This is a genomic window from Brevundimonas albigilva, assembly GCF_023573565.1.
GTDB classification, from domain to species: Bacteria; Pseudomonadota; Alphaproteobacteria; order Caulobacterales; family Caulobacteraceae; genus Brevundimonas; species Brevundimonas albigilva.
The window spans coordinates 2750466-2861266 of sequence record NZ_CP097649.1 but is presented as its reverse complement, the minus strand read 5'-3'; the positions used below and the strand labels follow the sequence as shown (position 1 = coordinate 2861266).

The window sequence follows — 110801 nt, the reverse complement described above, 5'->3', positions numbered from 1 at the left end:
CCTGACCATCGTGGACCAGGACGGCTATCAGCCGGTGTTCCTGACCCAGGGCGACGAGGTGATCATGTCGCCCCGCTTCTCGGCCTCGCAGCCGGACGAGGTCACCTATGTGGCGCTGGGCAAGGACTACAGCCGCATCTATCTGTACAACCTGACCACCGGCCGGCGGGAATCGCTGGGCGAGTTCGACGGCCAGGTGCTGGCGCCGCGCTTTTCCAACGACGGCAACAAGGTCGCCTTCTCGATCATCCGGGGCGGCAACACCGACATCTATGTGATGGACCTGCGCAGCCGGCAGCTGTCGCGCCTGACGTCCGATCCGGGCATCGACACCTCGCCGTCGTTCAGCCCCGACGGGTCTATGATCGTCTTCAACTCGGACCGGTCGGGTTCGCCGCGCCTCTATGTCATGCGCGCCGACGGATCGGGCCAGCGGCCGATCAGCCGGGGCGGCGGCAGCTACACCGCCCCGTCGTGGAGCCCGCGCGGCGACCTGATCGCCTTCACCAAACAGTCCGGCGGCCGCTTCTCCACCGGCGTGATGGACGCCAACGGCGGCAACGAGCGCATCCTGTCGTCCAGCTATTTCGAGGAAGGCCCCAGCTGGGCCCCCAACGGCCGCTATGTGATGTTCGCGCGCCAGACGCGCGGCGGCGACACCCGGCTGTGGACGGTGGACCTGTCGGGACGGGTAGTCGCTCAGGCGGGCTATAACGGGCGCGGCACCGATCCGGCCTGGTCGCCGCTGCTGGACGCGCCGGCGGACAACATCGGCATCGGCCAAGGTCCGGACAGCTGCCCGTCCTGATCTCGCCGCACGGCGTTCGGCCGGAAGCGGAGCCTTTCGGCTCAACACTGCGTTATCGCGACTGGCGCCGCAAAAGCGCCCGGCGCAAGACTTACGGCCACGCTTGAGGCCGCCGTCCTCAGAACAGAACTCCCAGGAGACGACCCGATGAAATCCTCCAAACTGATGACCCTGGCCCTGGTGGGCTGCGCCGTCGCCGCCATGGCCGCCTGCACGCGTCGCCCGGTCGAGGGCGCGGTGCCGACCGGCCCGGAGACCCAGGTCCCCGCCGGCCCCGCCTATCCGACCGCCCCGACCGGTCCCGTCACCGGCGGCCAGGTGGGCTCGGCCATTCCGGGCTCGGAACAGGACTTCGTCGTCAACGTCGGCGACCGCATCTACTTCGACCTGGACAGCACCGAGGTCCGGCCCGAGGCCATGCCGCGCCTGGACGCCCAGGCCCAGTGGCTGATGCGCTATCCGGCGGTCACCGTCCGCATCGAGGGCAACGCCGACGAACGCGGCACCCGCGAGTACAACCTGGCCCTGGGCGCGCGCCGGGCCGAGGCGGTGCGGTCCTATCTGGTCAATCGCGGCGTGCCCGCCGGCCGCATCGACACCATCAGCTTCGGCAAGGAACGCCCGATCGCCGAGGGTTCGAACGAGGAGGCCTGGGCCCGCAACCGCAACGCCCACACCGCGGTGGTCTCCGGCGCCCAGCGCTGAGACGCCTCGACAGGATCTGAACGGAGGCGTCGGCCCAGGCCGGCGCCTCTTTTCTTTGGCCGCCGTCATCCTCTAGGTAGGGCTTGGGCAGCCAGGGGGATCGGCGCGTGGACATCGAAGGGGCCGGCGGCGCCATCACCGGGGGACTGGTCGCCGGTGCGATCGAGAAGCCGACCGGCAAGGCCGGCGAGGGCCATCACGGCGTCTGCAGCGACTGCGGCGCCGGGGTCAGCGGCAACTTCTGCTCCAACTGCGGACAGTCGACCCATTCGCATCGCACCCTGCTGCATCTGGGCGAGGAGCTGCTGCACGGGGTGATGCATTTCGACGGCCGCATCTGGCGCACCCTGCCGCTGCTGGCCTTCAACCCCGGGCGTCTGACGCGGGAGTGGGTGCAGGGCCGGCGCACGCGTTACGTCTCGCCGCTGGCGATCTTCCTGTTCACCCTGTTCGTCATGTTCTTCGCCTTGAGCTTCGCGCCGCACAAGGCGCCGGCGGACATCCTGCCCGACCAGATCGCGGGCCAGAGAACGGCCGTCGCCGAGGTCCAGGCCAACCTCGATCGGGTGAAAGCCGAACACGCCGCCGATCCCGACCCGGTCGCCGCGCGCGCGCTTCAGATCGCCGAGCAGGTGGTGGTCCGCGAGCGGGCCAAGCTGGCCCAGCTGGAGCGTGAGCTGCGCGACGGCCGGGCCGACGGCCTGACGCCGGGCAGCTGGCAGGCCAGCCTCAAGGACATGGCGGCCGGGGACGCCGAGGGCGCCAAGACCGCAGGCCACGACGCCAAGGCGGAAGGCCACGGCATGGGCGCCACCATCGTCAAGAAGCTGCAGAACCCGGACCTGGCGCTCTACAAACTGCAGCAGACGCTGTACAAATTCGCCTTCCTGCTGGTGCCGCTGTCGATCCCGTTCGTGGCGTCGCTGTTCCTCTGGAAGCGGGGGTTCACCCTCTACGACCACGGGGTTTTCGTCCTGTATTCCCTGACCTTCATGGCGATGCTGCTGATGGTCATGGTGGTGGCGGCGACCCTGTCGCGGACGCTGGGCGGGATCGTCATCCCCCTGGGGGTGCTGGCCGTGCCCGTGCACATGTTCGCCCAGATGAAGGGCGCCTACGGGCTGAGCATCTTCTCCGCCCTGTGGCGGACGCTGCTGCTGATGGTCTTCTGCACGATCATCATCGCCCTGTTCGTGACGGCCATCGTCTATATGGGCCTGGGGCATTGAGACGCCGCTGACGCCTTGCGGCGGCCCCAAATCGGTGGAACCTAGCAGCCATGACGCTCAAGCTCCCTCGCTCCCGCCGCCTCCGCGCCGTTTCCGCCGCCGCGCTCGGCCTGTCCCTGATCGCCGGCGCGCTGACCGCCGGCGGCGCCGTCGCCTGGCAGGCCCAGCCCAACATCATGGAGCGGACCCAGTGGGACAACCGGCGCCTGGAGCAGCTGGACCGCAACGTCCGCCGGCTGGAGCGGGCCCTGACCCAGAGGAACGCCGCCGGCCAGCCGGTGCTGGTCGAACCCGATCCCGAAGTGGTGGCGCTTCAGGGCCGCGTCGACCTGATGGACCGGCGTCTGTCCGACATCGAGGCCACGGTGCGGCGCATCAACGCCGACAACGAGCGCCTGACCTTCCAGCTGGACGAATCCCAGCGCGACAACACCGCCCTTCGTTCGCGACTGACGGACGCGGAGACGCGGCTGCAGAAGCTGGAGACCCAGGCCGAGCTGAACGCCCCCATCGTCGCGGACTCGCCGACCGGCGACGCGGGTCGCGACCTGGCGGCGGCCGTGACCCTGCTGGGGCAGGATCGCCCCCGGGGCGCGCGGGCGCTGGAAACCCTGGTCGCCGCCTGGCCCGACACGCCCCAGGCGCGCGAGGCCAACTCCCGCCTGGGCGACCTGCGCGTGTCGGCGAACGACAAGGCCGGCGCCGTGCCCTATTACGCCGCCGCCCTGAAGGACTGGCCCCGCATCGGCTGGGCCGCGGAGACGACTCTGAAGCTGGCCGACGCCCTGATCGCCACCGACCGCAAGACGCAAGGGTGCGCCGCCCTGTCCGAGTTCAACCGTCGCTACGCCGAGACGGCCTCGGCCACGCTGAAGACGCGGGCGGGCCAGATGCGAACCGCCGCCGGTTGCAGCTGAGCGATCCCGTCCGGGAGGGTCGCGACGCCCTGGCCGCGCGCGTGGCCGGGCGGCTGGACCGCCGGCTGTCCAAGGCCGATCCCGCGCCCGTCGCCCTGGCCCTGTCCGGCGGCGGGGATTCCCTGGCGCTGCTGCTGACGGCGGCGGCGTGGGCGAGGGCGCACGGGCGGCCGCTGCTGGCCCTGACGGTCGATCACCGCCTGCAAGCCGAAAGCGCCGGCTGGAGCCGCTTCGCGTCCGAGGCCGCACGCGCGGCCGGCGCCGACTGGCGCGGCCTGGCCTGGGACGGACCCAAGCCCGCGCGGGGTCTGACGGCGGCGGCGCGCGCGGCGCGTCACCGCCTGATCGCCGACGCCGCGCGCGAGGCGGGGGCGCGCGTCGTCCTGACCGGCCACACCGCCGACGACATCGCCGAGGCCGACTGGATGCGCGACAGGGGCGCGACCCTGGGGCGGCTGCGCGACTGGTCGCCGTCGCCCGCCTGGCCCGAGGGTCGCGGCCTGATGCTGATGCGGCCGCTGCTGGCCGAGCGGCGCGGCGCCCTGCGCGCCTGGCTGGCCGCACAGGGCGCGCGCTGGATCGAGGATCCCGCCAACGGCGATCCCCGCTTCGGCCGCAGCCGGGCCCGGCTGGCGCTGGCGGGGGATGCGCCCGCCCCGAACCCTTCCCGTCCCGAGGGCCGGAGCGAGGGCGTGACGCAGTCCCGCATCGTGGTGGAGGAAGAGGGCGTGCTGGGGCTGGACCGAACCGTGGGCGCGCGAAGCCTGGCCGCCGCCCTGGTCTGCGTCGGCGGCGGGGCGACGCCGCCCCGCGGCGAACGGCTGGCGGCCCTGCTGGATCGACTGCGCGACGGCGAGGACCTGGCCGCGACCCTGGCGGGAACCCGCATCGAGGCGCGCGGCGACCGCGTTCGGCTGATGCGCGAGCCGGGCGAACTGCGGCGACGCCCCGTCGCGCCGGTTCGGCTCTCGCCCGGCCGCGAGGCGGTCTGGGACGGACGGTTCGCGTTCCGCACGGACCAGCCGGGGTGGCGGGTGGAGGCGGCGCTGGGCCGACTGGGGGCGCTGACGGACGCCGACCGGACGCGGATCGACCGGATGCCGCCGGCGGCGCGGGGCGCCTGTCCGGTCCTGATGCGGGACGACGGGATCGGGCCGGTTCTTGCAGACCCGGCCGTCGCCAGGCGCGATCTCGTCCCGGAACGGCTCGCCCTGGCGCTGGACCAAACGACGCATGAAGACGATCTGACCCGCGCCCGATGGCGTAACGCCGTGGAACGACCTATTTTCACGGACATGACATTCAGACCGGCGGCCCAGGACGGGGCGTCGGACGACCGAGGACACTCATGAACCTTCGCAATCTGGCGATCACCAGCATGATCCTTCTGGGGATGCTGGCCCTCTACGCCTTCGTGTCGCAGGGCGGCGCCATGTCCGGCGCGGCCGCGCCCGGCGGCACGGGCCGTCCCGAGGCGGTGACCTATTCCCAGCTGCTGCAACAGGTGCAGGCCGGCCAGGTCAAGGAGGCCACCATCCGCGGCGAGGACGTCACCGGCGTCTACAAGGACGATCGCCGCTTCACCTCCGTGACCGTGACGCCCAGCACCCAGCTGGTCGACGCCATGATGGCCGCCGGCGTCAACGTCGACGCCAAGAGCACCCGGCAGTCCTGGTGGGCCAGCCTGCTGATCGGCATCCTGCCCATCGCCCTGCTGGTCGGGGTGTGGATCTTCTTCATGCGCCAGATGCAGGGCGGGGCGCGCGGGGCCATGGGCTTCGGCAAGTCCAAGGCCAAGCTGCTGACCGAGCACAAGGGCAGGAAGACCTTCGACGACGTCGCCGGCGTGGACGAGGCCAAGGAGGAGCTGACCGAGGTGGTCGAGTTCCTGAAGGACCCCGGCAAGTTCCAGCGCCTGGGCGGCAAGATCCCCAAGGGCGCCCTGCTGGTCGGCCCTCCCGGCACCGGCAAAACGCTGCTGGCGCGCGCCGTGGCGGGCGAGGCGGGCGTGCCCTTCTTCTCCATCTCGGGCTCTGACTTCGTGGAGATGTTCGTCGGCGTCGGCGCCAGCCGCGTGCGCGACATGTTCGAACAGGCCAAGAAGAACGCGCCCTGCATCATCTTCATCGACGAGATCGACGCCGTCGGCCGCCACCGCGGCGCGGGCCTGGGCGGCGGCAACGACGAGCGCGAGCAGACGCTGAACCAGCTGCTGGTCGAGATGGACGGCTTCGAGGCGTCCGAGAACATCATCCTGATCGCCGCCACCAACCGCCCCGACGTGCTGGACCCGGCCCTGCTGCGTCCCGGCCGCTTCGACCGCCAGGTGGTGGTGCCCAACCCCGACGTCTCGGGCCGCGAACGCATCCTGCGCGTCCACATGAAGGACGTGCCCCTGGCCGCCGACGTCAATGTGAAGACCATCGCGCGCGGCACGCCCGGCTTCTCCGGCGCCGACCTGGCCAATCTGGTCAACGAGGCGGCCCTGACGGCGGCGCGCAAGGACCGGCGCATGGTCACGCACCGCGACTTCGAGGACGCCAAGGACAAGGTGCTGATGGGCTCGGAGCGTCGCTCGATGGCGATGAACGAGGAAGAGAAGCGCCTGACCGCCTATCACGAGGCCGGCCACGCCATCGTCGCCATGAACGTCAAGATGGCCGACCCCGTCCACAAGGCGACCATCGTCCCGCGGGGCCGCGCCCTGGGCATGGTGATGCAGCTGCCGGAAGGCGACCGCTATTCGATGAAGTACCAGCAGATGATCGACCGCATCGCCATCATGGCCGGCGGCCGGGTGGCCGAGGAGCTGATCTTCGGGCCGGAGAACATCACCTCGGGCGCATCGTCCGACATCGAGCAGGCCACCAAGCTGGCCCGCGCCATGGTGACGCGCTGGGGCTTCTCCGAGAAGCTGGGCACGGTGGCTTACGGCGAGAACCAGGAAGAGGTCTTCCTGGGCCATTCGGTGGCGCGCAGCCAGAACATCTCGGAAGAGACGGCCCGCACCATCGACGAGGAGGTCCGCCGCCTGGTCACCTCCGGCTGGGACGAGGCGCGCCGCATCCTGACCGACAAGGCCCAGGACCACGAGGCCCTGTCGCAGGCCCTGCTGGAATACGAGACCCTTTCGGGCGAGGAGATCAAGGACCTGCTGGAGAAGGGCGTCGCGCCGAACCGCGACGAGAACAACTTCCCCAACGCCGGGCCTTCGGTCTCGGTGCCGGTCACGCCGGTGTCGGACGGGACCGACATCGAGGTCCCCGCGCCCAGGCCCGCCTCGACCAGCGTGCCCACGGTCCACTGATCCCGGGACAGACCCCCAAAACAGGAAGACCCGCCGGAGCAGACGCCCGGCGGGTTTTTCTTTGCGCGGCGCCCGCCTGAGCGTCCGCAAGCGAACTAGTTTGCATTGCAGACTAGTCTGTGAGATACGGCCTTATCCACAATGGGAGGGGTCGCCATGACGGCATCCGAAATCGATCGATCCGAGCGCCTTCACGGGCTCGACGGGCTGCGGGGCGCGGCCCTGATGCTGGGGGTGGTGCTGCACGCCGCCATGTCCTTCTTTCCGACGCAGATCTGGATCGTCGGCGACGACCAGCGCTCGGCCTGGGCCAGCGGCCTGTTCTTCGTCATCCACGTCTTCCGCATGACGACGTTCTTCCTGATCGCCGGCCTGTTCGCCCACATGATGCTGGCCCGCCGGGGGACGTGGGGCTTCGTGAAGAACCGAACGGTCCGCATCGCCGCGCCGCTGGCCGTGTTCTGGGGCGTGGTGCTGATGGCCATCGTCGCGGTCCTGATCTGGAACGCGAGCCTGCAGGGGATGACGGCGGCCGAGGCCCCGCCCCCGCCGACCTACGACTGGACCAACATCCCGCTGACCCATCTGTGGTTCCTGTGGGTCCTGCTGATCCTTTATGCGGCCCTGGTGATCCTCCGCGCGCCGTTCGCAGCCCTGGACCGCGACGGCGCCTGGGGCCGATCGGTCGATCGGCTGACGGCGGGCCTGATCGGTCCCTGGGGACCGTTCGTGCTGGGCGCCCCCCTGGCGGTCGCCCTGTGGCTGCAGCCCGACTGGATCGCCTTCTTCGGCGTGCCGACGCCGGACGCGGGCCTGGTTCCGAACACCCCGGCCCTGGTCGGTTTCGGCCTGGCCTTCGGCTTCGGCGCCCTGCTGGATCGCCGCCGTGACCTGCTGGGCCGGATCCAGGCGTGGGGACCGGCCTATCTGGGACTGGCGGCCGGCGCCGGCGCCACGGCCCTGATGCTGGCCGGCGGTCCCGATCCGCACCTGGCTCCGATGACCGATCCGGCGACCAAGGCGATGACGGCGGCGGCGTTCGGCGTGGCGATTTACGCCTCGGCCTTCGCCGCCGTGGGCCTGGCGCTGCGGTTCTGGTCGGGGCGCAGCGCTGTGCGTCGCTATCTGGCCGACGCGTCCTACTGGATCTACATCGTCCACCTGCCGCTGGTGATGGCGGCCCAGGTGCTGGTGCAGGACTGGAGCGCGCCGTGGTGGGCCAAGCTGGCGCTGGTGGTCGCGGGCGTCTCGGGCCTCAGCCTGGCCAGCTACGAGCTGCTGATCCGCCACACCGTCATGGGGCGCTGGCTGAACGGGCGGCGCGTGCCGTGGCGGCGCCCGGCGCCGGCCGCCCTCGTCCCCGCCGAATAGCTTGCCAACCCGGCCGGCGGCGTCCATCCGGAAAGCGCCGCCGGCCGCACAGGATTCTCTCGATGACCGACAAGTCCCGCAGCACGCCCGAAGCCGACCTGGCCTTCCTGCGCTCCATCGTCCAGGGCGGGAACAATCCCAAGGCCGCCCTGACCCTGGGCGTGGCCTATCTGGCCGGGGGGCTGCTTTACGGGCTGCAATGCCTGTTCCACATCGGCCAGGTCTGGGGCGTGATCCGTTGGCCCGACCTGGCCAACCTGGCCTTCGTCGTCGCCATCACCGTCGCCTTCTTCATCGTGCTGATGTGGGCGGTGCGCGAGGACCGCAAGGCCGGAACCGCCGGACCGATCGTGACCCGGACGTTGAACGCGGCCTTCAGCGGCGCGGGCATGGCCAATCTGGCGATCGTGATCGTCTTCGGCTTCGGCGCGCGTCGCGACCAGGATTTCGCGGTCTGGCTCTATTATCCGTCGATGATCTTCGCCCTTCAGTCCGCCGCCTGGTTCGTGGCGTGGAACCTGAAGAAGAAGGGCTGGATGCTGGCGACCTCGCTGGGCGGCTGGGCGACGGCGGTGGCCCTGGGGCTGCTGGTGCGCGAGTCCGTGACCTACCTCTACGTCTGCACCGCCGCCCTGTTCCTGCTGTTCGCCGGGCCGGGCTGGATCATGACGCGCGACGCCCTGCGCAAGCGCCAGATCGAAGCGGACGTCGCCTGATCCGATGAGCCTGGAGCAACTCGGCAAGATCGACGAGGTCATCCACGGCCGGATGCGGCTGGGGATCATGGTCTATCTGGCCGACGCCGAGGCGGCGGACTTCACCGAACTGAAGACCGTTCTGGAGGCGACCCAGGGCAATCTGTCGGTTCACCTCAAGAAGCTGGAGGAGGCCGGCTACGTCGCCATCGCCAAGAGCTTCGTCAACAACAAGCCCCTGACCCGCGTGTCGATCACCCCGGCCGGCCGGACCGCCTTCGCCGCCTATCTCGACGCCATCGGCGCCCTGATCGGGCGGTCCTGAGGGCTCAGGGGTCGACCGGGCCTTCCGGGTCCTCGATCATCACCGGCGTCAGGCTGCGTTCGGCGCCGGACGGATCGGTCCAGGCGATGGTGCGACCCTCGACCAGGCCGATCAGGCCCGCGCCCACATGGGACAGGACCGATACCTTGCCCGCGTCGATGTCCGCCTCGTGCGGCAGGACGATCTGGATGCGGCGCGTCTGGGGCGACCGGCCGTCCACATAGTGCAGCCAGCGGTGAAGCGGCGCCGCGCCGGCCGGCCGCTCGCCGGGCTCGCACACGATGGCGCGATCCAACTCCTGCTGAAGAAGGCCGGCGACCCCCTCGGCGGGCATGTCGCCGACGAGGCGGGACAGGGTCTGGTGATCCTCGACGCTGAGGAAGACGTCGGGACGCGCGGGCGTGGCCGGGGAAGCGGTGGAAGTCATGATGAATCTCGCGGATCGCCGGGCGCGCGCACGGCGCCGGGCGGAAGATGGAAGCGTCAGGGGGTTCAGGTCGTCGCCCGGAACGGGGCGAAAGGCGCGCGGCCGTTCCGGGTCAGACGCCTGCGACGAGACGTCCCGCGTGGGAAAGGCGTCGAGCCTGGCTGACGAAGCGAGCGATCACGGCTAGAGGCTGGTCCCATGCCGCACGAAAGTCAAACCGCCGCGCCGTCCATGACGCCGCAGGTCATGGGGATCGTCAACGTCACCCCCGACAGCTTTTCCGACGGCGGACGCTGGGCCTCGGCGGAGCGGGCGATCGACCATGCGATGCGGCTGGTCGAGCAGGGGGCCGACGTGTTGGACATCGGCGGCGAGAGCACGCGGCCGGGCGCGCGGCCCGTGGCAGGGGCCGAGGAGATCGACCGCACGGCGCCGGTGATCGCGGGCCTGCGGGCGCGCTGGGACGGGCCGATCAGCATCGACACCATGAAGCCCGAGGTCGCCCGCGCCGCCGTCGCGGCCGGGGCGGGGATGTGGAACGACGTCAGCGCGCTGACCCACGCGCCGGACAGCCTGGCGACCGCGGCCGTCCTGGGTTGCGAGGTGGTGCTGATGCACATGAAGGGCGAGCCGCGCACCATGCAGGCCGATCCGCGATACGACGACGTGGCGCGAGAGGTGCGCGACCATCTGGCCGCGCGGGCCGAGGCGGCGATGGCGGCGGGCGTGGCGCGCGACAGGATCTGGCTGGATCCCGGCATCGGCTTCGGCAAGACGGCGGCGCACAACCTGACCCTGACGGCGCGGCTGGAGATGCTGACCGCCCTGGGATTTCCCGTCCTCTACGCCGCCAGCCGCAAGCGCACGATCCAGGCGATCGACCCGACGGCGACCGAGGCGGCCGACCGGCTGGGCGGCTCCCTGGCCCTGGCGCTTGAGGGGGTCCGCCGCGGCGCGCGCATGGTGCGGGTCCACGACGTGCGCGAGACGGTCCAGGCGCTGAAGGTCCAGAGGGCCGTGGCGGCCGCCGCCCGCCGGGTGTAGGGGGCGGAAAACCCTCCTGCAGAGCGCGTCATGCCCCTGAACCCCTATGTGACGCCGATCCTGCTGCTGGTCGTGTCCAACGCCTTCATGACCTATGCCTGGTACGGGCACCTGAAGGGCGATCCAAAGCCGCTGTGGTTCGCCGTCCTTGCCAGCTGGGGGGTGGCCTTCTTCGAATACTGGTTCGCCGTGCCCGCCAACCGCATCGGCCATCAGGTCTATTCCGCGGCTGAGCTGAAGACGATGCAGGAGGTGATAACCCTGGCCGTCTTCGCTGGGTTCTCGGTGCTGTACCTGGGCGAGAAGCTGACGGTGAACCACCTGATCGGCTTCGGCTTCATCGCCGTGGGGGCGTTCTTCATCTTCAAGGGCCCCCTGCATTAGAAACCCGCGCTTGCCCCCGGCGCCGGCTTGTCCCACATGGGCGCCATGTCCTGGATATTCTCGATCAATCCGTGGCTGACGCTGGTCGTCGCCGGCCTTCTGGAAGTGCTGTGGGCCTCGGGTCTGAAGTCGGTCGGCCCGCAGAGGCCGCTGACGTCGCTGGGGGTGCTGGTCGCGCTGGCGGGCAGCATGGTCCTGCTGTGGGCGGCGACGCAGAAGCTGCCGATCGGCACGGCCTATGCGGTCTGGACCGGTATCGGCGCGGTGGGCGCGGCCCTGGTCGGGATCGTCGTCTATGGCGAGCCGGCGACGGCGGTGCGGGCGGTCTGCATCCTGCTGATCGTGGCCGGCATCGTCGGCCTGAAACTGTTTTCGGGCGCGCATTGATGGGCGCGGACGGCGATGGCGGACCACCCGCTCAAGCAGACGCCCGCCGCGCGGGCGGCGATAGCGAAACGACCGCTCAAGCAGACGCCCGCCGCGCGGGCGGCGATAGCGGAAAAAGAATGGGCCGGGTCCTGATACTGGCGGGGTCGGACTCCGGCGGCGGCGCCGGGATCCAGGCCGACATCAAGGCCGTGACGATGATGGGCGGCTACGCGGCCACGGCTCTCACCGCGATCACGGTGCAGAACACCCTGGGGGTCCACGGCGTCCATCCGCTGCCGCTGGACCTGATCGCGGCCCAGGCGCGCGCGGTGCTGGACGACATCGGGACCGACGCGGTCAAGACGGGAATGCTCGGCTCGGTCGAGGTGGTGGAGACGGTCGCCGCCCTGCTGGACCAGGCGCAGGCCCCCGCCGTGGTCGATCCGGTCATGGTGGCCAAGGGCGGGGCGGCCCTGTTGCCCGATGCGGCGGTCGAGGCGGTGAAGGCGCTGATGATCCCGCGCGCCGCCCTGCTGACCCCGAACGCGCCCGAGGCCGAGGCCCTGACGGGTCTGGCGGTGCAGGACCTGGACGGCCAGCGGCGGGCGGGCGAGGCCTTGCTGAGGCTGGGCGCCCGGGCCGTGCTGATGAAGGGCGGCCACGTTCCCGGACCGGCGGTGATCGACGTGCTGATGACGGCGGACGGCGAGACGGTGCTGGAGGCCGAGCGGATCGACACCCGCCACACCCACGGCACCGGCTGCACCCTGGCCAGCGCCTGCGCGGCGGGCCTGGCCCTGGGCCGCCCGCTGGAGGTCGCGGTCGCCCAGGCCTGGGCCTATGTCGGCGAGGCGATCCGCCGCGCCCCCGGCCTGGGCGGCGGGCACGGCCCCCTGGACCACGGCTGGCCCGTCAGGAACTGACCCCGGACCCGGCTCAGGCGTGGGGCTGGGCCAGGACGACCAGATTGCCGTCGGGATCGCGCAACCGCAGGATCGACGTGTAGTCGGCCGCCTCGATCTCGCCCACGGCCAGCCCGGCCGCGGCCAGCCGGTCGCGCTCGGCCCGGATGTCCTCGACGATCAGGGTCAGGGTTCCGCGGCCGGCATCCTCCGGCTTCTGGAACAGCTGCAGCCCGCCGTCGCCGCAATCCCATTCCAGCAGGCCTTCCATCGGTCGCCGGTCGGCCTCGCGCCCGAACACGGCGGCGAACCAGCGCGCGGCGTCGGGCAGCGCCTTGCAGGACAGATTGGCGTAGATGGCGGCGATGGGCATGGCGGGCTCGCGGGAAAGGTTGTTCCTGAACGGGACGGGCCGCTAAGGGATGCGCATGAGCCGCGCCGAATCGTCAGCCCTGACCGACCGTCTGGTGGAGATCGTGCGCCGGGACGCCGGATTGATGCAGGTTCTGACGACCGTGCGCGGGCTGGACCTGCCCGACTGGCGCATCGTGTCGGGCGCCGTCTATCAGTCGGTCTGGAACGCCCTGACCGGCCGGCCCGCCGGCTATGGCATCAAGGACTACGACCTGGCCTATTTCGATGCGTCCGACCTGTCCTATGAAGCGGAGGACATCGTGATCCGGCGCGTCGCCGCCGCCTTCGACGAGCCCTTCAGAAGTCAGGTCGAGGTCCGCAACCAGGCGCGCGTCCACCTGTGGTTCCAGGACCGCTTCGGCGAACCCTATGCGCCGCTGGGATCGACGGACCAGGCGCTGGACCGGTTCGTGGCCCCGGCCTTCGCGGTGGGCGTGCGGCTGGAGGCTGACGACCGCCTCACGGTCGCGGCGCCATTCGGGCTCGAGGACGTCTTCGCCCTGACCCTGCGCCCCAATCCGGATCGCCCCCTGGCCAGGGGGTGGACCCGCGCCATCGACAACGCCCGCGCCCGCTGGCCCGAGCTGACGGTGATCGCGGCCTAGGGGCTGACGCCGTCTTCCAGTTGAAGCTCGGGCGCGGCGGCGGTCAGGGCGGCGCCCAGGGGCAGGTGCAGGATGAAGGCGGCGCCCTTGCCCGGTTCGCTCTCCACCTCGGCCCAGCCGCCGTGCAACTCGATCAGCGCCTTGACCAGGGCCAGGCCGACGCCCGGCCCGCCCCGCTCGCGCCGCACGAAGCGGTCGAAGACATGGGCCTGCAGGTGATAGGGGATGCCCCGGCCCGTGTCGGCGACGGTCAGCCGGACCTCGGCCGGTCCCGCCTCGGCGGTCAGGGTCACCGCCCCGCCTTCGGACACGGCGCGGGCGGCGTTCTCCAGCAGATGGTCCAGCGCCTGGCCGATGCGGCGGGCGTCGGCGCGGATGGGCCGCAGGTCGGGCGCGCAGGTCACGGTCAGGGTCGCGCCCCGGCCCTCGACCTTGGCGCGGATCTTGTCGGCGGCCTCGTCGAACAGGTCGCGGATGCGCACGTCGCCCAGCGACAGCTCCATCTCGCCGGCGTCGATCTGGGCCATGTCCAGGACGTCGTCGATGGAGCGGGCCAGCTGGCTGGCGGCGATGCGGATGGCGCCCGCGTGCTGGCGCATCCGGTCGGGCAGTTCGCCGGTCGCCTCCAGCAGTTCGGAATAGCCGACGATGGTCGTCAGCGGCGTGCGCAGTTCATAGGAGACGCTGCCGACGAATTCGCGCTTCAGGGCCTGGCTTTCGGCCAGGGCCTGCTCGCGCTGGACCAGGGCCTGCTCCAGTTCGCGCCGGGCGGTGACGTCGGAAAAGGCGACCAGGGTGGCCCCGTCCGGCAGGGGGCGGGTCTGCCAGGCGGCGACGCGGCCGTCGGCGGCCCGTCCCTCGCCCGAGATGGCGATGCGGCTTTCCGGGTCGGGATCGGCCACGCGCGCCTTCAGCCCCAGCCACAAGGCCGGGTCGGGCAGGGCGGCCTTGCACAGTTCGGCCAGGGCGTCGAAGTCGCCGGCGGCGGCGATCTGGTCGCCGCTCAGGTTCCAAAACCGCTCGAACGCCTCGTTGTGCAGCCTCACGCGGCCGTCCGACCCGAACACGGCGACCGCGTCGTTCAGCTTGTCCAGGGTGGCGCGCTGGACCTGGAGCTGGGCGTTGAAGCGGCTGCGCAGCTGCAGTTCGTCGGTGATGTCCGAGAAGATCAGCAGGATGCCGCCCAGCGGGTGCGGCTGGCGCACGACCCGCAGGGTGCGCCCGTCCGGCAGCGACCAGCTGTCGTCCGGCGCGGCTTCCGAGGCGCCGTAGAAGTCCAGTTCGTGCGCCTTCCAGCCGGCGTAGTCGACCACCTCGGGCAGGCGGCGGCGCTGGCGCAGGTGGTCCAGCAGTTCGGCGTGGGTCGGCCGCTCGTCCAGCCAGGCCGTGTCCAGGTCGAACAGGGTGCGAAAGGCGGTGTTGTGGAAGGCCAGGCGCTTGGCCGGGCCGAAGATGGCCACGGCGTCGGCCAGGTGGTTCAGCGTCTCGTCATGGGCCTCGACGTGGCGACGCAGGGTGTCGCGCGTCTCCTCGGCCTCGGTCACCTCGATGGCGAAGGCCGTGACGGCGCCGCCGCCGGCCGGTTCGGCGATGATGCGCCAGGCGCGCCGCCGCTCGCCGCCGGTGGTCCAGCGGAAGCCTTCCTGGCGCACGCCCAGCCGCCGCGCCTCGGCCACCAGGGCGTCGGCCCCGCGGTCGAAGCTCGTCTTGGCGGCGCGGGCGGCCTCCAGCGTCTCTGCGCCGACTTCGTCCAGGAACGCCGTGTTGGCCCAGGCCAGCAAGCCCGCGCCGTCGGCGACCCAGGTGGGCGTGGGCGAGGCGTCGGCCAGCAGGGCCAGGCCGCTTTCGATCGCCTCGGCCCCGGTCAGGGTGACGCTGGAAGCCGGCGCCAGCCGCAGCCAGGCCAGGCCGCCGGCGACGCGCCCCTCGACCCGCCACGGGCTTGCGGCGTCCCGCCCCGCCTCGTCCAGCAGGGCCAGGCCCTCGAAGGGGTGACCCTGCTCGACCAGGGCGTCGATGGCCGCGCCGTGGCCGGGACGCAGGCGCTCCAGCAGCGCGGCGGCCGGGGTCTCGGCGCCGTGCGTCCAACGCGAGACCAGCTCGGCCGGACCCAGGATTTCGCCCGCCGCCCGGCCATCGGCGTCCAGCGCCAGGCTGATGTCGTCGAAGGCCTGGATCAGGCCCGAGGCGCGGCTGGCGGCGACCTCCAGCGCGGCGCGGGCGGTCACGGCCTCGCGGGTCCGGGCCTCCAGCCGCACGCGCAGCCGCCACGCCCAGGCGCTGACCGCCAGCGCCAGGCCGGCGGCGCCCGCTGTCGCGGCGTAGGCGATGTCGGCCTGGGCCATGGTCGTCAGGACATCCTTCGGAAGGCGGGGCGCGCCCCGATTCGCGCGTTCACCATACCTCAAGCCGGGCGCTTGGGCGCAGCGGCGTTTTGCCGGGTGGCGCGGCGCCGCGCGCCTGCTAGGGAAGGCGCATGATCCCGCCAGAGACGACCCCGCCGCCGCAGGCCTGGGCCGACCAGGTCGCCCCCTCGCTGGACGACTTCGCCCGCCTGGCGCGGGACGCCTTCGACGCCCTGCCCGACGACTTCCGCCGGGCCGCCGGCGAGGTGGTGTTCCGCATCGACGACTTCGCCGACGACCAGACCCTGGCCGACCTGGAGATCCAGGATCCGTTCGAACTGACCGGCCTCTATCACGGCGTGGACATCGGCCGGCGCGACAGCCTGGGCCCGGCGGCCGAGCCGTCGCGCATCTTCCTCTACCGTCGCCCGATCCTGGACGAATGGTGCGAGCGCGGCGACGTGGGCCTGTCCGAGATCATCGCCCACGTCCTGATCCACGAGATCGGCCACCATTTCGGCCTCAGCGACGACGACATCCACGCCATCGAGGACGCGGACTAGCCTTCAGCCGGAACGGACGGCGACCATCATGTAGTTGATCGCGGCGTCGTCGGTCTGGCGCCAGCGGTCGTTCAGCGGGTCGTAGGCCAGGCCGTAGGGGCCCTCGACGGCGACGGGCTCCTGGGCCAGCATGGCGCGGATCTCGTCGGGCCTCAGGAACTGGCGCCAGTCGTGGGTGCCCGCAGGCACCCAGCGCAGCACGTATTCCGCCGCGACCTTGCCCAGGGCCAGCGACTTCAGGGTGCGGTTCAGGGTGGCGACCATCATCACCCCGCCCGGCCGGACCAGGCGCGAGCAGGCGCGCACGAAGGCCTCCGGATCGGCGACGTGCTCGATCACCTCCATGGTCAGGACCACGTCGAACGGCCCCGCGCCCTCGGCCTCGATCTGCTCGACGGTGGCGGCGCGATAGGCGATGTCCAGCCCGACCATCTCGGCATGGGCGCGCGCCGTGCCGATGTTCTCGGACGAGGCGTCGATGGCGGTGACGGAAAAACCCATCCGGCGCATCGGCTCGGCGATCAGGCCGCCGCCGCAGCCGACGTCCAGCAGGGTCAGCCCCTCGAACGGCCGCAGCGCCGCCGCATCGCGCCCCAGCCGCGCGCACAGCTGGTCGCGGATCAGCGTCAGCCGCGCCGGATTGAACCGGTGCAACGGCGCGAACGGCCCCTTGGCGTCCCACCATTCCGCCGCCTGGGCCGAGAAACGGGCGACGTCGGCGGGGTCGATTGATGCGCCGAAGGCGGTCTCCGCCGAATTTTGCGAAAAACCTTGCCCGTGTCGGGGTATGCGAGGCGAGGCTGCGCCGTTAGAAGCGGTCATGCGGCGAGGGATGAACCCTTCGCCCGTTCCATGCAAGCAGGGGGCGAAACGCCACGATGACGCGGCCCGATACGACGCGACTGGTGATGAAGTTCGGCGGAACCTCGATGGGCGACCTCGAGCGCATCCGCCGCGCCGCCCGCATCGTGGCGGCCGAGGTCAAACAGGGGCGCAAGGTCGCGGTCGTCGTCTCGGCCATGGCGGGCAAGACCAACGAACTGGTGGCCTGGACCGACGGCGCCGGCGCGGCCGCGCGGGGCCTGCCGATTTCGGACGACGAATACGACGTGGTGGTCGCCTCGGGCGAGCAGGTGACGTCGGGCCTGCTGGCCATGACGCTGCGGAACATGGGGCTGAACGCCCGGTCCTGGATGGGCTGGCAGGTGCCGATCGTCACCGACGACGCCCACGGCCGCGCCCGCATCGTCGACATTCCCGGTGAGAAGCTCGGCGCCGCCGTCGACAGCGGCGAAATCGCCGTCGTTCCCGGCTTCCAGGGCGTGACCCCGGAAGGCCGGATCACGACCCTGGGCCGGGGCGGCTCGGACACCTCGGCGGTGGCGGTGGCGGCGGCCCTGGGCTGCCCGTGCGACATCTACACCGACGTGGACGGCGTCTATACGACCGACCCGCGCATCGAGAGCCGCGCGCGGCGGCTGAACAAGGTTTCCTACGAAGAGATGCTGGAGATGGCGTCCCTGGGGGCCAAGGTGCTGCAGACCCGCTCGGTCGAGCTGGCCATGGCCAAGCAGGTGCCGGTGCGCGTCCTGTCCAGCTTCATCGAACCTGACGAAACCGGAAATCTGCCCGAAAAGGGCGGCACCCTGATCTGCGACGAGGAGGAGATCGTGGAAAAGCGCATCGTGTCCGGCGTGACCATGAGCCGCGACGAGGCCCGCATCACTCTGCTGGGCCTGTCCGACCGGGTCGACGCGCCCGCCGACGTCTTCACCCGCCTGGCCGAGGCCAATGTGAACGTCGACATGATCGTCCAGAGCCAGTCGCGCACGGCCGGGACGGTCAACCTGACCTTCACCACGGGTCGCCGCGACGCCGTGCGCGCCGCCGACATCATGAAGGCGGCTCAGGCCGAGCTGCCATTCGAGGAAATCCGCGTCGACGAGGACGTGGCCAAGGTCTCGGTCATCGGCGTGGGCATGAGAAGCCATGCGGGCGTCGCCCAGCAGATGTTCCGCGCCCTGGCCGACAAGGGCGTGAAGTTCCAGGCCATCTCGACGTCCGAGATCAAGATCAGCGTGCTGATCGACGCCGCCTACGCCGAACTGGCTGTGCGGGCTCTGCATTCGGCTTACGAGCTGGACGCTGTATAGGTGATTTGAACGGGCGCGAGAGCGTCGGGGCGCGGGAGCCATGATGCCGGCAGGCGGCGCGATGACCAGGGGTCCGAGGATCCTCCTTCGCCAGATCCGTGAGGCTCTGGGGGCCGGCGCCGCGCCCGCGCAGGATCGGCTCGACATGGTCGTGCGCATCATCGCCCGTTCGATGGTGGCCGAGGTCTGCTCCATCTATCTGCGCCGCGCCTCGGGCGAGCTGGAGCTGTTCGCCACCGAGGGCCTGAACCCCGAGGCCGTGCACAACACCCGCCTGCGGCCGGGCGAGGGCCTGGTGGGCGAGGTGGCGCGCCTGGCCCAGCCAATCAGCCTGTCGGACGCGCCGTCGCATCCCAGCTTCTCCTACCGGCCCGAGACGGGCGAAGATCCCTACCACGCCTTCCTGGGCGCGCCGCTGCTGCGGGGCGGACGGGCCATCGGCGTCCTGGTCGTGCAGAACCGCACCGAGCGGCGCTACGACGAGGACGAGGTCGAGGACATCCAGACCATCGCCATGGTCCTGGCCGAAACGGTCGCCTCGGGCGAACTGCTGGCCGAGGACGAGCTGCGCGACGTCGAGGTGGCGCCTCACCGGCCCGAGCGGCTGAAAGGCCAGCGGTTCGCCGAAGGCCTGGCGTTCGGCCACGCGGTCCTGCACGAGGCGCCGCTGGCGCCGGAAAAGCTGCTCAGCGACGATCCGGCGATGGAGGAGGCGCGGCTGAAGCTGGCGCTGGCCACGCTGAAGAGCGGGCTGGACGCCATGCTGGACGGCGGCCAGGGCAAGCTGGCCGGTCCCTCGTTCGAGGTGCTGGAGACCTATCGGATGTTCGCCGACGACCGGGGCTGGAACCGGTCGCTGGAAGAGGCCGTCCGCAACGGCCTGACCGCCGAGGCGGCCGTGGACCGGGTCCGGAACGAACACCGCGCCCGCTTCGCCCAGGCCCGCGACCCCTATATCCGCGAACGGCTGCACGACTTCGAGGACCTGGCCAACCGCCTGTTGCGGGTTCTGGCCGGCGACAAGCCGGGCGAGCGCGAACTGCCCGACGACGCCATCCTGGTGGCCCGCAACCTGGGGCCCGCCGACCTGCTGGAATATCCGCGCGACAAACTGAAGGGCCTGTTGCTGGAAGAGGGCTCGGCCGCCAGCCACGCCGCCATCGTCGCCCGCGCCCTGCAGATTCCCTGCGTCGGCCGGCTGATGGGGTTGCGCGACCGCCTGTCGGAGGGCGACCTGGTCATCGCCGACGGCGAGACCGGAGAGGCCTATCTGCGCCCCCGGCCCGACATGCTGGAGGCGGTGCAGTCGCGCATGGCGGTGCGCGAACAGCGCCGGGCCGAGTTCGCCCAGCTGCGCGACACCCCCGCCGTCACCCTGGACGGCCAGCGCATCAGCCTGCTGACCAACGCGGGCCTGGCGGTGGATCTGGAGAACCTGGCCGAGACGGGGGCCGAGGGCATCGGCCTGTTCCGCACCGAGTTCCAGTTCATGGTCTCCGACGAACTGCCGCGCCTGACGGCTCAGACGGCCCTCTATCGACTGGTGCTGGACGCCGCGGGCGATCGGCCGGTGACGTTCCGCACCCTGGACATCGGCGGCGACAAGGTCCTGCCCTATCTGGAGGCCGAGCGGGAGGAGAACCCCGCCCTGGGCCGGCGCGCCATCCGCCTGGGCCTGGACCGGCCTTCCCTCTTGCGAATGCAGCTGCGCGCCCTGCTGACGGCGGCGGCGGGGCGCGAACTGCGCGTCATGTTCCCGATGATCGCCACGGTGGACGAGTTCCGCGCCGCGCGCGAACTGGTCGACATCGAATGCGCCTGGGCGCGCCGCCGGGGCCGACCCCTGCCGGCGCTGCTGCGCGTCGGGGCGATGGTCGAATGCCCGTCCCTGTTGTGGCACCTGGACGCCCTGCTGCCGCTGACGGACTTCGTCTCCATCGGCACCAACGACCTGTTCCAGTACATGTACGCCGCCGACCGGACCAATCCCCTGGTCTCGGACCGCTACGATCCGTTGTCCCCGCCGGCGCTGCGGGCGCTGCAGACCATCCAGAAGGCCTGCGCCGACACCGGGACGCCGGTCTCGATCTGCGGCGAGCTGGCGGGCCGCCCGCTGGAGGCCTTCGCTCTGATCACCCTGGGCTTCACCCGCCTGTCGGCGCCCGCGGGCGGGGTGGGGCCGGTCAAGCGCATGATCCTGTCGGCGGATCTGACTGCGGCGCGGCGCGGCCTGAACAATCTGCTGAACCTGTCGACCGGCTCGGTCCGCAACGAGATCGAGTCCCTGGCGCGCAAGCTGAACGTCGTGGTCTGAGCTTGACCGCAAATGGCGGTGGGAGGTCGCCGGCGGATCATGCTAGGAGCGGCCATCCCGCTCCTTCAGGACCGAACCAAGGCGCATGGCGCACACCGTGGACGCAACGCCCGAGATGACCGAGTTTCCGCCCGACCCCGGGCCGGCCTTCCTTGAGGCCGAAACCCTGGGCGACGGCCTGCGCCGGGCGCGCGCGGCCTCGGGCAAGTCGCTGGCCGAACTGGCCGCGGAAACCAAGGTCAACGCCCGCTTCCTGACCGCGCTGGAGCAGAACGACTGGTCTTCGCTGCCGTCGCGCGTCTTCGCCCTGGGCTATGTGCGCGCCTACGCCGGCGCCCTCGGCGTGGACGAACAGACGGCGATCGAACGGTTCAAGCGCGAGAGCCCTGACACCTCCACCGCCCTGAAGCCGCCGGTCGGCATCGCCTTCGAGGACGTGCGGCGCCATTCGCCCGTTGTGGTCGGCGTGATCGCCGCCGTCGCCGTCTCGGTGGTCGGCTGGAACGTGTTCCAGCGCATCAGCCGGATGCAGGCGCCGCACCCCTCGGAAATCACCGCCACGCCGCCGGCCTGGACCCAGGAAGCCTCGACCGAGGAGGGGGTGTCGCTGGGCGCGCCGCTGCCGGCGCCCCCGGACCAGACCGTGCCGGCCCTCTATGTCACGCGCGGCCTGGAGGCGGAGCTGACCGGGATCGACCCGGACGATCCGAACGCGGCGCCCGTCGCGCCGCCCCCGCCGGTGCAGAAGGCCTTCAATCCGCGCGGCGCCGTCTATGGCGCGCCGGCCAACGCCTCCCAGGTCATCATCCAGGCCAAGAAGCCCGGCGTCCTGGTGGCGCGGATCGGGGAGGGGCGGGTGCTGTTCGCGCGCCAGATGGCGGCGGGCGAGGCCTGGCGCGCGCCGATCGGCGTCGCCGCCACGATCGACGTCTCGGACCCGGCCGTGTTCGACGTCTATCTGAACGGCGAATACGGCGGCGCGCTTCCGGCCGTGCTGACCCCGCTGGCGCAGCTCAACGCCCGCGCCGCCCAGTCCGCGCGCGAAACGGCCGCGGCCCAGGCCCGCGCCCAGGCCGAGGCGCAGGCCCAGCTGCAGGCGCGGATCGCGGCGGCGGCTCAGAGCGCGCCGCCGCCGGCGACCTGACGCCTGGCGGCCTAGGCCGAATGGGCCTTCTGGGCCTTGGAAAGCTCGATCATGCCCTGGGCGGCGCCCATGTCCGGCACGATCTCGCCCGTCCGGTCGGAGATGGCGTCGAACTGGGCGGCGACCTGTTCCGGCGCGTCGGCCCCGACGATCCGCACGCCCTGCGTCAGGGTGACATAGGCCCGCTCGAACCCGCCGGCGCCGGCGGCCAGGATGCAGCGGCTGGGCGCCTGGTCGCTGACCAGGTGCAGCAGGCCCGGCGTCACCAGGTCCGGCCCCAACGCCTCCAGCGGCAAGGCCGCGCCCAGGTCTTCCGTCATGCGGGTGTGGGCGGTCGGCGCCAGGCAGTTGACGCGAATGTCGTTCTTGGCGCCCTCGATCGACAGGGTCTGCATCAGGCCGACCAGGGCCATCTTGGCCGCGCCGTAGTTGGACTGGCCGAAGTTGCCGTACAGGCCCGACGACGAGGTGGTCATGACGATGCGGCCATAGTTCTGCTGGCGCATGATCTCCCATACCGCCTTGGTGCAGTTGACCGCCCCCATCAGGTGCACGTCCACGACGAAGCGGAAATCCTCCAGCTCCATCTTGGCGAAGGTCTTGTCGCGCAGGACGCCGGCGTTGTTCACCAGGATGTCGATCCGGCCCCATTTGGCCATGGCCTGATCGACCATCGCCGCGACGGCGTCGTAGTCCGTGACGGAGGCGGCGTTGGCGATCGCTTCCCCGCCAGCGGCCTCGATCTCGGCGACCACGCCCTCGGCGGCCGTCGCCGATCCGCCGGATCCGTCGCGCGCGCCGCCCAGGTCGTTGACCACGACCTTCGCGCCCCGCGCGGCCAGGGCCAGAGCGTGCTCGCGGCCCAGGCCCCCGCCCGCGCCCGTGACGATCGCCACGCGACCTTCGAAATTCACCATTGTCCCTAACCTCTTCCGACCAAACCAATGTGTTGAAACGGCGCCACAGTCGCCGCAATCATAGCGAAATGGCGGAACCCGGCGCCAGCCTTGCCGTTCGGGTCGGGACGCCGGGGCCACTCGGTTTCGTATCTTTTCTCGAAGGGGACGCACATGAAGCTGCAACTTCTCGCCTCCGCCGCGGTCATCAGCCTGGTTTCCGCCGGCGCCGCGTCGGCTGAGCCGAACGGTTGGTACGGCGCGCTGGACGCCGGCTACCACATCATCGACGACATCAACGCCGAGTCGTCGACCACCAGCGGCAACTGGAACTATGAGGTCAACGACGGTTGGGCCGCGTTCGCCCGCCTCGGCTACCGGTTCAACCCGAACTGGCGCGTCGAACTGGAAGGCGGCTATCGCTCGGGCGACATCGGCACCGTTCGCGCCGTCAGCGGCAACGGCGGCCTGTGCAACCTGACCCCGGCGACCGGCGGCTGCTATTCGCCCGAAGGCGACATCGAGTCCGTCACCCTGATGGCCAATGTCATCTACGACTTCGGCATGGAATACTGGGGCGTGCGTCCCTTCGTCGGCCTCGGCGCCGGCGTGAACCGCGTCCAGACCGAGACCGTCGGCAACCTGCGCGACAACCGCGGCGCCGCCTTCGCCGTGGACGATGACTCCACCGAGTTCGCCGCCCAGGCGATCGCCGGCCTGGCCTGGGCCATCGGCGACCGCACCAACATCGACCTGACCTACCGCTATCTGACGGGCGACGCCTCGTGGGATTCGGCCACCGTCGGCGGCACCAGCTTCGGCGAATGGGACGGCGACTACGACCAGTCGCACACCGTGACCCTGGGCCTGCGCTACAGCTTCGGCGCCGAAGAGGCTCCGCCTCCCCCGCCGCCGCCGCCTCCGCCCCCGCCGCCGCCTCCCCCGCCGCCTCCGCCCCCGCCGCCGCCTCCGGCGACCCCGCAGGCGCGTCAGTTCGTGGTCTATTTCGACTGGGATCGCTCCGACCTCACCGCCGAAGCCCGCTCCGTCGTCACCCAGGCCGCCAACTACGCCAAGTCGGGCCGTCCGACCCGCGTCCTGGTCGTCGGCCACGCCGACACCTCCGGCTCGGCCGCCTATAACATCGGCCTGTCCAACCGACGCGCCCGCACCGTCGCCGACGCCCTCGTGGCTCAAGGCGTCAACGGCGGCGTGATCGCCCTGGACGGCAAGGGCGAAACCCAGCTGGCCAAGGCCACGGCCGACGGCGTGCGCGAGCCGCTCAACCGTCGCGCCACCATCGACATCAACTTCTAAAACCGCATCACGGGTCGCGGTCCCGAAAGGAACCGCGACCCGGCGGAAAACGAAGGCGTCGACCTGCTCGGAAGCGCACCGTCTCTGGTTCGGGGCGGTGCGCTTTCCTGCATTGTGGCCGGATCACGTTGAAGATAAAGAGTTTTCACATTTTCAGGTTGATCCCGGTCGTCTCAAGAGCCAAAAGGGTCGGATGGCGGGAAGGCCGACGCCGGTGCGTCGGCTGTCGTGGACGCCGCCTCTCGATCGTTTCACCGGGGTCCGTATTCAGGCATGGTTGATCTCCGAACGTCGAGAGCCCTGTCCGGTCGCCGGCGTCGGCGATACCGGCTGCGGGGGACCGCCGACGTCCGAAACCTGTCCGGGCCCCGCAACGGCGCCCTCCGAACGCTGGAAGCGTCGACCGTCCCCTCGCGCCCTCTGCCGTTTCCCAAGGCTCCGGGCGTCGGCCTGCGCGGCCGCCGGTTTCTGATCGTCAGCGCGCCGTTCGGCGGATTCGGCATGGCGTTGGGCGACGTGCTGGAGGCGCGCGGCGCCGAGGTGCGCCGGATGATCTTCAACGCCGGCGACGCGCTGAACTGGCGGCGTCCCGGCGGCGTGGCCTTCAAGGCCTCGGCCGAGGCGTGGCGCGCGCGCGCGGCGGCCGTGCTGTCCGACTACACCGACGTGATCCTGTTCGGCGAAGGCGGACCCTACAATCGCGCCGTCCTGGCGCTCGGCGAAACGCTGTCCGCCCGGGTCTGGGTGCTGGAGAACGGCTATTTCCGCCCCGACTGGATCACGGTCGAGCGCAACGGCGTCAACGCCTCCAGCGGCCTGCCGCGTTTCCGCGAGGGCTATCCCGCGCCGGGGCCGGAGATTCCTGAAGTGCGCCCCGTGGGCCGGATCCTGCCCCATCACGTGGCCAACATCAGCCTGTATCACATCGCGCAGGGGATCGGCTCGTTCGCCTTCCCCCGGCACGCCAATCATTACACGGCCTCGCCCTGGCGACAGTGCGTCGGCCACATCCGGCGCTATTTCGGCCTGATGGTGCGCGGGTCCGCCGACGACGCCATCGACCAGGTGGCGGCGCGCGGTCCGTTCTTCCTGGCCTGCCTGCAGCGCGAGGGCGACGCGCAGTTGCTGCGCTATTCGCGTTACGCCGACAACACCGCCTTCCTGGCCGCGGTGGTGCGCAGCTTCGCGGCGTCCGCGCCCGCCGACTGCCGGCTGCTGGTCAAGAACCATCCCCTGGATCCCGGTCTCGTCGACCTGGAACGGGTCACCCGCCGCCTGGCGGTGGAGCGGGGGGTGCAGGATCGGGTCGACTTCATCGACGGCGGCAACCTGGCGCGCCTGTGTCGCGCGTCGCGCGGCATGGTCGTCAACAACTCCAGCGCCGCCCTGTCGGCCCTGGGCTTCCAGACGCCGGTCAAGGTGCTGGGCGACGCCTTCTTCGACTTCGACGGCCTGACCCATCAGGGCGAGATGGATACGTTCTGGACCGCCCCCCAGGCCCCGGACCCCGGGCTGTTCACACGCTTCCGGGCCCATGTGATCGCCCAGACCCAGGTGAACGGAAATTACCACGAACCGCGCGCGATGAAGGTCACCGCCGCAGGGGTCGCCGCCGTGTTCGAAAAGGCCGCCGACTGAGCACAGGTGTGGCGCCAGCGTCACCCTCGGCCGCTGTCATGGCGCCGTCACATATCTGTCGCCTAGCATTCCGAGAGAGGGCTTAGAGGGAGCGCGATTTCGACGGGCGACCCCGCCCGCCGCCTCGGGCCGACGCCCGCCATCTGGGGATAGATGAGATGATGAACCGCAAACGCCTGTTCTGGGCGACCACGGCCCTCACGGGCGCCCTCGTCGCGGCCGGCGCCGCCTCGGCCCAATCGACGGGTACGGAAGCGACCGAAGTCCAGGAAGTCGTCGTCACCGGCGCGCGCGGGCCGCGCACCACCGACGGCTCGATCGTCGCCGAGACCGTCACCAAGACGCGGTCGTCGGTGACCCAGGAGTTCATCTCCCGCCAGGCCGCTGGCCAGACGATCCTGCAGACCCTGAACCTGACGCCGGGCCTAAACTTCACCAACGCCGACCCCTACGGCTCGTCGGGCGGCAACATCCGCCTGCGCGGCTTCGACGGCAACCGCGTCTCGCTGACGTTCGACGGCATCCCGCTGAACGACACCGGCAACTACGCCACCTACACCAACCAGCAGCTGGATCCGGAACTGATCGAGCGCGCTTCGGTCAACACCGGCACGACCGACGTCGACAGCCCGACCGCCTCGGCCACCGGCGGCACCATCAACTACACCACCCGCCGTCCCGCCGCGGACTTCGGCGGCTGGCTCCAGGCCTCGGGCGGCAGCTTCAACTATCGCCGCTTCATGGGCCTGATCGACACCGGCGAGATCGGTCCGTGGGGCACCTCGGCCTGGTTCGCGGTTTCGGACCAGACCTATGACAAGTTCAAGGGCCTGGGCGAACTGAACAAGACCCAGTACAACTTCCGCATCTACCAGCCGGTCGGCGACAACGGCGACTTCGTCGCCCTGTCGGGTCACTACAACGAGAACCGCAACAACTCGTACCTGGGCCCGAACCTGGGCACCGCGACCGGCTTCTGCGACGTCGCCCAGACCCAGGTCTGCGTGGACGAGCCCTTCGACACCGACTTCACCCGCACCTACAACCCGGTTCCGGTTCGTCCGGGCGTGGCCGACGTCGATCCGTCGTCGAACAACAACTACTATGGCCTGCGCATCAACCCGTCGAACACGGGCAACGTGCGCCTGAACTCGCGCTTCACCCTGGCCGAAGGCCTGATCTTCACCTTCGACCCGTCGTTCCAGTACACCCTGGCCAACGGCGGCACCCAGAACACCGTGCTGGCCGAGAACAGCTCGCTGCTGCGCGGCACCCAGACGACCGGCGGCGTCGACCTGAACGGCGACGGCGACATTCTGGACCAGGTGCGGGTCATGAACCCGTCGAACACCAACACCCACCGCTATGGCGTCAACAGCTCGCTGATCTGGAACCTGAACGACGATCACCAGCTGCGCGCCGCCTATACGCTGGACTGGGGCCGTCACCGTCAGACCGGCGACTACGGCTACATCGACTTCTCGGACCCGTCCTCGCCGCGCTTCGTCGACGAGTTCGGCGGTCGCAACGACCACGACAACCGGGTCGTCAACCTGGACGGCTTCGCCCTGCAGGCGCGTAACCGTCTGTCCTACGCCATGCTGAACCAGTTCGCCGCCGAATACCGCGGCAACTTCATGAACGACGCGGTGACGGTGAACATCGGCGTGCGCGCGCCCTTCTTCGAGCGTGAGCTGAACCAGTACTGCTACTCGCAGAACGCCTCGTCGAACGTGCTCTGCACCTCGCAGGTCCCCAACGCGACCCTGGCCAATGGCAACGTCACCTTCGCCGGCAGCTCGACGCAATACATCGCGCCGTATGAAGCCACGAAGAAGTTCGACGACATCCTGCCGAACGTGGGCGCCGTCTACCGCTTCGGCCAGGGCCAGTCGGTCTACGCCTCCTATGCGGAAAGCCTGTCGGCGCCGCGCACGGACAGCCTCTATACGGTCGTTCGCCTGCCGGACGGCTCGATCGGCAACCCGACCGTGCAGCCGGAAACCAGCCAGAACTTCGAGCTGGGCTACCGCCTGAACGCGCCGGGCCTGATCATCCAGGCCGCCGCCTACCGCAACCAGTTCGACAACCGCATCGTCAACACCTACGACGAAGACCTGGGCACCTTCGTGGACCGCAACGTCGGTTCGGTGGAGACCATGGGCATCGACGCGTCGGTGGGTTGGGAACCGATCGAACGCCTGAGCCTCTACGCTTCGGCCTCGTTCCTCGACAGCGAACTGCAGGACGACTACGTCCTGAACGCCACCGGCCAGATCGCCGCCACCAAGGGCAAGGAACTGGTCGAGACGCCGAGCGAGACCTTCGCCCTGCGCGCGGCCTATGACTTCAACGACGTGTTCTCGGCCGGCATCCAGGGCAAGTACGTCGGCGAGCGCTGGGTCACCGACGTGAACGACCTGAAGGTCGACGCCTATACGGTGGTGGACCTGGACGCCCGCTTCGACTTCGCGCCGCTGGGCTTCGAGGGCACCTATCTGCAGTTCAACGTGACCAACCTGTTCGACGAAGAGTATTTCGTGAACCTGGGCACCCGCACCTCGGCCACGCCGGGCCAGCCGGGCTACAGCCGTCCGTTCGCGGGCACCGGCCCGTACCGCACGGTCATGGCCACGCTGCGCTACGCCTTCTAAGGCGGACGAAAAGCAGAGCAGGGAAGGGCGGTCCGGCGACGGGCCGCCCTTTCTTTTCTTGCGGGGCCTATCGCGCGGTCGCGCTGCCTGAGGCCCTGCCGGGAGGTCATGCGCGGCTGCCGGGCGTTGAAGTCCGGGGCGCTTGGGGCCATATGGCGCGGCTCCGCGTTAAGACCCTCATGAGGACGCCTGAATGACCGCGCCCATCCCCGCCGAATGGTCCCCGCATCGCGCCCTGTGGGTCGGCTGGCCCAGCCACGGCGAGCTGTGGGAAGACAACCTCGAACCGGCCCAGGCCGAGGTCGAGGCCCTGGTGCGCGCCCTGGCGGGGCCGGGCCGGGAGCAGGTTCGGCTGATGGTCGGAAACGAGGCGGCGCTGGCCGACGCCCGCGCCCGCTTCGACGGCGTGGCGGGCGTGGAGGTCGTGGCCGGCCGGTTCGGCGACATCTGGCTGCGCGACACCGGGCCGATCTTCGGCGCGGGCTCCACGACGGCCCAGGCCTTCCGCTTCAACGGCTGGGGCGGCAAGTACGACCTGCCCCACGACGACGAGGTCGCCGACCAGATCGGCGCGCGCGCCGGCGTTCCCCTGACGCGACATGACGTGGTGATGGAGGGCGGCGCCCTGGACCACGACGGGGCGGGCACGGTCCTGACGACCCGCCAGTGCCTGCTAAACCCCAACCGCAATCCCGGCTGGACGCAGGATGCGGCCGAGGCGGCGCTGGCCCAGGCGGTCGGCGCGCGCAAGGTGGTCTGGCTGGGCGACGGCCTGCTGAACGACCACACCGACGGCCATGTCGACAACCTGGCCCGCTTCGTCGCGCCGGGCGTGGTCGCCTGCCCGGTCGCCTGGGGCCGGAAGGACCCGAACGCCGAGGTCTATGACGCTGCGGCGCGCGATCTGCACGCCGCGACCGACGCCGAGGGACGCCCGCTGAAGGTGCTGCGCATCCCCTCGCCGGGCCTGGTCCTGGACGAGGACGAACGCCCCATCCCGGCCAGCCACATGAACTTCCTCATCGCCAACGGCGCGGTGATCGTGCCCAGCTACGGCGACGAGACCGCCGCTCGTCTGGCCTGCGAAGCGCTTAAGACCGTTTATCCCGACCGGGACGTCATCCCCCTTCCGTCGCTGGCCATCCTGACCGGCGGCGGCTCGTTCCACTGCATCTCCCAGCAGGAGCCGGCATGACCCGCACGATCTCCGTCGCCGCCATCCAGACCTCCTATGGCGACGACCTTCAGGTCAACATCGACAAGACCGTCGATCTGATCCGTCAGGCGGCGGACAAGGGCGCGCAGGTGATCCTGCCGTCGGAGCTGTTCCAGGGGCCGTATTTCTGCGTCTCGCAGGAGGAGCACTGGTTCGGCCACGCCTATGAATGGCGCGAGCATCCGTGCGTGACCCAGCTGGCGCCGGTGGCCAGGGAGCTGGGCGTGGCCATCCCGGTCTCGATCTTCGAGCGCGACGGGCCGCAGTACTACAACTCCCTGGTCATGCTGGATGCGGACGGAGAGGCGCTGGGCGTCTATCGCAAGAGCCACATCCCCGACGGCCCCGGCTATCAGGAAAAATACTACTTCCGGCCCGGCGACACCGGCTTCAAGGTCTGGAAGACCCGCTTCGGCCGGGTCGGCGTCGGCATCTGCTGGGACCAGTGGTACCCCGAGACGGCGCGCGCGATGATGCTGCAGGGGGCCGAGGTGCTGATGTACCCGACCGCCATCGGCACCGAGCCGCACGACGACAGCCTGGACACCGCCGAGCCGTGGCGGCGCGCCATGCAGGGCCATGCCGTGTCCAACGTCGTGCCGGTGGTCGGCGCCAACCGCATCGGCCACGAGCAGGTCACCGAGGCGGGCCAGACCTTCTACGGCCACTCCTTCATCGCCGACCATCGCGGCGACCTGGTCGAGAGCCTGGGCAAGGAAGACGAAGGCGTGCTGGTCCACGCGTTCGACCTGGACTTCCTGGACCGGCACCGCGCGGCGTGGGGCTTCTTCCGCGACCGACGCACGGACTTGTACGGCCCTCTGCTGGGACCGCGCTGAACCGAATCAGGCGGCGCGCACGTCCTGCGCCGTCTGCCGGACGGCGGCCTGTTCCAGGGCGGCGTTGACGGCCTCGTACAGACGCGCCTGGGTCACCGGCTTGGGCAGGTGCCCGTCCATGCCCGCCGCCAGGCACCGGGCGGCGTCCTCGGGCATGGCGTCGGCGGTCACCGCCAGGACGGGGATGTCCCGCGCCGGCGCGGCCAGGGCGCGGATCGCCCGCGTCGCCGCCAGCCCGTCCATGCCCGGCATCCGCACGTCCATCAGCACCAGGTCCAGCGGCCGGGCGGCCACGGCGTCCAGCGCCTCGCGCCCGTCGGCGGCCTCGAACACGTCGCAATCGGCGGCCTGCATCATGATCCGCAACAGGTCGCGGTTCACGGGGTGATCGTCGACGATCAGCACCCGCATCCGGCGCTCCGGCGGATCGTCCGTCGCGGTCGCCTGGGGCGAGGCCGCCGCCGGGGCGGGGATCTCCACGGTGAAGACCGACCCGCGGCCCTGCTGGCTCTCCACCGACAGCGTGCCGCCCAGACGGTCGATGTGACCCTTGGCCAGGACCAGGCCGACCCCGGCGCCCTCGTGCGCCCGGCTGGTGGAGGCGTCGGCCTGCTCGAACAGGCGGAACAGGCCGGCCAGCGTCTCGGGGGGCATGCCGCAGCCGGTGTCGGCCACCGTCACGCGCAGCCGGTCGTCCAGGCGATCGACGGTCACGCTGATCGAGCCCTTGCTGGTGAACTTGGCCGCGTTCAGCGTCAGGTGATGGACGATCTGGCGCAGGCGCCGCGCGTCGATGGAGGCGGCGCCCTCGGCCTCCGGCGCCAGGGTCAGACGGTGATCCAGGCCCCGGATCTCGGCCCATTCGAACGCGGGCGCCGTGGCCGTCTGCATCAGGTCGCGCACGTCGACCGGGGCCAGGACCACCTCGTCGCCGCCGCGTGAGACCTCCAGCAGATCCTCGACCAGGCGCAGCATGGCCTCGCCGCACTGGCGCACCGCCTCGACCTGGCGCCGGCCCTCGGCGTCCAGCGACGGACGGCGCGACAGCAGGTCGGCGTAGCCGGTCACGCCGGTCAGCGGCGTGCGCATCTCATGGCTCATCAAGGCCAGGAAACGGGACTTGGCGGCGTCGGCCTGTTCGGCGCGCAGCCGCGCCTCCACGGCCGCGTGGGTGCGGCTGCGCAGGCGCGCGACCAGGCGTCGGCGCTCGCTGGACAGGGTGGTGATGGGCAGGGCCGTGCCGACGACCGCCAGCAGGAACAGGTGAAACACGTTCAGCTGCCGCATGATCACGGGCACGCTGGCCAGGTGCGGATCTTCGGACAGCCGCGTCAGCATCGCCGGCCCGTGGCCCGTCAGGGTCGCCGCGCCCCCGATCGCGCCGACCATCATGACCGCCGCGGCCGTCCATGGGGGCGACAGCCTGAAGGCCAGCAGGATCAGCGGCGGAAAGGCCATGAACAGGATCGGCGCCGAGGTCTGGCCGAACACCCACAGGCAGACGACCGCCAGCAGGGTCAGCAGGGCCGCCACCTCGGCGGCCGAGGCCTGGGCGTCCTCGCGGAACCGATGCGCGCGCGCCAGCAGCAGCAGCGACGGCGCGACGATGGCCATGGCCAGCAGTTCCATGTCGAACAGATGATGCAGCCGGAAGCCCAGGGTGCCCATGGGCAGGCGTCCGGCCCAGACCGCGAACATCCCCGCCAGCAGGGTGCTCAGCGCCACGGCCGGCGCCACCGCCAGCAGCACGAAGCGCAACAGGCGTTTGGGCCGGCGCATGTCCAGGGCCGCGCCGCAGAACCGCCGCGCCAGGACGGCGGCGACCGCGACCTGGATCAGGTTCAGCCCGGCGTTGATCCAGACGAAGGCGGGCGGATCGCCCCGCGCCACATTGGCCGCGACATTGATGCCGACGCAGGCGGCCGTCACCAGCAGGGCCGGGCGGCGGTGCAGCTGAAGCAGGGCCGCCAGCAGCACGGCGTTGGCCAGCCACAGCACGGTGGCGCCGAAGACTTCCATGCTCCAGTGGCCGACCAGCTGGGCGCCGACGTATAGCACGACATAGGCCAGGGGCGGCGGACCCGCCGCACGGCCGGCGTCGTGGCGGAAAAGCCGCCAGCGGCCGCGTCCGAACTTCACCCTCCCCAGGCTCATGGGGCCACCCTGGCGCGCAGGTCTTAAGATTTCGGTTTCGGCGCGACTACGTAGATTTGCGGAACCGGCGAACCGGCCTCGCCGTTCTCAAGCCCTCGCCGAGGAGGGGCGAACCATGTCCGACGTCATCGCCGAACCGACCTTCGAACCGCCCGCCGACGCCCTGGCCTTCTATGAGGAGAGCCTGAAGCTGCTCAAGGAATCGGGCATCCCGTTCCTGCTTTCCGGGACGTACGCCGTGACCGCCTATACCGGCATCCGGCGGCCGACCAAGGATCTGGACGTCTTCTGCAAGCCGGGCGACTACCCCCGCATCCTGGCCTTCTTCCAGGCCCGCGGCTACCGCACCGACGTCGAGGACGAGCGCTGGATCGCCAAGGTCTGGAAGGACGAAAAACACTTCTTCGACGTGATCTTCGCCATGTCCAACGGCACTATCGCCGTGTCCGACAGCTGGTTCAGCGAGGATTCGATCACCGTCTATGGTCATGAGGTCAGGATCACGCCGCCGACCGCCCTGATCCTGTCCAAGGTCTTCATCCAGGACCGCTACCGCTACGACGGGGCCGACGTGAACCACGTCATCCTGAAGCAGTCCGAGGCCATCGACTGGAAGTCGCTGCTGGACCAGATGGACCTGTACTGGGAGGTGCTGGCCTCGCACCTGCTGAACTTCCGCTTCGCCTATCCGACCGAGCGCGACCGGGTGCCGCGCTGGCTGATGGAGGAGCTGACCGAGCGTCTCCAGGCCCAGATCGACCTGCCGCCGCCGCGGGTGAAGGTCTGTCGCGGCCGGCTGTTCAGCCCGCGCGACTATGTCGCCGACGTCGCCGAATGGGGCTTCGGCGACGTGGTCGGCAAGGGGCTGGAGGAACGCCACGATCCGGTGAACTGAGAAACCAAGGAGCGCGCGATGGCGGAAACGCCGAACGATCCCCAGACGCCCCAGCCAGGCCTGGAGCCCGGACCCGGCAGGAAGATGCGCGTCGCCGCCGTCGGCGACCTGCACGTGGGAGAAACGTCCCAGCGGGCCTATCGCGACCTGTTCGAACGGGTGGCGGACGACGCCGACGTGCTGTGCCTGTGCGGCGACCTGACCAACTACGGCAAGACCGGCGAGGTCGAACGGCTGCTGGAAGACCTCAGGCTGTGCCGCATCCCGATGGTCGGCGTCCTGGGCAATCACGAGCACGAATGCGGCCAGCCCGACCATGTGGTCCAGATGCTGTGCGACGCGGGCGTGAAGATGCTGACCGGCCAGGCCTATGAGATCGACGGCGTCGGCTTCGCCGGCGGCAAGGGCTTCGTCGGCGGTTTCGGCCGCTACATGCTGTCGTCCTTCGGCGAGGACTCCATCAAGCGCTTCGTGCAGGAGGCGGTGGAGGACGCCAATCTGATCGAGAATTCGATCCGGATGCTGCGCACCGAACGCTCGGTGGTGCTGTTGCACTATGCGCCGGTGGTCGAGACGGTGATCGGCGAACCGCCGGAAATCCACGCCTTCCTGGGCTCGTCGCGGCTGGCGGAGACCATCGACCGCTACGACAACGTCAGCCTGGTCGTGCACGGCCACGCCCACCGGGGCGGGCCGGAGGGGCGGACCCATCGCGGGGTGCCGGTCTATAACGTCGCCCTGCCGGTGTTGCGCACCCTGGGCGACCTTCCCTACCGGGTGTTCGAGGTCTGAGGCCTCAGTCCAGGTGCGCCCAGGACCAGTCCCCGCGGCGCTCCACCGTCGTCGCCATGCCGAACAGGTCGCTCAGCACCGCGCCGGTCAGCAGTTCGGCCTTGGCGCCCTCGGCCAGGACGCGGCCCTCGCGCAGCAGCACCAGATGGCCGATCTCGGGCAGGATCTCCTCGACATGGTGGGTGACCAGCACCAGGGTCACGCCGTCGCGGGCCACCTCGCGCAGCGTCTCCAGGAACAGCCGCCGGGTCGCCGGATCCAGGCCGGCGCACGGCTCGTCCAGCAACAGGGCGCGCGGGCGGTGCGTGAGGGCGCGGGCGATCAGGACCCGCCGCGCCTCGCCGGTCGACAAGGACGCCATCTCTCGCCCGATCAGATGGCCCGCGCCCATCCGTTCCAGCGCCTCGCGGCTGGCGCGGCGCATCGGTTCGGTGACCGCGTGGTTCCACACGCCGCGCGCGGCGAAGAAGCCGGAGACAACGGCGTCGAACACCTCCAGCCGATCCTCGCCGGCGTAGTCGGTCTGCAGCGCGGGCGACACCACCCCCAGCATCCGGCGCAGCTCGAACACGTCCCACGCCTCCCGCCCGAAGATGCGGACCCGTCCCGGCGCGCCGTCCGGCCCCGCGGTCGGATAGAGCTGGCGCGTCACCAGCTTGACCAGGGTGGACTTGCCCGAGCCGTTGCGCCCCAGGATGGCGGTGTGACGGCCCAGCGGGATCGTCAGGTCCACGCCGTCCAGCATCGGCCGCCCGGCGCCCCGCGCGACGCGCACATCCTCGATTTCCAGCAGCGGGTCGGTCATGGCGCGGACCTAAGCCCGAACCTGCCCGCGGGGAAGCCGGGGGGCGAGGCGAAAACGCTCAGATCAGGCCCTGATCGCGCGCGTCGCGCTCCAGACCCTCGCGGAAGGCCGGGTCGGCCAGGGCGATCAGGGCGCGGGCGCGCTGGCTGGTCGACAGGCCTTTCAGATTGGCCCAGCCGTGCTCGGTCACGACGATGTGGGTGTCGTTGCGCGGCGTCGTCACCGGCCCGTCCAGCCGGGCGACGATGCGCGAGGCCGCGCCCTTTGCCGCGGTCGAATGGCAGGCGATGATCGACCTGCCCCCTTCCGAGGCGTAGGCCCCGCGCACGAAGTCCAGCTGGCCCCCGGCGGCGGTGAACTGGCGCCCGTTCAGATATTCCGAGCAGCAGGCCCCCGACAGATCGATCTGCAGGGTGGCGTTGACCGACACCATCCGCGCGTTGCGCGCGATCACCGCCGGATCGTTGACGTAGGACACGGGACGGGCCTCCATCGCGCGGTTGCCGTCCAGGAAGCCGTAGGTGTTGCGGTCGCCCATCGAGAAGGCGAAGACGCCGACGCCGGGGTGCAGGGTCTTGCTCGCGTGGTTCGCCACGCCCGCCTGCATCAGCTCGACCAGGCCGGGGGTCAGCATCTCGGTATGAACGCCCAGGTCGCGGTGGTCCCTCAGGGCGTCGCACACGGCGTTGGGCAGGGCGCCGATGCCCATCTGCAGGGTGGCGCCGTCCTCGACCAGGCCGGCGATGATCTCGCCGATGGCGCGGTCGGCGGGCTGGGGCTGGGCCTTGGGGATTTCCAGCAGGGGGGCCGCGTTCTCCACCACCGCCGTCACCCGAGAGACATGGACGGTGCAGTCGCCGAACACGCGCGGCATGTGCGGATTGACCTCCAGCAGCAGCGTGCGCGCCGTCTCCGACACGGGCTTGGCGTAGTCGGTGTTGGTGCCGAACGAGAAATAGCCGTCCTCGTCTATCGGCGAGACGGTGCAGATCAGGGTGTCGACCCCGACCTCGTCGCACAGCACGCGCGGCGACTGCTGGAAGCCGGTGGGGATGAACTGCACCGGATTGGGCCGTCCTTCCTCGGCGGCGCGCTGCTCCAGCCGCCGCTCGACCGCGCTATGGAACAGGCTCCAGGGCCGGATGCGGTCCATCAGCTCGTATCGCAACACCGTCTCGCCGGCGATCGCGGTGCTCAGCAGATAGTAGAGGTTGACGTCCTCGACCTCGCCGCGTTCGGCCCGCGCGGCCAGGGCCGCCAGCAGCGCCGGGGGCTGGGACACGCCCAGGCCCATCGCCGCTTTGGCGCCCGAGCGCACCAGACGGGCGGCCGCCTCGGCGGTCATCAGACGTTCTGCGTACAGGGCTTTGGCGTCCATGGCGATCTCCGGCGGTGGTGACTGGGCTTATGCGCCGAAGCGGGGCGGCGCCGCCTAGACTTTCGTCGGATCGGCGTCGGGGTCGACCGGCGAGGGCGCATCCTGAAGCGGGGCGTGATGCGCTTTCTGGAAGCGGGCGGCGGCATGGGCGATCAGCCACAGGACCATGGCCCAGGCGGCCCCGACCGCCCAGCCGGCCAGGACGTCCGAGGCCCAGTGCGCGCCCAGATAGACGCGCGTCAGCCCCACCAGGACCGCCAGCACCACGCCGACGCCGAGCACGAACACCTTGAACCGGCGGCGCGGAAAGGCCCGGGTCAGCATCACCGCGACGCTGAGGTAGAAGACCGTGGACAGCAGGGCGTGGCCCGAGGGGAAGCTGGCGTTGATCGTCTCGACCGCCCGGGCCGCCAGCGGCGGCCGCTCGCGCTCGAACACCGCCTTGAGGCCTTCGCTCAGCGCCACGCCGCCGGCCAGGCCCGCCGCCAGCAGCACCGACGACAGCCATTTCCTCTGGCTCAGCAGGAACAGGATCACGATCAGGGCGAACAGCCCCAGCACCGATATGCCCCCCAGCGAGGTGATGTCGGCCGCCGCCTCCTTCAGCCACCACGGCCCCCAGGGCCGGCCGGGGTCGTCGGCGTAGGGGCGCATCGCCGCCAGGACCCATTGGTCGAAGGCCTGGCCGTCCGCCTCGGTCATGTCGTCGGCCACCTCGGCGAAGGTCATCACCCCGATCGCGGCCACCATCAGCGCCGCCAGGACCGCGAACTCGGCCCTCGCAAGCGTCAGGGCGCGGATGAAGAAACGACGGGCGTGATCCAGGGTCATGGCCTGCGAACGGTCAAGCTGGAACCTCCGTTCCGTCTCGACCCCGATCACGCGTTCGTGAACACGCCGTCGTCAAACCTTCGCTGGCTTGAATCGGCGGTTTTCCCCAGCCGGCGCAAGGTTGTCCGACCGATTCGTTCACAAAGTGATCGTCAAGCCCGTTGACGGGTCGTTAGCCATCTGCGCCCCATATGTGGGTTCAGAAAGCGCGGCGGCCACAAGATACAGTGGTTGCGGCGCAGGCGGCATCACTTGGTTTTTTGTTCAGGGCAATGACGGTCATGGCTGGCGGCGAGGCGTTGAAGACGACGGAATTCCAAGGCGTTGCGGCGACGCCGGCGCCGGATCGGCCCCATCTGACGGTGGTCCGGTCGGTGCAGGTGGACCGCTCGCGCGACGCCCTGCTGACCGATTTCGGCAAGAAGACGCTGGAAGACCGCTACCTGCTGCCGGGCGAAAGCTATCAGGACATGTTCGCCCGGGTCTCGACCGCCTTCTCGGACGACGCCGACCACGCCCAGCGCCTGTACGACTACATGAGCCGCCTGTGGTTCATGCCCGCCACCCCGGTGCTGTCGAACGGCGGCGCGGATCGCGGCCTGCCCATCTCCTGCTTCCTGAACGCGGTGGGCGACTCGCTGGACGGCATCCAGAACGTCTGGAACGAGAACGTGGCCCTGGCGTCCAACGGCGGCGGCATCGGCACCTATTGGGGCGGCGTCCGCTCCATCGGCGAAAAGGTCAAGGGCGCGGGCAAGACCTCGGGCATCATCCCCTTCATCCGCGTGATGGACAGCCTGACCCTGGCGATTTCGCAGGGCTCGCTGCGCCGCGGCTCGGCGGCCGTCTATCTGGACATCCACCACCCGGAGATCGAGGAATTCCTGGAGATCCGCAAGCCTTCGGGCGACTTCAACCGCCGCTCGCTGAACCTGCACCACGGCGTCAACATCACCGATGAATTCATGGAGGCGGTGAAGGTCGGCTCCACCTTCGACCTGAAGTCGCCCAAGACCGGCGAGGTCATGAAGACCGTCGACGCCCGCTCGCTGTGGACCAAGCTGCTCGACATCCGGATGCAGACCGGCGAGCCCTACATGATCTTCTCGGACACGGTGAACCGCCAGCTGGCCCCGCACCAGCGCGACCTGGGCCTGAAGGTCAAGCAGTCGAACCTGTGCGCCGAGATCATGCTGCACACCGGCCGCGACCACCTGGGCGTGGACCGCACCGCCGTCTGCTGCCTGTCGTCGGTCAACGCCGAGACCTTCCTGGAATGGCGCGAGGAGCCGCGCTTCGTCGAGGACGTGATGCGCTTCCTGGACAATGTGCTGGAAGACTTCATCCGCCGCGCCCCGCCGTCGATGGCCGCCGCCGTCTATTCGGCCAAGCGCGAACGGTCGGTGGGCCTGGGCCTGATGGGCTTCCACTCCTTCCTGCAGTCGCAGGGCGTGGCCTTCGAAAGCGCCATGGCCAAGTCGTGGAACATGCGCCTGTTCAAGCACCTGCGCCGCGAGGCCGACAAGGCCAGCCGCCTGCTGGCCGAGGAGAAGGGCCCCTGCCTGGACGCCGAGGAGCGCGGCGTGATGGAGCGGTTCAGCCACAAGATGGCCATCGCCCCGACCGCCTCGATCAGCATCATCTGCGGCGGAACCTCGGCGGGCATCGAGCCGATCCCGGCCAACATCTACACCCACAAGACCCTGTCGGGCTCGTTCGCGGTCAAGAACCCCTATCTGGAGCGCCTGCTGGACGAGAAGGGGATCAACACCGAGGCGGTGTGGTCCTCCATCCTGGAGCACGAAGGCTCGGTCCAGCACATCGACGCCCTGACCGAGGACGAGAAGGGCGTGTTCAAGACCGCCTTCGAACTGGACCAGCGCTGGGTGGTCGAACTGGCCGCCGACCGCGCGCCGGAAATCTGCCAGGCCCAGTCGCTGAACCTGTTCATCCCCGGCGACGTCAACAAGTGGGACCTGCACATGCTGCACTGGTCGGCGTGGGAGCGGGGCGTGAAGTCGCTCTACTACCTGCGCTCCAAGTCGGTGCAGCGCGCCGCCTTCGCCGGCGCCGAGGACAAGAAGACCGACGAGATCGACCCCAACCAGCCCGATCTCTTCGCCCTGCCCAAGACCGACTACGATGAATGCCTGGCCTGTCAGTAAGACCTGACGGCCGCGACCGACGGGGCCCCGCGCAAGCGGGGCCCTTTGTCTGTCGGGAACCGGGTCCGCGCCGACGACGTTCGAAAGCGTCAGTAAGGTGTCATGAAAATGGCCGTTGGACTCGCCGCCTCTAAGGGGTAGGCTCGCCCCAGCGGACGGACTGGGGAGACCGAATGCGATTGGCGGCCGTGATCGTCGGGGTGGGAAGCGTGCTGGCGACGGCCGGCGCGGCCGATGCGCGCCAGCTGTGGGCGCCGGGCGCCTTCGACGAAACCCCTTCGCAGGTCGCGATCCAGGCTGGAGAGGTCGCCCAGCTCGCCCACCAGGGATTCCGCGTCGCTTCCGTCGATGACGATTTCGGCGCGCCGCTGGACCTGCCCAGCGCCTTCCAGGCCGAGGATCGTTCCGGCCTGATCGCCAGCACGCGCCGGGACGTCTGGATCCAGAGGGGCGCCGCCGCCGACCGTCTGACGCTGGAGACCGCCGGCCGCCTTCGCCGCGCCGACGGCGCGCCCTTGCCGGTCACGCCCGCCGATGCGGCGCGGCTGGACCCGGAAGCCTACGACCTTCGCTATGTGCGCGGATTCTCGGGCGCGCGGGGCCGCACCGCCTCGGGGCTGGAGGTCAGCCTGACGCCCCACGCCGGCATCGGCGTCGGCAGCGACGGCGGATCGGCCGAGGCCGGCGCCACGCTCAAGATCGGCGAGGGGCTGGAGCGCCTGGCCCCCGACGGAAGCGAGCGGTTCGGCGAGCGCCCCCGCTGGTACCTGTACGCCGCCGGTTCGGGCCGGGCGGTGGGCTACAATTTCGCGCGCACCCGCGACGGCGACTACGCCCGCTCGGGCTACACCAACGACCGGGGGTCCTTCCTCGGCGACGCCTCGATCGGGGTGGCCTATCGCCGGGGCGACATGCAGACTTCGCTGGGCGTGGTCTATCGCGAGATCGACGCCGGCAAGGGGCTGCGCGGCATGAGCGGCCTGGACACCGACGTCGACGAGGGCCTGATCGCCTTCCAGCTGTCGATCAAGCCGCGCCGCTGATCCGCCTCCAGAATCGACCGAAGCCCGCCTCGCCTCGGGCGATCCGGCTCTAGCGAACCTCAGAAACCGCCACGCCCTCGCGCCGGGGATCGGCTCCGCCGTCCCATCGGCCGTCGCGCCACAGTCCCCCGTGCAGGCCCGAGGTCTCGGTGGCGTTGGGCTGGACCGCCATGCCCGCCTGGGCCAGGGCGGCCTTGATCTCGGGCGACAACAGCTGGGCGTCGGCGCCCACCGTCTCGCCCCGCACCACCAGATTGGGCAGGGCGACGGCCTGCTGCACCGGCAGGCCCCAGTCGATCACCCCCACCAGGGCCTTGGCCACATAGGCCAGGATGCTGGACCCGCCGGGCGATCCGATCGCCCCGACCAGATTCCCCTGGCGGTCCAGGATCAGCGTCGGCGTCATCGACGAGCGCGGCCGCTTGCCCGCCGCCACGGCGTTGGCGGCGGGAAGGCCGCCCTGCGTCGGCGTGAAGGAGAAGTCGGTCAGCTGATTGTTCAGGAAGAAGCCCCCCGCCATCCGGCCCGAGCCGAAGATGCTCTCGACCGTGGTGGTCATGCTGACGGCGTTCCCCCAGGCGTCGACGACGACGACGTGGCTGGTGCCGCCCGGCTCGGCGGTGGCGTCGGCCGCGACGGGCGGCGCGCCGGTCGGGCGGCCCGGGTCGACCGGTCCGTTCACCGTCGGGACCAGGGCGGCGCGCGCGGCGACATAGTCGGGGTCCAGCAGGCCGGCGATCGGCACGCCGACGAAGTCCGCATCGCCGATGTAGCGGTCGCGATCGGCGTACATCAGCCGCTGCAGCCGGCCGAAGGCGACCCAGGCCTCGGGGCTGTCGGCGCCCTTATCCAGGTCCGGCGTGTGCTCGGCCATGGCCAGGAACTCCAGCACCGCCACGCCGCTGGACGGCGGCGGCGGCACGCACACCACATAGGCGCGGTAGGGGCGGCACAGGGGATCGCGGCGCAGCGGGCGATAGGCGGCGATGTCCGCCGCGGTCAGGGCGCCGGGACGCGGCCCCTCGGCGACGGCCTCGGCCACCGCCTGGCCCAGCGGCCCGCCGTACAGGGCCCCCGGCCCCTGGTCGGCCAGCATCCGCACCGTGCGCGCATAGTCGGGATTCCTCAGCACCTCGCCGGCCTGATAGCGGCCGCCGTCGGCCTTGGTGAAATAGGCGGCGGCCCAGCGCGTGCGGGCCTGGGGGGCGCGGCCGTTGATCATGCCGGCCAGTCGCGGGCTGACGACGAAGCCGTCGCGGGCCAGGCGCTCGGCGTCGCCGAACAGGTCGCGCCAGGCCAGCCGCCCGTGATCCTTCTGCGCCAGGGCCAGCATGGCCACCGCCCCCGGCGCCCCGGTGGAGCGGCCCGACAGCACCGCGTCGACGAAGGGCAGGGGCCGGCCGTCCTCGTAGAACAGCTCCGGCGTGGCCGCGCTGGGCGCCGTCTCGCGCCCGTCATAGGCGGTGACCGCTCCCGTCTCGGCGTTGTAATGCATCAGGAAGGCCCCGCCCCCCAGGCCCGACGATTGCGGCTCGACCAGGCCCAGCACCGCCTGGATCGCCACGGCCGCGTCCGCCGCCGATCCGCCGCGCCGCAACACCGCCATCCCCGCCTCGACGGCCAGGGGATTGGCGGCGGCGACGAAGGGCCCGCGCGCCCGGGGGGCTGCGGCGGCGACGGGCGCGGCGGCGCCCGCAGGTGCGGGCGCGGTCGAAGCGGGCGCGGCCGTCTGGCACGCCGCCAGCACCAGGGACAGCAGGGGCGCGGCGAGGCGGCGAAGGAGCGGACGCATGGGAAACCGGACGCGATGACGGGAAGGACCCGCCCGACCTAGGCCGTCCCGTCCGACCCGCCAACCCCGGCCCGCAGAAAACTGTCCGGCGCCCGCTTGCATCCCCCCGCCCGAGCGGCTAAAGACGCCGCCTCGCCGCGAGGCGTGCGCACCCGTAGCTCAGCTGGATAGAGCATCAGACTACGAATCTGAGGGTCAGGAGTTCGAATCTCTTCGGGTGCGCCATCTCCGTTCAGACCTGAGAACCGAGACACGCGCCTGCGCGGCGCGACTTCCCATCGCTAGACGCCAGAGCCCGCAGACATTCGGTCGGTGAGCCGACGCCGCCTGTCAGGCCTCCGTTTCTCGGTCGCGCGGTGGACGCGGCCTCCTTCTGCCAGCGATGTCGATTTCGGCGACGGCTCGCCCGTCCGCGCCCATGATGCGACAAGATCTTGCTCCAATTTGCGCCACAAAGCGGCCGTTTTCGGCATTTTGTTCCGGATTGATGACGTTTTGCCGAATATAAGATTGCAAGCCGCCACCTTGTGCCCTACCGATGTCTCAATCAGGGCCAATATAGTATAACATCGATATATCTCAACGTTATCTGACGCGGCCGTGAGTATTCGTAAAGAAATACTTTTGAGATGAGGCGTATGCGTACTCGTAAGAATCAGCTTTTGTCTTCGGCTTTGGCGGGCGGAGTCGTCGCCGCCTCGATGGCCATTCTCGTTCCCGGCGTCGCTTCGGCGCAGACGACCGTTCAAACCCCGGACCAGGACGCGGTCCAGGTCGATGAAATCGTCGTGGTGGGGTCGCGTATTCGTCGCGACAACTACAACGCTCCTTCGCCCACCCAGGTCGTGACGCGCGAGGAAGCGACCCTGCAGGGCTTCGCCTCCACGACCGAGGCGCTGCAGAGCACGGCCGTCACCGGCGGAACTTCGCAGATCAACAACGCGTACGGCGGCTACGTCACCGACGGCGGCCCGGGCGCCAACACCATCGGCCTGCGCGGCATGGGCCCCAGCCGCACCCTGGTGCTGCTGAACGGCCGTCGCGTCTCGCCGGCCGGCTCGCGCGGCTCGGTCGGTTCGGCCGACCTGAACGTGCTGCCGACGGCCATGATCGACCGGGTCGAGGTGCTGCGCGACGGCGCGTCGTCGGTCTATGGCTCGGACGCGGTCGCCGGCGTGGTCAACATCCAGACCCGCCAGGGCTTCGAGGGCCTGACCCTGGAAGGCCAGGTGAACGCCCCCACCGAGGCCAACGGCAATGGCGGTTCGACCCGCCTGTCCGTCGTCGCCGGGGCCAAGGGCGACCGCTGGCGCGCCGCCGGTTCGGTGGAGCGCTACGAGCGCGACGAACTGACCCTGCGCGATCGCGAATTCACGCGCTGCCAGACGGACGGCTTCTTCAACGACCGGGACTACATCGACCCCCGCACGGGCCAGTCGAAGTGCTATCCGATCACCACGACCGGCTCGAACGGCGTGACGATCAACACCATCGGCACGGGCAGCCTGGCCGGCGTCGGCGCGCCCGGCGTGCCGGACATCGCTCTGGCGAACGGCGTCACCTATAACCGTTGGCGCCCGAATTCGGCGATCACCAGCGGCCTGGTCGGCTTCGAGGGCGTCGGCGGGTCCTACGTCAACCCCAACGATCCCACTTCGAACATCGCTCTGAACAACAATATCCGCGACACCTTCGAAGACCGGATGCTGAACGAGTCGCTGATCTCGCCGGTCGACATCACCACCATCTATGGCGAAGGCGGCTACGACCTCCACGCCCTGGGGAATGCGGAAGTGTACGGCGAAGTGCTGTTCAACCAGCGCAAGTCGTCGCAGACCGGCTATCGCCAGCTCTCGCTGGACTACGCCGAGGGCAGCCCGCTGATCCCGGACAACCTGGCTTTCTCGACCTTCGCGGGCGACCAGGGTCTGAACAAGGGCCAGAACGTCGGCGTGCGCGCCTTCATCGGCTTCGGCAACGACACCTCCGAGCAGGAAGTGGACTTCACCAAGCTCACGGGCGGTCTGCGCGGCGACTTCATCGTGCCGGGCTGGCGCTATGACGCCTACGTCAGCCATTCGCGCTCCAAGTCGACCTACACCAGCGAGCAGTTCCTGACGGACCGCCTGATCGAGACCCTGGACGTGGTCGAGACCGCGCCGGGCCGTTTCGAGTGCGCCCAGCTTTCGTCCAACCCCGGTTGCGTCGCCGCGCCGGCCCTGAGCACCCGCACCATCGCCGGCGAACTGCCGCAGGACTGGGTCGACTACGTCTTCCGTCCCGTCACCGGCACCACCGAGTTCGAGGAGACCATCGTCTCGGTCGGCATCGACGGTCCGCTGTTCCAGCTGCCGGCCGGCGAGGTCAGCGCCTTCTTCGGCGCCGAATGGCGCGATTCCTCGATCGACGACACGCCGGGTCTCGATAGCCAGCTGGGCAACACCTACAACTACTCCACCTCGGCCATCACCCGCGGGTCGGACTCGGTGTGGGAAGCCTTCGGCGAGGTCGAGGTGCCGGTCCTGCGTGACCTGCCCTTCGCCCAGGAACTGACGCTGAACGGTTCGTTCCGCTACACCGACTACGACTCCTACGGCGACGACACGACCTACAAGGTCGGCGCGGTCTATCGCCCGATCGACTGGCTGTCGCTGCGCGCCACCTACGGCACCTCGTTCCGCGCCCCGGCGCTGTTCGAGCAGTTCGTCGGCGCGACCAGCGGCTTCCTGTCCTCCGGCGCCGACGCCTGTAACGAGTACGGCGCCGAGGGCGTGAACCCCAACCGCGTCGCCAACTGCGGCGCCGAGGGCCTGCCCAAGGACTACTACGCCACCACCGGCGTGCAGGTGATCAGCGAAGGCGGGGCCGATCTGGGCCTGGCGGCCGAAACCTCGACCAACCTGACGATCGGCGCGGTGTTCCAGCCGACCCTGCCCTCGGGCTGGGGCAACCTGGACTTCGCGGTCGACTATTACGAGATCGAGGTCGAGAACGGCGTCTCGCAATACGGCGCCTCGGCGATCCTGGATCGCTGCTACGACTCCAACCCTGGCGATTTCGCGGCCGACACGGGCTTCTGCGCCCTGGTCTCGCGTGATCCGTCGGACAACTCGCTGACGGTGATCGACAGCTATGTGAACCTGGCCACGGACATCGTGAAGGGCCTGGACTACACGCTGCGCTACCGTAACGACGTCGGCCCCGGCTCGGTCCTGTTCAACCTCGCGGTCACCCAGTACACCGAAGTGTCGAGCAAGCTGTTCGATGAGGATCCTCTGGAAGACTATGTCGGCATGATCGACAATCCGGAGTTCACCGGCACGGCCGACATCAGCTACGCCTGGGCCGACTGGCGCGTGCGCTACGGCGTCGAGTGGGTCGATGGCATGAGCAGCTATGAGTACTACGGAGAAAATCCGGCGACGAGCCAATACGACCTGGCGACCGACGACTACTACCTCCACAACGCCTCGGTTCAGTATTCGCGTGACGGCTGGACGGCCACGGCCGGCGTGCGCAACCTGTTCGACGAGAATCCGCCGACCATTTCGGCGGGCGTGTACAACCGGGTCGGCAACGCCCCGCTGTATTCGGGCTACGACTACCTGGGCCGCACGGCCTTCATCAACCTGACCAAGTCCTTCTAAGGACGACCGTCGGAACGACAGGCGAGGGCGGCGGGCGCAAGTCCGCCGCCCTTTCGTTTGCGCGCCCGCCTGGCGGGAACCTCCGGGCCCGAGCGGTGATTGTCAGCCCTACGCCCCCGCTTGAAGAAGGATCGCCATGTTCCGTTCGCGCCGCCTCGTCCCCGCCTTCGCCGCCCTGGCCGCCGCCTCGGCCCTGTCGGCCTGCGCCTACAACGAGGCGCTGGGCCGCAATCAGCTGCTGCTGGTCGACAACGCCGCCCTGTCGCAGCAGTCGAACGTCGCGTGGCGCGAGGCGGTGGCCAAGCCGGGCGTGCTGACCTCGGGCGCCCAGGTGGAGCGCGTCCGCCGCGTCGGCGGCCCGCTGGTCCAGGCCGCGGGCCTGGGCGGGCGCAGCTGGGAATACGCCGTCTTCCCGGAAGAGAGCCCCAACGCCTTCACCCTGCCGTCCGGCCAGATCGGGGTGACGACGGGCCTGCTGAACCTGGTCCGCAACGACGACCAGCTGGCCAGCGTCATCGGCCATGAGATCGGCCACATCGTGGGCGGCCACGCCGCCGAGCGGGCGTCCAGCCAGGCGCTGACCTCGGTCGGCCTGGCGGCGGCGCAGGGCGTGGCGGGACGCTATGGCGACGCGGTCGGCGCCTATGGCGGCCTGGCGGCCCAGTACGGGGTGCTGCTGCCCTATTCGCGCCGCGACGAGCTGGAGGCCGACCGCCTGGGCGTCGACTATATGGCGGCCGCCGGCTTCAGGCCGTCCGAAGCGGTCGCTCTGTGGCGGCTGATGGCGGCGCAGCGCCAGACGGCCACGCCGCAGTTCGCCTCGACCCACCCGTCGGACGACACCCGCATCCAGGCGCTTGAGCAGTATATCGCCAGCCGCGGCTGGCGCTGATCAGATCCGGATGTCCAGCAGCGAGCCGGGCCGCAGCAGGCGGGTCGGCTCGGCGCCCGTGGCCGCGCCCTGGGAAGCGCCCAGGGAAGCGCTCTGCGAAGTCTGAACCGGCCGCAAAGCCGGCGGCGTCGGGGCCGGCGCGGCCGCCGCGCTCGCGGGGGCCGCGGGACTGGCGGCCTCCATCGCGGCGCGGAAGAAGGCCGACTGGGCCTGGCGCGCGCGGCCGGTCTCGCCCGGAACGGGCAGGGTCGTCGCAGGAAGGCCGGGGCGAATCGCGCTCATGTCCGAAGGGTTAACGCATTCCGTCGAAAAACGGTTAACGCGACGCGGCGGTCGGGGCGGGACGCGGCGGCGCCTGCATCGAGGCGACCAGCCGGTCCAGGTCGGCGTCGTCCAGCAGCGGGCCGGACTGTTTGGCGGTGATCCGGCCCAGGGCGTCCACGGCGAAGGTCTCGGGCACGCCCGAAATGCCCAGGTCCAGCCCGGCGCGCCCCTCGCGGTCCACCAGGACCATCGTGAAAGGGTCGCCCAGTTCGTCCAGGAAGGCGCGGGTGGCGACCGGCTCGTCCTTGTAGGCGATCCCGACCACGGCCACGCCGCGTCGCTTCAGCTCCAGCAGCTTCGGATGCTCGATCCGGCATGGGGCGCACCAGGAGGCGAAGACGTTGACGATCATCGGCCGCCCCACGCCGGCGGTCTTCAGGTCCAGCTGGCCCGGACCCTCGCGGTCGCCCGACAGCATCGGCAGCACCGTCTCGGGGATCGGCTGGCCGACCAGGGCGTCGGGCTTGAACGCCGGGTCGCGCTTCAGCGACCAGCCGACGAACAGCGCCGCCAGGGCCGCCAGCACCACCAGCGGCAGAAGCGCCAGCCAGCGGGTCATGGGCGAGGCCCTGTTTCTTTTGGCCCCACCGCGCTTCGCGCGGCTTGAGGGCGCGGCTCGGCGCCTTCCAGCCGATCCAGGTCGCGCTTCCATCTGCGGCCGGCGATGGCCGCGCGCGCGGTCAGGGCGCCCAGGACCAGCGCGCTGATCCCCCAGGCGGGCCAGACGAAGGCGGCGTAGGGGCTCATGTCCAGGTCGAGCATTCAGGCCTCCAGCGCCCGGCGCGCGCGCAGGGTCACGACCCGGCGGCGGCGCACCTCGGTGCGGATCGCGCTCAGCCACAGGGCGGAAAACAGCACGCCATAGGCCGCCAGCATGGTCAGGAAGGCCGGCACATAGGCCGGGTCCAGCCCCGACGAGCCGGGGCTCAGGAAGCTGGCGGGCTGATGCAGGGTGTTCCACCAGTCGACCGAGAACTTGACGATGGGCAGGTTGACCAGGCCGACCAGCCCCAGCACCGCCGCCGCCCGCGCCGCCTTCTGCTCGTCGTCGATTGAGGCCCTCAGCGCCATGTAGCCCAGGTAGAACAGGAACAGCACCAGGACGCTGGTCAGGCGCGCGTCCCACACCCACCACGTCCCCCACATCGGCTGGCCCCACAGCGATCCGGTCACCAGCGCCAGCCCCGTCAGGGCCGCGCCGGGCAGGGCGGCCGCCCGCGCGGCGGCGTCGGCCAGGGCGTGGCGGAACACCAGGGCGAAGAAGCTGGAGACGCCCAGCGCCCCATAGGCCCCCAGGCCCCACACCGCCGCGGGCACGTGCACGAACATGATCCGCACCGTGTCGCCCTGCTGATAGTCGGCGGGAACCGAAAAGCTCAGCCACGCTCCGACCGCCAGCAGCACGCCCGCCGCCGCCCACAGCACGGGCGCCAGCGGGCCGGTGAAGGCCATGAAGCGCTGCGGATTGGACAGGCCGAACATGGCGTCAGCGCTTACGCGGCGAGGGGGCGGCGGGCAAGCGGCTCATCCCTGGGCGTTGCGGACGGCGGCGGCCCCGGCGAAGGGGGTCAGGACGGCGGCGAACAGCACATAGGCCGACAGCAGGGCCAGGGCCGGGGCGGGGGACTGGCCCGCCGCCCGCTCCAGCGCCCCGGCGCCGAACACCACCGGCGGGATGAACAGCGGCAGGACCACCACGGCGATCAGCAGGCCGCCGCGCCGCGCGCCCAGGGCCACGGCCGCGCCCAGGGCCCCGGTCAGGGCGAACCCCAGGCCGCCGATCACGGCCCCCAGGGCGACCAGCGGCGTCAGGCCGACCGGCAGGCCCAGCGCCAGGGCCGCGACCGGCGCCGTCAGCGCCAGCGGCAGGCCGACGGCGACCCACTGGGCGACGGCCTTGATCAGGACCACCCCCTCCATCGGCAGGTGGCCGACCGCCAGCAGGTCCAGCGCCCCGTCCTCCAGGTCGCGCTCGAACAGCCGCTCCAGCGACAGCAGCGAGGCCAGGGCCAGGCCCAGCCAGGCCACCCCGCCCGCGACCGGCCTCAACGTCCGGGGGTCGCCGCCCGCCGCCAGCGGCAGCAGCACCGTCAGGCACAGCAGGAAGCCGCAGGCCAGCAGCGGCCCGCCGCCGCCGTTCCACGCCAGGTCCAGCTCCCGTTCCAGCAGCACGCGCGTCGCGCCGCGCAGGCCGGGCGGGCGGGGCTCCACGCCCTCGGGATCGCGCGGGCCGAACCTCACGACAGTCCCCCCAGGTCCAGGGTCCGCGCCGGGATCGGCAGGGGGTCGTGCACGGCCGCCAGGATCAGGCCGTCGGCCTGCAGGTGGCGTCTCATGCAGGCGGCGAAGGCGTCGCGCCAGCGCGCGTCCAGCGGCGCCATCGGCTCGTCCAGCAGCCACAGGGCGCGCGGCGACCCGACCAGCCGGCCCATCGCCAGCCGGCGTCTCTGGCCCGCCGACAGCCGCCGCACCTCCAGGTCCAGCAGGGGCTTCAGGCCGAAGGCCTCGACCGCGTCGTCGACCCCGTACTGGGTGTGGCCCAGCCAGTCGCACTGGAAACCCAGTTCCTGGCGCGCGGTGCGGCCGGTCTTCAGCCCGTCCTGATGGCCCAGCAGATGCGTCTCGCGCCCCCGCGCCTCGGCGGGATCCAGCGGATTGCCGTCGCCGTCGTGGAAGGCGATCTCCCCCGCCTCGGGCCGGATCAGGCCGGCGACGGCGCGCAGCAGGCTGGTCTTGCCCGCCCCGTTGGCGCCGGTCAGCACCGCCGCCTCCCCCGCCTTCAGACCAAAGTCGAGGTTCCTGAACAGCACGCGCTCGCCGCGCGCCACAGACAGGCCGGACAGGGACAGGGCGTGGATCATCGGACGTAAATCTCCCTCCCCATGAAGGGGAGGGAGAATTCCTGTGATCTTTGCGAACCCTTCTCAATGTCCATGCCGGAGGTGTGGACACATGGACCCGGCCGCCCGGCGAGGCTATATGCGCCCTCGCCGTAGCCGGCTTTCGCGGCGCGCGGCGGGGACCTGTGCGCCCCGTCGTCCAGCGCGCGAAGGGGCGAACCGAATTGTCGGGCGGCGCTGACCAGAGGACCACTCTCCATGCCGTCGATCGACAGCCTCAAGACCCGCCAGGACCTTTCCGTCGGGCGCAAGAAGTACGCCTATTACAGCCTTCCCGCCGCCGAGGAAGCCGGTCTGGCCGGTATTTCGCGCCTGCCGCGCTCGATGAAGGTGCTGCTGGAGAACCTGCTGCGCAACGAGGACGGCGTCTCCGTCACCGAGGACGACCTGAAGGCTGTCGCCGCCTGGATCGAGAACAAGGGCTCGGTCGAGCACGAGATCGCCTTCCGCCCGGCCCGCGTCCTGATGCAGGACTTCACCGGCGTTCCCGCCGTCGTCGACCTGGCCGCCATGCGCGACGCCATGTCCTCGCTGGGCGCCGACGCGGCCAAGATCAACCCGCTGGTCCCCGTCGACCTGGTCATCGACCACTCGGTCATGGTCGACTATTTCGGCACCCCCCGGGCCTTCGGCGAGAACGTCGAGCGCGAGTATGAGCGCAACATCGAGCGCTACAACTTCCTGCGCTGGGGCTCGTCGGCCTTCAACAACTTCCGCGTCGTGCCCCCCGGCACCGGCATCTGCCACCAGGTGAACCTGGAGAACCTGGCCCAGACCGTCTGGACCCTGGACGAAGGCAAGAAGACCGTCGCCTATCCCGACACCGTCGTCGGCACCGACAGCCACACCACCATGATCAACGGCCTGGCCGTCCTGGGCTGGGGCGTCGGCGGCATCGAGGCCGAGGCGGCCATGCTGGGCCAGCCGATCCCGATGCTGATCCCCGAGGTCATCGGCTTCAAGCTGACCGGCCGCCTGCCGGAAGGCGCCACCGCCACCGACCTGGTGCTGACCGTCACCCAGATGCTGCGCAAGAAGGGCGTGGTCGGCAAGTTCGTGGAATTCTTCGGCGACGCCCTGCCGAACATGACCATCGAGGACCAGGCCACCATCGCCAACATGGCCCCGGAATACGGCGCCACCTGCGGCTTCTTCCCCGTCTCGGCCGCCACCATCGGCTATCTGACCGCCACGGGCCGCGACAAGGCGCGCGTCGCCCTGGTCGAGGCCTACGCCAAGGCCCAAGGCCTGTGGATCGACGAGACCTCGGAAGACCCGGTCTTCACCGACGTGCTGGAGCTGGACATCTCGACCGTCGTCCCGTCGCTGGCCGGCCCCAAGCGTCCGCAGGACCGGGTCGAGCTGACCAACGCCGCCCCGGCCTTCGAAACCGCCCTGGCCGAGGTGTTCAGCCGCCCGTCCGACGCCCCGCGCGCCGCCGTGGAAGGCGAGAAGTTCACCGTCGGCGACGGCGACGTGGTCATCGCGGCCATCACCTCCTGCACCAACACCTCCAACCCGTCGGTGCTGATCGCCGCCGGCCTGGTGGCGCGCAAGGCCAACGCCCTGGGCCTGAAGGCCAAGCCGTGGGTCAAGACCTCGCTGGCCCCCGGCTCTCAGGTCGTGACCGACTATCTGACCGACGCCGGCCTGCAGAAGGACCTGGACGCCCTGGGCTTCAACCTGGTCGGCTACGGCTGCACCACCTGCATCGGCAACTCGGGCCCGCTGGCCCCGGCCATCTCCAAGGCGATCAACGACAACGCCCTGGTCGCCACCTCGGTCCTGTCGGGCAACCGCAACTTCGAGGGCCGGGTGAACCCCGACGTCCAGGCCAACTACCTGGCCTCGCCGCCGCTGGTCGTGGCCTACGCCATCGCCGGCTCGATGCGGATCGACATCACCAAGGACCCGATCGGCCAGGACAAGAAGGGCAATGACGTCTTCCTCAAGGACGTCTGGCCCACCGCCCAGGAAGTCGCCGACATCCAGCGCAAGTCCGTCACCCCGGCCATGTTCGCCAAGCGCTACAAGGACGTGTTCAAGGGCGACAAGCACTGGCAGGCGATCAAGGTCACCGGCGGCCAGACCTATGAGTGGGACGACAAGTCCACCTACGTCCAGAACCCGCCCTACTTCGAGGGCCTGACGATGCAGGCCGCGCCGGTCCAGGACATCGTCGAGGCGCGCGTCCTGGCCATCTTCGGCGACTCGATCACCACCGACCACATCTCGCCGGCCGGTTCGATCAAGAAGACCTCGCCCGCGGGCGTCTATCTGACCAACCACGGCGTCGAGGCGTCGGAGTTCAACTCCTACGGCGCGCGTCGCGGCAACCACGAAGTCATGATGCGCGGCACCTTCGCCAACATCCGCATCAAGAACCGCATCACCCCCGACATCGAGGGCGGCGTGACCAAGCACTTCCCGTCGGGCGACGTCATGTCGATCTACGACGCGGCCATGCGCTACCAGTCGGAAGGCCGCCCGCTGGTCGTCTTCGCCGGCAAGGAATACGGCACCGGCTCGTCGCGCGACTGGGCGGCCAAGGGCACCAACCTCTTGGGCGTGCGCGCCGTCATCGCCGAAAGCTTCGAGCGCATCCACCGCTCCAACCTGGTCGGCATGGGCGTCGTCCCCCTGCAGTTCAAGCAGGACGGCTGGCAGAAGCTGGGCCTGACCGGCGAGGAGATCGTCACCATCCGCGGCCTGACCGACGCCAACATCGGCAAGCTGAAGCCTCGCCAGGACCTGTGGGTCGAGCTGTTCCGCCCGTCGGACGGCAAGATGGCCCGCTTCCCGGTGCGCTGCCGCATCGACAACCAGACCGAGCTGGACTACCTGCGCGCCGGCGGCGTCATGCCCTACGTCCTGCGCAATCTGGCCGGCGGCCCGGAAACCGAGGCCCCGATCGCGGCCGAATAAGGAGCGCGACAGGCTGAAACGAAAGAGGGCCGGCGGAGCGATCCGCCGGCCCTTTTGTCTGGTTCGGCCCTCTGGCGTTTCCGTCAAACGACGCCTATATTCGCGTCAGATGACGCACCCGGACCCCCGCCCATGACCGCGCTCGACCTTTACGCCCAGCCCGAGGCCCTGCCGGCCAGCGACGCGGCGCGGATCGGCCGGCTGCTGGGGCTGAACGACGACACGCCGCTGGACGACGTGGCCCTGGCCGAGCGGGTGTCGCAGGGGCTGAAGCCGACCTCGGCCGCCGCCCTGGGCCAAGTCATCGGCATGCCCCACGTCGTGGGCAAGCTGATCCCCGAGGCGACGCTGCGCCGCGCCCGCACCAGCCGAAAGCCGCTGTCGCGCGAGATGAGCGAGCGGCTGTACGAGGTCGGCCGCGTGGTCGACGCCGTCAGCCGCGCCTATCACGGCGACACCGCCGCCATCGTCCGCTTCCTGAACCGGCCGCACCAGCTGCTGGGCGGCCGCACCCCCCTGGCCATGGCCCAGTCGTCCTCGGCCGGGGCGGACGCGGTGATCAACCTTGTCCGCCGCGCCGACGCCGGCTTCGCCGTCTAGGCATGGTTCGCGTCCTGGACGACGCGCTGAAGGCGTTCCGCATCGGCGATCCGCGCGGCGAGCATCCGATCTGGAGCGACGGCGGCGCCCGCCTGGCCTCGGGCCGCTGGCACGAGGCGGGCCAGCGCGCGGTCTATGCGGCCGAACACTATTCCACCGCCCTGCTGGAAAAGCTGGTCCACTTCGGCGGCGAACTGCCGACCGGCCAGCACTATGTCGAGATCCACGTCCCGGCCGGGGTGTCCTACGAGGTGGTCAATCCGGACCTGGTCCCCGGCTGGGCCGAGCCCGGCGGCGCGGCCGCGCGCGCCTTCGGCCGCGACTGGTTCATGCAGGGGCGTTCGGCGGTGCTGATCGTCCCATCGGTGGTGGCCCGGATGGAGCGCAACCTGGTCTTCAACGCCGCCCACCCCGACTTCGCCCGCGTCCGGCCGGGGCTGGAGACGCCCGTCTGGTGGGACCAGCGGCTGTTCGGCTGAACCCATCGAGACCTTCGAAAGGTTCAAGCCCCTAGCCGTCCTTCCGGGGCTTCGCGCAGCGAAGAACCCGGAACCCAGGGCCGCGGTCACGGCCGCCCGCCGCGTTCGGCGTCGCACCTTCCCTCCTGGGTTCCGGGTTCGTCCTGCGGCCGCCCCGGAAGGACGAAGATTGACCTCGGGCGCCGGGATGGGACCCGCGGTCCGTCAAGCCTTGGGCCTCGACCGCTCAGTCCAGCTTCAGCGCCTCGGCCAGCAGCTTGGCCTCGGCCGCGCGGCTGGAGCCCGCGCGCCAGGCGACGACGATCTCGCGCCGGGGCGGCGCGTCGCCCGCCGGGGTCTCGAAGGCGCGCACGGCGACCGACGGATTGTCGGCCAGCCCCGCCTGCACCGCCATCCGGGGCAGGAAGGAGACCCCCAGGCCCGATCCGACCATCTGCACCAGGGTGTGCAGGCTGGTGGCGGCGAAGACGTCGTCCCCGCGCGGCGCCTCGATCTCCAGCGCCGCCAGGGCCTGGTCGCGCAGGCAATGGCCGTCCTCCAGCAGGATCAGGTCCTCGGCCTTCAGCGAGCCGGGCCGGATCGGCCCCGGCGCGGCCAGCGGATGGTCGCGCGGCGCGGCGGCCAGGATCTCGTCGTCGCCGATCCGCGCGTGGGCGATGCCCGGCGCGTCATAGGGCAGGGCGATCACCGCCGCGTCCAGCTGGCCGGCCTTCAGCCCCGCGATCAGCCGGGGCGTCAGGTCCTCGCGGATGAACAGCTTCAGGTTCGGATAGGCCGCCTTCACCTGCGGCAGCTTGGCGGGCAGCAGGAAGGGGGCGACGGTCGGGATGACGCCCAGCCGGAACCGGCCCGACAGGGGGCGGCCGGCGTTCTTGGCCGCCTCGACCAGGTCCTCGGTGCGGGCCAGCACGTCCTCGGCGCGGCGCACGGCCTCGGCGCCCACGGCGGTCATGATGACATTGCCCCGCGCGCGCTCGACCACGGGCGCGCCCAGGATGCGCTCCAGCTCCTGCACCCCGGCGCTCAGGGCGGGCTGGCTGACGTGGGCCGCCTCGGCCGCGCGCGAGAACGAGCCGTGCTCGGCCAGGAGCTTCAGATACTGGAGTTGGCGCAGGGTGGGGAGCATGACCGCCACATAGGCCCTCCCTATCGCTAAATCAAAAGCAATCGACTGCGTTTATTGTGCACTCGCCAGCGGCTTCAGCCGGATCTCGTACAGGCGCGGCCAGCGCTTGCCGGTGACGTACAGCCGTCGCGCGGCCGCATCCCAGGCCACGCCGTTAGCCACGTCGTCGTTCGGGTCGACCTCGGGGCCGGTCGGGGCCAGGGCGGCCAGGTCGATGAAGGCCTTGACCGCCCCCGTCTCCGGGTCGATCCGCGCGATGCGGCTGTCCTGCCAGATGTTGGCCAGGATCTCGCCGTCGACCCATTCCAGCTCGTTGATCTGGTCCAGCGGCCGGCCGTCCGCGGTGACGGCGACGCGCCCCGTCTCGGCGAAGGTGTCCGGGTCGATGAAGCGGATCTGGTCGGTGCCGTCGCTCATCACCAGCCGCCGCCCGTCGGTCGTCAGGCCCCAGCCCTCTCCGGGATAGGAAAAGGCGCCCATCGGGGAAAAGTCGTCCAGCCGCCAGACGAAGCCCAGGTGGTTGCGCCACGTCAGGCTGAACAGCCGCTCGCCGATGGCGGCGACGCCCTCGCCGAAATAGACGGTGGGCAGGTCGCGCTGGCGCACCACCCGGCCGGTCTCCAGTTCGACCTGGCGGAGGAAGGACGGATAAAGGCCCGTGCTCTCGAACAGGGCGCCGTCCCGCACGAACAGCCCCTCGGTGAAGGCGGTCGGATCGTGCGGATAGGCGGTCACGACCTCATAGTCCTGGACCGGAACGCGGGCGACGGCGGCCGGCGCCAGCAACAGGGCCAGCGCCAGCAGGGGCGCGCCCGGCCAGACGAAGGGGCGTCTCGCCGGGCGACCCACGGCTCAGGCCTGCTCGGCCGCCGCCTCGGCCTCGGCCTTCTCGGCGCGGACTTCGGCGGCGTCGGCCTCGGCCCGGGCGGCCTGGGCCTTGGCCTTCTTGGACTGGGCGTTCCTGGACATCATGTTCAACGCCTCGACCAGGGCCGAGAAGGCCATGGCCGCATAGATGTAGCCCTTGGGCACATGGACGCCGAAGCCGTCGGCGATCAGCACCGCGCCGATCATCAGCAGGAAGCCCAGGGCCAGCATGACCACGGTCGGGTTCTTGTCGATGAAATTGGCCAGCGGGTCGGCGGCCAGCAGCATGCACAGCACGGCGATGACGACGGCGATCATCATGATCGGCACGTGATCGGTCATGCCGACGGCCGTCAGGATCGAGTCGATCGAGAACACCAGGTCCAGCAGGATGATCTGGAAGATGGCCGAACCGACGTTGTTGATGACGACGTCCTTCTTGTCCTTCTCCAGCAGGTCGTGGGACGGCGTGGTGTCGACCGAATGGTGGATCTCCTTGGTCGCCTTCCAGACCAGGAACAGGCCGCCAGCGATCAGGATCAGGTCGCGCCAGCTGAAGGCGGTCTCGAACCCGGCGCCGGACAGGCCCAGGTCGAAGACCGGCGCCGTCAGGCCCACGATCCAGCCGATCGTCGCCAGCAGGCCCAGTCGCATGAACAGGGCCAGGCCGATGCCGATGCGCCGCGTGCGCTGGCGGTGTTCGGGGGGCAGCTTGTTCGACAGGATCGAGATGAAGATCAGGTTGTCGATCCCCAGCACGACCTCCATGACCACCAGGGTGATCAGGGCCGCCCAGGCGGCGGGGTCGGAGAAGATGGCGCCGAGGCCTTCGAACATTGGATTTCCCATAAAGAAGTGAAGCCGCTGGCGTAGCGGCGCCGTCGTTCCCCATCAAGCGCCCGCCGGGGGCGGATGGTCGCACCCCGTCGCGCCTGCGTCGCTGAACGCGCCGCGGCGGCGCCGGCTCCCGGACCTGCGACCTTTGGGGGCCATCACACAATGTTGCGAGCGGCGAAACCCCGTGCTATCAGGCGCCCGGCTTGCGGGGGGCGTGTTTGCGGATACGGCCCCTGTCGTGCTTTCCGTAAGCATTTCAAGCTCTTGGCCGGCGCGGCACCGTCGCTGGTCGCGACCCTGACACAACGACTTCGGACCCTTTATCAGTGGCTGATGAATTCAGAACGACGGAAGTCGGCGATCGCTACGCACAGGCGCTGTTCGACCTGGCGCTGGAGACGGGGCGCCTTGACGCCGTTCGCGCCGACCTGACGTCGCTGAAGGCGGCCTGGCTGGACAGCGCGGACCTGCGCCGCCTGGCGACCTCGCCGGTGATAGCCGCCGACGACCAGGTCAAGGGCCTGACCGCCATCGCCGCCAAGGCCGGGTTCGAAAAGACCACCGCCAACTTTCTGGGCCTGCTGGCCCAGAACGGCCGCGCCCGCGACCTGCCCGCCGTGATCGCGGGCTTCCAGGCGCGCTACGCCAAGCACGCCGGCATCGTCGCCGCCGAGGTCGTCTCGGCCCAGCCGCTGGACGCCAGGCAGCTGGCCGCGATCGAGGCCGCCCTGAACAAGAGCCTGGGCAAGGCGCCGGAACTGACCACGCGGGTCGACCTGGCCCTCCTGGGCGGCCTGAAGATCAAGGTCGGATCCAAGCTGTTCGACGCCTCGCTGAAGACCAAGCTCGACCAGATGAAGTTCGCCCTCAAGCGCGCCTGACGCGCCGACCCTGAAATGCAGCGCGCCTGACCGGCCCGCCCCGAAGAAGACGTAAGACAGAGAGATCCCATGGACATCCGCGCCGCTGAAATCTCGGCCATCCTCAAGTCGCAGATCGCCAACTTCGGCGTCGAAGCCGACGTTTCCGACGTCGGCCAGGTGCTGTCGGTCGGCGACGGCATCGCCCGCATCCACGGTCTGGACAACGTCCAGGCCGGCGAGATGGTCGAGTTCACCAAGGCCGGCGTGAAGGGCATGGCCCTGAACCTGGAACGCGACAACGTGGGCGCGGTGATCTTCGGCGCCGACGCCGCCATCGCCGAGGGCGACGACGTGCGCCGCCTGGGCGAGATCGTGGACGTGCCGGTCGGCAAGGGCCTCTTGGGCCGCGTCGTCAACCCGCTGGGCGAGCCGATCGACGGCAAGGGCCCGATCCAGTTCACCGAGCGCCGCCGCGTCGACGTCAAGGCGCCGGGCATCATTCCGCGCAAGTCGGTGCACGAGCCGATGCAGACGGGCCTCAAGGCCATCGACACCCTGATCCCCGTCGGCCGCGGCCAGCGCGAGCTGATCATCGGCGACCGTCAGGTCGGCAAGACCGCCGTCGCCGTCGACACCATCCTGAACCAGAAGAACGTCAACAAGACCGACGACGAGAGCGCCAAGCTCTACTGCATCTACGTCGCCGTCGGCCAGAAGCGCTCGACCGTGGCCCAGATCGTCAAGACGCTCGAAGAGTCCGGCGCGCTGGAATACACCATCGTCGTCGCCGCCACCGCGTCCGACCCGGCCCCGCTGCAGTTCCTGGCGCCCTTCTCGGGCACCGCCATGGGCGAGTTCTTCCGCGACAACGGCATGCACGCCCTGATCGTCTATGACGACCTGTCCAAGCAGGCCGTCGCCTATCGCCAGATGTCGCTGCTGCTGCGCCGTCCGCCGGGCCGCGAAGCCTATCCGGGCGACGTCTTCTACCTGCACAGCCGCCTGCTGGAGCGTTCGGCCAAGCTGAACGGCGACTACGGCGCCGGCTCCATGACCGCCCTGCCGATCATCGAGACCCAGGCCAACGACGTCTCGGCCTACATCCCGACCAACGTCATCTCGATCACCGACGGCCAGATCTTCCTGGAATCCGACCTGTTCTACCAGGGCATCCGCCCGGCCGTGAACGTCGGCATCTCGGTGTCGCGCGTGGGCTCCTCGGCCCAGACCAAGGCGATGAAGAAGGTCGCCGGCACCATCAAGGGCGAACTGGCCCAGTACCGGGAAATGGCCGCCTTCGCCAAGTTCGGCTCGGACCTGGACGCCTCGACCCAGAAGCTCTTGGCCCGCGGCGCGCGCCTGACCGAGCTGCTGAAGCAGCCGCAATACTCGCCGCTGGCGATGGAGGAGCAGGTCGTCTCGGTCTACGCCGGCACGCGCGGCTACATCGACGGCATCGCCGTGGCCGACGTCGGCCGCTTCGAGAAGGAGCTGCTGGCCCGCATCCACGCGAACCACGCCTCGCTGCTGGACGGCATCCGCGCCAAGAAGGACCTGACGCCCGAGCTGGAAGCCGAGCTGAAGGACATCCTGGCGGCCTTCGTCAAGACCTTCGCCTGAGTTCAACCGGATAAGCTGAGAGAGTAGCGCCGGATGGCCAGCCTCAAGGAAATGCGCAATCGGATCGGAAGCGTGAAAGCCACGCAGAAGATCACGAAGGCCATGCAGATGGTCGCCGCGGCCAAGCTGAAGCGCGCCCAGGACCAGGCCGAAAGCGCCCGGCCCTATGCGCAGAAGATGGCCTCGGTCATCGCCAACCTGGCCGCCGGCGTCTCGGGCGCCGACGCGCCCCGGCTGCTGGCCGGCACGGGCGATGACCAGCGCCACCTGATCGTGGTCGCCACGGCCGACAAGGGCCTGGCGGGCGGCTTCTCGACCAACGTCATCCGCGCCGCGCGCGAGCGGATCAACAGCCTGATCGCCCAGGGCAAGGACGTGAAGATCATCGCCGTCGGCAAGAAGTCGCGCGATCAGCTGGCGCGTCTGTATGGCGACAGGCTGGTCCGCACCTTCGAACTGAGCGAGCACAAGACCGTCGGCCTGCCCTCGGCCCAGCCGATCGCCGAGATGATCGCCACGGCGTTCGAGGACGGCCAGGCCGACGTGGTCACCCTGTTCTACAGCCAGTTCCGCTCGGTGATCTCCCAGGTTCCGACCGCCAAGCAGCTGATCCCGGCGGTGGTGGAAGGCGACGCCGCCCCGATCGACCTGAACGGCGCGGTCTATGAATACGAGCCCTCGGAAGAGGAAATCCTGGAAACCCTGCTGCCGCGCAACCTGACGACCCAGATCCTGGCCGCCCTGTACGAGAACCAGGCCGGCTTCTTCGGCTCGCAGATGGCGGCGATGGACAACGCCACGCGCAACGCCGGCGACCTCATCAACGCCCTGACGCTGCAGTTCAACCGCAAGCGCCAGGCCCAGATCACCACCGAGCTGATCGAGATCATCGCCGGCGCCGAAGCGCTTTGATCTGACAGCATTGACAGCAACGACAGCACTGACCATCTAAAGGCCATGGCCACCCTCACCGTCCGCAACCTGCCCGACTCGACCCGTGACGCGATCCGCGTCGCGGCCGCGCGTCATGGCCGGAGCATGGAGGCCGAGGTGCGCGTCGCCCTGGAGCAGACCTTCAGGCCTGAGAAGCCCGCGCTGACGGCTCAGGAACGGTTGGCCAGGATCGACGCCGCCGTTCTGCAGGCCTATGCGGGCAAACGGCCCGACTGGACCGTCGATGACTTTATCGTCGAACGTCGCCAGGCTGCGGAGCGCGGCGAATGAGCGTGATCGACGCCTCGGCCGTCCTGGCTGTCATCAAACGCGAACGCGGGTCCGAAGTCGTCGCCGCCCGCCTGCCCGACGCCGTCATCTCGCACGTCAATCTGGCGGAGGTGATCAGCCGCCTGGTCCGCGACGGACGGAACGACGCCGAGATCGACCTGATCCTCGATTCGCTGGACCTCAACCCGGTCGAAACCACCCTGGGCCAGGCCCGGAACGCCGGCGCCCGCGCTGGGATCAAGGATCTGTCGCTGGGCGACCGCTTCTGCATCGCGCTCGGAGAAGAGCGCAACGAACCCCTCATCACCGCCGACACCGACTGGGCAAAGCTCGATGTCAGCGTTCCCCTCGAACTGATTCGATAAGCCTGAAGGCCCTGACCCGATGACCGACACCGTCGCCCCCAAGAAGCCCGCCGCCCGCAAGCCGGCCGCCAAAAAGGTCGCCCCCGCCGCCGCCCCGGTGACCGCCGCCTCCGCCGGCCGCATCGCCCAGGTCATCGGCGCCGTCGTCGACGTGGAGTTCGACGGCCACCTGCCGGCGATCCTGAACGCCCTGCACACCCAGAACATCGACCAGAAGACGGGCGAGCCCTTCACCCTGGTCCTGGAAGTCGCCCAGCACCTGGGCGAGAACATGGTCCGCACCATCGCGATGGACACGACCGAGGGCCTGACCCGCGGCCAGCCGGTGTCGGACACCGGCACCTCGATCCAGACCCCGGTCGGCCCGGGCGTGCTGGGCCGCATCATGAACGTCGTCGGCCAGCCGATCGACGAAGCCGGCCCGATCAAGACCACCGAATACCGCCCGATCCACCGCGAGGCGCCCTCGTTCGAGGAGCAGACCACCTCGTCGGAAATCCTGGTCACCGGCATCAAGGTCATCGACCTGATCTGCCCCTACACCAAGGGCGGCAAGATCGGCCTGTTCGGCGGCGCCGGCGTGGGCAAGACCGTGACCATGCAGGAGCTGATCAACAACATCGCCAAGGCGTACGGCGGTTATTCGGTCCTGGCCGGCGTGGGCGAGCGCACCCGCGAGGGCAACGACCTGTATCACGAGATGATCGAGTCGAACGTGAACGTCGACCCGTCCAAGAACAACGGCTCGACCGAGGGCTCCAAGTGCGCCCTGGTCTACGGCCAGATGAACGAGCCCCCCGGCGCCCGCGCCCGCGTCGCCCTGACGGGCCTGGCCCAGGCCGAGTACTTCCGCGACGAGGAAGGCAAGGACGTGCTGCTGTTCGTCGACAACATCTTCCGCTTCACGCAAGCCGGTTCCGAAGTGTCGGCCCTGCTGGGCCGTATCCCGTCGGCCGTGGGCTATCAGCCCACCCTGGCCACCGAGATGGGCAACCTGCAGGAGCGCATCACCTCGACCAAGAAGGGCTCGATCACCTCGGTCCAGGCCATCTACGTCCCCGCCGACGACCCCACCGACCCGGCGCCCGCCGCCTCCTTCGCCCACCTGGACGCGACCACCATGCTGTCGCGCGACATCGCCGCCCAGGCCATCTTCCCGGCCGTCGACCCGCTGGACTCGACCTCGCGGATCATGGATCCGCTGGTCATCGGCGAAGAGCACTATCAGGTCGCCCGTTCGGTCCAGGAAGTGCTGCAGCAGTACAAGGGCCTGAAGGACATCATCGCCATCCTGGGCATGGACGAGCTGTCGGAAGAGGACAAGCTGATCGTCTCGCGCGCCCGCAAGATCCAGCGCTTCCTGTCGCAGCCCTTCTTCGTGGCCGAGCAGTTCACCAACTCGCCCGGCAAGTTCGTCGAACTGGCCGACACGATCCGCTCGTTCAAGGGCATCGTCGCCGGCGAATACGACCACCTGCCGGAAGCCGCCTTCTACATGGTCGGCGCCATCGAGGAAGCCGTGGCCAAGGCCGAGAAGATGGCGGCGGACGCCTGATCATGGCCGCCAAGCTGAACTTCTCCCTCGTCTCGCCGGAACGCGAGGTCTTTTCGGGCCTCGTGGACCAGGTGGACGCGCCGGGCGTCGAGGGCGACTTCGGCGTCCTGCCGGACCACGCCCCCTTCATGACCGCCCTGCGCGAGGGTCTTGTGACCGTCTACAACGGCGGCTCCGCGACCCGCTACGACGTCAAGGGCGGCTTCGCCGACGTCAATGGCGAAGGCCTGACCATCCTGGCCGAGGAAGCGACAGAGGTCGTCGCGGCCTGATCCTCTCGCGGGATCGAAACGATCAGAGGCCTTCCGCTCCGGCGGGAGGCCTTTTTCGTCTGAGGGGCGACCTGATCACTTCGCTCCCACCCACTCCCCGTCATCCTCGCCCTTGTGGCGAGGATCCATACGCCCGGTGTCGAACGTCGGCGCACTCCGCGAGAACACCGGGCGTATGGATCCTAGGGACAGGCCCTAGGATGACGAGCGTGGGAAGATGGGAAAGGCGCCGGATGCGCGGGCGCCGCGCCGCTTCGTATCCCTTTTCCATTCGCCGACTCCCGCGATTCCAACGACCTGGGTCCGTCGTGGGCTAATCGACACGCCCTGGTCCCGACCCATGCCATCGTCGTCGGATCGCGGACCGAGTCCGGGGACGACATTGCAGCCACTTCACACGCCGCCGCCGCCGCCCGATTTCAGACGATTCACACTATTCAGACCCTCTTTCCGCTCCCGAGTCTGGCATCGCCGACCGCGCCCGACACGGCCGATTTCAGACAATTCGCACTATTCAGACTCCCTTTTTCGGCTCGAGAGTCTGAAATCGATCCGCCGAGGCGCTAAAGACCGTCCCATGACCGACGCCATCGACATCCATGGAACCTGCGCGCCGCGCTTCGCTGCCGTCCGCGACGCCTTCGCCGCCAACTTCGCCGACGCGCCCGAGGGGCTGAACGAACAGGCGGCGCGGTTCAGCGTGCTGATCGAGGGGGAGACGGTCGTCGACCTCTGGGCCGGCCACGCCGACACCGCCCGGACCATCCCCTTCACCGACACGACCCTGACGCCGGTGTTCTCGACCGGCAAGGCGGTGATGGCGGTGCTGATGGCCACGGCGGTCCAGGCCGGCGACCTGGACTACGACCAGACCGTCGCCTCCCTGTGGCCGGCCTTCGCCGCCCAGGGCAAGCAGGACGTGACCGTCGCCCAGATGCTCAGCCACCAGTCCGGCCTGCCGGGCTTTTCCCAGGCGGTCGATCCGGCGATCTGGTTCGACGCGGCGGCGGTGGCGGAGACGCTGGCGGCCCAGGCGCCGATGTGGGCGCCGGGCGCGGCCTCGGGCTATCATCCCATCACCGTCGGCTACCTGGCCAATGAGGTGTTCCGCCGCGCCACCGGCCGCACCCTGGGCCAGGCCCTGCGCCAGGACTTTCCCGACCTGGACCTGTGGATCGGCCTGCCGGAGGCCGAGCACGGCCGCGTGGCCCAGATGCGCAAGCCGACCGCGGCCCCGGACCTGGGCCCCATCGACGCGATCAAGCAGGCCGCCTTCCTCGACCGGGGCTCGGCCCCCGGCGGGCGCGGCTCGGCCGAATGGCGCAAGATGGAGATTCCCTCGGCCAATCTGCACGGCACGGCGCTGGGCCTGGCGCGGATGCTGGGCGTGGTCGCCAACGACGGACATCTGGGCGACCGCCCGGTGCTGTCGGCCGACACGCTGAGCCAGCTGACCCGCGAGCGCATCCACGGCCCGGACAAGGTCCTGCCCTTCGTCATCAGCTGGGCCGCCGGCCTGATGCGCAACGACGGGCTGAACGTCTTCGGCCCGGGCGCCTCGCTGGGCCACTACGGCTGGGGCGGCTCCATGGCCATGGCGGACCCGTCGCGCCGCCTGTCCGCCGCCTATGTCATGACCCGCCAGTCGCCCCACCTGATCGGCGATCCGCGCGCGGTGAGGCTGCTGGAGGCCCTCTACGAAGCGCTCTAGGCCGGTTCGGCCGTCTCCCGGATCGCCTGCCGGGCCGCCCGGCTGCGCAGGAAGGCGGCCAGGGCGAAGACGCCGGCTCCGGCCCAGATGAAGACGAAGGAGACGACCCGCAGCGGCGTCAGCGCCTCTCCCGCCCAGACCCCGCAGGCGAACTGCAGCGTCGGGGCCAGGAACTGGATGAAGCCCACCGTCGACAGCGGCAGCCGCCGCGCCGACCAGGCGAACAGGACCAGCGGGATCACCGTCGCCGGCCCGTTGACCAGCGCCCAGGCCAGCCCGGCCGGGGAGGAGAAGCCCACCGCCTGCCCATGCGTCGCCAGCCACGCCAGGAACAGTCCGCCGACGGGCAGCAGCACCAGGCACTCGACGAACAGCCCCGTCTGCGCCGAGGCCGCGACCCGTTTCCGGATCACCGCATAGGCGCAGAAAGTGATCGCCAGCGTCAGGCCGATGATCGGCACATGGCCCAGCGCCACGGTCTGGATCGCCACCCCCACGGCGGCCAGACCGATGGCGACGCCGCTCAGCCGGTCGATCCGCTCGCGGAACAGCACCGCCCCCGCCGCCATGTTGAGCAGCGGGTTGATGTAATAGCCCAGGCTGGCCTCCAGCGTCGCGTGGTGCGTCGTGGCGAAGACGTAGAGGCTCCAGTTCGTCGCGATCATCACCGCCGACAGCACCAGCCAGCCGAAGGTGCGCGGCCGGGCCAGCACCGCCCGCGCCTCGCCCCACTGGCCTGCCAGCAGCAGGACCAGGCCGGCGACGAACACCGACCACACCGCCCGGTGCGCCAGGATCTCGGGCGCGGCGAACCCCGCCCCCGCCATGGCCATGAACAGCAGCGGCAGCAGGCCCCACAGGGTGTAGCAGGCGACCGCGGTCGCGACCGCGCGCGGGTCGGTCGGGCTGGGCGACATCGAAAGCGTCCTTGGTCCGCCGGGCAGGGGAGGCCCGCCCGGCGGCATATGGGGTCAGACCGTCAGGGTGCGATAGCCGGTCGAGGACTTGATCGTCCCCGTCTCGTCCAGCAGCTGGGCGATCTGGACCGCGTTCAGGGCCGCCCCCTTGCGCAGATTGTCCGACACCACCCAGAAGCTCAGGCCGTTCTCGACCGTCGGGTCCTTGCGGATCCGCGACACGTAAACGGCGAACTCGCCGGCGGCGTCCACCGGGGTGATGTAGCCGTCGTGCTCCTGCTTATCGACGACCAGCACGCCCGGCGCCTCGCGCAGGATGGCGCGGGCCTCGTCCGGCTCGATCGGCCGGTCGAACTCGACCGTCACGGCCTCGGAATGGCCGACGAAGACCGGCACCCGCACGCAGGTCACCGTCAGCTTGATGTTCGGATCGAGCATCTTGTGCGTCTCGTTCCACATCTTCTGTTCCTCGTCGGTGTAGCCGTCGTCCTGGAAGGCGCCGATGAAGGGGATGACGTTGAAGGCGATCTGCTTGGGGAACTTCTTGGGCGTGGCGTCGCCCAGGCCGTAGATGGCCTTGGTCTGGTTCCACAGCTCGTCCATGCCTTCCTTGCCCGCGCCGGACACCGACTGATAGGTCGACACCACCGCCCGCTTGATCTTCGCCGCGTCGTGCAGCGGCTTCAGCGCCACGACCAGCTGGGCGGTCGAGCAGTTGGGGTTGGCGATGATGTTCTTCTTCTTCGCGTCCTTGACCGCGTCAGGGTTCACCTCGGGCACGATCAGCGGCACGTCCGGGTCCTTGCGGAAGGCCGAGGAGTTGTCGATCACGATGGGGCCGGCCTTGCCGATCTTCTCGGACCATTCGCGCGACACGCCGCCGCCCGCCGACATCAGCACGATGTCGACCTTGGAGAAGTCGAACTGCTCGATGTCCTGGCACTTGACGGTCCTGTCGCCGAAGGAGACCTCGACGCCCTTGGATTTTCGCGAGGCGATGGCGTGCAGTTCGTCCACGGGGAAGTTCACTTCCTCCAGGATGTTCAGCATTTCGCGGCCCACATTGCCCGTGGCCCCGACGATCGCGACGCGATAACCCATCTGTGTCAGTCCTTCGGACGCGCTGACGCTCGGCTCGCGGAGCCTCGCTGCTTCAGCGCGACGATTGTGTGTTTGGAGAAGCGCTCTGCAATTAGGCTTTCGCGGCCGCGAAGCAATCGCTTTTCGCTGCCCCGGCCTTTAAGCAGGGCTGCATGACCTCCCGCATCCGCAGCGCCTACGACATCCGCGTGGACGAGGGCGTGCTGACGCCCGATCCCGCCCAGCAGGGGGTGATCGCCGCCCTGGAGCGGCTGGAGACGGACCTGGCCAAACGCGGCCTGTTCGGCCGCCCGCCGGAGGTGCAGGGCGTCTATCTGTGGGGGCCGCCCGGCCGGGGCAAGTCCATGCTGATGGACCTGTTCTATTCGGCCACGCCCGAGCCGCGGAAGACGCGCGCCCACTTCCACGCCTTCATGGCGCGGGTCCACGACCTGGTGCGTCAGTGGCGCGAGGGCGACGCCAGGGCCCGGAAGGCCGTGTTCGGGACCCACAAGGGCGACGACCCGATCCCGCCGGTCGCGAAGCTGATCGCGTCCGAGGCGCGGCTGCTGTGCTTCGACGAACTGCAGGTCACCGACATCGCCGACGCCATGATCCTGGGCCGGCTGTTCGAGGCCCTGTTCGAGGATCGCGTGGTCCTGGCCATCACCTCCAACCGCGCGCCGGAGGACCTCTACAAGAACGGAATCAACCGCCAGCTCTTCACCCCCTTCATCGACATCATCCGCCAGCGCTGCGTGGTGGTGGAGACGGCCGGCGCGCGCGACTGGCGGCTGGACCGGCTGTCCTCGTCCCAGGTCTGGCACACCCCCGACGACCGTGCCGCATTCGAGGCCCTGTGGCGCGAGCTGAAGGGCGGCGAGCCCGAGGAGCCGGCGCATCTGACGGTGCTGGGGCGCGACGTGACCCTGCCCAGGACCGTGGGCGCGATGGCGCGCGCGACCTTCGCCGAACTGTGCGGCCGGGCGCTGGGGCCGCAGGACTATCTGGCGATCGCCAAGCGGTTCCACACCCTGTTCCTGGAGGACGTGCCGATCCTGGGGCCGGCCAACCATCACGAGGCGCGCCGGCTGGTGACGCTGGTGGACGCCCTCTACGAGGCCAGGACCAGGCTGATCGTCCTGGCCGCCGCCCGGCCCGAGGCGCTCTACACCCAGGGCGTCGGCGCCTTCGAGTTCGAGCGCACCGTCTCGCGCTTCAACGAGATGCAGAGCCAGGACTGGCTGGCCCACGTCCGCGAGGACGACTGAGGCTCAGACGCCGGCCGGCATGGTGCCGGCGGTGATGGCGATGCGGCCGACCAGGCCCTTGACGATCAGGTCCAGCGCCGAGCCCTCGCGATAGTCGGCGGCGGCGACGAAGTTGACCCGGTCCTCGGAAATCAGGCTGTAGACCTTCTTCTGGTCCCGCTCGTTCGAGCGCGGGTCGTACACCGCGATCGAGAAGCCGCCCTTGGTGTGCATCATCTTCATGGTCGGCACGTCGGTGTCGCCGTCGCCGATGAAGATCATCCGCTCGAACGGCACGGGGCGTTCGTCGTCGGGGATGAAGTGGTTGATGCGCTCGTGCTCCCAGTGGTTCTTCACGCCCTTGTTGATGCGGAACAGGTACTGGGTCTTGGTGGTGTAGTTGACGCCCACCGCCGGCCAGGCGGCCTCGCCCTTGTCGTCATAGACGTAGTGCGACGCGAAGACATGGGTCAGGGCCGACCGGATCGGCGTGCCCTCGATCATCTCCTCCAGACCGGCGGAGACGATGTAGTGCTCGATATCCAGATTGTAGCGCGCCCCGAAGGCGTTCATCCGCTCGAACCAGCTCAGGTCCTTCAGCCCCTCGAACAGCGCCACCTCGCGGCCGTGGTCGCGCAGGGTCTCGCGCGTCACCGGCCGGCCGTTCTGGCGGGCGTGATGCAGCATCAGCTGCATGTACATCAGGATGCCGTCGCCGTCGGCCTGGCGGGTCAGGCGCTCGGCCTCCTCCCAGAAGTCGCCGATGCCCATGCCGACGGAGGGGATGAAGCTGACCTCCTGCATGTTGCCGCGCGCCAGGGTCCCGTCGAAATCATAGATCAGGGCGGTCTTCAGCGGCGGGGTGTCGAAGGCGGGGGCGTCCATGCGGCGGGATCCTCTGTCAGACCCCGCCTCTATATCAGCCGGCGTCCGTCGTCGATTGCCGACGCTGGCCGAAGGTCGGGGCCGCGGCCTTCTGCTCGGCCCAGTAGTCGGCCCCCGTCGTCGGCTTGAACATGGTGCGCGGCGTGCCGTCGCGCGCGACGACCGCGAAGGTGTTGGTCGAGGCCTGGTAGAGCAGGGTGTCGCCGTTGGGCCGCTTGGCCGTCTCGGTGCCCGCCGGCGGTTTGGCGGTGAAGGCCTCGACCTTGGCCAGATAATCCTGGGGCGAGCGGGCCGCGAAATCCGCGCCGTTGCGCTCGTAAAGGCGGGCGATCTTGGCGTCGACGGTCTCGCGCCGGCTGGCGGTCAGGACGGGCGTGGCCGCCTGGTCCGGGGCGGCCGCCGCCTCCGTCGACGTTGCGGCCAAGCCGATCGGCTGGACCGCCTCGACCTCCGCCCGCTCTCGCGTCTGGACCGCCGAGGCGTTGTCGCAGCCGGCCGTCGTCAACAAGGCCATGACCGCCAGGGCGGCCGATCCCGTCTTCAGCGTGTTCATTCTGGTCCCTCCATCACCCGCTGGACGCGACGAAAGCACAACTTTGTTGTTCCTGCAATGTTCTCTTTCGGCGTCTCGACGCCGTCATGACGGGCCGCTAGAGCAGAGGCATGGACATGCGCCCGCTTTCGAACCGCAAGGTGCTGCTGATCGTCGGAGGCGGCATCGCCGCCTACAAGGCGCTGGAACTGGTGCGGCTGATCGCCAAGGCGGGCGGCGAGACGCGGGTGATCCTGACCGAGTCCGGGGCCCAGTTTGTCACGCCCCTGTCGCTGGCGGCGCTCAGCGGCCATCCGGTGCGGTCGGGCCTGTTCCATCCGGACGAAGAGACGACCATGGGCCATATCGAGCTGTCGCGGTGGGCGGACCTGGTGGTGGTGGCGCCGGCGACGGCCGGGCTGATCGCCAAGGCGGCCAATGGGATGGCCGACGACCTGGCTTCCACCACCCTGATCGCGACCGACAAGCGGGTGCTGCTGGCGCCGGCGATGAACGTGCGGATGTGGCTGCACCCGGCGGTCCAGGCCAATGTCGAGCGGCTGAAGGGCTTCGACGGCTTCCACGGCGTCACCGTGGTCGGACCGGACGAGGGCGAGATGGCGTGCGGCGAGTTCGGCCCGGGCCGGATGGCCGAGCCGGCGGCGATCCTGGAGGCGATCCAGGGGCTGATGGCGGGGGCGGCGGGGCGGCCCCTGACGGGGCGCCGCGCGGTGGTGACGGCCGGCCCCACCTTCGAGCCCATCGACCCCGTGCGGGGCCTGACCAATCGCTCCAGCGGCAAGCAGGGCTACGCCGTCGCCGCCGCCCTGGCTGAGCTGGGCTGCGCCGTGACCCTGGTGTCGGGACCGACCGCCCTGGGCGCGCCCGTCGGCGTGAACCGGATCGACGTCGAAAGCGCGCTGGAGATGCAGAAGGCGACGCAGGACGCCCTTCCCGCCGACATCGCCGTGCTGTCGGCCGCCGTCGCCGACTGGCGCATCGACACCGTCGCCGGCGCCAAGATCAAGAAGGCGCCGGGCGGGCCGCCGACCCTGTCCCTGGTCGAGAACCCCGACATCCTGGCGGGGCTGTCGCGTCCCGGTCGGAACCGGCCGAAACTGGTGATCGGCTTCGCCGCCGAGACCCAGGACCTGGAGGCCAACGCCCGCGCCAAGCTGTCGAGGAAGGGCTGCGACTGGATCGTCGGCAACGACGTCTCGGACGAAGTGTTCGGCTCGGACGGCAACACCGTGCTGCTGGTCACGGCCTCGGGCGTCGAGACCTGGCCGCGCCAATCCAAGACCGCCATCGCCCGTCGCCTGGCGGCCCGCATCGCCGAACAATTCAAGGACCCCGCATGACCGTCACCCGCGTCCAGATCCAGCGTCTGCCCCATTCGGAAGGCCTGCCGCTTCCGGCCTATGAGACGGCGGGATCGGCCGGCATGGACCTGCGCGCGGCGGTGCCCGAGGACCAGCCGATGACCCTGGCGCCGGGGCAGCGGGCGCTGGTGCCCACGGGGCTGAAGATCGCCCTGCCGCTGGGGTATGAGGCGCAGGTGCGGGCGCGCTCGGGCCTGGCGCTGAAGCACGGCATCGTCTGCCCCAATGCGCCGGGCACCATCGACAGCGACTATCGCGGCGAGTGCGGCGTGATCCTGGCCAACATCGGCGCCGAACCCTTCGTCATCCGTCGCGGCGAGCGCATCGCCCAGCTGGTCATCGCCCGGCACGAGCGCGCCGACTGGGTCGAGGTCGAGGCGCTGGACGACACCGCGCGCGGCGCCGGCGGCTTCGGCTCCACGGGGCGGTGACGTTTTCCCAGAGAGGGGCTTGAGCGCACGGCGACGCGGCGACCCGCCGCGCTCAAGCAGCGAGCCGCCGCGCGGCGAGCGCTAGCGCCCTCAAATATGAATCGCGTGGCCCAGCGCGCGCAGGGACGCCTCGTGGAAGGCTTCGCCCAGGGTGGGGTGGACGTGGATGACGCCCGCCACATCCTCCAGCACCGCCCCCATCTCCAGCATCTGGGCGAAGCTGTTCGACAGCTCCGACACATGCTGGCCGACGGCCTGGACGCCCAGCAGGCGGTGATCGGCCTTGGACGCAATCACCCGCACGAAGCCGCCGTCCTCGCCCGCCTCGATGGCCAGGGCGCGGCCGATGGCGGCGAAGGGAAAGACGGCCTGGATCACGTCGTCGCGGCCCTCGACGTCGTCGGGGCCCAGGCCCGCCGAGACGATCTCCGGCTCGGTGAAACAGACGGCCGCGATGGTGACCGGATCAAACACAGGTTCTTGCGCCCTAGCGCTCGCGACGCGGTCGCTCGCTGCTTGAGGGCGTTCACGCCCCGCAATGATTTCAGCCACGACCTCGCCCTGGGCCGAGCCCTTGTGCGCCAGCATGGGTTCGCCGGTCAGGTCGCCGACGGCCCAGACGTTCTTCATCGAGGTGGCGCAGCGGTCGTCGATCTTCACGAACGGCCCGGCCATCGCCACGCCCATGTTTTCCAGCCCCCAGCCCTGGGTGCGCGGCTTGCGGCCCACGGTGACCAGCACCTTGTCGGCCTCCAGCTGCAGCGGTTCGCCGTCCTTCGTCGTGATCGACAGCTTCCCGTCGCCGAACCCGCCGGCGCGCGCGCCCAGGTGCAGTTCGACGCCGTGGCTCGTTAGCCATTTCGCGACCGGATCGGTCAGGGCCTTGTCGTAGAGCGGCAGGATGCGCTCGGCCATTTCGACGATGGCCACCTGCGCGCCCAACTTGCGGAAGGCGATGCCCAGCTCCAGCCCGATATAGCCGCCGCCGACGACCACCAGCTTCTTGGGGACCTCCGACAGGCTCAGCGCCTCGGTCGAGGAGATCACGTCCCCGCCGAACGGCAGGAAGGGCAGTTCGACCGGCTCGGACCCCGTGGCCAGGATGACGTGTTCGGCGGTGATGCGGATGTCGCCGTCCTCGGTCCTGACCACGCAGGTCTTGGCGTCCGCGAACTCGGCCCAGCCCTTGACGACCTTGACCTTGGCCTTCTTCAGCAGGGCCGCGACGCCGGCGTTCAGCTTACGGACGATGCCGTCCTTCCACTCGACCGTCTGTTTCAGGTCGATGGTCGGCTTGGCCGCCGTGATCCCCAGCGTCCCGCCGTCCGCCGCCTTGGCCACCGTCTCGAACTTGCCCGCCGCGTGGATGATGGCCTTGGACGGAATGCAGCCGACGTTCAGGCAGGTCCCGCCCAGCCCGTCGCCGCCGTCGACCAGCACGGTGTCGAGGCCCAGCTGGCCGCAGCGGATGCCCGCGACATAGCCGCCGGTGCCGGCGCCGATGATGAGGACTTTGGGGGTGAGGGTCTGAGCAGCCATTTATTCATCGTCCAAAATTGTAATTTCGAGATCGCTAGAGAACTCGAGGTGCTCGAAGACTTGGTCACCCTCTTCGAATTGGTCTTTCACGTCAGCTTGGGCGCTTATTGTGACCTCTACGAAAGCTCGACGTTCGCCCTCTGCTTCGAAGTAGTGCTCACTTTCTGGATCACCAAAGCTGACACTGACCCAATCAGGTACATCCCACGCATCCGAACGATACACGTAAAACCACAAATGCAGATCAATCTCGAAGCTGACCTTATATTCAAGCCAACCGCTGCCAAAATCCTTTGACGCGATGACTTCAAGGCCCTCCGGTTCGCCGTACATCTGTACGTGAGCCGAATTGTTGTCTTCAGGTATCGCTGTGCTGTGGACCTCAGCGCCCTCAAGCAGAGAGCCCAAATTTTGCGACACAAAATCCATCAGCTCAACCTTGATGGCCTCGTCCGAGACGGCGGGTTTCATGGCTAGCCACTGCTTGTTCAGCTCCACCTTGTTGAGCGCCTCAACTAGTGGTGCGCTCTCCAACAAGTCCTGAACAGTCTTGAAAACCTCGATCCCGTCGATCTTCTGGATGGCCTTCCGGAGGTTTCCGTCCTCGCAGAGGACAAGCAGATCGCCAGATTTTAGCTGCTCATTTCGAGCGGCTAGATAGACGTAGGCGTCTGGGATGTCTTTCCGGGCTTTTGGCTCAGGGAACGGATCATCTCCCGAAAAATATCGAGACATAACTTCCTGATGCTCCGCAGCTTCGGTGGGGCGGATGATTGCTTTCGCCTGATCAAAGTAACGGCTGACGACCGTGTTAGAGAGAGTCTCTGGGTCATTGGCGGGGTCTAACGCGGCCGCCGCAGACTCGATTGGTGCCTTCTCCACATCCCCAAGCAGTGCATCTTTGGCTGCAGCCGCAAGAAATCTCGCGCTATCTGCAATTTTCTTTTTGTAGTCCTGTCGCCACTGGGTTCTGCGTTCCTCGAAAACGACGTCGGGGATAATAATTTCGACCTGTCCGTCTTTCGACAACTCAAACAGACTGCTCAACGCAGCCGATTGCCACCCTTCGGTTCGCAGCACGCTGGTGTCGACGAGTATGGTCGGCATCCCTCATCCCATCCACAGCGTCGCGGGGTTCTCCAGCAGGCTCTTGATCCGCTGCACGAAGACCGCCGCGTCGTGGCCGTCGACGATGCGGTGGTCGAAGCTGGAGGACAGGTTCATCATCTTGCGCACGACCATCTGGCCGTCCTTGACCACCACCCGCTCGGCGATCTTGTTGGGGCCGACGATGGCGACTTCGGGGTGGTTGATGATCGGGGTGTGGACCACCCCGCCCAGCGTGCCCAGCGAGGTGATGGTGATGGTCGAGCCCGACAGTTCCTCGCGCTTGGCCGAGCCGTCCTTGGCCGCGCCCGAGACGCGGGCGATCTCGGCCGCCGTGTCATAGGGGTCACGCGCCTCGGCGTGGCGGACCACCGGCACCATCAGGCCGTTCGGCGTCTGGGCGGCGATGCCCAGATGGACCGCGGCGTGCTGGGTCAGGACGCCGTTTTCGTCGTCATAGGTCGCATTGATTTGCGGCTGGTCGCGCAGGGCCACCACGATGGCGCGGGCGATGAAGGGCAGGACGTTCAGCTTGGGCTGGTCCTTCGCCTTGGTCGCGTTCAGGTGGGCGCGCAGCTCCTCCAGCGCCGTCATGTCGATTTCCTCGACATAGGTGATGTGCGGAATGCGGCGCACGCTCTCGGCCATCTTCTCCGCGATCTTGCGGCGCAGGCCGATGATGCGGACCTCGGTGGTCCCTTCCGCCCTGGCGTAGGTCGAGCCGCCCGCGGCGGGCGCCGTCGCCGGGACCGATCCGCCGCGCGCGATGAAGCCGTCCAGATCCTCATGCGTGATCCGCCCGGCCGGGCCCGAGCCGGGCACGAAGGTCAGGTCCACGCCCAGGTCGCGGGCGCGGTTGCGCACGGCGGGGGAGGCCAGCGGACGCTCGCCGGCGGCGCGGCCGGTCAGGGCGGGGGCCGGCTTGGACGCACCGGTCGTCTGCGTCCTGGGCGGCAAGGCGGCGGGCGCGGCCTTGGGCGCCGGATCGGGCTTCGGCGCGGCGGCGGATATCGCGGCCGGGGCAGGGGCCGGGACATTGCCCTTGCCGGCCACAGTGAAGCTGACCAGCGGCCCGCCGACGGGAGAAGCCTTGCCCGGCTCGCCGTGCAGGGCCACGACGGTCCCCGCGACCGGCGAGGTGATCTCCACCGTCGCCTTGTCGGTCATGACGTCGGCCAGGATCTGGTCTTCCTCGACCGCGTCGCCGACCTTGACGTGCCAGCCGACCAGTTCGGCCTCGGCCGTGCCTTCGCCCACGTCGGGCAGTTTGAAGACGTAGTTGCCGGATGTCGGCGCTTCGACAGCGGCGGCAGGCGAGGCTTCGACCTTCGGCGCCTCGGCGACCACAGGCGCAGGCTCCGGGCTGGCGACGGCGGCGGGCGCCGGGGCGTCCTCCGCATTGCCCGCGCCCTCGACCTCGAACTCCACCAGGGGGCCGCGCACGGGAACCATGGCGCCGGGCTCGCCGTGCAGGGCCGTGACCTTGCCGGACACCGGGGCGGTGATCTCGACGGTGGCCTTGTCGGTCATGACGTCGGCGACGATCTGGTCCTCGGCGACGACATCGCCGATCTTGACGTGCCAGCCGACCAGTTCGGCCTCGGCGGTGCCTTCGCCCACGTCGGGCAGCTTGAAGACGAAACGACCCATATCAACGTCCTCCGGTCATGACGCTCTTCAAGGCGTCCGCGACCCGTTGCGGCCCGGGGAAATATTCCCATTCGAAGGCGTGCGGATAGGGCGTGTCCCAGCCCGTCACCCGCGCGATCGGCGCCTCCAGGTGATAGAAGCAGCGCTCCTGCACCAGGGCCGACAACTCGCCGCCGAAGCCCGAGGTCTTGGGCGCCTCGTGCACGATGACGCAGCGGCCGGTCTTCTTGACGCTGGCCTCGATGGTCTCGATGTCCAGCGGGACCAGGGTGCGCAGGTCGATGACCTCGGCGTCCACGCCGGCGTGCTCGGCCCCGGCCAGGGCCACCCAGACCATCGAGCCGTAGGCCAGGATGGTGACGTCGTTCCCCTCGCGCATCACGCGCGCCTTGCCGATGGGCTCGACATATTTGCCCGTCGGCACCTGGGCCAGATCCTGGGTCTTCCACGGGCTGACCGGCTTCTCGTGCCAGCCGTCGAAGGGGCCGTTGTAGAGGCGTTTCGGCTCGAAGAAGATGACGGGATCGTCGTCCTCGATCGCCGCCGTCAGCAGGCCCTTGGCGTCATAGGGATTGGACGGGATGACGACCTTCAGCCCGGCGATGTGGGTGAACAGGCTCTCGGGCGACTGGCTGTGCGTCTGGCCGCCGAAGATGCCGCCGCCATAGGGCGAACGCACCACGATGGGGGCGGTGAACTGGCCGCCCGAGCGATAGCGCAGCTTGGCCGCCTCGGACACGATCTGGTCGTAGGCCGGATAGATGTAGTCGGCGAACTGGATCTCGACGACCGGCCGCAGGCCGTAGCTCCCCATGCCGATGGCGGCGGCGACGATGCCGCATTCCGAGATCGGGGCGTCGAAGCTGCGGGTCAGGCCGTGCTTCTGCTGCAGCTTGTCGGTGACGCGGAAGACGCCGCCGAAATAGCCCGCGTCCTCGCCGAACGACAGGACGTTGGCGTCCTCGCTCATCTTGACGTCGAGGGCCGAGTTCAGGGCCTGGATCATGTTCATCGGCTGGACGCCCGAGCCGGTCGTCTGCGAGGGCGGCGCGGCGTTCTGGTCGACCATGTCGGGTTCGACGCCGTCGGTGCGATCGGCGTCGGTGAAGGTGGTTTGCTCGGTCATGGTCACACCCCCACCTCGCGGCGCTGCTCGATCAGGCGCCAATCCTCGGTCGCATAGACCTCCTCGAACATGGTCTTCACGCTGGGGCGCGACTGGCCCAGGGTGCCGATGGCCTCGGACTCCTTGCCGGCGGCGCGGACCTGTTCGACCGCCTCGCGCAGGGTCGTGGCGTGGCGCTCGTCGTCCCACTCGCCGATGACGGTCAGGTGCTGGCGCAGCCGCTCCAGCGGATCGCCCAGCGGCCATTTCTCGTGCTCGTCGCCGGGGCGGTAGCGGCTGGGATCGTCGGAGGTCGAGTGCGGGGCGCCGCGATAGGTGAACAGTTCGATCACCGTCGCGCCCTGGTTCGACCGGGCGCGTTCCTCGGCCCATTGGGTCGCGGCCCAGACGGCCAGGAAGTCGTTGCCGTCCACCCGCAGGGCCGGCAGGCCGTAACCGATGGCCTTGGAGGCGAAGGTGGTCTCCAGCCCGCCGGCGATGCCCTGGAAGGAGCTGATGGCCCACTGGTTGTTGACGATGTTCAGGATGACCGGGGCGCGATAGACGGAGGCGAAGGTCAGGGCGTTGTGGAAATCGCCTTCCGCCGTGGCGCCGTCGCCGATCCAGCTGATCGCAATCTTGTCGTCGCCCTTGTAGGCGCTGGCCATGGCCCAGCCCACCGCCTGCGGGACCTGGGTGCCCAGATTGCCGCTGATGGTGAAGAAGCCGTAGTCCTTGGACGAATACATGATCGGCAGCTGACGGCCCTTGATGGGGTCCGCCGCGTTCGAATAGATCTGGTTCATCATCTCGACCAGCGGATAGCCGCGCGCGATCAGAAGGCCCTGCTGGCGATAGGTGGGAAAGCCCATGTCCTCGCGCGACAACAGCATCCCTTGCGCGACCGCGATGGCCTCCTCGCCGGTGCACTTCATATAGAAGCTGGTCTTGCCCTGGCGGTGGGCGCGGTGCATCCGGTCGTCGAAGGCGCGGGTCAGGATCATGGCCTTCAGGCCGCGCCGCAGCGTCTCGGCGTCCAGGCGCGGATTCCACGGACCGACCGCGTTGCCTTCGTCGTCCAGCACCCGAATCAGGCGGAACGCGTGGTCGCGCATCTCATAGGGGGTGGCGTCCGTCGCGGGCCGTTCGACGGCGCCGGCGGGGTCCAGCTGCAGATGACTGAAGTCGGGCGCGTCGCCCGGCCGACCCGACGGTTCCGGCACCCGCAGCGACAGGGGCTGGCTGTTCTTCTTCATGATTTTGTCGTTCATGCGGGCGTCCGTTGTCCGTCCGTGTTTCCTCTGGACGACTGATAACACGGCCCCTAGGAAGGCGCTCGCTCAATCTGACCTTGCTAAATCCCGATTTCGGGTTTTTTATTTCGCCATAATCATAATCGGAGAAACGCCTTGGCGGACGAACTCGATCCCATCGACGCCCGGATCCTCGACATCCTGCAACAGGACGCCGGCCTCTCGGTCGCCGAGGTGGCCGATCGCGTCGGTCTGTCCGCCTCGCCCTGCTGGCGGCGGATCAAGCGGCTGGAGGATTCCGGCCTGATCACCAAGCGCGTCACCCTGCTGAACGCCCAGCTGCTGGGGCTGGACTTCGAGGTGTACGCCATCGTCAAGCTCAGCCTGCCGTCCTCCGAGAACCTCGACATCTTCGAGACGGCGGTGGCTAAGTGGCCCGAGGTGGTCCAGTGCGCCACCATCACCGGGCGCGAGGACTATGTGCTGCGGATCATCACCTCCGACATGCACGCCTTCGACAAGTTCCTGCGCGAGAAGCTGCTGGCGCTGGGCATCGTCTCGGACTGCGAGAGCCACATCGTCACGCGCGGCGTGAAGAATGTGACCGCCCTGCCTCTTGGCATCATCACGCCCCACGTCGGATAACGCTCCTCGGCGGCGGGGTCCGCCGGGAGACCGACCATGATCGAACTGGTGATCGACGCGCGCCGCAAGGACCTGGGCGGGTTCGAGGTCGGGCGGGTGCTGCCCTTCCATTCGCGGCGGATGGTGGGGCCGTTCATCTTCCTGGACCAGATGGGGCCGGCCGAGTTCGCGCCGGGCGCCGACGCCATCAATGTGCGCCCGCACCCGCACATCGGCCTGTCGACCCTGACCTATCTGTTCGAGGGCGAGATCATGCACCGGGACAATCTGGGCTACACCCAGCCGATCCGTCCCGGCGAGGTCAACTGGATGACCGCCGGCAAGGGCATCGTCCACTCCGAGCGCACCGATCCGCTGAAGAAGAGCCGCGGCGGGCCGATGCACGGCATGCAGGCCTGGGTCGCCCTGCCGCGCGAGGCCGAGGAGATCGATCCGTCCTTCCACCACCTGGGCGAGGACGACCAGCCCACCTATGAGAACGGCGGCCTGTTCGCGCGTCTGGTGGCCGGAGAGGCGTACGGCGCCAAGGCCGGCGCGCCCGTGTCGTCGCCGCTCTTTTATGTCCACTGGGAGCTGCAGCCGGGCGTGAAGACCGCCCCGCCGTCGGGCCGCGGCGCAGAAGGCATGAGCGAGCGGGCGCTGTACGTCGCCAAGGGGTCGATCGAGGTCGGCGACCGCACCTTCCACGAAGGCCAGATGATCGTGCTGGAGCCGACGGCCGAGCCGACCGTCAAGGCCCTGACCCTCGCCACGGTGATGGTGATGGGCGGCGAGCCGGTGGGCGAGCGGCTGATCTGGTGGAATTTCGTCGCCTCCAGCCAGGCCCGCCTGGACCAGGCCAAGGCCGACTGGAAGGCCGGCCGGATGGCGCTGCCTCGCGAGGACGACCTGGAGTTCATCCCCCTGCCGGAGGAGCCGTCCCTGGCCCAACCGGCCCCCGCGCCGGTCGAGCCCAAGCCGACCGATCCGGTATAAGGACTCTCCCTCCCCATGAAGGGGAGGGAGAAGATTTGCAGGCCCCGTCGCAACCGGCTAACGCCAGCGGCATGAACTTCGACTTCGACGCCCAGGTGACCGCCGCCCTGTTCGACGCCTCGGGCGCCGTCTTCGCCCTGGGCGACGGCTCGGTGCGGTTCGACGATCGCCAGCGGGTCGAGGCGCACGACGGGGCGGTGCTGTGCGCGGCCGTGCATCCGTCGGGCGACGGCGTCGTCACCGGCGGCGACGACGGCCGCGTGGTCTGGAGCCGGCGCGGCGAGGACCCCCAGATCCTGGCCACGGCCAGGAACCAGTGGATCGACGCCATCGACGCCTCGGCCGCGTCGGGCCTGGTGGCGTTTTCCTATGGGCGGACCCTGTCGGTCATCGATCCGGCCGACACCGGATTCCGCCGCGACTTCCAGCATGAGCGCACCGTCTCGGGCGTGGCCTTCGAGCCCAAGGGCCGGCGCATCGCGACCTCCACCTACGGCGGCGCGGCCCTGTGGTACGCCCGGATCGAGAAGCAGCAGCCGACCCTGCTGAAATGGGCGGGCTCGCACACCGGGGTGGCGGTCTCGCCCGACGGCGCCTTCGTCGTCACGACCATGCAGGACAATCAGCTGCACGGCTGGCGGCTGAAGGACGCCAAGAACCTGCGGATGGGCGGCTATCCCGGAAAGGTCCGCTCGGTCGCCTTCCTGGCCGGCGGCCAGCTGATGGCGACCTCGGGCGCGCAGGGCGTGGTGCTGTGGCCCTTCATCGGCTCCAACGGCCCGATGGGGCGCGAGGCGACCGAGATCGGCTATGACGAGAACAGCCTGGTCAATCTGGTCTCGGCCCGGCCGGCGCACGGCCTGGTCGCCGCGGGCCTGACCGACGGCCGGGTGTGGGTCGCCCATCCGGCGGCGCAGGGGCTGAACTTCGTCAAGGCCGAGAAGGGCGCCGCCATCGTGGCCCTGTCGCTGAGCCCTGAGGCGGACAAGGTCGCCTGGGCCGACGAGGACGGCCGCGCCGGCGTGGCGATTCTCTGACATGGCCGGCAAGCGGTTCCGCCTGGGCCGGCTGCTGGGGCTGATCCTTCTGGCCCTGATCGCCGTGCCGGTGGTCGGGGTCGCCCTGTTCGCCGTGGTCCCGCCGACGCCGACCATCCTGATGCTGCAACAGGCGGCCGGGGGGCGCGGGCTGGACTATCGCTGGCGAGGCCTGAACGACATTTCGCCGAACCTGGTCGACGCCGCCATCGCCGCCGAGGACGCCCGCTTTTGCAGCCACCACGGCTTCGACATGGAGGCGATCCAGAAGGCGCTGGACCACAACGCCGAGGGCGGGCGCATCCGGGGCGGATCGACCATCAGCCAGCAGACCGCCAAGAACGTCTTCCTGTGGCCGTCGCGCGACTGGGTCAGGAAGGGGCTGGAGGCCGGCTACACCGTCCTGATCGAGACGGTCTGGTCCAAGCGCCGGATCATGGAAGTGTATCTGAACGTGGTGGAATGGGCGCCCGGCGTCTATGGCGCGCAGGCGGCCTCGCGCCACTGGTTCGGCAAGGATGCGGACGAACTGACCCCGCGCGAGGCGGCGCGCCTGGCCGCCATCCTGCCCGCGCCGCGCCGTTACAAGGCGGCCAGTCCCGGCCCCTATGTCCGCCGCCGCGCCAGCCGCATCCAGGCCGCCATGGGCACGGTGCGCGGCGACGGCCTGAACGCCTGTGTGCTGGGGCGGCGGTGAGGGCGGCCTAAAGCCCCTCGCGGGCCTTCAGGTCCTGGCGTTCGCGGGCCACGGCGGCGTCGACCGCGCGGCGCTGCCGGGCGACCTGGGCCTCCAGTTCGATCAGTTCGCGGTTCTTGGCGTTGGAGGCTTCGGCGCGGCTGACGCCGGCCGGCCGGCCGGTGATGTCGGGCACATAGATCGGCGTGGCGCAGGTGCGCGTCTCGATGTCGTACCAGTCGCCGCGCGCCTCGCACCGCTCGCCAGGGCTGACCCAGACGGCCTGCAGCACGAAGATGCCCGCCAGCATCACCCCGAACACGCCCAGGAAGATCATGCTCAGGCGCGGAAAGGTCAGGAAACGCTTCATCTCTCGGTCCGTTAGGGTCGTTCGGGCCAGGAAACCTGACGCCGCGTTACGTTGACAGGCCTTCTCGACCGCTCCATGTCCTTGCGCCATCAATCAGGCGATTTCACGGATAGACCCATGAAGGTTCTCGTCCCCGTCAAACGGGTGATCGACTATAACGTCAAGGCCCGCGTGAAGGCGGACCAGTCGGGCGTCGACCTGGCCAACGTCAAGATGAGCATGAACCCCTTCGACGAGATCGCCGTCGAAGAGGCCGTGCGCCTGAAGGAAGGCAAGGAACACCACGCCGCCGGCACGGCCGACGAGATCGTGGTGGTCTCCATCGGCGTGACCCAGGCGCAGGAGACGATCCGCACCGCCCTGGCCATGGGCGCCGATCGCGGCGTGCTGATCCAGTCGGACACGGACCTGGAGCCCCTGGCCGTCGCCAAGCTGCTGAAGGCCGTGGTCGACGAGGAGAAGCCCGACCTGGTGCTGATGGGCAAGCAGTCCATCGACGGCGACAACAATGCGGTCGGCCAGATGCTGGCGGCCCTGCTGGACTGGCCCCAGGCCACCTTCGCCGGCAAGCTGGAGATCGCCGACGGCAAGGCGACCGTCACGCGCGAAGTCGACGGCGGCCTGCAGACCGTGGCGGCCCAGCTGCCGGCGGTGGTGACCGTGGACCTGCGCCTGAACACGCCGCGCTATGCGTCCCTGCCCAACATCATGAAGGCCAAGAAGAAGGAGATCGCCGTGAAGGCGGTCGCCGACTACGGCGTCGACACGGCCGACCGGTTGAAGGTCCTGAAGGTCACCGAGCCGCCCAAGCGCTCGGCCGGCGTCAAGGTCGAGAGCGCCGCCCAACTGGTCGAAACCCTCAAGTCCGCGGGAGTGCTGTAAATGGCCGTCCTCGTCATCGCCGATCACGACGGCTCGGCCGTCCGCGACACCACCAACAAGACCGTGACCGCCGCCCTGGCCCTGTCGTCCGACGTGGACGTGCTGGTGGTGGGCGAGAACGCCCAGGCCGCCGCCGACGCCGCGGCCAAGATCGCCGGCGTGCGCAAGGTGCTGCTGGCCGAGAGCGCGGGCCTGGGCAAGGCGCTGGCCGAGGCGGTGGAGGCGACCGTGCTTCCGCTGGCCGCCGGCTACGACGCCATCCTGGCCCCGGCCACGACCGACGGAAAGAACTACGCCCCGCGCATCGCCGCCAAGCTGGACGTCGCCCCGATCTCGGACATCGTCGAGGTCGTGTCGCCCGACACCTTCGTGCGCCCGATCTACGCCGGCAACGCCCTGGAGACGATCCAGTCGTCGGACGCCAAGAAGGTGATCACCGTGCGCCCGACCGCCTTCGACGCGGCGGCCAACGACGGCTCGGCCTCGGTCGAGACGGTCGCCGGCGCCGATGCGCCCAAGACCGCCTTCGTCAGCGAGGAAATGGTCAAGTCGGACCGGCCCGAACTGGGCGCCGCCAAGATCGTCGTCTCGGGCGGCCGCGCCCTGGGCTCGGCCGAGGAGTTCCACGCCGTGATGGACCCGCTGGCCGACAAGCTGGGCGCCGCCGTCGGCGCTTCGCGCGCCGCCGTGGACGCCGGCTATGCGCCGAACGACTATCAGGTCGGCCAGACCGGCAAGGTCGTCGCGCCCCAGCTCTACATCGCCATCGGCATCTCGGGCGCGATCCAGCACCTGGCGGGGATGAAGGATTCCAAGACCATCGTCGCCATCAACAAGGACCCGGACGCCCCCATCTTCCAGGTCGCCGACTACGGCCTGGTCGCCGACTACAAGACCGCCGTCCCCGAACTGATGGCCGCCCTGGGCTGACCCTCGGCCGAACGACAGGCTGTGCGCCCGTCCCGGTTCGCCGGGGCGGGCGTCTTCATAAGGGGTTGCACCCATCCCCCATGGGTCTTATGCGCGCGCTCAATCTCCCCGAACGCCCGCGAAAGAGCCGCCATGTCCGCCCCCGCCGACAAGCCCGTGAAGAAAGTCGTCCTCGCCTATTCCGGCGGGCTCGACACCTCGATCATCCTGAAGTGGCTGCAGACCGAGTATGGCGCCGAGGTCGTGACCTTCACCGCCGACCTGGGCCAGGGCGAGGAACTGGGCCCGGCGCGCGAGAAGGCGCTGAAGCTGGGCATCAAGCCCGAGAACATCTTCATCGACGACCTTCGCGAGGAATTCGTGCGCGACTTCGTCTTCCCGATGTTCCGCGCCAACGCGCAATATGAGGGCGACTATCTGCTGGGCACGTCGATCGCCCGCCCGCTGATCTCCAAGCGCCAGATCGAGATCGCCCGCCAGGTCGGCGCCGACGCCGTCTGTCACGGCGCGACCGGCAAGGGCAACGACCAGGTCCGGTTCGAGATCGGCTACTATGCGCTGGAGCCCGACATCCGCGTCATCGCCCCCTGGCGCGAGTGGGAGTTCCGCAGCCGCGAGGCGCTGCTGGACTTCGCCGAAAAGAACCAGATTCCGATTTCCAAGGACAAGCGCGGCGAGGCGCCCTTCAGCGTCGACGCCAACCTTCTGCACTCCTCGTCCGAGGGCAAGGTGCTGGAAGACCCGGCGGTCGAGGCCCCCGAGTTCGTGCATCAGCGCACCATTTCGCCTGAAGACGCGCCCGACGTCGCCACCGTCATCGAGATCGGCTTCGAGAAGGGCGACGCGGTGTCGATCAACGGCGAGGCCATGAGCCCCGCCACCCTGCTGACCGCGCTGAACCAGTACGGCCACGACAACGGGATCGGCCGCCTGGACCTGGTCGAGAACCGTTTCGTCGGCATGAAGTCGCGCGGCGTCTATGAGACCCCCGGCGGCACCATCCTGATCGCTGCCCACCGCGGCATCGAGAGCATCACCCTGGACGGCGGCTCCATGCACCTGAAGGATCAGCTGATGCCGAAATACGCCGAGCTGATCTACAACGGCTTCTGGTTCTCGCCCGAGCGCGAGATGCTGCAGGCCGCCATCGACAAGTCCCAGGAAAAGGTCACGGGCACGGTCAGGGTCAAGCTGTACAAGGGCAATGTCTCGGTCGTCGGCCGCGAAAGCCCCTACAGCCTGTACGACCAGGACCTGGTCACCTTCGAGGAAGGCGTCCAGGCCTACGACCACAAGGATGCGGCCGGCTTCATCAAGCTGAACGCGCTGCGCCTGCGCGTGCTGGCCAAACGGGATGCGCGCGGGGAATAAGGCTTCGCTTGCCGCCGCCCGGATTCCTCGTAGGGTGGCGGCCTCATTATCGGAGCATTCTCCATGCGTCTCCTGACCCCGCTGGCCGCCGTCGCCGTCCTGGCGCTCGCCGCCCCCGCCTTCGCCCAGGATGCGGCGCCGACCGCGCCCGCGGCGCCGGCCGCCCCGTCGAAGAGCCCGGAGGAGGCCGCCTTCGAGGCCAAGGCCGAAGCGTTCGGCCAGCGCATGGAAGCGATGGCGACCGAGATGCAGACCGCCGCGGCGCAGGCCGACAAGGCCAAGGCCAAGACCGACCTGGACGCGATCCAGGCCCGCTATCAGCCTGACGCCGACGTCTTCGTGACCGAATTCCAGACGTTCGCGACCGCCCAGACGGCCGCTTCGGGTCAGGACGCCTCGGCCCAGATCGCCGCCGCCGCCGAACAGATCCGGAGCATTCCCGCCCTGGCCCGCGGCCAGGTGGAAGCGGCCGCCAACGCCCCCGCCGCAGCGCCGGCGACTCCGCAGTAGGGCCGCCTTACCGCGATTTCACTTGAGGCCGGGCGGCCTTGAGGCGACCTTGCGCGGGTCATCCACGGGAGCCTTCCCATGATCCGCGCCCTCAGCCTGACCGCCGCCCTGGCCCTTGCGCCGCTGTCGTCCGCCCTGGCCCAGGACGCGGGTCGCGACGCCCCCGCGCCCGGCTCGGCCGAGGCTCGGCTGGAGGCCGCGTCCGCCGACTTCGAGGCGCGGATGGAACGCTTCAGCGAACGCGCCGAGGCCATCTCCGAGGACGAAAGCCTGACCGACGAGCAGAAGGGCGTCCGCATCTCGGCGCTGTGGGCCGAACATGCGCCCGAGGTGTCCGCCTTCACCGCCGAGGCGACCCGCATGGCCTCGGCCATCGCCGCCGAGGCGCTGAAGGACATCGACATCGACGCCCTGGTCTCCCAGGCGCTGAACGACCCGGAGGTGCAGGACGCCATCCAGCGCGGCGCTTCCGCGGCCCAGGGCGTCGCCGCCAACAGCGCCTGGGCCAATCCGGACCCTGAACAAATCGAGACCTACGAACTGATCGCCCAGTACGCCCTGGACCAGGCCGGCGACGCGGTCGAGGCGATCGAGCCGCCGGCCCCGCCCGAACCGCCCGCGCCCCCGGCGCCCGAGGCCCGAAACTAGAGGCCCGACCGGCTTGACGGGCGCGTCGCGGCGGCCGACATCGCCGCGATGTCCGCCCTGCCCGTCGATCCGCACCTCTATTCGACCTTCCTCGGCGTCATGGCCGTGATGGCGATCACGCCCGGCCCGGCCAATCTGTTCGCGGTGGCGACGGGCATGGAGAAGGGCCGCGCCTCGGCCCTGGTCGGCGTGGTCGGGATGAACGCCGCCACCCTGGTCTGGTTCGCCGCCGCCGCCCTGGGGTTGGGCGCCCTGGTCAAGGCCTTCCCCCAGGCGTTCCGGCTGATCGCCGTGGCCGGCGCCCTCTATGTCGCCTGGCTGGGGCTAAAGGCCCTGCGCGGCGCCTTCCGGACCGCCGCGGATCCCCAGAGCATCGTCGTGCGGCGCGGCCGCAGCGCCTTCGTCGACGGCTTCGCGGTGCAGATCGCCAATCCCAAGGCGGTGCTCTTCTTCACCGCCGTCCTGCCGCCCTTTCTGGACGTCAGCCGCCCGGTCGTCCCGCAACTGGTCCTGTTCGCCGCCGCCGTCATCGGCATGGACATGATGTCGATGAGCGCCTACGCCCTGTCGGGCGCCGCGCTGTCTCGTCGCATGGGCCAGCCCCGGTTTCGGCGCGGCTTCGGCCTGTTCGTAGGCATCCTGTTGCTGGCCGCGGCCGTATTGATCGTCATCAGGCTGTAGTCGCCGCAAGCTTGGCCTTGCATTCCCACGGAACGTGGCCGTTCATGCGTCGTTCAGCAGCCAGCGCGCCCAATCCGGCGATCAAGGAGTTGATTCAATGAAAGCCCCCTTCTTCAAGACCCTTGCGATCACGGCGGTCGCAGGGCTGACTCTGGCCGCATGCGCCACCGCCACGCCGTATCAGCCCGCCGGCTTCAACGGCGAGCGCGGCGGCTACGCCGAACAACGGCTGGAGAACGACCGCTATCGCGTGTCCTTCTCGGGCAATTCGCTGACCTCGCGCGAGCAGGTCGAGATGTCGCTGCTGCTGCGTTCGGCCGAACTGACCGCCGAGAGCGGCTACGACTGGTTCGCCACCGTGAACCGCGCCACGGATCGCGACACCCGCTTCGTCGGATCGCCTGACCCGTTCTATTCGCGCTACAACAGCTTCTACGGTCCGTACTGGGGTCCGTCGTGGCGCTATTACCGTGGCGGATTCTGGCGTCCGTTCGACCCGTGGGGCCCCAATGACTTCGACGTGCGCCAGGTCGACCGCTACGAGGCCAGCGCCGAGATCGTGATGGGTCGCGGACCCAAGCCCGCCGGCGATCCCAACGCCTTCGACGCCCGCGAAGTCATCCAGAACCTGGGACCGCGCGTCACCCGCCCGATGCCCTGAACGGCCTCGAGCAGCGCGAAGCGCGATAGGCCGACCATCACGGCCTCAAGCAGCGCGAAGCGCGATAGGCCGACCATCACGGCCTCGAGCAGCGCGAAGCGCGATGGGCGACACAACCCGCGTGGGCGTTCAGCCCACGCGGGGGGTCTTCAGGCGGCGCTTGTTGATGTGGCTGGCCGGGGCGGCGCCCAGGTCCTCGGGCAGTTCGCCCTTGAAGTAGAAGCGCTGCCAGGCCTCCTTGGCCGCGTCGGGATCGCCGCCGGCCAGCCGCTGGTTGAAGTCGGTGCGCGCGCGGTTCCAGGCCTCGAACTGGCCGTGCATGGTCGGGTTGGATTCCAGCGTCCGGATCACCGGCTGGAACTGTTCGACCTTCTTGTGCTCGATCAGATTGATGAAGCAGAAGGGCTCGCCCTTCTCGAACTTCACCCGGCCCGGCCGCGTGAAGATCCAGTTCATGGTGAAGGGAAACGGCAGCCAGTCCGTCTCGATCAGGCCGACCAGCGGCTGGATGCCGTCCTTCACATGGTTGGGCGATCCCGAGCACATCATCCCCCAGCCCGGCGGGGTGCGGAACAGATACTGCGGATGCATGGTCAGCACCCCACGCGAGAAGTGCGAGGTGACGAAATGCTTCATGTCGTGCTGGGGCCGGTCCGGGGTGATGACGATGTCGGCCTGGGACGGCCCGCCGTTCCACTCGGCCGCGAAACCGAACGGGCACAGGATCTCCCACCCCGTCGTATTGGCCATGTTCAGCGGCAGGCAGCGATAGGGGTGGCGGCTGGCGAAGGCGTCCATCCAGTCGCGCGACTGGCGGCCGGGCACCAGATCCGGCGGCCGGGCCGTCATCGGATAGCATTCCAGTTCCAGCGGGCGCGTCTGCACGGTATCGACCATGAAGACTTCCCTATCGCGACGTTCCCGGCCGCTCAACCATGACCGCTCACCCGCCCTTCGACCGCGACCGCCTGCTGGCCTGGATGGCCGAGCACGCGATCGACCACACGACCCACGACCACCCCGCCGTCTTCCGCGTGGAGGAGGGGCTGGAGCTTAAGGCCGCCCTGCCCGGCGCCCACACCAAGAACCTGTTCCTGAAGGACAAGAAGAACCGGCTGTGGCTGATCTCGGCGCGGCAGGACACGGTCATCGACCTGAAGCGCGCGCCCGCCGCCATCGGCTCGGACCGGCTGTCGTTCGGCAACGAAGCCCTGATGTGGGCGACGCTGGGCGTGCGTCCCGGCTCGGTCACCGCGCTGGGCCTGATCAACGACGTGGAGCGCCAGGTCGCCTTCGTGCTGGATCGCCGCCTGTGGGAGGCCGAGGTCGTCAACTTCCACCCCCTGACCAACACGGCGACCACGGCGCTGACGCAGGCGGCGTTCCGCCAGGTGATGGCCCTGCTGGAGCGGGAGCCGATCGTGGTGGATTTCGCGGCGATGACGGTATGAAGCGCCGGATGGCGCGTGGCCTCGACGGCTGGTAAGGCGATCGTCAAGCTGCGCCTTGCCGACGCCGGAGGACCGGGCGGCGGCGGCGCGTCGTTCGTTGGCTTCATGGGGAAACCGCCATGCGCAAGATCGTCGTCCTGTCCCTCGCCGCCGCCGCCCTGGCGGTTTCGGCCTGCAACACCATCTCGGGCATCGGCCGCGATGTCTCGGCGGCCGGTTCAGCCGTGAGCCAGAGCGCCGAACAGGCCAAGCGCTAGGGCGCGGCGGCCGGCGAAAGCCGGTTCTCGTTTCTGTCGTCACCGGATGCTAGTCTGCCGGCCTGGACAGGGGAGACGGACGATGGGCTTTCTCGACACGGTGCTGAACGGTCTGGGCGACGACGCGGCCGGGGGACTGGGCGATCTGCTCAAGATGCAGGGCGGGGTCGGCGGACTGGCGGAAAAGTTCGGCCAGGCGGGCCTGGGCGATGTGGTCGGTTCGTGGATCGGCCAGGGCGCCAACGCCGGGATTTCGGCCGAGCAGATCGCCGCCGTCCTGGGGTCCGGCCCGCTGGCCGATTTCGCCCAGAAGCTGGGCGTCTCGCCCCAACAGGCCAGCGAAACCCTGGCCGGCCTGCTGCCGGAAGCCATCGACCGCCTGACGCCGGGCGGTCAGGTCGACGGGGCCGACGACCTGCTGAGCAAGCTGCCGGGCGGCGTCGGCGACATGATCGGCGGCTTCCTCAAGCGCTGAGGCGTCAGGAGGGTGTCGCGGTCTTGAGCCTGTTGTGCCTGTGCTGGAGGATCCAGCACAGGACAAGCGCCGGAATGCCGACCGCGGCCGTTCCAGCGAAGAAGATCGCATAGGCGTCCATTAGGGCTCGACCAGGCTCAAGGGCTTCGACGGCTGCGCCTGAAAGCCCCTTCAGGAACTTGCCGAGCAGGGCGTAGAAGGAACTGAGCAGGGCGTACTGGGTCGCCGTGTAACCGATGCTGGTCAGGCTGGACATGTAGGCGACCAGCGCGGCGCCAGCGAAGCCTTCGCTGAAGTTCTCGACGAACAGCACGCCGCCGAACAGCGGCGTCGACAGCCCGGCCATCGCCAGCACCATATAGCCGAGGTTCGAGGCCGGCCCCACCAGCGCTCCGATCAACAGAGTTCGGTTGAAGCCCAGGCCGACCGCGCAAAGGCCCGCCGCCGAGATTCCGATCAGGGTGCCGATCAGCCCTGCGCTGAGCCGCATCGAGGCGATGACCGGCTTGGCGAGTCCCAGGTCTACGTAAAACGGCCCGACCATCGGTCCCATGACGAAATCCGGCAACCGATAGAGGCTGATCGCAGCCAGCATCAGCAGGGCCAGCGAGCCGTGGGTCTTCAGGAAGGCGAGGAAGGGTCCGACGATGGCGTCGAACAGCCCCCTCGGGCTCAGGAAGGAGACGCCGCCGACCGCTTCCTCGGCCACGCGTCGATCGACTGGCTCGCGAGCGAACAGGGTCGCCGCGATCACGACGGCCATGAAACCGCCGAACAGGGCGTAGGCGCCGTTCCAGCCCATGCCTGCGGCGAAGAACAGGATAAGCGAATTGCCCGCCAGGATGGCGAAGCGATATCCCAGTTGGAAGGCCGAGGTCAGCAGACCTTGATCCTCGTCGTTTTCCGCGCTCTCGATGCGCCAGGCGTCCGCGACGATGTCCTGCGTCGCAGAGGCGAACGCGGTGACCAGGGCGGCGACGCCCAGCAGGACCAGCCCGCCCTGGGGGCCGATCAGGGCCATGGCGACGAGGCTCAATCCGACGAGGCCTTGCGCCAGAACCATCCAGCCTCGACGGCGGCCCAGCCGGCCCAGCAGGGGGACGTCCAACCGGTCGATCAGCGGCGCCCAGAGAAACTTCAGCGAATAGGCCAGCCCCACCCAGGAGATGAAGCCGATTGCGGCCAGCTCCACATCATACTCCCTCAGCCACAGGCCGAGAGTATTGCCGACCAGCATGAAGGGCAGGCCCGAACCGAAACCGATCAGCAGGGTGATGATGACCCGGGGGCGTCCGAGCGCCTTCAGGACGTCCATGGCCCCGACATGGCGGGTCGACGGCGGGAGATCGGGGGCGGGAATGGTCGATTCGCCTTCCGCGCCGCGCCTCTCGCGCCCGGTCTGGCTAGGCGCGTCTCCGGGGTTACTCATCGGGCCGTCCACTGATCGCGGCCGAAGCGGCCGTCAGGCGACCTTGGCGTGGTTGGCGCGGTTCGTCCAGCGGGTCAGGGCGGCGCGCAGGGCCTCGGGGTCCAGGGGCTTGACCAGATGGTCGTTCATCCCCGCCTCAAGGCACAGGCGGCGGTCCTCGGAGAAGGCGTTGGCGGTCAGCGCCAGGACGGGCGTGGCGTCGCCGGCGGCGCGGATGGCGCGCGCGGCCGTCGGGCCGTCCATGCCGGGCATCCGCATGTCCATGAACACCAGGTCGTAGCGGGCGCGCTTCAGGGCGGCGACGGCCTCCTCGCCGGTGGCGGCGGTCTCGACGGTGCAGCCCTCGCGCCGCAGCAGGGTGCGGGCCAGAAGGGCGCCGACGGGGTTGTCCTCGACCAGCAGGACGCGGATCCCGGCGAAACGGGCGGGGGCGACGCGGTCGTCCTCGGGCGCGGGGGCGGCCGTCTCGGCCGGAGCGGCGCCGGCGGCGGCCAGGACCCGTTCGGCCAGGGAGGCGCGCCGCAACGGCTTGATCAGATACCCCTGGTACCCCGCGCCGCGATAGCGGGCGATCAGGTCGCGATCGGCCGGGCGCAGCAGGACCACGGCGCGGCGGCCGGCGGGGGCGGGCGCGATCCCGCCGGCCGAGGCCAGGGCGTGGTCGACCAGGACCACGGCGGCGTCCGGGTCGATGCGTCCGCCGGCGGCCTGGACCTGGGCGGCGGCGGCGGCGGCGACGAACGGATCGGGAGACCGCACGGCCACCGCCTGGCCCTCCAGCGGGCGACCGCGATCGACGGCCACCGCCTGGAACGCCGCGGTCAGGCGAAAGCGCGCGCCAGGGCCGTCGGGCCGGTCCTCGACCGCGACCGATCCGCCCATGGCCTCGGCCAGGCGGCGCACCACGGCCAGGCCCAGGCCGGCGCCGTCGAAGCGGGCCGCGTCCGAGGAATCGACGTGGCCGAACTCTTCGAAGATGCGAATGCGGGCTTCGGCCGGCACGCCCGGGCCGGTGTCGTCGACGACGAAGGCCAACAGCGGCCGATCCTCGGTTCCCCCGGCGCGTTCCACGCCGATGCGCACGCCGCCGTCGGCGGTGAACTTGACCGCGTTTCCGGCCAGGTTGAACAGCACCTGGCGCAGCCGCCCCTCGTCGGCGACGATGTCGGGAACGTCGGCGGCGACGGACCAGGCGATCTCCAGCCCCTTGTCGTGCGCGCGGGCGCTGAGCAGTTCGGCGACGCCGCGCACCAGGCCCTCCACATCCACCGGCGCCAGGTCGAACTCCAGCTTGCCGGCCTCCAGCCGGGCGTAGTCGAGCAGGTCGTTGACCAGGCCCAGCAGGTGTTCGGCCGACTGGCGCGCGGTCTCGGCGTAGGCGCGCTGGGCGCCGTCCAGGCGGGTGCGCTGCAACAGGTTGATCATGCCGATCACCCCGTTCAGGGGCGTGCGCATCTCATGGCTCATCAGCCGCAGGAATTGGTGGGCCGGATCGACAACGGGCGCGCCGTGTCGCTCGGTGTCCTTGCTCGCCGCGCGTCGCGCCATGATCGCCTCCTTGCGGTGATCCTGGCCGCAAGGCGTTAAAATCCCGTCCCCTCTTCAGGAGGGCAGGAACGGCGCCTGGGCCGCGCCGTCCTCGCGCAGGCCGAAGGGCGGCGCGTCGCCGCGATGCATCGTGCTTCGGTCGAAGTCGGCCTGGGCGCCCGCCGTGGCGCGGCGATAGATCAGCGCCTCGGCGATGTGGCGGCGCAGGACGCCCGTGGCGCCGTCCAGGTCGGCGATGGTGCGCGCCAGGCGCAGGGTCCGGGTCCAGCCGCGCGCCGTCAGGCCGCCCGCCTCGCCCGCCCGCATCAGCAGGGCGCGCCCCGCCTCGTCCGGTGCGGCGAACCGATCCAGGGTCTCGCCGCCGGCGCGCGCGTTCAGGCCCTGGTCCGGATCGAGGCCGGCCTGGCGCGCCCGATCCTCCTGCGCCGCGCGGGCGGCGGCGACGCGGGCCCTGGCCTCCGCCGTGCCTTCGGCCGGGGGCGGCAGGGCCATGTCGGCGGCGGTGACAGGCGGGGTCTCCACCGTCAGGTCGATGCGGTCGAACATCGGGCCGGAGATGCGGTTCTGATAGTCGCGCTGGCAGCGCGGGGCCTTGCCGCACGCCCCGCGCCCGGCGCCGCCCAGGCCGCACCGGCAGGGATTCATCGCCGCCACCAGCTGGAACCGCGCCGGGTAGCGGACGTGGGCGTTGGCCCGCGCCACCACGATCTCGCCCGTCTCAAGCGGCTGACGCAGGGAATCCAGCGCCTGGGCCGAATATTCCGCTGTTATGGCGCAAACACACCTAGCCGCGCGAGTGCCGCCGTGGGGCGTAGAATGCGCGGGTCGGTAGCCGATCCGAACTTAACCGCTTAGCGAACGCATGGAGACCGACCGAGCCCTAGGCTCGGCGTCGTCCTTTAAGCGAACTGAGCCAAGGTCGGGTCTAGAGTTCTCAACCGTTGCGCTAGGGTCAGCGTCAGATGGTTCAGGCCCTCACCATTGTTGAGGTAGGTCAGATAGCGATGGTGCATTACGTCGGAAGGCACGTCGGCACTATTCTGCGTGATTGGGATCACCGTCTTGCCGAGTGTGTGCGCAATTCCGGCTTCGTAGAAGACATTCGGATTTCGACCAGTGTAGTCGCACACCACGATCTGGCTTCGAAAAATCAGGTCGAACACGTCTTGGATAATGGTCGTGTCTTTCCAGATGTCATCGGCGCGTTGCGCGTAGAACCATTGGGTCTGACTGCACGCGCTTTTGATTGCTTCATAGACTCCGGCGAAAGATGGCCCGAACGGCATCATGACCGCGACCAACTTAGCGTCCTGCGGGTGGGTCGGAACCTTAAACACGGTCGGTGAGAAACGGATTGTAGGACCGAGGCCAGGGATCGTAGAGATATTTGGGCCGCTCTCGCTGAAATGCTCGATGATGTAGTCTTCGATCAGCTTAAGGTTGTCAGGATCGTTTCGAACCATACTGCCCACCACCGCCAGACAAGCTTCCGGGTAATCGTCATCACCGAAACTCAGGCTGCGGAGAAGTCGAGGGTGGTTTTGCACGATACTGTCACATCCGGTCAGGAAACCCAGTTCAGTCCAATTGCCGCCGGTGAAATGCTCCCCCATGAAGCGACCGATGGGGACCAGTTTCTTAGATGTTTCAGGGTCGAGATAGGACATGCCTTTGGATACCACCGGCGTTGGAGACGCAGAAGGTGCCTATTCGAACAGCCACGGATTCGCGAGGAACATACGAATCTCACTTAGAAAGTGGCGGCGCGAACCGGGTTCGCGCCGTCAAGTAGGATGAGCAATAGCGAGCGAGGCGCTGGGAGGCGGCTTTACGCCACAGCATCACGAGGTATGGCAGACGCGCGAGCACCAGTAGCAACCGTTGGCCCGGCGATAGTAGCGGCGGGCTTCGGCCACAGCAGGGACGCAGTTGGTGAAGTCACCCAGATAGCGTCTATTGATTTCACCGGGGAGATAGTTGCACGACGAAGTGTGGACCTCGTTGTCCCCCTTCGATTGAGCATTGGTGTTGACGTAGTATCGCATTGTTTTTCCTTGGCGGGCATCCCGCGCGAATGGAGTAGTCGGCGACCCGCCTAAGCGAGTCACCGAAAGGCATTACCGGCGCGTGGGAAGTACGGGGCGCCCTGGAAAGCTGGGCGGCACGCTAGGCCGGGTCGGAAAGGAAGGTCCCACCGGGCGTGTGGGGACCGACGGAATGATCGGACGTTGCGGAACTTCCACCATCGTCGCCCCCGTCAGCGGTCGCTATTGGGGGTGCGATGAGTCGGCTTCCACGTCGCGCCCGGCGACGTCGTCGGGGGCAGGCGGTGGTTGTCCGGCACGGTCGTGTAATTGGGCCGGGCGCCGCCACGCGGGCCGATTTCTTGGAAGATGCCGCCGTTGCGGCCAGTGCTCGATCCAGGCTTGTGATTGGCCATGGGTAGGGTCTCCTGATGAATCCCTCCACGGGATTCACATCGAAAAGGAGACGCTGTGGATAGATCGGCTTGCGTGCTAAAGACGCGCGGGCAATCTGATTCGCACAGCGTCGTATCTCGGTGCTGTCGAGAGGGGGGCGGTCGGTCCTCGGCCTCAGAAACTTTGGCCCGCCGCTCCTCTCAGCCGTTTCGGCATCCCCCTGCCCTTGCAGGTCCCCACCAAAACAATCGTTCTTAGTTCGTTCCCAGCGCCTCCCTTGGCGAATCTGTGTTCAATAAGACTCAGCTACGGCGCCTTTTGTAGCGAGTCTAGCGAATTAGACGGACTTACCCACAACATGTTGTGGTGGAAGAATTGTTAACCACCGATGTGTCGTCCAGCCTCAATCAGTTTGGCTGATTCGCAGCTTGAGTGGGAGTCCGCCCGCCCAGCGAGCGGGAATTTCCCGTTCAGCAAGAATATAGAGGATATGGCTACGCTTGCTCCGGCAGCTTGCGGCCATGTCCAGCCGCCACGAAATCCGCGTCGCACTCGAACGCGACTACAGCCTCGCCTTGGGTGAGTACGAGCGAGCCGAGGAGCCTGCCGAGCGAACTGTCGGCCTGAAAGCCCATGCTGAAGCTGATCGGCGTATCCAGGCCCGCAAGCAGGTCCTGCGCGAGAAGATGGAGCGCTTGGACTACCTGCTTCGTCTCCAGGTCGATCCGGAGTGGACGCCCCACCACCTGACGCCCCTATATCCGCGCAGGACGCGCCGGAAGGGCTCCATCGCCAAGGCCAGCTTTCAGGCCCTTCGTCGATCCGAGGAGCCGATGACGACCCGCGAAATCACCAAGGCAATCGCAGGCGCGATGGAAGTTGATGTCGACGATAACGGCGCGATGGGCAAACTGGACAACGCCGTCAGAACGTCCATGAAGGAGCGGGTCAAGGATGGCGCCGTTCTGGAGATCGAAGGGCGCCCTATGCGGTGGCGGCTTGTGAGTAGGCCGAAATGGGCGCCGTCGGCCGTCCCTTACGCTTCAGCGTCAGCGCCCTTAGTCCGCGTCGACGGTTTATCGAACGCAGCCATTCGGGCCGTTTCTGCCAATATCCTACGAGTTCAGCGTCAGGACGCAGGTCGAGGGCGCGCTTCATGATCATGCGGAACTGCTGACCATTATCCAGCCGGCGAAAGTCGTCGCGCCAGGACAGTTCATCGGCGAACCGCTGAGCATGATTGCCGCTGGTACGCAGGTAGACCCCCCGCGTAGCGCGCCGAATGCGACTGTGCTGCGCCTCAACCAGATTGGTGTGAACACCATCCACCATCAGGCCGACGCTGTGATTGACCGTCGAGTGTTCGGCGAAGTGCATGAAGTAGCGCGAGTACGCCGGGGACTCGTCGGTCACGACATGAGCCGCCGGGTTCACCGTCCGTTTTATGTGGGGGTCGGCATCCTTCTCTGTCGGCACTACCCAGGCGCGGGAACGCCCTCCGATCCGACGTTCACGCGCGGTCACGATCGTATGTCGCTTCGTATTGAACTGCTTACGGCCATCCCTCTTTCGATCCTTAACGAGGTTTTCCTGGCGCACGGAACCACCGTCGTAGAGGCCGTCGATGTCCACCTCTCCGGTCAAGACGGTTTCAGCCTGCATGGAGGCCATCACGCGCGACAGTTTCTTGTGCAGGACGAAGGCGGTCTTGTAGGAGCAGCCGAGGTCACGGCTGAGCCGCAGGGCGGCGTAGCCGTTCACGCCGTTCACGAACAGCACCACGGCCAGCATGATGTCGGCGAAGGACATCTTCCGGCTGCGGAAGACCGTTCCCGACGTAACAGTGAACTGCTTGTCGCAGCCCTGGCATTTGAACAGCCGGCGGGCGCGATACTCGTAGGCGGCGACGACTCCGCAGCGTGGGCATTTCGGCTCCCCATCGCTCTCGGCAAACCGGATCGACTTGAACATCGCATACGCCTCCTCCTCGCCCAGGCGGGCGATGTCGCGGACGGAGATCGACCGCGCCTTTGCTGAGAGGAGAAAATGCTGACTCAAATCGTCCTTTCCGTGCGAATGACATCATATGTGGTGTCGTTTGCACGGAAATTCGCGACGTTGTCAACCCAAACGTCACCAATTATGATGACGTTTGCTGCGGAGATTGGTGATGCCTGGATCGATTCCTGAAGACGAGACGCTCGCTGACGATTTCGATTCCAAGAAAAATGCAGCCGATTTGGAGGCGCAGGGCGCGGCGGTCGCCAAAGCCCTGCTCCGGGCTGAGATGGCGAAGCGCCGACTTACCTATGAGTCCCTGGCTGCCCTGATGTGGGACTTCGGCATCGAGGAAAACGAGCGAAACCTGCGCAACAAGCTGTCACGCGGTTCCTTCTCTGCGGCTTGGTTCTTTTCGGTTATGATGATGATGGAGGTGAAGTCTTTGGACTTCTCCCACGCCTACGACTCAGTCTCGGATGTGCTCAGCGCGTAGGGCTCTACCGCTGGTTTGGCGCTGGCCGAAACGGACGAGGGCTAAGTTATGCTTATTGTGGCAATCGACGTCGGCGGCCCCGAGAAAATCGGCTGGGCCTCTTCAAACGGCCGGTCCGGCACAGGTCAGGACTTAGACGCCGCTCTGCATGATGTGGCGGACGCGCTCAATCAGGGCGTACCCGTCGCGCTCGGGTTTGAGGCTCCGATTTGGACGCCCCGCCGTGAAGACCTGAAGCGGATCACGAGCCGCCGGCTGGGCGCTGAGATCACGTTCAATCGAGCGTGGTCCGCCGGCGCCGGCTGCGGGGCTCTCGGCGCCGCGCTGGGCCTCATGCCGTGGTGTTTTTCTCAGATCGCTCGGAACACCAATCATCGATTGGCGACCACCAGTCCGATCGCATTCCAAGAGCGGGGCAAGGGCCTATTTGTGTGGGAGGCTTTCGTCTCCGGCCACGCCAAGGCCGTCACCCACATGGACGACGCCTCGCTGGCCCTGGCGGCGTTTCAGGCGCGCGATCTGCTGGCGCCTAGCGATGTGCCGGACGAGCCGGCGATCAACTTGGCGGCTGCTGCGTTGATGGCGACCGGCTGGACCCTTGATCCCTGGGAGATCAGCGGGGCGGGGCATGTGATCGCAGTGGGATTGAGTGGCGTCAAAGAAAAGGGCTTATCCCCTTCCGTCAGGTTCGCCTAAATCTGGCGCCTGTCCCTACTCGATGACGGTAATGCCGTCGGCCTTGGAAGGCGGCGGACCGTCGGTCCAGTGATAGGTCTCGGCCGTCCGCTGCATGGCCTGCATCCGTTGGGCGGGGACCGCAGGGATGTTCGTCGGCACCTCGGCAGACGAATCCGACGAGGCGAGGTCGATGGTGAACTGATACGGGCTACCGCCGAAGTTCACGTCCACCAGAATTGTGCGAACCACCCCTGAGGGGACCAGAAGCTGATCGGCGTAGATGAAGCCGGCCGTCGCCGTCCCCGGATCGACGGTCGTCGTCTGCAAGACACGCCGGCCCCAATCCGAGATGGCTTGGCGCAGGCCTCGTTCGATCAAGGTGCTGGACAGGTAGAACTCCCCGGAAGCGCGACGGAAGGCGATCTCTGTCCGACGAGGATGGTCCTTGGCGTTCTGATAGGCGAGGTATCCTTCGATGCCCGCGCTGATCCACGCGGCGGTCATCGCGCGCTCGGCCTCGCGTCTGGATTCCTGCCGGAGGTAGTTGAAGTCCTGCACGCGCACCGGGGCGCCGCCATCGACGTAGATGCGCACGTCCTCGGTCCCGATGTTGATCGGCTGTCCAGACGTGTTGAAGGCCGCCAGAACGAAGAACAGCTTGCTCTCCGCGTTGTAGCGGAGGTGCCTCAAGGCTTTCGAGGGTTGCTGGAAAGAGTTGGAGAATGGCCACTGCCGAGGCCGCAGAGCTACATCGCGCTGCGCGACTTGGTGGCCAGTGGAGAGCCTCGGAGCATTGGCGCGCTGCGGGACTCTGGGCGGATCACCCTGCGAAAGCTGGACATACTCTCCAGCCTCGACCCTCGGTGGAGGCACGCGAACACCCTTTCACGCCTCGACACACCGGCTGAGGCCGTGCGCTTCAACGCGGCCATAGAGTTCGTTCAGGGCGTTTGTTCGAAAGCCGACGATGAGGCGATAGCTCTGGCTATCGCCAACATGTCGGGGACCGGCTCCCTTCCGCGACTGCTACACCGGTTCATCAGGCGGGCTGATCGCCTCCCTGCGAATCCGGTCCCGGCCGGCGATGTCGAGCTACGCCCATTCACGAGCATGCGGGAATATCTCGATGCGGCAAGACGATATAGGAACTGCCTCGCCAGCAAGCTGGATCAGGTCGCAGCCGGCCGATTCGCCATAGCCGAGTTCAAGGACCAGGCGTTGCTGGAATTCCGTCAACTTACGGCCGGAGCGGGTTGGATGCTATGGCTGATCCACGGCCCCCGGAACGATCCCGCGCCGATCTCGGTCTACGAAGAAGCCGAGGCGAAGTGTGATCGCCTCGGCATCCCCCGCCAGAACGACGGTGCCGGAGGCTCCCCTTGGAGGAGCTACAGACACTTCTCGAAGACGTTGGATTGGGACTGACGGCACGGTCGGCACCTTTAGCCGGCCCGCCCATCATCGCAGATGTTCGAGCGTCCTGCCCTCGAACATCCGCATCATAAGCTCTGAGCGAAGGAAGTCGTCCTGATCGCCCCGCCAGAGCAGTTTCGCCCTATGTTCATCATCCTCGACCCAAACGAGGACGTCGAAACTGCCCCCCTCAAACAGAAAGACCAAGAAGAAGCACCCGTCATCGCTCACGGCGCGTCCGACATAACGAACTGTAAGACGGCTATCGAAAGACAGCGGCTGGGGTGCCGCCAACAAGGTAAGCCCGTTGATGAGGTTGGATGCCTCGTCCGCTCCACTGACAAACCCAGATGGACCGTGATTGGTCGGTGGTCTCCACGGCTGGTCGGAGGGGAACCGGTTTTGGACGTCTTGAAAGGTCAGCCACCGCTCCTTCGTCGGGTCAGTGATCCCTTCGTTTAGGTTTACGCGGGATGACGTCGTCATGGCGTTTTTGCCTTTGGAATAGCCGCGCGCCACTGGCCAGATTTACGGCCAAGCTCGGTGTGCGGGATTAGAAGATTGTCGGGCAGCGTCGAGACTTCGGCCGGCCTTAAAGCTACCGGTAGCCCATCGCGCGGAGGTGATCGTCATCCACGGTGATCACCAAGTCGGCATGTTCCGGTCCCCACGGTTTTGAAGCCAGATAGTATCCGTCGCCAACAGAGCGACAGCCGGGCACATATTGGATCAGCCCGTCGCTCTCGATCTGGGTCCAGATCATTTCGTCAGGATGCTCGTCCACTTCATCGGGATCGTCGAGGCGTTCGGCCTCGAACTCATCCCACCACTCGTCCTCGGTCATGCGCTGATGCTCCCGGTGTCGCACGCTGCGGCCAACCGTTTGGCGAAGTGAGCGTCCAGCCTGTCGCGCTGCCGCTCGAACCACGCCGCGCAGATTGCGTCTTGGGCGCCAGGGACATGAAAGGTGGTGTGGCAGTCCACGCCAATGAGCGAGACGCCGTTTCGTCCTTCCCACTGCAGGGTCGGCTTCCTGGCCCTTGACCTCGCGCAGGTCGGGCGCGGCGCCGCCGCCCGCCAGGGGGCCGGGCTCGGGCGCGCGCAGCACCTGGACGCCCTTGAAATGGTTGACCAGGCCGATCAGCGAGCGCGGCGCCAGGATGCGAGCGCCGCCCGCCCAGGCCGCTTCCGGCCCCGTCGCCTCCGGGCAGATCAGGCCCAGGCCCAGGGCGTCGGCCGCCACGGCGGCGGGCAGGGCGCCGCCGACCCGCGCGATCTGGCCGTCCAGCCCCAGTTCGCCGATGGCGGCCCAGCCGTCCAGGGCGTCGGGCGCGATCACCCCCATGGCCGCCATCAGGGCCAGGGCGATGGGAAGGTCGAAATGGCTGCCCTCCTTCGGAAGGTCCGCCGGCGCCAGATTGGCGATGATGCGCCTGGCCGGCAGGGCCAGGCCGATCCCGGCGAAGGCCCCGCGCACCCGTTCGCGGCTCTCGGCCACCGCCTTGTCCGGCAGGCCGACGATGTTGAACACCGTCGGCCCGTCATTGCCGACCAACTGGACCTCGACATCCACGCGCCGGGCCTCGACCCCGTCGAAGGCGACCGTGACGACCCGCGCGACCATGGCGTTCTCCTGCGTTCAGCAGGAACGAACCATGAACTTCGATCTAGCGCAAGTGGTGCCGCAACAACTCAGGCGGCGCGCTTCCTCTCGATCACGTCCCACATCGCCGCCGTGGCGTCGACGCCGGTGAAATTCTTCAGCTGCTGGGCCCCGGTGGGGGAGGTGACGTTGATCTCGGTCAGCCAGTCGCCGATCACGTCGATGCCGACGAAGATCAGGCCGCGCGCCTTCAGCGTCGGGCCGATAGCGGCGCAGATTTCCTTGTCGCGGGCGGTCAGCTCGACCGGGGCCGCCGTGCCCCCGACGCGCAGGTTGGAGCGGACCTGATCCTTGGCCGGGATGCGGTTGATGGCCCCGACGGGCTCGCCGTCGACCAGCAGGATGCGCTTGTCCCCGGCCGAGACGGCGGGAAGGAATTTCTGGATCACCAGCGGATCGCGGCTGCCCGTGGCGTGGATCTCGATCAGGGCCTCCAGGTTCGGATCGCCCGCCTTCAGCCGCACCACGCCCGATCCGGCCGCGCCGTGCAGGGGTTTCAGCACCACGTCGCCGTGCTTCTCGTGGAAGGCGACCAGGGCGACGGGGTCGCTGCTGACCAGGGTGGGCGGGGTCAGGTCGGGAAAGCGCGTGACCAGCAGCTTCTCCGGCGCAGAACGGACCTCGGCCGGATCGTTCACAACCAGGGTGTGGGGGTGAACCGTCTCCAGCAGATAGGTGGCGGTGACATAGGCCATGTCGAAGGGCGGGTCCTGGCGCATCAGGATCACGTCCACGTCCCGGCCCAGGTCCAGCCGTTCCCAGTCGCCGAAGGTCACGTGGTCGCCGACGGTCCGGCGCAGGGTCACCGCGCGGGCGCGGCAATACAGCCGGCCCTCTTCCAGCGCCAGGGTGCGGAAGTCATAGACCCACAGGCGGTGGCCCCGCTCCTGGCCCGTCATGGCCATCAGGAAGGTGGTGTCCGAGGCGATGTTGACGGCCTCGATCGGGTCCATCTGGATGGCGACCTTCAGCATCGCGGGTCTTTCCTTTTCAGGCCTATCGCGCTTCGCGCTACTTGAGGCCGGGCATTACGGAATGGGGGCGCGGCAAAGCTGGCGCAACCCCTCCTGCCGCTCATCCATGAGCGGAATAGTCAGTCCAGCTGTCGCGCTTCCTCGGGCAGCATGATCGGCACGCCCTCGCGGATCGGATAGGCCAGCTTGGCGCCGGCCGAGACCAGTTCGCCCGCTTCGCGATCATAGGTCAGGCGGCCGCGCGTGACGGGGCAGACCAGCACCTCCAGAAGGCGAGGGTCGACCGAGACGGGGGTGTTGAAGGCGTCGCTCATTGTTGGTGGGCCTATCGTGCTTCGCACTACTTGAGGCCGGGTTGTAGGCCAGCGTCAGGCGGCGAGCCAAGTCTGAGGAATGGGAGGCGTCACTGCATCGAATGCGGCGGGCCGTCCTCGCCGCCGTCGGCGGCGTCGATCCGCATCAGGGCGGTCAGGGCGTCGGCGCGGTCGGACAGGGTCAGGCATTCCAGCAGGGCTTGTTTCTCGGGCGGTTCGAACGGCAGGGCCATGGCCAGGCTGTTGACCAGCGCCTCCATGGGCGCGCCCTCGGCGGTGTCCCAGTCGATGTCCAGCGACCGGTTGGTCAGATAGCCGCGCAGGGCGTCCAGGAAGGCCTCGCGGTCGAACTCGGCGGTCTCCAGCGGCGCGATCAGGTCGGCGTCGTACGCCTCGAACGCCGCGCGCACCTGGCGATAGGGCGTCTTGACCGGCAGTTCCGCCGCAATGCGGAAGCGCGACACCCCGGTCAAGGTGATCAGATAGCGCCCGTCCGAGGTCTCGGCGAAGCTGGTGATCCGGCCGGCGCATCCCACCGGCGAAAGGCCCGGCAGGGTCGCCGATCCGCCCTGGGGCTGGACCATGCCGATGATCCGGTCGCCGGCCATGGCGTCGTCGACCATGTTCAGATAGCGCGGCTCGAAGATGTTGAGCGGCAGCTGGCCGCGCGGCAGCACCACGGCCCCCGACAGCGGAAACACCGGGATGACCTGGGGAAGGTCCAGCGCCCTGACATAGCCTTGCGGCATCTTCACTCCCGTATGGCCCTATCGTGCGCGGCCGTGCGAAACCCGATCAGGAAAACAGTATGGACGACAACCGGCGCCGCCCGTCGCGAGAGACGTCGGAAGTCAGGCCGGCCGCCTCGAAGATGGTCAGAAGCTGCTTTCTGGCCGCCTGGTCGTTCCATTCGCGATCCGCCTTGACGATGTGCAGCAGATTGTCGACCGCGCCCTTGAAGTCGCCCGCGGCGCTCTGGGCCTCGGCCAAGTCGAAGCGGGCCTGGCAGTCGTTCGGATCGGCCGCCACCTTGGCTTCCAGCTCGGCCGAACCGCCCGCCGGGGCGTTGGCCGACAGCGCCAGCTGGGCGCGCACGCTCTGGACCGCCGGCTCCTTGGAGTCCTGCGGCGCCATGGCGATGGTCTGAAGCGCCTGCTCGCGGTCGCCGCCGGCCAGATAGACCCGCGCCATGCCGGCGATGGCCTTTTCGTTCTCGGGCTCGATCGACAGGACGTGGGCGAAGGCCTGAGCCGCGCCGCCCATGTCGTTCAGCGACAGCGATTCCTCGCCCAGCTCCAGCAGTTGCGCGGTCTCGGTCGAACCCCCCTGGCCGCCGGTCAGCTTGTCGATGAAGGCCTTGATCTGGCTGTCGGGAATAGCGCCCTGGAAGCCGTCGACCGGCTGGCCGTTGACGAAGGCGTAGACCGTGGGGATCGACTGGACCCGCAACTGGCCCGCATAGGCCGGATTGGCGTCGACGTCGATCTTGACCATCTTCACCGCGCCCTTGGCGGCGCGCACGGCCTTTTCGAGCGCCGGGCCCAGGGTGCGGCACGGGCCGCACCAGGTGGCCCAGAAGTCCACGATCACCGGCTGGGTCCTGGACGCCTCGACCACGTCGGTCATGAAGGAGGCGTCGGTGCCCTCCTTGATCAGGTCGTCGGACAATGTGGGATCGGCGAAGGTCATGGTCGGGTCCGTCATCGGCTCGAAGGATCGTAACGGTCCAGATGGCGTCCGGATGCCTTCCCATCAAGCGGCGAATTGACCGGGGCCGTCCTGCCGCGCGCGCGACGCCTCTTCCGGGCGCAGGGTCAGGACGCGCGCCCCGCCCTTGGTCACCGCCACCGTGTGCTCGAACTGGGCCGACAGCCGGCCGTCCGCCGTCACGACGGTCCAGCCGTCGTCCAGGGTTCTGACCGCCCGGCCGCCCTGGTTCAGCATCGGCTCTATGGTGAAGACCATCCCTTCGCGCAGGGTCAGGCCCGTGCCCGGCCGGCCGAAATGCAGCACCTGGGGATCCTCGTGCATCTCGCGGCCGATGCCGTGGCCGCAGTAGTCGCGCACCACCGAATAGCCGGCCCGCCGGGCGTGGCTCTCTATCGCATGGCCGATATCGCCCAGGCGCGCGCCGGGGCGCACGGCGTCGATGCCCTTCCACATCGCCTGATAGGTGGTGCGCGCCAGTCGCCGCGCCGCCGCCGGAACGGCGCCGACCAGGTAGGTCTTGCTGGAATCGGCGATGAAGCCGTTCTTCTCCAGGGTGATGTCCAGGTTGACGATGTCGCCGTCGGCCAGCACATCGTCCGACGACGGCACGCCATGACAGACCACCTGGTTGCGCGAGCTGTTCAGCACGAAGCCGTAGCCGTACTGACCCTTGCTGGCCGGCCGCGCCTTGAGTTCGTCGACGATGAAGGCCTCGACGCGGTCGTTGATCTCCAGCGTGCTCATGCCTTGCAGCGCCAGCCCGTCCAGATGGGTGAAGACCGAGGCCAGCAGCCGGCCGGCCTCGGCCATCAGGGCGATTTCCTCGGGCGTCTTGGTCACGCGGCCAGGCCGGGCGTTTCGACCCCCGCGGCCTTCAGCTCGCGGGCCGTCAGCTCCTGAACGCTGAGCCCGGGGTTCAGTTCGGCCAGCATTCCCAGCCTGATCCAATAGGCCGCCTGGCCGTTGATCGACCGGCACGACGCCTTGCTGGCGCGCCGCAGCTGCTCGTGAAGTTCGTCCTCGATGTTGACGATGCCCATCCGGCGCCGCACCTCTATGATTTGCATATGATGCATATATCTTTCGCATATCGTGAGGCAAGCGTCGCCTCGCGGGAACTCGCCTTGCGGGCCTATTGGCGCTAAGGGCGCGGCGATGCCGTTCACCGCCCCCCCCTTTCAGGCGACCGTCCTGACCATGTTCCCCGAGGCCTTTCCCGGCCCGCTCGGCGTGTCGCTGATCGGCACGGCCTGGCGCGAGAAGGGGCTGTGGAGCCTGGAAACGGTTGACATCCGCGCCTTTTCCACAGATACGCGCGGCTTCCTGGACGACACCCCCGCGGGGGGCGGCCCGGGAGCAGTGTTGAAGGCGGACGTTGTGGCTCGGGCGGTGGACAGCCTGCCGGGGCCGGGGCGGCCGCTTTTGTACATGAGCGCCAGGGGCAGGCCCCTGACCCAGGCGCGCGTCAGGGAATGGGCCAAGGCCGACGGGATCGTCGTGCTGTGCGGCCGGTTCGAGGGGGTGGACCAGCGGGTGCTCGACGCGCGCGGGTTCGAGGAGGTCTCCGTCGGAGACGCGGTTCTCGCCGGCGGCGAGGCGGCGGCGATGGTGGCGATCGAGGCGTGCGTAAGACTGATCCCCGGCGTGCTCGGCTCAGGCGAAAGCCTGTCGTCCGAAAGCTTCGAGGACGGGCTTCTGGAGCATCCGCAGTACACGCGACCGCGGACGTTCGAGGGGCTGGATATTCCCGAGGTGCTGCTGTCGGGCGACCACAAGAAGGTCGACCAATGGCGCCAGGCGCAACGGGAGACGACCACGCGGGAGCGGCGTCCGGACCTCTGGGCGGCCCATCTCGCTCACCACCGCAAGGCTTGACCTTGCGGACCTGCGGGGTTCGCCCCGCCAACTGACAGCTAAAGGGCGGAAAAGCCCGAGGAGAATGACATGAACATCGTCCAGCAGCTCGCTGCCGAAGAAAAGACCCGCGTTCTCGGCGAACGCCAGATTCCCGAATTCCAGCCGGGCGACACCCTGCGCGTCAACGTGCGCATCAAGGAAGGCGAGCGCGAACGCGTCCAGGCCTTCGAAGGTGTCTGCATCGCCCGCGACGGCACGGGCGTGAACGAGACCTTCACCGTCCGCAAGATCTCCTTCGGCGAGGGCGTGGAGCGCCGCTTCCCGATCCTGTCGCCGAACGTCGAATCCATCGAGGTGAAGCGTCGCGGCGTCGTTCGGCGCGCCAAGCTCTATTATCTGCGCGACCGTCGCGGCAAGTCGGCCCGGATCGCCGAACGCCAGACCGTCCGCCCGGCCAAGGGCGCCGTGGTGCCGGAATCCGGCACGGCCGACAAGGCCGGCGACGAAGCCTGATTTCGGCTTCGACCCTGAAATGAGAAAGGCCCGGCGGCGACGCCGGGCCTTTTGTCCTTCTAGGTCGGATAGAGCGGACTGGAGGCGTCGCGCTGGCTCTGCAGGCTTTGCTTCAACGCGTGCATCTGGTCGTGGCCGGCCTTCACCGCCTCGTAGTTCCGGCGCACCGTCTCGCGCGTGGTGGCCGAGATCTCGCCGTCGCGCAGGGCGCGTTCGAACTTCTGGGCGATATAGCCCTCGCCGTTCTCGATGGAGCCGACGACGGAATCGTCGTTGCGCAGCAGGGCGTGCTTGACGTCCAGGAAGGCGCGGTGGGCCTTGGCCAGGATCGAGCCCTCGGCCTCCGGATCGCCGCCCATGCCGCGCACGGCCGCGGACAGGTCGTCGACGACCCGGCGACGCTCTTCGGCCCGCCGTTCGAACAGGGTGCGGTAGTGCGGGTCCTGCGTCTCGGTCGCCGCCTCGCGATAGCCGTCGGCGCTGTCCAGCGTGGTCTCGATCAGGCCGTTCAGGACCTTGATGTCATGATCGTTGGGCGTGCTCATCTCGATCGCTCCTTTTGCGGTCGAGGATGAAACCCGGAGCGACGGGGCCCGGTTGCGTCAAAGTTTCGTGCGCAGCGACCACAGTTCGGGAAAGCAGCGCCGCGTCAGGGTCGAGGCCAGATAGGCCACCCCCTCGGTGCCGCCCGTGCCGCGCCGCCGGCCGATGATCCGCTCGACCGTGACCACGTGCTTGTGCCGCCAGGTCAGCAGGGCGTCGTCCAGGTCGACCAGCTTCTCGGCCAGCTGATACAGCGGCCACCAGCGTTCGGTGTCGCGATAGACCTCCAGCCAGGCCGCCTCGACGCCCTCGGAGGGTTCATAGGGCTGGGTCACGTCGCGGTTCAGCACCTCGGCCGGGACCGGCAGGCCGGCGATGGCCAGTTGGGCCAGGGCGTCGTCATAGAGGCTGGGTTCGGCCAGGGCCGCCTTCAGCGCCGCATGGGCCTGGGGCCGGTCCTCGTGGAACCTCAGGAAGGTCGGGTCCTTCAGCCCCAGCAGGGTTTCGAAACGCCGGAACTGGTCGCTCTGGAAGCCGGAGGACGAGCCCAGGACGCCCCGGAACTTCAGATAGTCGGCCGGGGTCATGGTCGACAGGATGTCCCAGCTCTGGGTCATCACCGACTGGATGCGGCTGACCCGCGCCAGGCTCTTGTAGGCGGGGACCAGGTCGCCGACGCGGATCAGCGACTGGGCCAGGGCGACCTCGTGCAGGATCTGCTTGAGCCACAGCTCCTTGGTCTGGTGGATGACGACGAACAGCATCTCGTCGTGCTGGTCGGACAGCGGATGCTGGGTCGAGAGCAGGTCGTCCAACGCCAGATAGCCGGCGTAGGTCATGTCGCTGGAACGGGTCATCGTGCGCCTATCGCCCGGCGGCGGAGCGGGCGCAAGGGCGGCGCCTCAGTCCAGGCCGGCCAGGAATTCGAAGATGGCGGCCTTGGCCTCCGGCTCGTCCAGCATGGGGGCGTGGCCGACGCCGGGGATTTCCGCAAAGGCCATGTCGGGGGCCGCCTTGCGCATCTTTTCCGCGATGGCGGGGCTGAGCAGGTCCGAGGTCGCGCCCCGGATCAGCAGCGTCGGGCGCTTCTTCGCCAGCCGCCGGAACCACGGCCACAGGTTGGGGACCAGGGCCTTGGCCCCCGCCGCGCGGATGGGCGCGGAGATGTCGGGATCGTAGTCCAGCACGATCTCGCCGTCCGGCTGCTGGCGGAAGACGCGACGGGCGAAGGCGTCCCAGTCCGCCGGGCCATAGTGCGGAAAGGCCGCGCCGTTGGTGCGCTGGACATAGGCGGCGGCGTCGCTCCAGTCGCCGATCTCGACCGGCTGGCCGGCATAGGCGGCGATCCGCGCCAGGCCCTCGGCCGCCACCTCCGGCCCGACGTCGTTCAGGATGGCGGCGGCGATGGCGCGCGGCCTGATCGCCGCCAGCGCCATGGTGATCAGCCCGCCCATCGACGTGCCCAGCAGGACCGCCCGCTCGATCCCGGCCTGGTCCATCAGGGCCAGCACGTCCCTGGCGTAAACGTCGGGCGTATAGGTCATCGGGTCCGGGGCGCGGTCCGACAGGCCGCGGCCGCGCACGTCCACCGCCAGCACGCGCCGGCCGCTCTGGGCCAAGAGGGGCGCGACGGCCCCGAAGTCGGCGCTGTTGCGGGTCAAACCGTGGATGGCGATCACCGGCGGCTTCGCGGCGCCCGAGCCGGGCGCATAGTCCCGCGCGAACAGGCTGAGGCCGTCCGGCGAGGTCCAGCGACGTTCGGCGAAGGTCCCGGAGGCGGTCATGGCGTCATCTCCCTCGTTTTCCGCCAGCGTAATTCATCGCGGAGGGAAATGCGATGCGGCGCCGGCCGCGTCAGAGGCGCAGGCGCCCCTGCACAAAGGCGTCCAGGTCGCCGCCCTCGAACAGCAGGCCCTCAACACCCGCGCGCCGCGCCGCCTCCATGTCGCTGCCCCGGTCGCCGATCAGGATGGACCGCGCCGGGTCGATGTCATGCTCGACCACGGCGCGCAGGATCATGCCGGGATTGGGCTTGCGGTCGGGATGGTCGGGATGGCGGTAGCGCTCGACCACGGCGTCGGCGTGGAACGGACAGGCGTAGACGGCGTCGATCCGCGCGCCCTCGCTCGCCAGCCGCGCCGTCAGCAGGGCGTTGAAGGCGTGCATCCGGTCCTCGTCGAACAGGCCGCGCGCGACGCCGGACTGGTTGGTGACGATGACCGTGCGATAGCCGGCCGCGTTCAGCCGCCGCACCGCCACCGCCGCGCCTGGGATCAGCTTCAGGTCCTCGTCCCGGTGCGGATAGCCGCTGTCCTCGATCAGCACGCCGTCGCGATCCAGAAAAGCGCCGGGATGGCTCAACGCCCGGTCTCCAGCAGGGCGGTGAAGGCGGTCATCAGGTGATACAGGGTCGAGGCGGGCACGGCCGTGTCGGCCGGGCGTCCGTCGGCGTCGTAGCTGTCCATCCACAGGCCCGGCGTCTCGGTCGCCAGATGGACGTCGAAGATCCGTTCGGTCAGGGCGGCCGCCGCGTCCGGGTCGAACAGCAGGCAGGTGCGAAGGCCCTCGGTCTGGGCCCACAGCCGCCAGCCGGCGTCGACCGGCCGGCCCTGGTCGTCCATCTCGCGGATCAGGAAGCCGTCGCGCCGGCCCTGATCCCAGGCGCGGCGGTGCAGGGCGGGGGCGGCCTCGGCCGTGTCCAGCCCCAGGGGCTCGGCCTGGGTCAGCAGCCAGGCCCATTCCTCCAGATGGCCGGGCTCGACGATGTGGCCGGTCCGCGGGTCCGGGGCCCAGGTCTCGGTGAAGAATTCGCGCAGGGCGCCGTCGACCTGGAAATGGGCGCGGCTCAGGCGCAGGCTCTCGCGCGCGGCGGCTTCGAACGCCGGATCGGGCGCCGTCGCCTGCCACGCCAGCATCGCCTCCAGCAGGTGCATGTGCGGGTTCTGGCGGCGCGGCAGCCGGGCGGGCAGGGCCTCGTTCCAGCCGCCGTGAGGCGCGGCCATCGACGCGTCGATCGCCGCCAGGGTCTCCAGCGCCAGCGGCCGGGCGCGCGGATCGCCCAGCACCCGGTGCGCCGCCGCCAGGGCGAACAGGACGAAGGCCATGTCGTAGAGGTCGGGCGTCGGATCCGTCACGGCGCCCGCGTCGTCGGTGGCCGAGACCCACAGGCCGTCGTCGCGGCGGCAGGTCGCAATCAGCCCGTCCAGACCCGCGCGGGCGACCGCCCGGCCCGCCTCGAAGCCCAGGGCGGCGGCTTCGCAGAAGACATAGACCTGGCGCGCCTGGACCCGGGTGCGGCGCCGGGCGCCGGGCGCCGGCCGGCCGTCGAAGTCCAGCAGCTCCCAGAACCGGCCCTGGTCGTCCGCCCCCCGCGCGGCCCACAGCGGCAGGGCCTGGTCGAACAGCCAGTCGGCGACGCGGGTCCGGGCGGCGGATAGATCGGTCATGCCCTCGGCTTAGGCGGTCCGGCGGCGCCCGCCAAGGGGCGGCGTCGCCCAGCCGCTCGTTGCAAAGGGCAACGCGAAGTGACGCCCCGCGGTTTGGTCCCTCCGCGCGGGTTTGCTAGGGACGACGATCCCTGCGGCCCGATGCGCGCCGCCGCCCGACTCTGCGTGGAGAGCGAACCATGATCCCCTTCATCGACCTTCAGGCCCAGCGCCTTCGCCTCGGCGGCAAGATCGAGGCCGCCGTCCAGGAGGCCGTGGTCGGCGGCGCCTGGGTCATGGGCCCGCAGGTCCGCCAGTTCGAGGCCGACCTGGCCGTCTTCGGCCGGGCCAGGCACGCCCTGGGCTGCGCCAACGGCACCGACGCCCTGGCCCTGCCGCTGATGGCGTGGGGGATCGGGCGCGGCGACGCGGTCTTCGTCCCCAGCTTCACCTTCGCCGCCACCGCCGAGGTCGTGC

The 110801-nt window shown here is 69.2% G+C and carries 112 protein-coding genes, 1 tRNA gene and 2 pseudogenes (2 of these 115 cut by a window edge); 64 read left to right on the top strand and 51 right to left on the bottom strand.

Going from position 1 to position 110801, the window contains the following annotated elements:
• From tolB to M8231_RS14175, 9 genes are all read left to right on the top strand, one after another.
• Positions 1-808: the 3' portion of a Tol-Pal system beta propeller repeat protein TolB gene (tolB, locus tag M8231_RS14215; RefSeq protein WP_250201759.1), read on the top strand. It extends 581 nt beyond the left edge of the window; only the last 808 of its 1389 coding nucleotides appear in the window; its start codon lies beyond the left edge, outside the window; the stop codon is at positions 806-808.
• A gap of 147 nt (positions 809-955) precedes the next feature.
• Positions 956-1513 carry a peptidoglycan-associated lipoprotein Pal gene (gene pal, locus M8231_RS14210; RefSeq protein ID WP_250201758.1) on the top strand — a complete coding sequence of 186 codons (558 nt, stop codon included), beginning with the start codon at positions 956-958 and terminating at the stop codon, positions 1511-1513.
• Between the two features lie 107 nt (positions 1514-1620).
• Positions 1621-2742: a DUF3667 domain-containing protein gene (locus tag M8231_RS14205; RefSeq protein WP_249749426.1), complete on the top strand. Its 1122-nt coding sequence runs from the start codon at positions 1621-1623 to the stop codon at positions 2740-2742.
• A gap of 50 nt (positions 2743-2792) precedes the next feature.
• Entirely contained in the window at positions 2793-3659 is an 867-nt protein-coding gene (locus M8231_RS14200; protein ID WP_249749427.1) for a tol-pal system YbgF family protein, read from the top strand.
• Positions 3650-5011, top strand: coding sequence for a tRNA lysidine(34) synthetase TilS (tilS, locus tag M8231_RS14195; RefSeq protein WP_250201757.1), 1362 nt, complete (start codon positions 3650-3652; stop codon positions 5009-5011). The genes M8231_RS14200 and tilS overlap by 10 nt, the downstream gene beginning before the upstream one ends.
• Positions 5008-6966: an ATP-dependent zinc metalloprotease FtsH gene (gene ftsH / locus M8231_RS14190; protein ID WP_250201756.1), complete on the top strand. Its 1959-nt coding sequence runs from the start codon at positions 5008-5010 to the stop codon at positions 6964-6966. Before tilS ends, ftsH begins: the two co-directional genes overlap by 4 nt.
• Positions 6967-7122: 156 nt before the next feature.
• Positions 7123-8337, top strand: a complete 1215-nt coding sequence (locus M8231_RS14185) for an acyltransferase family protein (RefSeq protein ID WP_250201755.1) — start codon at positions 7123-7125, stop codon at positions 8335-8337.
• A gap of 62 nt (positions 8338-8399) precedes the next feature.
• On the top strand, positions 8400-9053 hold the full coding sequence (locus tag M8231_RS14180) for a hypothetical protein (protein WP_249749428.1): 654 nt from the start codon (positions 8400-8402) through the stop codon (positions 9051-9053).
• 4 nt (positions 9054-9057) lie between these two features.
• Complete coding sequence (locus M8231_RS14175) at positions 9058-9357, top strand: winged helix-turn-helix domain-containing protein (RefSeq protein WP_249749429.1); 300 nt, start codon at positions 9058-9060, stop codon at positions 9355-9357.
• Positions 9358-9361: 4 nt separating this feature from the next.
• Here M8231_RS14175 and M8231_RS14170 read toward each other — a convergent pair whose 3' ends face one another.
• Complete coding sequence (locus M8231_RS14170; RefSeq protein WP_250201754.1) at positions 9362-9784, bottom strand: GreA/GreB family elongation factor; 423 nt, start codon at positions 9782-9784, stop codon at positions 9362-9364.
• A 198-nt stretch (positions 9785-9982) separates the two neighbouring features.
• On the opposite strand from M8231_RS14170, the gene folP reads away from it, so the two are divergent.
• From folP to thiD, 4 genes are all read left to right on the top strand, one after another.
• A complete protein-coding gene (gene folP, locus M8231_RS14165; protein ID WP_249749430.1) occupies positions 9983-10828 on the top strand; it encodes a dihydropteroate synthase in 846 nt (281 codons plus the stop codon).
• Between the two features lie 30 nt (positions 10829-10858).
• The gene (locus tag M8231_RS14160; RefSeq protein WP_249749431.1) at positions 10859-11212 is read left to right on the top strand and encodes a DMT family protein; all 354 of its coding nucleotides are present in this window, start codon (positions 10859-10861) and stop codon (positions 11210-11212) included.
• A gap of 45 nt (positions 11213-11257) precedes the next feature.
• Positions 11258-11599 carry a DMT family transporter gene (locus M8231_RS14155; RefSeq protein WP_249751917.1) on the top strand — a complete coding sequence of 114 codons (342 nt, stop codon included), beginning with the start codon at positions 11258-11260 and terminating at the stop codon, positions 11597-11599.
• Between the two features lie 119 nt (positions 11600-11718).
• Positions 11719-12504 carry a bifunctional hydroxymethylpyrimidine kinase/phosphomethylpyrimidine kinase gene (gene thiD, locus M8231_RS14150; RefSeq protein ID WP_250201753.1) on the top strand — a complete coding sequence of 262 codons (786 nt, stop codon included), beginning with the start codon at positions 11719-11721 and terminating at the stop codon, positions 12502-12504.
• Between the two features lie 13 nt (positions 12505-12517).
• On the opposite strand, the gene M8231_RS14145 is transcribed toward thiD, so the two are convergent.
• On the bottom strand, positions 12518-12856 hold the full coding sequence (locus M8231_RS14145) for a VOC family protein (RefSeq protein ID WP_249749432.1): 339 nt from the start codon (positions 12854-12856) through the stop codon (positions 12518-12520).
• 55 nt (positions 12857-12911) lie between these two features.
• Here M8231_RS14145 and M8231_RS14140 point away from each other — a divergent pair, with 55 nt between their 5' ends.
• Positions 12912-13502: a nucleotidyltransferase family protein gene (locus M8231_RS14140; RefSeq protein ID WP_249749433.1), complete on the top strand. Its 591-nt coding sequence runs from the start codon at positions 12912-12914 to the stop codon at positions 13500-13502.
• Here the strand turns inward: M8231_RS14140 and M8231_RS14135 are convergent.
• Complete coding sequence (locus M8231_RS14135) at positions 13499-15847, bottom strand: sensor histidine kinase (protein ID WP_250201752.1); 2349 nt, start codon at positions 15845-15847, stop codon at positions 13499-13501. The genes M8231_RS14140 and M8231_RS14135 overlap by 4 nt on opposite strands.
• A gap of 131 nt (positions 15848-15978) precedes the next feature.
• Between M8231_RS14135 and M8231_RS14130 the strand changes: the two genes are divergently transcribed.
• A complete protein-coding gene (locus M8231_RS14130) occupies positions 15979-16410 on the top strand; it encodes a metallopeptidase family protein (RefSeq protein ID WP_249749434.1) in 432 nt (143 codons plus the stop codon).
• Between the two features lie 3 nt (positions 16411-16413).
• Here the strand turns inward: M8231_RS14130 and ubiG are convergent, their stop codons facing one another.
• Positions 16414-17232 carry a bifunctional 2-polyprenyl-6-hydroxyphenol methylase/3-demethylubiquinol 3-O-methyltransferase UbiG gene (gene ubiG / locus M8231_RS14125; protein WP_249749435.1) on the bottom strand — a complete coding sequence of 273 codons (819 nt, stop codon included), beginning with the start codon at positions 17230-17232 and terminating at the stop codon, positions 16414-16416.
• A 56-nt stretch (positions 17233-17288) separates the two neighbouring features.
• Between ubiG and M8231_RS14120 the strand changes: the two genes are divergently transcribed.
• The 3 genes from M8231_RS14120 (at position 17289) to M8231_RS14110 (ending at position 22021) form a co-directional block, all read left to right on the top strand.
• Positions 17289-18563: an aspartate kinase gene (locus M8231_RS14120; RefSeq protein WP_250201751.1), complete on the top strand. Its 1275-nt coding sequence runs from the start codon at positions 17289-17291 to the stop codon at positions 18561-18563.
• Positions 18564-18603: 40 nt separating this feature from the next.
• Positions 18604-20877 carry a phosphoenolpyruvate--protein phosphotransferase gene (gene ptsP / locus M8231_RS14115; protein ID WP_430641129.1) on the top strand — a complete coding sequence of 758 codons (2274 nt, stop codon included), beginning with the start codon at positions 18604-18606 and terminating at the stop codon, positions 20875-20877.
• Positions 20878-20962: 85 nt separating this feature from the next.
• Positions 20963-22021: a helix-turn-helix domain-containing protein gene (locus M8231_RS14110; protein ID WP_249749436.1), complete on the top strand. Its 1059-nt coding sequence runs from the start codon at positions 20963-20965 to the stop codon at positions 22019-22021.
• 11 nt (positions 22022-22032) lie between these two features.
• Here M8231_RS14110 and M8231_RS14105 read toward each other — a convergent pair whose 3' ends face one another.
• A complete protein-coding gene (locus M8231_RS14105) occupies positions 22033-22938 on the bottom strand; it encodes an SDR family NAD(P)-dependent oxidoreductase (RefSeq protein ID WP_249749437.1) in 906 nt (301 codons plus the stop codon).
• A 153-nt stretch (positions 22939-23091) separates the two neighbouring features.
• On the opposite strand from M8231_RS14105, the gene M8231_RS14100 reads away from it, so the two are divergent.
• The 5 genes from M8231_RS14100 to aguB all read left to right on the top strand — a co-directional run bounded on the left by M8231_RS14100 (position 23092) and on the right by aguB (position 30581).
• Complete coding sequence (locus M8231_RS14100; RefSeq protein WP_249749438.1) at positions 23092-24234, top strand: OmpA family protein; 1143 nt, start codon at positions 23092-23094, stop codon at positions 24232-24234.
• A 273-nt stretch (positions 24235-24507) separates the two neighbouring features.
• Positions 24508-25872 (top strand): capsular biosynthesis protein, encoded by a 1365-nt coding sequence (locus M8231_RS14095; RefSeq protein WP_250201750.1) that lies wholly within the window; start codon positions 24508-24510, stop codon positions 25870-25872.
• A 158-nt stretch (positions 25873-26030) separates the two neighbouring features.
• Entirely contained in the window at positions 26031-28526 is a 2496-nt protein-coding gene (locus M8231_RS14090; protein WP_250201749.1) for a TonB-dependent receptor, read from the top strand.
• Between the two features lie 193 nt (positions 28527-28719).
• Positions 28720-29721 carry an agmatine deiminase family protein gene (locus M8231_RS14085; protein ID WP_250201748.1) on the top strand — a complete coding sequence of 334 codons (1002 nt, stop codon included), beginning with the start codon at positions 28720-28722 and terminating at the stop codon, positions 29719-29721.
• On the top strand, positions 29718-30581 hold the full coding sequence (aguB, locus tag M8231_RS14080) for an N-carbamoylputrescine amidase (RefSeq protein ID WP_249749441.1): 864 nt from the start codon (positions 29718-29720) through the stop codon (positions 30579-30581). The genes M8231_RS14085 and aguB overlap by 4 nt, the downstream gene beginning before the upstream one ends.
• Before the next feature lie 6 nt (positions 30582-30587).
• Here aguB and M8231_RS14065 read toward each other — a convergent pair whose 3' ends face one another.
• The gene (locus M8231_RS14065; protein ID WP_284150792.1) at positions 30588-32735 is read right to left on the bottom strand and encodes a response regulator; all 2148 of its coding nucleotides are present in this window, start codon (positions 32733-32735) and stop codon (positions 30588-30590) included.
• Between the two features lie 115 nt (positions 32736-32850).
• On the opposite strand from M8231_RS14065, the gene M8231_RS14060 reads away from it, so the two are divergent.
• Both M8231_RS14060 and M8231_RS14055 read left to right on the top strand, forming a co-directional pair.
• Entirely contained in the window at positions 32851-33630 is a 780-nt protein-coding gene (locus M8231_RS14060) for a nucleotidyltransferase family protein (RefSeq protein ID WP_249749444.1), read from the top strand.
• An 18-nt stretch (positions 33631-33648) separates the two neighbouring features.
• Positions 33649-34422, top strand: a complete 774-nt coding sequence (locus M8231_RS14055; protein ID WP_249749445.1) for a metallophosphoesterase family protein — start codon at positions 33649-33651, stop codon at positions 34420-34422.
• 4 nt (positions 34423-34426) lie between these two features.
• Here M8231_RS14055 and M8231_RS14050 read toward each other — a convergent pair whose 3' ends face one another.
• The 3 genes from M8231_RS14050 to M8231_RS14040 are packed head-to-tail and all read right to left on the bottom strand — an operon-like array spanning position 34427 to position 37436.
• Positions 34427-35227, bottom strand: a complete 801-nt coding sequence (locus M8231_RS14050) for an ABC transporter ATP-binding protein (protein WP_250201747.1) — start codon at positions 35225-35227, stop codon at positions 34427-34429.
• Positions 35228-35285: 58 nt separating this feature from the next.
• Entirely contained in the window at positions 35286-36605 is a 1320-nt protein-coding gene (locus tag M8231_RS14045) for an acetyl-CoA hydrolase/transferase family protein (RefSeq protein ID WP_250201746.1), read from the bottom strand.
• A 54-nt stretch (positions 36606-36659) separates the two neighbouring features.
• Entirely contained in the window at positions 36660-37436 is a 777-nt protein-coding gene (locus tag M8231_RS14040; RefSeq protein WP_250201745.1) for a phosphatase PAP2 family protein, read from the bottom strand.
• 272 nt (positions 37437-37708) lie between these two features.
• Between M8231_RS14040 and M8231_RS14035 the strand changes: the two genes are divergently transcribed.
• Together M8231_RS14035 and M8231_RS14030 are read left to right on the top strand one after the other, a co-directional pair.
• Entirely contained in the window at positions 37709-39601 is a 1893-nt protein-coding gene (locus M8231_RS14035; protein ID WP_250201744.1) for a ribonucleoside-diphosphate reductase subunit alpha, read from the top strand.
• A 173-nt stretch (positions 39602-39774) separates the two neighbouring features.
• On the top strand, positions 39775-40644 hold the full coding sequence (locus M8231_RS14030; protein ID WP_250201743.1) for a lipid A-modifier LpxR family protein: 870 nt from the start codon (positions 39775-39777) through the stop codon (positions 40642-40644).
• A gap of 49 nt (positions 40645-40693) precedes the next feature.
• Here the strand turns inward: M8231_RS14030 and M8231_RS14025 are convergent, their stop codons facing one another.
• Entirely contained in the window at positions 40694-42436 is a 1743-nt protein-coding gene (locus M8231_RS14025; RefSeq protein ID WP_250201742.1) for a gamma-glutamyltransferase family protein, read from the bottom strand.
• Positions 42437-42584: 148 nt separating this feature from the next.
• Here M8231_RS14025 and M8231_RS14020 point away from each other — a divergent pair.
• The 3 genes from M8231_RS14020 (at position 42585) to M8231_RS14010 (ending at position 46975) form a co-directional block, all read left to right on the top strand.
• Positions 42585-42661 (top strand) — tRNA-Arg (locus M8231_RS14020).
• A 476-nt stretch (positions 42662-43137) separates the two neighbouring features.
• On the top strand, positions 43138-46083 hold the full coding sequence (locus M8231_RS14015) for a TonB-dependent receptor plug domain-containing protein (RefSeq protein WP_250201741.1): 2946 nt from the start codon (positions 43138-43140) through the stop codon (positions 46081-46083).
• Between the two features lie 136 nt (positions 46084-46219).
• Complete coding sequence (locus M8231_RS14010) at positions 46220-46975, top strand: M48 family metallopeptidase (RefSeq protein WP_249749453.1); 756 nt, start codon at positions 46220-46222, stop codon at positions 46973-46975.
• On the opposite strand, the gene M8231_RS14005 is transcribed toward M8231_RS14010, so the two are convergent.
• The 6 genes from M8231_RS14005 to ccmA are packed head-to-tail and all read right to left on the bottom strand — an operon-like array spanning position 46976 to position 50160.
• A complete protein-coding gene (locus M8231_RS14005; RefSeq protein ID WP_249749454.1) occupies positions 46976-47257 on the bottom strand; it encodes a hypothetical protein in 282 nt (93 codons plus the stop codon).
• 34 nt (positions 47258-47291) lie between these two features.
• On the bottom strand, positions 47292-47858 hold the full coding sequence (locus M8231_RS14000; RefSeq protein WP_249749455.1) for a DsbE family thiol:disulfide interchange protein: 567 nt from the start codon (positions 47856-47858) through the stop codon (positions 47292-47294).
• Positions 47855-48061 carry a heme exporter protein CcmD gene (gene ccmD / locus M8231_RS13995; RefSeq protein ID WP_249749456.1) on the bottom strand — a complete coding sequence of 69 codons (207 nt, stop codon included), beginning with the start codon at positions 48059-48061 and terminating at the stop codon, positions 47855-47857. Before ccmD ends, M8231_RS14000 begins: the two co-directional genes overlap by 4 nt.
• Positions 48062-48781, bottom strand: a complete 720-nt coding sequence (gene ccmC, locus M8231_RS13990; protein ID WP_250201740.1) for a heme ABC transporter permease CcmC — start codon at positions 48779-48781, stop codon at positions 48062-48064.
• Between the two features lie 42 nt (positions 48782-48823).
• Positions 48824-49510 (bottom strand): heme exporter protein CcmB, encoded by a 687-nt coding sequence (gene ccmB / locus M8231_RS13985; protein WP_348521895.1) that lies wholly within the window; start codon positions 49508-49510, stop codon positions 48824-48826.
• A 26-nt stretch (positions 49511-49536) separates the two neighbouring features.
• A complete protein-coding gene (ccmA, locus tag M8231_RS13980; protein ID WP_249749458.1) occupies positions 49537-50160 on the bottom strand; it encodes a heme ABC exporter ATP-binding protein CcmA in 624 nt (207 codons plus the stop codon).
• Between the two features lie 237 nt (positions 50161-50397).
• Here ccmA and acnA point away from each other — a divergent pair, with 237 nt between their 5' ends.
• From acnA to M8231_RS13965, 3 genes are all read left to right on the top strand, one after another.
• A complete protein-coding gene (gene acnA / locus M8231_RS13975; RefSeq protein WP_249749459.1) occupies positions 50398-53124 on the top strand; it encodes an aconitate hydratase AcnA in 2727 nt (908 codons plus the stop codon).
• A gap of 132 nt (positions 53125-53256) precedes the next feature.
• Positions 53257-53724, top strand: coding sequence for an antitoxin Xre/MbcA/ParS toxin-binding domain-containing protein (locus M8231_RS13970; RefSeq protein ID WP_250201739.1), 468 nt, complete (start codon positions 53257-53259; stop codon positions 53722-53724).
• 2 nt (positions 53725-53726) lie between these two features.
• Positions 53727-54203: an RES family NAD+ phosphorylase gene (locus tag M8231_RS13965; RefSeq protein WP_249749461.1), complete on the top strand. Its 477-nt coding sequence runs from the start codon at positions 53727-53729 to the stop codon at positions 54201-54203.
• A gap of 226 nt (positions 54204-54429) precedes the next feature.
• On the opposite strand, the gene M8231_RS13960 is transcribed toward M8231_RS13965, so the two are convergent.
• The 3 genes from M8231_RS13960 to M8231_RS13950 are packed head-to-tail and all read right to left on the bottom strand — an operon-like array spanning position 54430 to position 57033.
• Positions 54430-55329: a hydrogen peroxide-inducible genes activator gene (locus tag M8231_RS13960; RefSeq protein ID WP_250202622.1), complete on the bottom strand. Its 900-nt coding sequence runs from the start codon at positions 55327-55329 to the stop codon at positions 54430-54432.
• Positions 55330-55380: 51 nt separating this feature from the next.
• The gene (locus tag M8231_RS13955; protein ID WP_250201738.1) at positions 55381-56178 is read right to left on the bottom strand and encodes a glutaminyl-peptide cyclotransferase; all 798 of its coding nucleotides are present in this window, start codon (positions 56176-56178) and stop codon (positions 55381-55383) included.
• 3 nt (positions 56179-56181) lie between these two features.
• Positions 56182-57033, bottom strand: a complete 852-nt coding sequence (locus M8231_RS13950) for a TerC family protein (protein WP_250201737.1) — start codon at positions 57031-57033, stop codon at positions 56182-56184.
• Between the two features lie 326 nt (positions 57034-57359).
• Between M8231_RS13950 and M8231_RS13945 the strand changes: the two genes are divergently transcribed.
• The 8 genes from M8231_RS13945 (at position 57360) to M8231_RS13910 (ending at position 64643) form a co-directional block, all read left to right on the top strand.
• A complete protein-coding gene (locus tag M8231_RS13945; RefSeq protein WP_249749463.1) occupies positions 57360-57914 on the top strand; it encodes a F0F1 ATP synthase subunit delta in 555 nt (184 codons plus the stop codon).
• Positions 57915-57983: 69 nt separating this feature from the next.
• A complete protein-coding gene (atpA, locus tag M8231_RS13940) occupies positions 57984-59516 on the top strand; it encodes a F0F1 ATP synthase subunit alpha (protein WP_249749464.1) in 1533 nt (510 codons plus the stop codon).
• A gap of 33 nt (positions 59517-59549) precedes the next feature.
• Complete coding sequence (locus M8231_RS13935; protein WP_249749465.1) at positions 59550-60428, top strand: F0F1 ATP synthase subunit gamma; 879 nt, start codon at positions 59550-59552, stop codon at positions 60426-60428.
• A gap of 45 nt (positions 60429-60473) precedes the next feature.
• Complete coding sequence (locus M8231_RS13930) at positions 60474-60740, top strand: FitA-like ribbon-helix-helix domain-containing protein (RefSeq protein WP_249749466.1); 267 nt, start codon at positions 60474-60476, stop codon at positions 60738-60740.
• A 2-nt stretch (positions 60741-60742) separates the two neighbouring features.
• Positions 60743-61105 carry a type II toxin-antitoxin system VapC family toxin gene (locus tag M8231_RS13925; protein ID WP_250201736.1) on the top strand — a complete coding sequence of 121 codons (363 nt, stop codon included), beginning with the start codon at positions 60743-60745 and terminating at the stop codon, positions 61103-61105.
• Positions 61106-61124: 19 nt separating this feature from the next.
• Complete coding sequence (gene atpD / locus M8231_RS13920) at positions 61125-62660, top strand: F0F1 ATP synthase subunit beta (protein ID WP_249749468.1); 1536 nt, start codon at positions 61125-61127, stop codon at positions 62658-62660.
• Between the two features lie 2 nt (positions 62661-62662).
• On the top strand, positions 62663-62932 hold the full coding sequence (locus M8231_RS13915; protein WP_249749469.1) for an ATP synthase F1 subunit epsilon: 270 nt from the start codon (positions 62663-62665) through the stop codon (positions 62930-62932).
• 577 nt (positions 62933-63509) lie between these two features.
• The gene (locus M8231_RS13910; RefSeq protein ID WP_250201735.1) at positions 63510-64643 is read left to right on the top strand and encodes a serine hydrolase domain-containing protein; all 1134 of its coding nucleotides are present in this window, start codon (positions 63510-63512) and stop codon (positions 64641-64643) included.
• Here the strand turns inward: M8231_RS13910 and rarD are convergent.
• Complete coding sequence (rarD, locus tag M8231_RS13905) at positions 64640-65560, bottom strand: EamA family transporter RarD (RefSeq protein WP_249749471.1); 921 nt, start codon at positions 65558-65560, stop codon at positions 64640-64642. The genes M8231_RS13910 and rarD overlap by 4 nt on opposite strands.
• Before the next feature lie 54 nt (positions 65561-65614).
• Entirely contained in the window at positions 65615-66661 is a 1047-nt protein-coding gene (locus tag M8231_RS13900) for an aspartate-semialdehyde dehydrogenase (RefSeq protein WP_249749472.1), read from the bottom strand.
• 152 nt (positions 66662-66813) lie between these two features.
• Between M8231_RS13900 and zapE the strand changes: the two genes are divergently transcribed.
• Positions 66814-67911 (top strand): cell division protein ZapE, encoded by a 1098-nt coding sequence (gene zapE / locus M8231_RS13895; RefSeq protein WP_249749473.1) that lies wholly within the window; start codon positions 66814-66816, stop codon positions 67909-67911.
• Between the two features lie 3 nt (positions 67912-67914).
• Here zapE and M8231_RS13890 read toward each other — a convergent pair whose 3' ends face one another.
• Both M8231_RS13890 and M8231_RS13885 read right to left on the bottom strand, forming a co-directional pair.
• Positions 67915-68775 (bottom strand): haloacid dehalogenase-like hydrolase, encoded by an 861-nt coding sequence (locus M8231_RS13890; RefSeq protein ID WP_249749474.1) that lies wholly within the window; start codon positions 68773-68775, stop codon positions 67915-67917.
• A gap of 34 nt (positions 68776-68809) precedes the next feature.
• Positions 68810-69328 (bottom strand): S-type pyocin family protein, encoded by a 519-nt coding sequence (locus M8231_RS13885; protein ID WP_249749475.1) that lies wholly within the window; start codon positions 69326-69328, stop codon positions 68810-68812.
• Positions 69329-69438: 110 nt separating this feature from the next.
• Between M8231_RS13885 and coaBC the strand changes: the two genes are divergently transcribed.
• Together coaBC and dut are read left to right on the top strand one after the other, a co-directional pair.
• Entirely contained in the window at positions 69439-70668 is a 1230-nt protein-coding gene (coaBC, locus tag M8231_RS13880; protein ID WP_249749476.1) for a bifunctional phosphopantothenoylcysteine decarboxylase/phosphopantothenate--cysteine ligase CoaBC, read from the top strand.
• On the top strand, positions 70665-71120 hold the full coding sequence (gene dut / locus M8231_RS13875; protein ID WP_249749477.1) for a dUTP diphosphatase: 456 nt from the start codon (positions 70665-70667) through the stop codon (positions 71118-71120). Before coaBC ends, dut begins: the two co-directional genes overlap by 4 nt.
• 90 nt (positions 71121-71210) lie before the next feature.
• On the opposite strand, the gene lpdA is transcribed toward dut, so the two are convergent.
• Genes lpdA through M8231_RS13850 form a run of 5 tightly spaced genes read right to left on the bottom strand, consistent with a single transcriptional unit; the run spans position 71211 to position 77792 of the window.
• Positions 71211-72659: a dihydrolipoyl dehydrogenase gene (gene lpdA, locus M8231_RS13870; RefSeq protein ID WP_250201734.1), complete on the bottom strand. Its 1449-nt coding sequence runs from the start codon at positions 72657-72659 to the stop codon at positions 71211-71213.
• Positions 72660-73766: a PIN domain-containing protein gene (locus M8231_RS13865; protein ID WP_250201733.1), complete on the bottom strand. Its 1107-nt coding sequence runs from the start codon at positions 73764-73766 to the stop codon at positions 72660-72662. It lies immediately after the preceding gene.
• Positions 73767-73769: 3 nt separating this feature from the next.
• On the bottom strand, positions 73770-75416 hold the full coding sequence (locus M8231_RS13860; protein ID WP_249749479.1) for a dihydrolipoyl dehydrogenase family protein: 1647 nt from the start codon (positions 75414-75416) through the stop codon (positions 73770-73772).
• Between the two features lies 1 nt (position 75417).
• A complete protein-coding gene (locus tag M8231_RS13855) occupies positions 75418-76542 on the bottom strand; it encodes an alpha-ketoacid dehydrogenase subunit beta (protein WP_249749480.1) in 1125 nt (374 codons plus the stop codon).
• Positions 76543-76544: 2 nt separating this feature from the next.
• Positions 76545-77792: a 3-methyl-2-oxobutanoate dehydrogenase (2-methylpropanoyl-transferring) subunit alpha gene (locus M8231_RS13850; protein WP_249749481.1), complete on the bottom strand. Its 1248-nt coding sequence runs from the start codon at positions 77790-77792 to the stop codon at positions 76545-76547.
• A 138-nt stretch (positions 77793-77930) separates the two neighbouring features.
• Here M8231_RS13850 and M8231_RS13845 point away from each other — a divergent pair, with 138 nt between their 5' ends.
• The 4 genes from M8231_RS13845 (at position 77931) to mtgA (ending at position 81128) form a co-directional block, all read left to right on the top strand.
• Positions 77931-78419 (top strand): Lrp/AsnC family transcriptional regulator, encoded by a 489-nt coding sequence (locus M8231_RS13845; RefSeq protein ID WP_249749482.1) that lies wholly within the window; start codon positions 77931-77933, stop codon positions 78417-78419.
• Positions 78420-78455: 36 nt separating this feature from the next.
• On the top strand, positions 78456-79394 hold the full coding sequence (locus M8231_RS13840; RefSeq protein WP_249749483.1) for a pirin family protein: 939 nt from the start codon (positions 78456-78458) through the stop codon (positions 79392-79394).
• A gap of 71 nt (positions 79395-79465) precedes the next feature.
• A complete protein-coding gene (locus tag M8231_RS13835) occupies positions 79466-80431 on the top strand; it encodes a WD40 repeat domain-containing protein (protein WP_249749484.1) in 966 nt (321 codons plus the stop codon).
• 1 nt (position 80432) lies between these two features.
• Positions 80433-81128 (top strand): monofunctional biosynthetic peptidoglycan transglycosylase, encoded by a 696-nt coding sequence (gene mtgA, locus M8231_RS13830; protein ID WP_250201732.1) that lies wholly within the window; start codon positions 80433-80435, stop codon positions 81126-81128.
• A gap of 7 nt (positions 81129-81135) precedes the next feature.
• On the opposite strand, the gene M8231_RS13825 is transcribed toward mtgA, so the two are convergent.
• Positions 81136-81477, bottom strand: coding sequence for a hypothetical protein (locus tag M8231_RS13825; protein ID WP_249749485.1), 342 nt, complete (start codon positions 81475-81477; stop codon positions 81136-81138).
• A gap of 117 nt (positions 81478-81594) precedes the next feature.
• Here M8231_RS13825 and M8231_RS13820 point away from each other — a divergent pair, with 117 nt between their 5' ends.
• From M8231_RS13820 to M8231_RS13790, 7 genes are all read left to right on the top strand, one after another.
• Positions 81595-82359, top strand: a complete 765-nt coding sequence (locus M8231_RS13820) for an electron transfer flavoprotein subunit beta/FixA family protein (protein WP_249749486.1) — start codon at positions 81595-81597, stop codon at positions 82357-82359.
• Complete coding sequence (locus tag M8231_RS13815) at positions 82360-83289, top strand: electron transfer flavoprotein subunit alpha/FixB family protein (RefSeq protein WP_249749487.1); 930 nt, start codon at positions 82360-82362, stop codon at positions 83287-83289.
• A 132-nt stretch (positions 83290-83421) separates the two neighbouring features.
• On the top strand, positions 83422-84660 hold the full coding sequence (locus M8231_RS13810) for an argininosuccinate synthase (protein WP_249749488.1): 1239 nt from the start codon (positions 83422-83424) through the stop codon (positions 84658-84660).
• 63 nt (positions 84661-84723) lie between these two features.
• Positions 84724-85170 carry a translation initiation factor IF-2 gene (locus M8231_RS13805; RefSeq protein WP_249749489.1) on the top strand — a complete coding sequence of 149 codons (447 nt, stop codon included), beginning with the start codon at positions 84724-84726 and terminating at the stop codon, positions 85168-85170.
• 78 nt (positions 85171-85248) lie between these two features.
• Complete coding sequence (locus M8231_RS13800; protein ID WP_249749490.1) at positions 85249-85818, top strand: hypothetical protein; 570 nt, start codon at positions 85249-85251, stop codon at positions 85816-85818.
• A gap of 48 nt (positions 85819-85866) precedes the next feature.
• A complete protein-coding gene (locus M8231_RS13795) occupies positions 85867-86499 on the top strand; it encodes a LysE family translocator (RefSeq protein WP_249749491.1) in 633 nt (210 codons plus the stop codon).
• Positions 86500-86596: 97 nt separating this feature from the next.
• Positions 86597-87160 (top strand): CC0125/CC1285 family lipoprotein, encoded by a 564-nt coding sequence (locus M8231_RS13790; RefSeq protein WP_249749492.1) that lies wholly within the window; start codon positions 86597-86599, stop codon positions 87158-87160.
• 129 nt (positions 87161-87289) lie between these two features.
• Here the strand turns inward: M8231_RS13790 and M8231_RS13785 are convergent, their stop codons facing one another.
• Positions 87290-88030 carry a DUF6065 family protein gene (locus M8231_RS13785; protein WP_250202621.1) on the bottom strand — a complete coding sequence of 247 codons (741 nt, stop codon included), beginning with the start codon at positions 88028-88030 and terminating at the stop codon, positions 87290-87292.
• A gap of 65 nt (positions 88031-88095) precedes the next feature.
• On the opposite strand from M8231_RS13785, the gene M8231_RS13780 reads away from it, so the two are divergent.
• The 3 genes from M8231_RS13780 (at position 88096) to M8231_RS13770 (ending at position 89343) form a co-directional block, all read left to right on the top strand.
• Entirely contained in the window at positions 88096-88611 is a 516-nt protein-coding gene (locus M8231_RS13780; RefSeq protein ID WP_249749493.1) for a prolyl-tRNA synthetase associated domain-containing protein, read from the top strand.
• 119 nt (positions 88612-88730) lie between these two features.
• The gene (locus M8231_RS13775) at positions 88731-88868 is read left to right on the top strand and encodes an entericidin A/B family lipoprotein (RefSeq protein WP_249749494.1); all 138 of its coding nucleotides are present in this window, start codon (positions 88731-88733) and stop codon (positions 88866-88868) included.
• 82 nt (positions 88869-88950) lie between these two features.
• Complete coding sequence (locus M8231_RS13770) at positions 88951-89343, top strand: YidB family protein (RefSeq protein ID WP_249749495.1); 393 nt, start codon at positions 88951-88953, stop codon at positions 89341-89343.
• A gap of 4 nt (positions 89344-89347) precedes the next feature.
• Here M8231_RS13770 and M8231_RS13765 read toward each other — a convergent pair whose 3' ends face one another.
• The 7 genes and pseudogenes from M8231_RS13765 to M8231_RS13735 all read right to left on the bottom strand — a co-directional run bounded on the left by M8231_RS13765 (position 89348) and on the right by M8231_RS13735 (position 96798).
• Entirely contained in the window at positions 89348-90772 is a 1425-nt protein-coding gene (locus M8231_RS13765; protein WP_250201731.1) for an AmpG family muropeptide MFS transporter, read from the bottom strand.
• A 33-nt stretch (positions 90773-90805) separates the two neighbouring features.
• Positions 90806-92320, bottom strand: a complete 1515-nt coding sequence (locus tag M8231_RS13760; RefSeq protein ID WP_250201730.1) for a response regulator — start codon at positions 92318-92320, stop codon at positions 90806-90808.
• Between the two features lie 54 nt (positions 92321-92374).
• A pseudogene (locus tag M8231_RS13755) lies at positions 92375-93082 on the bottom strand (ATP-binding protein); the annotation flags it as partial.
• 137 nt (positions 93083-93219) lie between these two features.
• The gene (locus M8231_RS13750; protein WP_250201729.1) at positions 93220-93987 is read right to left on the bottom strand and encodes a hypothetical protein; all 768 of its coding nucleotides are present in this window, start codon (positions 93985-93987) and stop codon (positions 93220-93222) included.
• Positions 93988-94577: 590 nt separating this feature from the next.
• On the bottom strand, positions 94578-94760 hold the full coding sequence (locus M8231_RS13745) for a YjzC family protein (RefSeq protein WP_250201728.1): 183 nt from the start codon (positions 94758-94760) through the stop codon (positions 94578-94580).
• Positions 94761-95234: 474 nt separating this feature from the next.
• Positions 95235-95486, bottom strand: coding sequence for a hypothetical protein (locus M8231_RS13740; protein WP_250201727.1), 252 nt, complete (start codon positions 95484-95486; stop codon positions 95235-95237).
• Positions 95487-95724: 238 nt separating this feature from the next.
• The gene (locus tag M8231_RS13735; RefSeq protein ID WP_250201726.1) at positions 95725-96798 is read right to left on the bottom strand and encodes an IS1595 family transposase; all 1074 of its coding nucleotides are present in this window, start codon (positions 96796-96798) and stop codon (positions 95725-95727) included.
• 112 nt (positions 96799-96910) lie between these two features.
• Between M8231_RS13735 and M8231_RS13730 the strand changes: the two genes are divergently transcribed.
• Together M8231_RS13730 and M8231_RS13725 are read left to right on the top strand one after the other, a co-directional pair.
• Positions 96911-97234: a DUF6471 domain-containing protein gene (locus M8231_RS13730; RefSeq protein WP_250201725.1), complete on the top strand. Its 324-nt coding sequence runs from the start codon at positions 96911-96913 to the stop codon at positions 97232-97234.
• A gap of 48 nt (positions 97235-97282) precedes the next feature.
• On the top strand, positions 97283-97930 hold the full coding sequence (locus M8231_RS13725; RefSeq protein WP_250201724.1) for a hypothetical protein: 648 nt from the start codon (positions 97283-97285) through the stop codon (positions 97928-97930).
• 15 nt (positions 97931-97945) lie between these two features.
• On the opposite strand, the gene M8231_RS13720 is transcribed toward M8231_RS13725, so the two are convergent.
• Positions 97946-98506 carry a hypothetical protein gene (locus M8231_RS13720; protein ID WP_250201723.1) on the bottom strand — a complete coding sequence of 187 codons (561 nt, stop codon included), beginning with the start codon at positions 98504-98506 and terminating at the stop codon, positions 97946-97948.
• 516 nt (positions 98507-99022) lie between these two features.
• Between M8231_RS13720 and M8231_RS13715 the strand changes: the two genes are divergently transcribed.
• A complete protein-coding gene (locus M8231_RS13715; RefSeq protein WP_250201722.1) occupies positions 99023-99337 on the top strand; it encodes a hypothetical protein in 315 nt (104 codons plus the stop codon).
• Between the two features lie 33 nt (positions 99338-99370).
• Here the strand turns inward: M8231_RS13715 and M8231_RS13710 are convergent, their stop codons facing one another.
• The 8 genes and pseudogenes from M8231_RS13710 to M8231_RS13675 all read right to left on the bottom strand — a co-directional run bounded on the left by M8231_RS13710 (position 99371) and on the right by M8231_RS13675 (position 105062).
• Positions 99371-99844 (bottom strand): hypothetical protein, encoded by a 474-nt coding sequence (locus tag M8231_RS13710; protein WP_250201721.1) that lies wholly within the window; start codon positions 99842-99844, stop codon positions 99371-99373.
• A gap of 511 nt (positions 99845-100355) precedes the next feature.
• A pseudogene (locus M8231_RS13705) lies at positions 100356-100949 on the bottom strand (magnesium chelatase domain-containing protein); the annotation flags it as partial.
• 68 nt (positions 100950-101017) lie between these two features.
• A complete protein-coding gene (gshB, locus tag M8231_RS13700; RefSeq protein ID WP_250201720.1) occupies positions 101018-101962 on the bottom strand; it encodes a glutathione synthase in 945 nt (314 codons plus the stop codon).
• A gap of 119 nt (positions 101963-102081) precedes the next feature.
• Positions 102082-102276 (bottom strand): Trm112 family protein, encoded by a 195-nt coding sequence (locus M8231_RS13695; protein WP_249749501.1) that lies wholly within the window; start codon positions 102274-102276, stop codon positions 102082-102084.
• 89 nt (positions 102277-102365) lie between these two features.
• Complete coding sequence (locus tag M8231_RS13690; RefSeq protein WP_249749502.1) at positions 102366-103025, bottom strand: LON peptidase substrate-binding domain-containing protein; 660 nt, start codon at positions 103023-103025, stop codon at positions 102366-102368.
• 46 nt (positions 103026-103071) lie between these two features.
• A complete protein-coding gene (locus M8231_RS13685) occupies positions 103072-103965 on the bottom strand; it encodes a thioredoxin family protein (protein WP_250201719.1) in 894 nt (297 codons plus the stop codon).
• Between the two features lie 63 nt (positions 103966-104028).
• Entirely contained in the window at positions 104029-104826 is a 798-nt protein-coding gene (gene map, locus M8231_RS13680) for a type I methionyl aminopeptidase (RefSeq protein ID WP_249749503.1), read from the bottom strand.
• The gene (locus M8231_RS13675; protein WP_430641131.1) at positions 104823-105062 is read right to left on the bottom strand and encodes a ParD-like family protein; all 240 of its coding nucleotides are present in this window, start codon (positions 105060-105062) and stop codon (positions 104823-104825) included. Before M8231_RS13675 ends, map begins: the two co-directional genes overlap by 4 nt.
• A gap of 79 nt (positions 105063-105141) precedes the next feature.
• Between M8231_RS13675 and trmD the strand changes: the two genes are divergently transcribed.
• Entirely contained in the window at positions 105142-105861 is a 720-nt protein-coding gene (gene trmD, locus M8231_RS13670) for a tRNA (guanosine(37)-N1)-methyltransferase TrmD (RefSeq protein WP_250201718.1), read from the top strand.
• 69 nt (positions 105862-105930) lie between these two features.
• Positions 105931-106356, top strand: a complete 426-nt coding sequence (rplS, locus tag M8231_RS13665; protein WP_250201717.1) for a 50S ribosomal protein L19 — start codon at positions 105931-105933, stop codon at positions 106354-106356.
• A gap of 59 nt (positions 106357-106415) precedes the next feature.
• Here the strand turns inward: rplS and M8231_RS13660 are convergent, their stop codons facing one another.
• The 5 genes from M8231_RS13660 to M8231_RS13640 form a co-directional block, all read right to left on the bottom strand.
• A complete protein-coding gene (locus M8231_RS13660; protein ID WP_249749504.1) occupies positions 106416-106901 on the bottom strand; it encodes a PA2169 family four-helix-bundle protein in 486 nt (161 codons plus the stop codon).
• Positions 106902-106958: 57 nt separating this feature from the next.
• Entirely contained in the window at positions 106959-107756 is a 798-nt protein-coding gene (locus M8231_RS13655; RefSeq protein ID WP_250201716.1) for a tryptophan 2,3-dioxygenase, read from the bottom strand.
• 45 nt (positions 107757-107801) lie between these two features.
• Positions 107802-108683 (bottom strand): alpha/beta fold hydrolase, encoded by an 882-nt coding sequence (locus tag M8231_RS13650; protein ID WP_250201715.1) that lies wholly within the window; start codon positions 108681-108683, stop codon positions 107802-107804.
• 70 nt (positions 108684-108753) lie between these two features.
• Entirely contained in the window at positions 108754-109260 is a 507-nt protein-coding gene (locus tag M8231_RS13645; protein ID WP_250201714.1) for a D-glycero-alpha-D-manno-heptose-1,7-bisphosphate 7-phosphatase, read from the bottom strand.
• Positions 109257-110345 (bottom strand): AGE family epimerase/isomerase, encoded by a 1089-nt coding sequence (locus M8231_RS13640; protein ID WP_250201713.1) that lies wholly within the window; start codon positions 110343-110345, stop codon positions 109257-109259. The genes M8231_RS13645 and M8231_RS13640 overlap by 4 nt, the downstream gene beginning before the upstream one ends.
• 179 nt (positions 110346-110524) lie before the next feature.
• Here M8231_RS13640 and M8231_RS13635 point away from each other — a divergent pair, with 179 nt between their 5' ends.
• On the top strand, positions 110525-110801 hold the beginning of the coding sequence (locus M8231_RS13635) for a DegT/DnrJ/EryC1/StrS family aminotransferase (RefSeq protein ID WP_249749505.1). Its footprint extends 881 nt past the window's final position; 277 of the gene's 1158 nt are visible here — the first part of the coding sequence; the start codon lies at positions 110525-110527; its stop codon lies off the right edge, out of view.

Coding starts and splice junctions, on each gene's coding strand:
- pal (WP_250201758.1), top strand. CDS start 956: ATGAAATCCTCCAAACTGATGACCCTGGCCCTGGTGGGCTGCGCCGTC.
- M8231_RS14200 (WP_249749427.1), top strand. CDS start 2,793: ATGACGCTCAAGCTCCCTCGCTCCCGCCGCCTCCGCGCCGTTTCCGCC.
- ftsH (WP_250201756.1), top strand. CDS start 5,008: ATGAACCTTCGCAATCTGGCGATCACCAGCATGATCCTTCTGGGGATG.
- M8231_RS14185 (WP_250201755.1), top strand. CDS start 7,123: ATGACGGCATCCGAAATCGATCGATCCGAGCGCCTTCACGGGCTCGAC.
- M8231_RS14180 (WP_249749428.1), top strand. CDS start 8,400: ATGACCGACAAGTCCCGCAGCACGCCCGAAGCCGACCTGGCCTTCCTG.
- M8231_RS14175 (WP_249749429.1), top strand. CDS start 9,058: ATGAGCCTGGAGCAACTCGGCAAGATCGACGAGGTCATCCACGGCCGG.
- M8231_RS14170 (WP_250201754.1), bottom strand. CDS start 9,784: ATGACTTCCACCGCTTCCCCGGCCACGCCCGCGCGTCCCGACGTCTTC.
- folP (WP_249749430.1), top strand. CDS start 9,983: ATGCCGCACGAAAGTCAAACCGCCGCGCCGTCCATGACGCCGCAGGTC.
- M8231_RS14160 (WP_249749431.1), top strand. CDS start 10,859: ATGCCCCTGAACCCCTATGTGACGCCGATCCTGCTGCTGGTCGTGTCC.
- M8231_RS14155 (WP_249751917.1), top strand. CDS start 11,258: ATGTCCTGGATATTCTCGATCAATCCGTGGCTGACGCTGGTCGTCGCC.
- thiD (WP_250201753.1), top strand. CDS start 11,719: ATGGGCCGGGTCCTGATACTGGCGGGGTCGGACTCCGGCGGCGGCGCC.
- M8231_RS14145 (WP_249749432.1), bottom strand. CDS start 12,856: ATGCCCATCGCCGCCATCTACGCCAATCTGTCCTGCAAGGCGCTGCCC.
- M8231_RS14140 (WP_249749433.1), top strand. CDS start 12,912: ATGAGCCGCGCCGAATCGTCAGCCCTGACCGACCGTCTGGTGGAGATC.
- M8231_RS14135 (WP_250201752.1), bottom strand. CDS start 15,847: ATGGCCCAGGCCGACATCGCCTACGCCGCGACAGCGGGCGCCGCCGGC.
- M8231_RS14130 (WP_249749434.1), top strand. CDS start 15,979: ATGATCCCGCCAGAGACGACCCCGCCGCCGCAGGCCTGGGCCGACCAG.
- ubiG (WP_249749435.1), bottom strand. CDS start 17,232: ATGACCGCTTCTAACGGCGCAGCCTCGCCTCGCATACCCCGACACGGG.
- M8231_RS14120 (WP_250201751.1), top strand. CDS start 17,289: ATGACGCGGCCCGATACGACGCGACTGGTGATGAAGTTCGGCGGAACC.
- ptsP (WP_430641129.1), top strand. CDS start 18,604: ATGATGCCGGCAGGCGGCGCGATGACCAGGGGTCCGAGGATCCTCCTT.
- M8231_RS14110 (WP_249749436.1), top strand. CDS start 20,963: ATGGCGCACACCGTGGACGCAACGCCCGAGATGACCGAGTTTCCGCCC.
- M8231_RS14105 (WP_249749437.1), bottom strand. CDS start 22,938: ATGGTGAATTTCGAAGGTCGCGTGGCGATCGTCACGGGCGCGGGCGGG.
- M8231_RS14100 (WP_249749438.1), top strand. CDS start 23,092: ATGAAGCTGCAACTTCTCGCCTCCGCCGCGGTCATCAGCCTGGTTTCC.
- M8231_RS14095 (WP_250201750.1), top strand. CDS start 24,508: ATGGTTGATCTCCGAACGTCGAGAGCCCTGTCCGGTCGCCGGCGTCGG.
- M8231_RS14090 (WP_250201749.1), top strand. CDS start 26,031: ATGATGAACCGCAAACGCCTGTTCTGGGCGACCACGGCCCTCACGGGC.
- M8231_RS14085 (WP_250201748.1), top strand. CDS start 28,720: ATGACCGCGCCCATCCCCGCCGAATGGTCCCCGCATCGCGCCCTGTGG.
- aguB (WP_249749441.1), top strand. CDS start 29,718: ATGACCCGCACGATCTCCGTCGCCGCCATCCAGACCTCCTATGGCGAC.
- M8231_RS14065 (WP_284150792.1), bottom strand. CDS start 32,735: ATGAGCCTGGGGAGGGTGAAGTTCGGACGCGGCCGCTGGCGGCTTTTC.
- M8231_RS14060 (WP_249749444.1), top strand. CDS start 32,851: ATGTCCGACGTCATCGCCGAACCGACCTTCGAACCGCCCGCCGACGCC.
- M8231_RS14055 (WP_249749445.1), top strand. CDS start 33,649: ATGGCGGAAACGCCGAACGATCCCCAGACGCCCCAGCCAGGCCTGGAG.
- M8231_RS14050 (WP_250201747.1), bottom strand. CDS start 35,227: ATGACCGACCCGCTGCTGGAAATCGAGGATGTGCGCGTCGCGCGGGGC.
- M8231_RS14045 (WP_250201746.1), bottom strand. CDS start 36,605: ATGGACGCCAAAGCCCTGTACGCAGAACGTCTGATGACCGCCGAGGCG.
- M8231_RS14040 (WP_250201745.1), bottom strand. CDS start 37,436: ATGACCCTGGATCACGCCCGTCGTTTCTTCATCCGCGCCCTGACGCTT.
- M8231_RS14035 (WP_250201744.1), top strand. CDS start 37,709: ATGACGGTCATGGCTGGCGGCGAGGCGTTGAAGACGACGGAATTCCAA.
- M8231_RS14030 (WP_250201743.1), top strand. CDS start 39,775: ATGCGATTGGCGGCCGTGATCGTCGGGGTGGGAAGCGTGCTGGCGACG.
- M8231_RS14025 (WP_250201742.1), bottom strand. CDS start 42,436: ATGCGTCCGCTCCTTCGCCGCCTCGCCGCGCCCCTGCTGTCCCTGGTG.
- M8231_RS14015 (WP_250201741.1), top strand. CDS start 43,138: ATGGCCATTCTCGTTCCCGGCGTCGCTTCGGCGCAGACGACCGTTCAA.
- M8231_RS14010 (WP_249749453.1), top strand. CDS start 46,220: ATGTTCCGTTCGCGCCGCCTCGTCCCCGCCTTCGCCGCCCTGGCCGCC.
- M8231_RS14005 (WP_249749454.1), bottom strand. CDS start 47,257: ATGAGCGCGATTCGCCCCGGCCTTCCTGCGACGACCCTGCCCGTTCCG.
- M8231_RS14000 (WP_249749455.1), bottom strand. CDS start 47,858: ATGACCCGCTGGCTGGCGCTTCTGCCGCTGGTGGTGCTGGCGGCCCTG.
- ccmD (WP_249749456.1), bottom strand. CDS start 48,061: ATGCTCGACCTGGACATGAGCCCCTACGCCGCCTTCGTCTGGCCCGCC.
- ccmC (WP_250201740.1), bottom strand. CDS start 48,781: ATGTTCGGCCTGTCCAATCCGCAGCGCTTCATGGCCTTCACCGGCCCG.
- ccmA (WP_249749458.1), bottom strand. CDS start 50,160: ATGATCCACGCCCTGTCCCTGTCCGGCCTGTCTGTGGCGCGCGGCGAG.
- acnA (WP_249749459.1), top strand. CDS start 50,398: ATGCCGTCGATCGACAGCCTCAAGACCCGCCAGGACCTTTCCGTCGGG.
- M8231_RS13970 (WP_250201739.1), top strand. CDS start 53,257: ATGACCGCGCTCGACCTTTACGCCCAGCCCGAGGCCCTGCCGGCCAGC.
- M8231_RS13965 (WP_249749461.1), top strand. CDS start 53,727: ATGGTTCGCGTCCTGGACGACGCGCTGAAGGCGTTCCGCATCGGCGAT.
- M8231_RS13960 (WP_250202622.1), bottom strand. CDS start 55,329: ATGCTCCCCACCCTGCGCCAACTCCAGTATCTGAAGCTCCTGGCCGAG.
- M8231_RS13950 (WP_250201737.1), bottom strand. CDS start 57,033: ATGTTCGAAGGCCTCGGCGCCATCTTCTCCGACCCCGCCGCCTGGGCG.
- atpA (WP_249749464.1), top strand. CDS start 57,984: ATGGACATCCGCGCCGCTGAAATCTCGGCCATCCTCAAGTCGCAGATC.
- M8231_RS13935 (WP_249749465.1), top strand. CDS start 59,550: ATGGCCAGCCTCAAGGAAATGCGCAATCGGATCGGAAGCGTGAAAGCC.
- M8231_RS13930 (WP_249749466.1), top strand. CDS start 60,474: ATGGCCACCCTCACCGTCCGCAACCTGCCCGACTCGACCCGTGACGCG.
- atpD (WP_249749468.1), top strand. CDS start 61,125: ATGACCGACACCGTCGCCCCCAAGAAGCCCGCCGCCCGCAAGCCGGCC.
- M8231_RS13915 (WP_249749469.1), top strand. CDS start 62,663: ATGGCCGCCAAGCTGAACTTCTCCCTCGTCTCGCCGGAACGCGAGGTC.
- M8231_RS13910 (WP_250201735.1), top strand. CDS start 63,510: ATGACCGACGCCATCGACATCCATGGAACCTGCGCGCCGCGCTTCGCT.
- rarD (WP_249749471.1), bottom strand. CDS start 65,560: ATGTCGCCCAGCCCGACCGACCCGCGCGCGGTCGCGACCGCGGTCGCC.
- M8231_RS13900 (WP_249749472.1), bottom strand. CDS start 66,661: ATGGGTTATCGCGTCGCGATCGTCGGGGCCACGGGCAATGTGGGCCGC.
- zapE (WP_249749473.1), top strand. CDS start 66,814: ATGACCTCCCGCATCCGCAGCGCCTACGACATCCGCGTGGACGAGGGC.
- M8231_RS13890 (WP_249749474.1), bottom strand. CDS start 68,775: ATGGACGCCCCCGCCTTCGACACCCCGCCGCTGAAGACCGCCCTGATC.
- M8231_RS13885 (WP_249749475.1), bottom strand. CDS start 69,328: ATGAACACGCTGAAGACGGGATCGGCCGCCCTGGCGGTCATGGCCTTG.
- coaBC (WP_249749476.1), top strand. CDS start 69,439: ATGGACATGCGCCCGCTTTCGAACCGCAAGGTGCTGCTGATCGTCGGA.
- dut (WP_249749477.1), top strand. CDS start 70,665: ATGACCGTCACCCGCGTCCAGATCCAGCGTCTGCCCCATTCGGAAGGC.
- lpdA (WP_250201734.1), bottom strand. CDS start 72,659: ATGGCTGCTCAGACCCTCACCCCCAAAGTCCTCATCATCGGCGCCGGC.
- M8231_RS13865 (WP_250201733.1), bottom strand. CDS start 73,766: ATGCCGACCATACTCGTCGACACCAGCGTGCTGCGAACCGAAGGGTGG.
- M8231_RS13860 (WP_249749479.1), bottom strand. CDS start 75,416: ATGGGTCGTTTCGTCTTCAAGCTGCCCGACGTGGGCGAAGGCACCGCC.
- M8231_RS13855 (WP_249749480.1), bottom strand. CDS start 76,542: ATGACCGAGCAAACCACCTTCACCGACGCCGATCGCACCGACGGCGTC.
- M8231_RS13850 (WP_249749481.1), bottom strand. CDS start 77,792: ATGAACGACAAAATCATGAAGAAGAACAGCCAGCCCCTGTCGCTGCGG.
- M8231_RS13840 (WP_249749483.1), top strand. CDS start 78,456: ATGATCGAACTGGTGATCGACGCGCGCCGCAAGGACCTGGGCGGGTTC.
- M8231_RS13835 (WP_249749484.1), top strand. CDS start 79,466: ATGAACTTCGACTTCGACGCCCAGGTGACCGCCGCCCTGTTCGACGCC.
- mtgA (WP_250201732.1), top strand. CDS start 80,433: ATGGCCGGCAAGCGGTTCCGCCTGGGCCGGCTGCTGGGGCTGATCCTT.
- M8231_RS13825 (WP_249749485.1), bottom strand. CDS start 81,477: ATGAAGCGTTTCCTGACCTTTCCGCGCCTGAGCATGATCTTCCTGGGC.
- M8231_RS13820 (WP_249749486.1), top strand. CDS start 81,595: ATGAAGGTTCTCGTCCCCGTCAAACGGGTGATCGACTATAACGTCAAG.
- M8231_RS13815 (WP_249749487.1), top strand. CDS start 82,360: ATGGCCGTCCTCGTCATCGCCGATCACGACGGCTCGGCCGTCCGCGAC.
- M8231_RS13810 (WP_249749488.1), top strand. CDS start 83,422: ATGTCCGCCCCCGCCGACAAGCCCGTGAAGAAAGTCGTCCTCGCCTAT.
- M8231_RS13805 (WP_249749489.1), top strand. CDS start 84,724: ATGCGTCTCCTGACCCCGCTGGCCGCCGTCGCCGTCCTGGCGCTCGCC.
- M8231_RS13800 (WP_249749490.1), top strand. CDS start 85,249: ATGATCCGCGCCCTCAGCCTGACCGCCGCCCTGGCCCTTGCGCCGCTG.
- M8231_RS13795 (WP_249749491.1), top strand. CDS start 85,867: ATGTCCGCCCTGCCCGTCGATCCGCACCTCTATTCGACCTTCCTCGGC.
- M8231_RS13790 (WP_249749492.1), top strand. CDS start 86,597: ATGAAAGCCCCCTTCTTCAAGACCCTTGCGATCACGGCGGTCGCAGGG.
- M8231_RS13780 (WP_249749493.1), top strand. CDS start 88,096: ATGACCGCTCACCCGCCCTTCGACCGCGACCGCCTGCTGGCCTGGATG.
- M8231_RS13775 (WP_249749494.1), top strand. CDS start 88,731: ATGCGCAAGATCGTCGTCCTGTCCCTCGCCGCCGCCGCCCTGGCGGTT.
- M8231_RS13770 (WP_249749495.1), top strand. CDS start 88,951: ATGGGCTTTCTCGACACGGTGCTGAACGGTCTGGGCGACGACGCGGCC.
- M8231_RS13765 (WP_250201731.1), bottom strand. CDS start 90,772: ATGAGTAACCCCGGAGACGCGCCTAGCCAGACCGGGCGCGAGAGGCGC.
- M8231_RS13760 (WP_250201730.1), bottom strand. CDS start 92,320: ATGGCGCGACGCGCGGCGAGCAAGGACACCGAGCGACACGGCGCGCCC.
- M8231_RS13750 (WP_250201729.1), bottom strand. CDS start 93,987: ATGTCCTATCTCGACCCTGAAACATCTAAGAAACTGGTCCCCATCGGT.
- M8231_RS13745 (WP_250201728.1), bottom strand. CDS start 94,760: ATGGCCAATCACAAGCCTGGATCGAGCACTGGCCGCAACGGCGGCATC.
- M8231_RS13730 (WP_250201725.1), top strand. CDS start 96,911: ATGCCTGGATCGATTCCTGAAGACGAGACGCTCGCTGACGATTTCGAT.
- M8231_RS13725 (WP_250201724.1), top strand. CDS start 97,283: ATGCTTATTGTGGCAATCGACGTCGGCGGCCCCGAGAAAATCGGCTGG.
- M8231_RS13715 (WP_250201722.1), top strand. CDS start 99,023: ATGCGGGAATATCTCGATGCGGCAAGACGATATAGGAACTGCCTCGCC.
- gshB (WP_250201720.1), bottom strand. CDS start 101,962: ATGCTGAAGGTCGCCATCCAGATGGACCCGATCGAGGCCGTCAACATC.
- M8231_RS13695 (WP_249749501.1), bottom strand. CDS start 102,276: ATGAGCGACGCCTTCAACACCCCCGTCTCGGTCGACCCTCGCCTTCTG.
- M8231_RS13690 (WP_249749502.1), bottom strand. CDS start 103,025: ATGCCGCAAGGCTATGTCAGGGCGCTGGACCTTCCCCAGGTCATCCCG.
- M8231_RS13685 (WP_250201719.1), bottom strand. CDS start 103,965: ATGACCTTCGCCGATCCCACATTGTCCGACGACCTGATCAAGGAGGGC.
- M8231_RS13675 (WP_430641131.1), bottom strand. CDS start 105,062: ATGCATCATATGCAAATCATAGAGGTGCGGCGCCGGATGGGCATCGTC.
- trmD (WP_250201718.1), top strand. CDS start 105,142: ATGCCGTTCACCGCCCCCCCCTTTCAGGCGACCGTCCTGACCATGTTC.
- rplS (WP_250201717.1), top strand. CDS start 105,931: ATGAACATCGTCCAGCAGCTCGCTGCCGAAGAAAAGACCCGCGTTCTC.
- M8231_RS13660 (WP_249749504.1), bottom strand. CDS start 106,901: ATGAGCACGCCCAACGATCATGACATCAAGGTCCTGAACGGCCTGATC.
- M8231_RS13655 (WP_250201716.1), bottom strand. CDS start 107,756: ATGACCCGTTCCAGCGACATGACCTACGCCGGCTATCTGGCGTTGGAC.
- M8231_RS13650 (WP_250201715.1), bottom strand. CDS start 108,683: ATGACCGCCTCCGGGACCTTCGCCGAACGTCGCTGGACCTCGCCGGAC.
- M8231_RS13640 (WP_250201713.1), bottom strand. CDS start 110,345: ATGACCGATCTATCCGCCGCCCGGACCCGCGTCGCCGACTGGCTGTTC.